This is a genomic window from Chitiniphilus shinanonensis DSM 23277 (assembly GCF_000374805.1).
Taxonomy (GTDB): domain Bacteria; phylum Pseudomonadota; class Gammaproteobacteria; order Burkholderiales; family Chitinibacteraceae; genus Chitiniphilus; species Chitiniphilus shinanonensis.
Genome location: NZ_KB895349.1, coordinates 1 through 109,911, shown reverse-complemented (window position 1 = coordinate 109,911; position 109,911 = coordinate 1). Strand labels below are relative to the sequence as shown.

Genomic DNA, 109,911 nt, shown 5'->3' with positions numbered 1-109,911 from the left:
AATTTCAACGATTTTTCCCCCCTGATCAGTGCACGTAGAAACCTCGATCTGGGAAAAGGCCAATACCAGAATGTCTATGCGATCACGTGTGATGCCGATCCTGCGCTGGGTGGCGCCCATCTGCTGGTGGGCACCTATGAGGTTGCGGGAGATTATGTGGCGGCGCTGGGCGCGCTACCGGCCAAAATTCAGGAGGGCGTAGGCACTGGTTTTGTCGTCCAAAGAAACTGGCGGCATTACGACTACCAATTCCTGGAAAGTAGTCAACGACGCTCGTTCGACGATTTTGCGGGATCAAAGATTGAGGATAATTATGGAGGCAGCTTTTATGTGGGCGGCTTGGTGAATCTGGTCTTGGGCAAACTCATCGTCACCCAGGACGAAACCACGGGCCGCTACAAGATCACTTGGCACCCCACCCCCGAACTCGCCGCCACCGAAGTAAAGCAATAACTCACGCAATACCCTCCCAGCCGTAGCAAGCCAGCAAGAAAAAGCCAATGCCGCCCCAACCGGAGCGGCATTGGCATTGCGACGCGAGCAATAGCAGCGCCCTAGCCGGCGGATGCGCGCTCAGTGCACTTGGCGCAGCGGCTGCGCCGACAACTCCGCCTTCAGTTCCTCGCGCCGCGCGTCCAGACGCTGGCCCAGCGCCTTCAGGTCCAGCGACTTGACCTTGGCCAGCTGCGGGAACATTTCCTTTTCCTCTTCCTTCACGTGGTGCAGCACGTATTCGCTGAGCACGGTGTAGAGGGCTTCGTAGCGGGTGGAGCCGGCGTCGCCCGCTTCCAGTTGCGCGATCAGTTCCTTGGCGCTGGCGTGCTCGATCTCGGCTTCGTCCAGCATCACGCCTTCCTGGCGCAGCGCCTGGCGCGCGGCGGGGTAGAAGATCTCTTCCTCGATCTGAGTATGGATCTTCAGTTCCAGACAGGTTTCGGCGGCGATGCGCGCCTTCTCGGCCTTGCCCTGGGCGCTCTCGAACGCCTTGAACAACTTCTTCACCTTGGCGTGATCGTCCTTCAGCGATTTGATCGCGTCGCGCTGGGTGCTGGCGCGGCTGCGACGCTGCGTGGTCGATTGCTCGCTGGTGGCACGCGAGGCGCTGCGGCGGCTGGCCGAGGATGGCTTGCTCCGCGCCGCGCCGGTGCTGGCGGCCTTGGCGGCGGCGGGCTTGCGGGGCGCGCTGGACGACTTGCTGGTGGATGTGGATTTCATCTCCGGCTCCTTGCTGGGTGTGACGGCGGTTTGCCAGCGTCCACCGTACCGCCGACGGCGCGGCTGTCGGCGAAACGCGGCAGTGCATGTGCGTCCAGCGCGCATCCCGCGTCGGCGATCTCCCACGCGCGCCAACGACGGCGGGCCTCCCGAGGGAGGCCCGCTGCGAGCGACGGATGCGGCGGCGACACCGCCGTCGTCGTCAGAAGATCAGGTACACCAGCAGCAGTACGGTCAACGGTACGCCCAGCAACCAGGCGATCAGGTATTTGCCCATGATGGCTTCCTCCTCACGAGGGCGCGCCGGTGCGCGCCGATGAGGATCAGCCTACCGGGCGCAACCGGCCCTGGCTGTCGGCGGCGCGGGGAACCCGGCGTCGGCGTTGTCCGACCGGCCGGACCGCGCGCATCACACCCGCGCCTCGTGGCGCTGGTAGCGCCGCGCCGCGCGCCACAACGGCTCGGGCCAGATGCGGCTGGCCTGGCCGGCGGCGCCGAAGGCTTCGAAGCGCGCGATGCAGACGTCGCGCATCGCGGCGATGCCGTCCTTCAGGTATTGGCGCGGGTCGAAGTCGGCCGGGTGTTCGCTGAAATGGCGACGGATCGCGCCGGTCATCGCCAGCCGCAGGTCGGTGTCGATGTTGATCTTGCGCACGCCGTAGCGGATGGCGCGCTGGATGTCCTCCACCGGCACGCCCCAGGTGGGCTTGAGATCGCCGCCGTAGCGGCGCACTTCCTCCAGCAGCGCCTGCGGCACGCTGGAACTGCCGTGCAGCACCAGGTGGGTGTCGGGAATGGCTTCGTGGATCTGCCGCACGCGGTCGATGGCCAGCACTTCGCCGGTGGGCGGGCGGGTGAACTTGTACGCGCCGTGGCTGGTGCCGATGGCGATGGCCAGCGCGTCCACGCCGGTGGCGGCGACGAAATCGCGCGCCTGCTCGGGGTCGGTGAGCATCTCGTCGTGACTCAGCACGCGCGCGGCGCCGACGCCGTCCTCGGCTTCGCCGGTGCCGGTCTCCAGGCTGCCCAGGCAACCCAGCTCGCCCTCGACCGACACGCCGCGCTCGTGCGCCAGCCGCACCACCCGCCGGGTGACGTCGATGTTGTACTGGTAGTCGGACGGCGTCTTGCCATCCTCGCGCAGCGAGCCGTCCATCATCACGCTGGAGAACCCCAGCTCGATGGCGCTGACGCAGACCACCGGGCTGGTGCCATGGTCCTGGTGCATCACGATCGGCAATTCGGGATGGCTTTCCACCGCGGCCTGGATCAGGTGCTTGATGAACGCCTCGCCCGCATATTTGCGCGCCCCGGCGCTGGCCTGGAGGATCACCGGGCTATCGGTCGCCGCCGCCGCCGACAGGATGGCCTGGACCTGTTCGAGATTGTTGACGTTGAACGCCGGCACGCCGTAGCCGAATTCGGCGGCGTGATCCAGCACCTGCCGCAGGCTGACTAGGGACATGGTGTGCTCTCCGTATTTTGGTGCGTCGCAACAGAATGTAGTCACCCGTACAACGACTACACATCGGGAGTTGCCGCATTGGGGAAAGCACTGAAACCAGTTGGGAGTGGAGGATAGGACCAGTTTGCTGGGAAGGGGGAAGGAAACCCAAACCCCACGTCTTGAAACACAGAGAGCACAGAGAACACGGAGATTCACAGAGAAAACCACGCGAGTCGGCATTCCCACCGTGATCAAGCGGGCAAGGGATGCCTTTCGCCTTCTCCGGTTTTCTCCGTGCTCTCTGTGTCCTCTGTGTTTCAAGATTTAGGGTTTGGGTTTTACCCTTCCCCCTTCCCCTCTTCTCCCTTCCCTAGCGCCTCAATCCACTTCGTAGGTCACGCCGCCCAGGCCGTCGGCCTTGAAGGTCAGGCCGACGCTGAATGGCTTGCCGCAGGCGGTGGCGGTCCAGGTTTCGTGCCAGGTGCCGGCCAGCAGGGTGTAGTTGAGCGGCGGCTCCAGTTGCAGCACCAGGTAGTCGGCGCCTTTCACTTCGCCGTCGATGCGGGTGGCGGAGAGGTCGAGGTTTTCGTCGTCGCATTCGGCGGCGTGGGCCTGGGCGCGCAGGATGTCCTGCACCTTGGGGTCGAACAGCGCCTGGCGGCGCTGGCGCAGCGACGGCAGGCTCTCGCCCAGCGCCATCGCCTCGGCCCATTCCGCTTTGCCGCCGCGCTCGAACCACTCGGCGCGCTGCCTGGCGGTCAGGCCCGATGCCAGGTTGCCCAGCTCGGTGACGATGATGTTCACCGCGCGCTCCTGGCCTTGCCGGGCGGACTTCATCATCCACTCCGCCGCCTCGCGCTCCAGCGGGCGCTGGCTGCCGGGCTTGGCGGCCTGTGCCTTGAGCTTGGCGCGGTCCACCCGGCCATCGGCGCCCATCAATTGCTCGGCCGAGCGCGCCATCAGCGCCCCGGCCAGCAGGAACTGCGCCTCGGGGTTGCCCTTGACCGCCATCGGGCGCAGCACCTGCTCCGCGGCGGCGGCGTCGGGCTTGCCGCCCTGCCCTTGCAGGTAAAGCTGCGCCAGGATCAGGCGCGTGTAGTCGGTGGCGCTGCCGTCGGCCACGTCGGCGCTCGCCACGGCGAACGCAAGGTCGAAATCCCGTTTTTCCACGGCGCGCTCGACCATCCCTTCGCTGGCCGCCGCGCCCGCCGCCCAGACGAGCAGCATCACACTGGCAATACGTTTCATCGCTCCATCCATCCTTGCACCTGCCCGGCTCGGGGCGGTGGTTTGTTGTGTGCTGGTTCCAAAAACAAAGACGCCGGCCCGAAGGCCGGCGTCCAGTCTACCGCAGCGCTACGACGATCAGCCGTTGTAACGCGCTTCCAGCACGGCTACCGCCGGCAACTGCTTGCCTTCCAGGAATTCCAGGAAGGCGCCGCCGCCAGTGGAGATGTAGCTCACGTCGTCGGTGATGCCGTACTTGGCGACGGCGGCGAGGGTGTCGCCGCCGCCGGCGATGGAGAAGGCAGGGCTGGCGGCGATGGCGCGCGCCACCACCTCGGTACCCTTGCCGAATTGATCGAACTCGAACACGCCGACCGGGCCGTTCCAGACGATGGTGCCGGCCTTCTTCAGCACCTCGGCCAGCGCCTGGGCGGAATCGGGGCCGATGTCGAAGATCATGTCGTCGTCGGTCACCTGCGCCAGCGGCTTGGTCACGGCCGGCTCGGCCGCGTCGAACTTCTTGCCGGTCACCACGTCAGTGGGCAGCGGCACGTCGCCGCCGCGGGCGCGCAGCTTGCCGATCACCGTGCGGGCGTTATCCACCAGATCGGCCTCGGCCAGCGACTTGCCTACCTTGTGGCCTTCGGCCAGCAGGAAGGTGTTGGCGATGCCGCCGCCCACCACCAGTTGATCCACCTTGTCGGCCAGCGATTCGAGGATGGTCAGCTTGGTGGATACCTTGGAGCCGGCGACGATGGCGACCAGCGGGCGGGCCGGGTTGGCCAGCGCCTTGCCCAGCGCATCCAGTTCGGCGGCCAGCAGCAGGCCGGCGGCGGCCACCGGGGCGAATCTGGCGACGGCGTGGGTGGAGGCCTCGGCGCGGTGCGCGGTGCCGAAGGCATCGTTGACGAACACGTCGGCCAGCGCGGCATAGCGCTTGCCGAGGTCTTCGCTGTCCTTCTTCTCGCCCTTGTTGACGCGCACGTTTTCCAGCAGCACCAGTTCGCCCGGCTTGACGGCGTAGCCTTCCCAGTCGGCGATCACCGGCACTTCGCGGCCCAGCAGTTCGGCGATGCGCGCGGCGACGGGCGCCAGGCTGTCCTCGGGCTTGAATTCGCCCTCGGTCGGGCGGCCCAGGTGGCTCATCACGATGACGCCGGCACCGGCGGCCAGCGCGTGCTCGATGGTGGGGATCGAAGCGCGGATGCGGGTGTCGTCGCCGATCACGCCATCCTTCACCGGCACGTTCAGGTCGGCGCGGATCAGCACGCGCTTGCCGGCCAGGTCCAACTCGGTCATTTTGCGGAATGCCATGGGGATCACCTCGAATGGGGTACAGAACAGGAAAAGAAGTATTTGCTCAAATTGCCCATGCGCTTGGCGCGCTACGCAGGCTTACAACACGGGGATACCATTGCTAAACGATGCGCCGGGCCATGAAACACGGCGCCGGCGAGCCGCCGATCGGTGCGCGGTGTGCCATGCTTAAACACCGACCCACCCCCGCTTTTCACAGCATGTCGTCCAGCCTAGGCCGGGCTTGCGGCAAATGAGCAAGAAACCGAAAAAAGACCGCCTTCCATCCAGTTGGCGGTAAGCCCTGAAGTCTAGCACAGCACATTTTCTCCCCATGACCGAAGCTCCCGCGCTCTTGCGCAATCGCAATTTCCTCCTGATCTGGCTCGCCAGCGTCATCGGCAACTTCGCACTCGCCATCGCCATGCTGGCCGAGACCTGGTACGTGGTGAACCACCTGGGCGCCAAGGAAAAGCTCGGCCTGGTGATGATCGCCGGCTCGGTGCCGCGCATCGCGCTGATGGCGGTGGGCGGCGTGGTGGCCGACCGCATGAAGCGCGGCCGCATCATCGCGGTATCGCTGGCGGTGCGCGTGGCGCTGCTGTTCGCGCTGGTGGCGCTGCTGGCCGGCGACCTGCTCAACATCTGGGTGCTGACGGGTTTTGCCTTCCTCTACGGCTCGCTCGACGCCTTCTTCTGGCCCGCCAGCGGCGCGGTGCTGCCCGGCATCGTGCGCGAGACCGACCTCACCCGTGCCAACTCGATCATGCTGACCACCAACCAGATCGGGCTGGTGTTCGGCCCGGTGGTGGGCGGCGCGCTGCTGGCGCTGCTGTCGTACGAATGGGTGTTCGCGATCACCGGCTGCCTGCTGGCGGTGGGCGTGGTCGCGGTGCTGTTCCTGCAAGAGCCGGCGGTGGTGCGCGCGCGCCAGGGCGCGCACATGCTGACCGAACTGAAGGACGGCCTGACCTACGCGCTGAACCAGCCGGTGCTGCGCGCGTTGATGATCATCTACGCCATCGCCAACCTGCTGTTCATGGGGCCGCTGGGGCTGGGCATTCCCATCGTGGCCAACGACAACCTGGCCGGCAACGCCGCCACCCTGTCGTTCATGCAGAGCGCCTTCGCCGCCGGCATGGTCACCGGCGGCCTGCTGCTCACCATCTATCCGCCGGTCAAGAAGCGCCTGCTGATGATCGTGGTGGTGATCGCGCTGGAGGGCGTGGTGCTCAGCCTGCAATCGCACAGCTACTGGCTGTACGTGTCGGTGGCGTTGCAGTTCCTGCTCGGCTTCGGCGTGGTGTCGAACAACGTGCCGATGATGTCGCTGATCCAGCAGTACACCGACCGCGACAAGATCGGCCGGGTGATGAGCCTGAACAACATGGCGTCGATGGGGCTGTCGCCGATCTCGTACGCGCTGGTCACCGGCATGTTGTCGCTGCACATCGGCATCGGCTGGATCATGCCGCTGTTCGGCATGACCATGGCGGTGCTGGTGCTGGCGATGGCGGCCAGGAGCTGGACCATCCGTCACATCGACTGAACCGCACACCCGGCCCGCACCGCCGCGCGCGCGCCGCGCGCCTAGAATCCACGCCCATCCTGTAATCGAAGAGGATGGCCGCCATGCGGTTCAGGCGCTTCCTCGCGGCGTGGCTGCTGTGCGTCGCGGCCACCTGCGCAGCCCGCGATCCGGCCCCCCGCCTGGTCGCCTATTTTCCGTTCTGGGCCAGCTACAGCCACGGCAGCATGCTGTCCGACGCCCCGGCCGAGCGGCTGACCCACCTGATCTACGCCTACGCCGACCTGCGCGCCGACGGCACCCTGCTGCCGGGCGACCGTTTCGCCGATCTGGTGAAGATCCAGCCCGGCGCCAGCGGCGCGCTGCGCCAGGGCAACTACGCGCTGATCCCCGGCCTGCGCCAGCGCAACCCGCAGCTCAAGGTGCTGATCGCCATCGGCGGCTGGAACTGGACGCGCGGCCTGTCCGACGTGGCGGCCGATCCGGCGCGGCGGCGCCACTTCGTCGCCTCCGCCCTGGCCTTCTTCGAGCGCTACGGCTTCGACGGCATCGAGATCGACTGGCGCTTCCCGGTGGTGGGCGGGCACCCGGACGCGGTGCGCCGCGACGACGATCTCGCCAACTACCAGCTGCTGTTGCAGGAACTGCGCCACGGTTGCGACGCGCGCGGCGGCTGCCAGATCGCCATCACCCTGCCGCCGCAGCCCGCCATGCGCGCGCCGGGCGACTACCGCGCGCTGATCGCGCCGGTGGATTTCGTCTCGCTGATCGGCACCGACTTCCACGGCGCCTGGAGCCCGCGCACCGGCCATAAATCGCCGCTGCACGGCGCGCCGGGCATCGCCGAGGCCATCGACGCGCTGGTGGCCGCCGGCGTGCCACGCGGCAAGCTGGTGCCGATGCTGCCGGCGCAGGGCGTGAGCTGGATCGGCGTGCCCGCGCCCAACCACGGCCTGGACCAGCCGCATCGCGGCGCGCCATGGGGCACCTGGGACAACGAGAAGACCGGCCCCAGCGGCACCTACACCCTGGCCGAGATCGCCCGCATGGCCGCCGAGGGCGACTTCGTGCGGTACTGGGACGACGCCGCCCAGGCCGAAACGCTGTACAGCCCGGTGCGCGCGCAGTTGATCTCCTACGAAAGCCCGCGCGCGTTCTCGGCCAAGCTGGATTTCGTCGACCGCGAGCGACTGGGCGGCATCGGCCTGTGGGAAGTAAGCAGCGACGAGCCGGGCAGCGCCGGCCTGATCGGCCGCGCCTACCGCCATTTCCATCCGTGGCAGGCCGCTTGGCTGGGCCTGCGCGAAGAAGCACCTCTGAGCCTGCCGTGGCTGACCGCCCTGGCCACGCTGGCTGCGGCGGTGCTCGCCCTGGCGTGGCGGCTGCGCCGCAGGCGGCGGCGCGCGCTGCACGGCGAACTCATCACCCGCGACGAATTCGCCGCCATCCTCGCCACCCTGCCCGACGACCTGCGGCTGGCCGCGCACATGGCGCAATGCGCACGCAGCCGCGGCGCAGCGCTCTTGCCGCCCGCCGCCAATGCCCGCCTGCAACGGCTGGCCGGCGACAGCCTGGCACTGTGCGCACAATTGCAGCCGCTGGCCGACAGCGTCACGCCGCGCCGACTGCGCCCGGCGGGGCAGGAGCTGGCCGACCTGCAACGCTTCACCGCCCAGTTGAGCGGCGAACGCAGCCTAGAAGGCATGCTCGACGCCATGTTGCGTTTCCTGGCCGACGACGACCGCGTCGATGCCGCGCAGCGCCTGGAAGCGGACGACCCCGCCGAGGTCCCGGGCGACGAGGTGCTGGTGCTGTCGCCCGACCGTTGCCAGGCGCTGGTGCGCCACGCCACGCTGGCCGACCAGCAACTGGCGCTGCGCTTCACCGCGCCGCTGAGCGACACCGAGGAAATCTACTTCCGCAGCCTGTGCAACCAGGTGGTGCTGGTGCGCCGCCAGTTGCAGACGCTGGCGCGGCAACCGCAGCTGCTGTCCGAGCTGTACGACGTCGCCAGCCGTCGCGACAAGCTGCAATTCATCCGCGCCGACCGCGGCTACAGCGGCATCCACGCCAGCGATCTGGCGTCGCCGATCCACATCACGCTGCGGCTGCGCGCGCTGCGCCTGTACTTCGACGACAGCCAGCTGGTGCAGGTGCACCGCTCCTACCTGGTGCGGCCCGGCGCGGTGGAAGGCGTGCGCCGCGCGCGCGGCGGCGTCGAACTGTTGATCGGCCGCCACGCCGTGCCGGTCGCCCGCCCCTACCTGTCGTCGCTCAAGCAGCGCTTCCCGCAGTGGTTTTTGCTGTGCGATTCGTGAAACGGCAGTGCGCCATACCCTCCCCCATCCCCTTGAATCGACAGCATTTCTCCTTATCCATCGCTGCAATTGGTGAATCGCCCTCCGCCGCCGCTTGGTGGCGCGCGGCGCAGCGGCCATAGTCTGCCCACGGCACGACGCCGTGCCCCGAAGCGGCCACCGACGAGCCGCCGGGCCAAGACACACAGGATGGAGACGAGCAATGAAAGCAAGAGCAATGCTGGCGGCGATGATCGCCGCCTTGGGCCTGGGTGCCGCGCACGCCGCGACGCTGCCGGCCTGGACCGACGGCCAGCACTACGCCGTCGGCGATGTGGTGCAATACCAGGGCAACCGCTACCAGGCGACCATCGCCCACACCGCGTGGACCGGCGCCGGCTGGAACCCGGTGGCGGCGGTGTCGCTGTGGCGCACCATCGGCGCCTGTGTCGGTGCCGATGGCGGCGACCAGTGCAACCCGCCCAAGCTGACCAGCGCGGCCTGGACCACCTGGTCCGGCGGCGCGCGCGGTGCCTACAGCCTGGTGCACGACGACTTCTGCTCGCTGAACGCCGCTCAGGACGGCCAGTTGCTGTACGCCGAGCCCGAGCTGAACAAGCGCGGCCTGCGCGCCGGCTTCGCCGTCATCACCGGCGCCTGCGACACCACGCACTGGGATGCCGCGCGCCGCCTGCGCGCCAAGGGGCACGAGCTGATCAGCCACAGCCGCAACCACTACAACGCCAACACCCCCGCCTGGAACAGCGACACCGAGCTGCAAGGCTCGTCCGACGACATTGCCGCGCACCTGGACGGCTATCGCCCCACCTTCTTCGCCTGGCCCAGCGACATCGCCCCCGACGCGCCGGTGGCCGCGCTGCGCGCCAATGCCGGCTACCTGGGCGGCCGCGCGTACAACCGCGTCGACGAGAACGGCAACATCCAGTACGGCATGGCCGGCGGCCTCAACGCCGCCAACTTCGCCGACGCCTACGCCGCCAAGTGGGATCTGTTCACCCAGAGCGGGCAGTGGTCGCTGTACGAAGGCCAGCCGGGCGAGAACCTCAACCTGCACGTCGACGCCGCGATCAACCAGGGTGGCTGGGCGCTGCGCACCACGCACGGCGTGGCCGACGGTTCCTACGAGACCGTGCCGCTACCGCGCTACCTGGCGCACCTGGACTACGTGAAGGCCAAGGTGGACGCCGGCGAACTGTGGATGGCACCGCCGTCCGAAGTGGTGCGCTACCGCTTTGCCCGCGAGGCCTGCGCGCCGACGCTGGTGGGCGAGGACACCGTGCGCTTCGCCGACAACGCCACCTGCCGCCGCTACGCCACCACGCTGACGCTGGACTTCGCCACCGACCGCGCCGCCGCCACCCTGGCCGCGTCGCAGGCCGGCCACGCGCTGACGGTGAAGACGCTGGCGCCGGGCCGCTACCGGGTCGAGGCCGACCCGCTGGCCGGCGACGTGGCCATCGCCGCGCGCTGATGCCCCCGGGCCGGCCCCGCATGGGGCCGGTCCAGCCCGCAGCATCCACGGCCCGCATTGCGGGCCGTGGTGTTTCCGGTTCCGGCTCAGCGGCCGATGCCGGCCGCGCCTTCGATCAGCGCCAGCGCCACGCGCTCCACCCGGTCCAGGCCGGGGACACGCGGTGGTGGTGGGGTGGCGCGCCGGCCGCGCAGGGCGTCGGCGAAGTGCGCCAGCACGGCGGGATGCACGTACGACGCCTTGCACACGGTCGGCGTGTTGCCCAGGCGTCCGGCCACCTGCTCCACCACGGTCTTCAAGCAGCGGCGACTGCCGGCGGCGCTGCCGCACGGCGCGCTGTCCAGGCACAGTGCGGTGGCGTCGCGGGTGGCGCCCCAGGTGCGGAAATCCTTGGCGCTCACCGACACGCCGGCGGCCTCGCGCAGGTAGTCGTTGAGATCGGCCGCGTGTACGGCGCGCACCGTGCCGTGCTCGTCGCGATAGCCGAACAGGCGCGTGCCCGGCAGCGCGGCGCAGCGCCGCAGCACACCGGCCAGGGTGCGGTCGCGCAGGCTCAGCACGTGACGCACGCCCGACTTGCCGCGAAACCGCAGTTGCACCAGTTCGCTGCCGACGCGCGCGTGGCGCTTGCGTAGCGTGGTCAGGCCGTAGCTGCGGTTGGCGCGAACGTATTCCTCGTTGCCGACGCGGATCAGGGTGCGCTCCAGCAGCCGCGCCAGCGCGGCCAGCACCTTGTCGCGCGGCAGGCCGCGTTGCGCCAGGTCGCGCTCGATGCGGCGGCGCAGCCTTGGCAGGGCGCGGGCGAAGCGCGCCAAGTGCTGGAATTTGTCGGCCGCGCGCGCCAGTTGCCAGTCGTCGTGGTAGCGGTATTGCTTACGGCCGCGCGCGTCGCGGCCGGTGGCCTGCAGGTGGCCGCGCGGATCTGGGCAGATCCACACTTCGCCCCAGGCCGGCGGAATCGCCAGCGCGCGGATGCGCGCGAGGGTGGCGGCATCGGTGAGGCGGGCGCCGTCGGGGTCGTGGTAAACGAAGCCGCGCCCGCAGCGGCGACGGCGATAGCCGGGCGCGTCGTCGCCGACACGCACCAGCTTCACCTTCAGCCGCCCTCCCGCAGCGGCAGATGGGCAACCAGCCGGGTGCCGGTGCCGGGCATGCCCTGCAACTCGATGCCGCCGCCGAAGGCCAGCAGCCGCTGGCGCATCGCCGCCACGCCGTGCCCCTGCGCGGGGCGCGCCGCGGCGCCCTGATCCAGCCCGCGGCCGTCGTCGCGCACCGTCAGTTGCACATAGCCGTCGCACTCGGTCAGTTCGATGGCGACTTCGGCGGCGCCGGCATGGCGCGCCACGTTGTCCAGCGCCTGCTGGGCGACGCGGTACAGCGCCAGGGCGGCGGCATCGGGCAGCGGCGGCAATGGCGCGGGGATGTCCAGGTGGGTGGTCCAGCCGTTGCGGGTGCCGGCTTCGTCCAGCAGGATGCCCAGCGCGTCGCCCAGGCCCAGGTGGGCCAGCGCCGACGGGCGCAGTCCTTCGATCAGGCGGCGCTTCAGGGCGATGGCTTCGTCCAGCAGCGCGGTCACCCGCACCAGCCGCTCCTGCACTTTTTCGTCCTGGGCACACGCCTGGCGCCGCACCCACGACAGGTCGAGCTTGGCGGCGGTGAGCTGCGAGCCCAGTTCGTCGTGCAGGGTGCGCGCCAGCCGCTCGCGCAGGGCTTCGTCGTCGCCGATCAGGTGCTGGGCCAGGGCGCCCAGTCGTTCCAGGTCCTGGCCGGGATAGAGCGAGGCGACCAGTTCCTGCGCCAGCAGCATCACGCCGCGCACCTCGTCGCCATGGCCGGAGATCGGCACCAGCGTGCATTGCCAGCGCTGTTCCACGGCGGCGGCGGCGCCGGGCAGGTGATGCAGCGCGACGGTTTCGCGCGCGCCGCCGTCGCGCACTCGCAGCGCGGCGTCGCGCAGCACGCGGCAGGTGTCGTCGGCCAGCGCGGGATCGAAGGCCCCGCGACCGATCAGGTTGGTGGCGGCCAGGCCGGTGGCGGCCAGCCAGGCGCGATTGGCGGCGACCACCACCAGCGCCTGGTCCAGCACCAGCAACGGGGCCGGCGCCTCGTCGAACAGAAGGTGTTCTTCCATGGGGTCAAAGCTGCGCGTGCAGGCGAGCGGCCTCGTTCTCGATGGTCTGGATCGCTTCTTCGAAGTGCAGCGACTTGTCGAAGAAGTAATCGACGCCGAGCGCGCGGGCGCGCTGCTCGTAGATGGGGAAGGCATGGTTGGTCAGCACCACCCGCACCGGGTCGTGCGGGTCGGGCCTGGTCTGCGCCAGGTAGCGCAGCACTTCGAAGCCGGTGCCCACGCGCAATTCCAGATCCACCACCACCAGGCCGAAGTGCTGCTGCTGCAATTGTTGCAGCGCCTCTTCCGCAGTGGCGGCGGTGGCGGCGAACACGATGTACTCGGTACCGGCCAAGGCGTCGATCAGGGCTTCGCGAATCACTTCGGAATCCTCGATCAGCATCACCCGCACGGTATCGGTCGCGACACCCTCGCGTATTGTTGTTTGTGTTTCTGACATCATCGGGCACGTCTTCTGTCTTGGCACGCCCGCACCCACCCGGCACGCAACGAGGCCCTTGCAACTGGATACTGGACAAGCCGCCTGTTCTTGACCGTGGGGGCGTTGTCCGCTCTCGGCCGCGACGCCCTCGCGCCGCGCGCCGGTAAGCCGCTCAACTGATCAATTCGTTCTTGATGGCGTAGTACGTCAAATCCGCATTGGTCTTGAGGTTCATCTTCTCCAGCACCCGTGTGCGGTAGGTACTGACGGTCTTGACGCTGAGGAACAACTCCTCGGCGATCTCGGTCGGCGATTTGCCACTGGCCAGCTTGAAGAACACCTGGAACTCGCGTTCGGACAACGTCTCGTGCAGCCGCTTCTCGCTGGGATGCGTCAGTTCGGTGGCCAGCAGGTCGGCCAATTCCATCGACAGGTAGCGGCGTCCGGCGCAGATCACGCGGATGGCGCGGATGATCTCCTCGGGGTCGGCATCCTTTGAAAGATAGCCGCGGCAGCCCGAACGGATCAGGTTCAGCGCGTATTGTTCCTGGGCGAAGCCGGACAGGATCAGCACCGGCATTTCCGGGCAGATGCGTTGCAGGTCGCGCAGCGTGTCGACGCCGTTCTTGTCCGGCATCGAGATATCGAGGATGGCGATGTCGAAGTTGTCCTTGCGCACCTGCTGCAAGGCTTCCAGCCCCGACGCGGCCTCGCCGGCGACGGAGAGGTCGTCTTCCATCTCGATCAGGGCGCGCAGGCCCGAGCGCACGATCTTGTGGTCGTCCACCAGCAGTACGCGTTTCTTCATCATCTGTTTCAAAGCTCCACTCCAGGGCCGTCCTTGCGGCCCCTCTTCAGGACATGCGCCACTTTGCGGGCAGGCCCCAGTTTAGCCGTTCGGGCGAGGGTGAGCGTCATCAGCCCCGGCGGCCGAGCCAGTCCGACAGCTCGTCGGCGTGTTCCTCTTCCACCGCGAGGATGTCCTCCAGCATGCGGCGGGTGGTCGGATCCTTGTCGCCGATGAAGCGCACCAGCTCGCGGTAGGTGTCGATGGCGATGCGCTCGGCCACCAGGTTCTCGCGGATCATCGCCTCCAGGCTGTCCGGCGCCACGTAGTCGGCGTGGCTGCGCGTGGTCAGGCCATCGGGCGAGAAGTCGGGCGAGCCGCCCAGCTGCACGATGCGCTCGGCGATGCGGTCGGCGTGCGCCAGCTCCTCGTTGGCGTGGACCAGGAATTCCTCCGCCACCGGCTCGGACGACAGCCCGGACGCGGTGAAGTAATGCCGCCGGTAGCGCAGCGCACAGACCAGCTCGGTGGCGAGCGCGTGGTTCAACAGCTCGATCACCTGCTGCACGTCGCCGGCGTAGGTGAAGGTACGCGCCCCTTCGGCCACCTGCTGTCGGGCACGCTGGCGGATGGTCTGGATGTCGAGTTGGAAAGCTTGCATGTCGTGACTCCTGTCACCCCCGTCGGCACCGCCTGCGTGCCATCGAGGATGTGTGATATAAGCGGACGACCCGCGGTTCAGGACCAGCCTCCGGCCAGCAGTACGGCCAGTGCGGCGGCCAGCAACAGCAGGCAGGCAAGCCGGGCGACCGGCTCGGCCCCGGCGGCGATCCCGCCGTAGCCGAAGGCGCCGGCCACCGCCGCGATCAGCAGGAACGCCACGGCGTAATGCACCATGCTTTCCCCCTCGCGGCCTTTCATGGCTTGACTGTACGGCGCGACCGCGGCGGCCGACAGGAGCGCGCCGCTGAAGCGCTTGTGGGAATGCGCTGACAAGACACCTACACACGGCGGGATCGCCGCAGCGCCCACGCTCAGCGGGCCGCGCCGCGAACCGCTTTTATTCACGACGCCAGGCGCGCGATCCCGAGCCATGCTCCAGAACATCGCAGACAAGACCCTCGCCACCATGAAAGCACTGCTCCGCAAGGCGGCCACCGTCGCCAGCCAACTGGGCGGGCGGCTGGTGCTGACGCTGAGCGCCTGCATCGCGTCCGCCGTGGCATCGATGCTGATCAATGCCGCCTGGGTCACGCAGTCCGAGGAGCAACTCGGCGAGATGCGCAACACCCGCCAGCGGCTGGATCTGCTGCGCGACGTGGATACGTATCTGGTGCGCGCCGAAAGCGCCCAGCGCGGCTTTCTCATCATGGGCGACGCCAACTACCTGGCGCCGTACGACCGCCGCGCCGAGGAAACCCGCGCCGCGCTGGGCGCGTTGCAGGAACAGGTGTCGCGCGACCCGGCCACCGAGGCGCGGCTGGGGCCGCCGCTGCGGCGGCTCGGCGTGGCCATCGGCGAAAAGCTGGCCGAGATGGACCTGACCATCCGCTTCGCGCACCAGGGCGACCTGGACCGCGCCCACGAGATCACCGCCACCGACGCCGGGCTGAAGAAAAGCATCCAGATCGGCGCGGCGATCAAGGCGCTGATCGATTTCGAAAAACAGCACCTGGAGCAGCAGCGCAGGCAGCGCGAACGGATGGTCACCGGCATGCGAGTGTCGCTGGCGGTAGGCGCGGTGCTGACCGCGTTGCTGGTGCTGCTGATCGTCGAGCGGCTGTGGCGCGAGCTGGGGCGGCGTCATGGCGAATCGGCGGCGCTGGCGCAACGCAAGCGCGAGTTGGATCAACTGGTGGAGGAGCGCACCGCGCAGATGGAAACGCTGGCGGTCGAATACCAGATGGACGTCGAGCGCGAGCGCCACAAGCTGGCGCGCGATCTGCACGACGAACTGGGCTCCATCCTCACCGCCACCAAGATCGACCTGTCGTGGGTGCAGCGCCAGTTGAAGGACGACCATCCGCAGGTGGTGGAAAAACTCAACCGCACCCTGCGCAACCTGGACCACGGCATCCATTTCAAGCGGCGCGTGGTGCAGGAGCTGCACCCGTCGCTGCTGTCCACCTTCGGCCTGATGGCGGCGATCCGCGCGCTGGCCGAGGATGCCGCGCAACGCAGCGGCTGGACCCTGCATCTGACCCTGCCGGACGAGAACGAAAAGCTCGACGAGGTGCTGGGCCTGATCATCTACCGCATCCTCCAGGAAACCCTGACCAACGCCACCAAATACGCCCGCGCCACCGAGGTATCGGTCAGCCTGATCTCGGACGTGGACTACCTCAAGCTGGAAATCGAGGACAACGGCGTCGGCATCGACATGCACCGCCTGCCGGAGGGTACGCATGGCCTGCAAGGAATGCGCCACCGGGTGATCGCCATCGGCGGCAAGATCGACATCTTCAGCGAGCCGGGCCAGGGCGTGTTCACCTGCGCGCTGCTGCCCAAGACCTTGCGCCCGACCGGTCGCCCGCCGCTATTGGCCTGAGTCGACCCACCGGTTCCGACTGTTCCCGCCCCGGCCGCGCCGGGGCCCGTCGCACTACAGCGCCTGGCGGTGGGCCAACTGCTTTTCGCAGCGTTCGCGCTCGGACTCGCGCAGCTTGCCGCAGGCCAGCGCGGCACGGCGCAGCGAGCCGTCGTCGGCGCCCGCCGCCAGCGCGTCGTAGGACACGAAGGCCATCTGGTTGTGCGCGATATCGGCCAACGCGGCGTCGCGCTGGGCGCCGGCCTGGGTGCGGCAGGCACCACGCAATGCCGCCGCGCCGCGCGCGCATTGCGCCTCGGCCAGCGCGTAGGCCGCCGCCACCTTGTTGCGCGCGGCGCGGATGCGCGCCTGCGGCGTGTTCTCGGCCTGGGCGCGCAGGTCTTCCAGCGCGATGGTGCGATCCAGCGCGGCTTCGTCCAGGCACGCCAACCGTTGCTCGCCGCCATGCGCGGCACATGCCGCCACCTGCTGGCGGTACTGCCGCGTCACCGCCGCTTCTTCGTCGCCGGCCGCGATGGCCGGCAGGCACAGCGCCGCCAGCAGCGGCGCGCATCCCCAATGGAACCTGTTCATCGCACGTTCCTCCCGGTTCGCCGCGCCACGCCGGCCCCGCCGACGCGGCGCGGACTGCGTCACTTCTTGGCGTCCTCGGCGGCGCCCTGGATCTTCTCCCCACCCTTCTCGATATCCTTGCCCGCCCCCTGGACGGTGTTGCAGGCGGTGAGCAGGGTCAGGCAGGCAAGGCCGAGCACGGCGATCAGGCGTTTCATGATGGTTTCTCCTTGGAATGGAATCCGGGACCGGACTCAGCCGTTCCCATGCCGCCAATCTACGACCCGCCCGACCATGCCGATATCGTAAGCGGGCGTATTGTTTCGTAGGACGAGGCTGACAACGGCGGGCGGGAGGCGGGGGAAGGGGGCAACAGCGTAGGGCCACTGCAAATTCCAAATCTTGAAACACAGAGAGCACAGAGAACACAGAGCTACACGGAGAAAAGCCAAGCGGAAGGACCGCTTGATCCGAGGAATGGGGCACCTTGCCTGGAAAACGCTTCCATGGGCCGCCCTGCCTTACCTCGGTTTTCTCTGTGAATCTCCGTGTTCTCTGTGCTCTCTGTGTTTCAAGATGTGGGGTTCGGGTTTTACCCTTCCCCCTTCCCTCTTCTCCCTTCCCGCCTCACCCCCTCACTCCATCATCCAGGAGATCGCCCGCCCCCGGCGCATGCGGTCGAGCACGGCCTTCATCATCACCGCCAGCGCGGGGCCGAGGATCAGGCCCCACAGGCCCCACAGCCAGCCCCAGAAGATCATCGAGACGAAGATCGAGGTCTGGTTGACCCGCGACAGGCGGCTTTGCATCCACGACACCAGCAGGGTGCCGGCCAGCGATGCCGTCAGCAGCATGGCGCAGGCGGTCAGCAGCGCCAGCCACAGGTTGCCGTCGTGCAGGTAGGCGATGCCGAAGGTGAGCACGCCGAACAGCGCCAGGCCGATGTAGGGCACGAAGTGCAGCAGGCCGGCGGCGACGCCCCAGCCCACCGGGTTCTCCAGGCCGGCCAGGGCGAAGCCGATGCCGGCCAGCACGCCGATGGCCACGTTGGACACCAGCAACACGCCGACGTACAGCCGCAGCTGGCGCAAGGGCTCGCGCAGCAGGTCGCGGGCGCACGGGCGGGCGCATTGCGCCAGCCGCAGCACGCGCAGGAAGCCACGGGTGAGGCGCGGCATCTCCAGCAACGAGAGGAAGGTCATCAGCAGGATGACGGTGAACTTGGACAGCACCACCAGCATCGAGCTGGTGGCGAGGATGGCGGTGTCCTTGAGCAGCGAGCCGGGGCCGCTGGGCGGCGGCACCCGTACCGCCGGCTCGACCGGCGCGGTGGGCGGTAGCGGCGTCTCGCCCGGCGCCAGCGAGCGCTCCAGCCGGGTGAGCGAGCCGCCCACGCGGGTGAGCAGGTTGTCGGGGTCGTGTTGCAGGCGGCCGATCTCCGCCGCCACTTTCTGCGTCAGCTCCGGCACGCGCTCGGCGGCCGACACCAGCTGGTGCCCGAAGAACGCCACGCCGCAGGCGAACACCGCGCTCACCAGCGCCATCACCAGCACGGTGGCGATGCCGCGCGACGGCACCCCGCGCATGGCGAGAACCACGATGGGATCGAGCAACAGCGCCAGCAGCAGGCCGACCACGATGGGCACCAGCATCTCGCGCGCCAGCCCCATCAGCGCCAGCAGCAGCACCACGGTGAACAGGCCGGACAGCGGTCCGGCCGACAGCAGCATCAGGGTCAGCCGGCGCAAGGTGGCGGCGGGCTGCAACGGGCCGGGCACCACGCCCGCGGCCGGGGTCAACGGTGTATCGTGCGATTTCATGACGGCTCTGCCCGTTCAAAGAAAAAACACCGGCACGAGGGCGAATCGACCTTCAAACGTGGGATGCGTTGATCCGTGGGCCGGATGGCTGCGCGAAGCACGGCGCAGCAGATAGCCTTCCTATCTGCAAGCCGTGCGACAAAGCAGACGCCGGCCCACGGACCAACCCGCAGGGAAGGGCGAAGGTCGGGCGCATGGCTGCGTTACGCCTTACCCTGCATCCCGGCCTTCGCCCTTCGCACCCACGTTTGAATATCGATTCGCCCCCAGGCCGGTGTCCTGCCGGCGACGGTGCGCCGGGATCAATCCTGGCCGAAGCGACGCTTGGCGTCGTCGACGCAGGTCTTCTTGGCGTCGCCGGCCAGCTCGTCGCAGCGCTCCTTGGCCACCTTGTAATCGGCGTCGCGCTTCTCGCGCGCGGCCTTGGCGGCGGCGTCGTGTTCCTCGGCGGCGGCCTTGCTGCTGACCTTGTCGGTCTTCTCGCGGGCGTCGGCGTCGGCCAGCGCCTTGTCGCGGGCGGCCTTGGCCTCCTTCACGCACACGTCCTTCTTGTTGCCGGCCAGGTCGTCGCACTGTTCGGCCTTGACCTTGTATTCGGACTTGGCACGGGTGCGCGCGGCGTCGGCGCGGGCATCGGCGGTGTTCTTGTCGGCGGCCTCGGCTTCGGCCAGCGCGATGTCGCGGTCGGCGTCGGCACGGGCCTGACAGACGTCCTTGGCGTTGCCGGCCAGGTTCTTGCACTGGCCCTTGGCGGCATCGTGGCGTGCCTCGATGGTCTGCTTCTGGGCCTTGTAGGTGTCGCTGTCGGCGTGGGCGTAGGTGCCCAGGGCCAGCAGCAGCGTGGCAAGCAGGGTGGCGCCGGATCGGGATTGCTGGTTCATGGTGTTTCTCCTTTTTTCTGGTCTTGTACGGCGCTCAACGGGCGCCGGTGCGCGACGCGAGGCCGGGGCGTGGGCCACCAGCCTCGCGGGGGGCTCGCGCCCGAATCAATGCCACTTGTAGCTGCTGCTGCGCTCGAAGTCGGCGATCTGCTTTTCGGCTTCCTCGCGGGAAACGCCGTAGGCTTCCTGGATCTTGCCGGACAGTTGTTCGCGGCGACCCTCGATCTGGTCGAGCGCATCGTCGGTGAGCTTGCCCCACTGTTCGCGGACCTTGCCCTTGAACTGCTTCCAGTTGCCTTCCACTTGATCGCGGTTCATGGTCTTTCTCCTGTACGGTTGAAAGCTTGGCCGGCGGCGGATCCGCCCTTGGCCGTGCAAACCATGCTATGCCCGAGGCCTCGGCCGTACCGTCGGCCACCCCCGCCACTTGCCATAGGAAAAGCGGGGAGCCCCTGGTCGGCGTGGTCCTACAGCGCGGCGCCAACCGCTACACTGCGGGTTTTGCCTTCACTGGAATCCGTCATGAGCAAGACCATCGTCCACAGCGACCACGCCCCCGCCGCCGTCGGCACTTACTCCCAGGCCGTCAAGGTCGGCGACACCGTCTACCTGTCCGGCCAGATCGGGCTGGACCCGGTCAGCAACACGCTGGTGGACGGCTTCGAGGCGCAATGCCACCAGGTGTTCAAGAACCTGCGCGCGGTCTGCCAGGCTGCCGGCGGCGATCTGTCGGACGTGGTGAAGCTGGGCGTGTTCGTGGTCGATCTGGCCAACTTCGCCACGCTGAACCAGATCATGGGCGAATACTTCAGCCAGCCCTTCCCCGCCCGCGCCGCCATCCAGGCCGCCGCGCTGCCCAAGGGCGCGCTGGTCGAGGCCGACGCGGTGATGGTGCTGGGCTGACCGCGGCCCCCCTGGCTGAGTCGCGCCGGGGGGTCGAGCCTCGCTTGCCGTACTGCACGGACTGTGTGCGTTTCGCGCTGCTTGCCAGGACCGCTACGCTGGGTTTTGTCAGCCGCTCCTAGCTGTCCCCATCCACACCAGGAACCCGCCATGCGCCTCGACCTCTGGTTCGCCTTCGTCGCCGCCACCCTGCTGATCTCGGCCACGCCCGGCCCCAACATGCTGCTGATGCTGTCGCACGGCGTACGCTACGGCGCGCGCGCCACGCTGGTCACCATGTCCGGCGCGCTGCTGGGCCTGCTGCTGCTGATCGGGCTGTCGGCGATGGGTGTCGGCGCATTGCTGGCGGCTTCGGTGACGCTGTTCACCGTGCTGAAGGTGGCCGGCGCGCTGTACCTGGCGTGGCTGGGCATCCAGGCGTGGCGCGCGGGCGCGGCGCTGCATCTGCCCCGCGCCGACGCCAACAACGCGGCCGCGCGCTTTCGCACCGGGCTGACGGTGGCGCTGTCCAACCCCAAGGCCATCCTGTTCGCCGCCGCCTTCCTGCCGCAGTTCATCGACGCCCACCGCCCGCAAGGGCCGCAATGGGCGATCCTGCTGGGCACCTTCTTTGTCATCGAGGCCAGCTGGCAGGTGGCCTACGCCTGGGGCGGCACCCGCCTCGCCGGCTGGCTGGCGGTACCCCGCCGCATCCGCGCCTTCAACCGCGCCTGCGGCGGCGCCTTCGTCGCGGCGGGCGGCTTGCTGGCGGTGTCGCGGCATTGAGCCACGCCGTTCGCAAAATGTATCAACTGATAAACTGCCGGGATCGATCACCGCTTCGCGGGTGAGGCATCCCATGAAGAAGAATTACGGCTTATCCCTGAAAGAACGCCCGCCGCTGCGCCCTGTGGCGATGCAGCTCGACGGCTCCGAAGGCTCGCGGGTGGTGCAGAACGCGGCAAAGCGGGTGTACCGCACGCATCAGAAAGTCATCAAGGCGCTCGCGGACCGATGAGCGCGCTACTGCCCATCGGCGCCAGGCTGGTCATCGAAATCCATGACTTGGCCTATCAGCAAGCACCTGACTTCTGTGCCCCATATGTTGCTTGGCTCACGGTGTATCTGTCGCCGGCACTCGACGAAAGCTGTTGAATAAGCCCCTTGCACGAGAAACCCTGCATGCTGAGGTACTGCTTCGCAGACCTAACCGCTTCCTTGTTCCAATCAATGTTCAGGCTGTCCACTGCTACGGTCGCATCGGCAACCTTGTAACCATCACCAAAATCTGATGAAAGTTGTTGGATAAGTCCATCCCGTGAAAAGCCTTGCATACTGAGGTACTGCTTTGCAGATCGCACTGCATTTTTCTGAGGCCCAGTCAGACTTTCCGCCCATGTTGGCACTGCGGCAAACAGGGTCGCAATCATTGCTAATTTCAAGAAGTTCATAGCAGTCTCTCCTCCGAAAATGTAAGCAAATCTATCCAAGCAGATGCATCGGAAGCTTCCTTTGCCCAAGCGATCTGACATCATTGCTCTAAGCCAATGTATGACATGCAAGCCAATGCGTCCGCCTAGAATGATTAACCAACCCAACCGACCAGACTCATGACCCCCACCGAACTGCAAATCGAAGACCTCCACCCCGGCGATGGCAAGGAAATCAGCAAGGGCGCCCTGATCACCGCCCATTACCGCGGCAGCCTGGAGGATGGCACCGAGTTCGATTCGTCGTACTCGCGCGGCAAGCCGTTCCAGTGCGTGATCGGCACCGGCCGCGTGATCAAGGGCTGGGATCTGGGCCTGATCGGCATGAAGGTGGGCGGCCGGCGCAGGCTGTTCGTGCCGGCCCATCTGGCCTACGGCGAACGCCAGATCGGTGCGCACATCAAGCCTAATTCCAACCTGATCTTCGAGATCGAGCTGCTGGAAGTGCTGACCCGCGACGACTGAGCCCGCCGCCGCCGACGTTGCGACACCCCGCTGCGGCGGGGTTTTTCGTGGGCGCGGGCCATGCTCAGGCGATGACCATTTCCTATAGTGTGACAGCCGTCAGCTATATCTATGCCTCACAGAGCGCACCACGCGCCGGGATGGCACGGCTGACTGTCCTCATGGGAGCCCTCGCATGTCCAGCCTGAAAGATTGGTCGCTCAGGACCAAGGTCCTGCTTGCCGCCGGTATTGCCGTCACCGTCGGCTTCGTGGCGATGATCGCCACCATCGCCCTGCATATCCAGCGCGACGCGCTCGCCGACGGCCACGCCGAACTGGATACCCAGGCCGCCGCCTATTCGCAGCAGGTCAGCGCCTATTTCGCCGAGGCATTCGCGCTGCCGCGCCATCTGGGCCAGGTGGTGCTGGCGCAGCAGACGGTGGCGCCGCCGGACCGCAAGGCCACCAACGCGATGATCGAGCAGCTGCTGCAAGGGTTTCCCGCCGCCTCTGGTCTGTGGCTGCTGTGGGAGCCCAATGCGTTCGACGGCAAGGACGACCAGTTCCGCCTGGATTGGCCGCATCACGACCCGAGCGGCCGCTACACGCCCTACTTCACCCGTACCGACGGCAAGATCTCGCAGGACACCATGGTGCCGCGCGATCAGATCAAGGATTTCGAGCAGTTCCGCGATCATCCGCAGGACTACCAGCCGCCCTACGACAAACCGGGCTGGGGCGACTTCTACCTTCAGCCCAAGAGCCGCCAGCGCCCCACCATCACCGATCCGGCGGCGTACGAGGTGCAGGACACCAAGGTGCTGATGTCGTCGGTGACGCTGCCGCTGATGCGCGACGGCAAGGTGCTGGGGGTGGCCGGGATGGATCTGCCGCTGGCCAGCCTGATCGGCGGCATCGGCCAGTACAAGCCGATGGGCGTGGGCCACGTATCGCTGATCTCCAACGGCGGGCTGGTGGTGATCGGGCCCGACGCCGCGCAACTGGGCCAGCCGCTGCGCGAGGCCGACTTCCCGCCCGGCTTCAAGGCCCAGGTGGCGTCTGGCCAGGCGGTGCAGTTCGAGCGCGACGGCGTGCTCTACAGCTATCGCCCGGTGACCATCGACGACACCGGCCAGGCGTGGTCGCTGGGACTGGCGGTGCCGCTGGCGGCCATCGAGCAGCGTGCGGTCGACGCGCGCAACCGCGCCATCCTGGTGGGGGTGATCGCGGTGCTGCTGATCGTGGCGCTGCTGTCGGTGCTGCTGGCCGCGCTGACCCGGCCGCTGGCGCGGCTGGCGACAGCGATGGAGGAAGTGTCGTCCGGCGAGGGCGACCTGACGCGCCGGCTGGCCGTCACCGCGCACGACGAGATCGGTCGCACCAGCGAGGCGTTCAACCGCTTCATGGCGCACCTGCAGGAGATGTTCCGCGAGGTGCACGCCTACAGCGATCGCATCGGCGTGGCCGCCGGCCAGTTGCGCGACAGCGCCGATCGCGTCACCCAGGCGTCGCAGCAACAGGCCGAGGCGGCGTCGGCCACCGCCGCCAGCGTCGAGGAGGTGACGGTCAGCAGCCAGCACATCGCCGGCTTCACCGGCGACTTCCGCGAAACGGCGCGCGCCGCCAGCACCGGCACCGCCGAGGGCCAGCAGCGGGTGGACCACGTCGCCGCCGAGGTGGCGCGCATCGACGAATCGATGCAGCAGCTGGATCTCACCATGGGCCGGCTGGCCGAGCAGTCGCAGCGGGTGAACCATATCGTGCAGTCGATCCGGGGCATCGCCGACCAGACCAACCTGCTGGCGCTGAACGCCGCCATCGAGGCCGCCCGCGCCGGTGAGCAGGGGCGCGGCTTCGCGGTGGTGGCCGACGAAGTGCGCAAGCTGGCCGAGCATACCGGCGCCGCCACGGTGGAGATCGATCAGATCGTGGCCGAGATCCAGCGCGGGATCGACGCGGCGGGCAAGGATACCGGCCAGGCGCGCGGCCAGATCCGCGACAGCGTCGAGCGCTCGCGCGAGGCGGCCGGCGCCCTGGTGGAAATCCGCCAGCGTGCCGACTCGCTGGTGGACAGCGTGCGGCAGATCGCCGAGGCCACGCGCGAACAGGCCAGCGCCAGCACCGACATCGCCCAGCACATCGAGCGCATCAGCAGCATGGCGCAGCAGAACCACGACGTGGTCGGCCAGGTGAGCGCGGCGGTGAACGACCTGGATCGCCTGTCGTCCAGCCTGCGCGGCATCGTCGACCGCTTCCGGATCTGACGCGGCCCGGCCGGCGGCGGCAGGGCCGGCGGGCGCGGGTTATCCTGCGGCGATGTCCGATTCCCCCATCCGCCCCCCGCTGGGCGCGCTGGCGATGGCGCTGGCCGCCATCGTCTCGATCCAGGCCGGCGCCGCCCTGGCCAAGATCCTGTTCCCGCTGGTGGGCGCGCCCGGCACCGTGGCGCTGCGCCTCGGCCTGGGCACGCTGATGCTGCTGGCGTGGCTGCGTCCGTGGCGGCAATGGCCGGCGCGCCGCGACTGGCGGGTGCTGTGCATCTATGGCGTGGCACTGGCGGCGATGAATTCGCTGTTCTACCTGGCGCTGCGCAGCGTGCCGCTGGGCATGGCGGTGGCGCTGGAATTCACCGGGCCGCTGGCGGTGGCCATCCTCGGCTCGCGCCGTCCGCTCGATCTGCTCTGGGCCGCGCTGGCGCTGGCCGGGCTGCTGGGTCTGTTGCCGTTGGGCGACCAGGCGGCGGCCATCGACCCGCTCGGTGCCGCCTGCGCGCTGGGCGCCGGGCTGTGCTGGGCGCTGTACATCGTCTATGGCCAGCGGGCCGGCGCGGCGCACGGACTGGGCTCGGTGGCGCTAGGCAGCACACTCGCCGCCGTACTCGTGGTGCCGGTCGGGGCGGCCCACGCCGGCGCGGCGCTGCTCTCCCCCACCGTCCTGCCGCTGGGGCTGGCGGTGGCGCTGCTGTCCACCGCCCTGCCGTACACCCTGGAGATGGCGGCGCTGGCGCGCTTGCCGGCACGCACCTTCGGCATCCTGCAAAGCCTGGGGCCGGCCTGCGCCACGCTGGCGGGTTTGCTGGTGCTGGGCGAGCGGCCGACGCTGGCCCAGGGCGTGGCGATCGCCGCCGTGGTGGCCGCGTCGGCGGGCGCCGCCGCCGGCCGCTCGCGCTGAAACGGCATCGACACTGGATACGCCATCGAACCATCTGGCTAAAACCGTAAGTTATTGACTGCTCTGTGCGACAGTATCCGCACACTCATTTGCCCAAACAAAACGAAGGCGCCCTAATGGCGTGGTGTCGATTTCCAGGGAAAGCACCATGCCACCCATCAAGGATTGGTCCATCCGCATCAAGATCATGGCTGCCGCGGGGATCGCCATCGTGATCGGCTTTGCCATCATGATCGCCACCCTCGCCGTCACCATGCAGCGCGACGACGTCGCGACCGGCCACGAACGGGTGCGCGAACTGGCGCAGGATCACGCCCGCGAAATCCAGGGCTACTTCGCCCGCGAATTCGCCCTGCCCTACAACCTGGCGCATACCATGCTGGGCCTGCGCGGCGCCCAGCAGCCCGACCGCGCCGTCACCACCGCCATGCTGGGCAAGCTGCTCGCGGCCAACCCCGAGCCGTCAGGCATCTGGATGGTGTGGGACCGCAACCGCTTCGACGGGCGCGACGATGCCCACCGCCAGGACCCGACCCACGATCCCTCCGGCCTGTTCGCACCCTATGTGACGCGCAACGGCGAGCAGGTCGCGCTCGATTCGCTGCTCAGCACCGAGCAGCGCGCCAAGGCCGAGGCCGTGCGCGCCGACCCCGGCGCCTACGTGCCGGAATACATGCAGCCCGGCTGGGGCGATTTCCACCTGGTGCCGCGCCAGCGCGGCCGCGAAACGGTGACCGATCCCTATCCCTACGAGGTACAAGGCAAGACGGTGCTGATGACGTCGCTGGGCGTGCCCATCGTCGAGCAGGGGCGGATCGTCGCGGTGGCCGGCACCGACCTGCCGCTGGATGCGCTGCAACGGATGCTCCAGGGCAGTACGCCCGAAGGCGCCGCCTACCTGGAACTGCTGACCGACAAGGGCATGGTGGTCGCCGGCCCGGATCCGGCACTGTTCGGCAAACCCATCGACGAAGCCCGCTACCAGCCCGGCTTCGTCCAGGCGCTGGCCGCCGGCAAGCCGGTGGAGTTCCAGCGCGACGGTGTGCTGCGGCTGTACTACCCGGTCGCGCTGCCCCGCACCGGCCAGACCTGGATGCTGGGGCTGGCGATGCCCGAATCGGCGATCCTGGAAGGCGCCATCGCCGCGCGCAACCGCGCCATCCTGATCGGCACGCTGGCCACGCTGCTGATCCTGGCGGCGATGGCGGTCGCGCTCGGCGCCGTCACCCGCCCGCTGGGCCGGCTGGCCGCGGCGATGGAGGAGGTGTCGGCCGGCGAAGGCGACCTGACCCGACGCCTGGAGGTGGCCGGCCGCGACGAGATCGGCCGCACCAGCGAGGCCTTCAACCGCTTCCTCGGCACCTTGCAGCAGATGTTCCGCGACGTGACCGAGCGCGCCCACGACATCGCCGCATCGTCCAGCGCGCTGCGCGACCAGGCCGAGGGCGTGCAGCAGGGCACCCAGGCGCAGGCCGAGGCCGCCACCGCCACGGCGGCCAGCGTGGAACAGGTGACCGTCAGCGTGCAGCACATCGCCAACAGCGCCGGCGACTTCCGCGAAAGCGCGCTCCAGGCGGGACAGGCCACCGAGGTGGGGCAGCAGGTGGTGCTGGACGTGGCGCACGAAATCGCTGCGGTCAACGATTCGATGCGCCAGCTGAACGCCGCCATGAACAGCCTGGAACAACGCTCGCAGCAAGTGGACCACATCGTGCAGGTGATCCGCGGCATTGCCGACCAGACCAACCTGCTGGCGCTGAACGCCGCCATCGAGGCCGCCCGCGCCGGCGAGTTGGGGCGTGGCTTCGCGGTGGTGGCGGACGAAGTACGCAAGCTGGCCGAGCACACCGGCGCCGCCACGGTGGAGATCGGCGACATCATGAAGGAGATCCAGCGCGAGGTGGAAAGCGCCGGCCAGGGGATGTCCACCGCGCAGGTGCAGATCGACAAGGGGGTGACGCGGTCGCGCGATGCCGCGGCGGCGCTGGAACAGATCCGCGACCATGCGCGGCAGATGGTGGAGGGCGTCAGTTCCATCGCCGAGGCCACCCAGCAGCAGGCGGCCGCCAGCACCGACATCGCGCGCCATATCGAGCAGATCAGCAACAAGGCGCAGCAGAACCAGGAACTGGTGATCCAATCCACCGATACCGTGGCGGAACTGGACCGGCAGGCCGGGCAACTGCGTGCGCTGGTGAGTCGCTTCAAGCTGTGACGAGGGCGAATCGCCCCCCGAACGCGCGGGCGATTCGCTTCAGGGCAAGGCCAATCGTCACCTTCGCCGCAAGGCCGGCACCGCACTGTGCCGGTCGTCACCCTCGCCGCCGCCGCCGCGCGCCGGACGAGCGGCAATAGGGGATACTTCAGCCTGTTTGACCAAATCGACCCCTCGATGAAAGTTCTGCGGCACCCATCGATCTATCTCGCGGTCTTCCTGGCTTGGCTGGCGTTGGCACTGGCGGTGTTCGCCGTCTACGGCAGCCTGGTGCTGAGCCAGGCCCGGCAGGACCACCAGCGCCTGCACCAGCAGATCCAGGACCGGCTGTGGTACCGGTTCGCCGGCAGCGAAACCGCGCTGGAAGCGTTTGCGGCATTCCAGAGCGTGCCGCGCAGCCATACCTTCGTGGTGGACCGCGGCTACGCGCGCCAACTGCTGGCGCGCTATCCGCTGGTGCATGGCGTGGTGATGATCCGGCGCGTACCGGCGGGCGACGCGCAGCGCTTCACCGACGCCATGCGCGGCCTGGGCGAGCCGGATTTCACCCTGCACGGCCCCCGCCCCGGCCCGCTGCCGCGCAAGGCCGACTACTACCCGGTGGTGTTCAACGAGCCGGCGCGGCCAGCCAACCTGGGGCTGGATGTCGAGCAGGTGATCGGCGCCATGCCGACCAGCCCGCAACAGGTGATCACCACCCTGCCGTTCCAGCTGCGCGGCGGCCACTCGATCTACCTTATGGTGCGGCCGGCCAGCTTCGCCACCACCCCGGCCGAGACTCGTCGCGCCACGCTGCCGCTGACCTATGTCGGCGTGCTGGTGGAAACCGGCTCGCTGATGCCCGACATGACCATGCTGCCGCCCGGCCTGAGCGTGAGCGTGCGCCGCGCCGACGTGGCCGACACCGAACTGGTGCGCGGCAGCAGCGCACCGGTCGGTGCGTTGGAAAAGCGCTGGTTCCCGCAACTGGCGCTGATCAGCAACGTGCCCAGCACCAGCCAGCCCTATGTGCTGGAAAGCCGCTGGCAGCTGGGCTGGTCCACCGTGGACCGCCAGGTACTGGGCATGCTGGCGGGCATGCTGGCGCTACTGCTGCTGGCGTTGCTGGGCCTGGTGCGGCTGACGCACCTGCGGCAACTGGCACGCATCCGCGAGGCGGAGAAGCTGGCCCATCTGGCGGCGCACGACGCGCTCACCGGCCTGTCGAACCGCCGCACGCTGGACGTGGCGCTGGATCGCTGCGTCGAGCAGGGCACGCCGTGCTCGCTGATCTTTCTCGACCTGGACCGCTTCAAGCCGATCAACGACAACCACGGCCACGACGCCGGCGACTTCGTGCTCAAGGCGGTGGCCGAGCGCCTGACGCTGTGTGTGCGCGCCAACGACACCCTGGCGCGCTGGGGCGGCGACGAATTCGCGCTGCTGCTGCCCGGCGACATGAACGCCGCCCGCGAGCGCGAACTGCTGCGCCGGCTGACCCAGGCGCTGATGGAGCCGATCCGCTGGGGCGAGCAATCGTTCTCGGTGGGCGCCAGCCTGGGCGTGGCGCGCTATCCGCAGGACGGCGACACGGTGAAGCAGGTACTCCAGGCCGCCGACCAGCGCATGTACAAGCACAAGGAAGCGCGCCGCGCCAACCCGCTGGCCCCGCCGCCGCCGCTGGCGGGCGCGTGAGAACGTAAGCCGCTGAACCCCAAGTCTTGAAACACAGAGGGCACAGAGAACACGGAGCTTCACAGAGAAAAGCAGAACGAGAGAAGCAGAGGGACGCGCCCCCTTTTGCTTGATCAGGCCGCTATCGTGCCTGCCGGATTGTTTTCTCTCTTTTGCTCTGATTTTCTCCGTGGGACTCCGTGTTCTCTGTGCCCTCTGTGTTTCAAGACTTGGGGTTCAGGGTTTTACCGCATCACACGGTGAACTCGACGTTGTCGATCAGCCGGGTATGGCCCAGCCTCGCGGCGATCAGGATCACCAGTTCGTGGTCGGTGTGGGTGGCGGGTTTGAGGGTGTGGGCGTTGCGCGTTTCCACGTAATCCACCTCGGACCAGCCGCGCACCTTCAGGTCCATCACCGTTTCGGCCGCCAGCCTGGCGTAGTCGCGCTCGCCGTTCAGGATCGCCTTCTTCATCCGCGACAGGTGGAAATGCAGCCGGGGCGCTTCGTTGCGCTCCTCGACGGTGAGGTAGCCGTTGCGCGACGACAGCGCCAGCCCGTCCTCGGCGCGGCCGGTGTCCACCGGCACGATCTCCAGCGGCAGGTTCAGCTCCTCGACCATGCTCTGGATGATGAACAGCTGCTGGTAGTCCTTCTTGCCGAAACAGGCGAAGTCCGGCTGCACGATGTTGAACAGCTTGAGCACCACGGTGGCCACGCCACGGAAGTGCCCGGGGCGGAACGCGCCGCACAGTTCGTCCTGCAACGCCGGCGGCTCCACCTTGTATTGTTGGATCACGTGCGGATACAGCTCGCGCTCGTCCGGCGCGAACACCACGGCGCTGTCGCACTCGGCGGCGATCAGCGCGGCATCCTGCTGCAAGGTGCGCGGATAACGGTCGAAATCCTCGCCCTGGCCGAATTGCAGGCGGTTGACGAAGATGCTGACCACCACGTGTTCGGCCCGCTGCCGCGCTTCGCGGATCAGCGCCATGTGGCCGGCGTGCAGGTTGCCCATGGTCGGCACGAAGGCGACGCTGCCGGCGGTCTTGCGCCAGGCGCGCAGCTCGGAAATGGTGTGGAAGATTTGCATGGTTGGCTCAGGCGAGGGAAAGGGGCTGCCATTCGGGCAGTTGCAGGTCGATCGGTTGCCGAAGATAGTCGGCCAGCGAAGTACAGGCGCGCAGCCGCGCCACCAGTTCGGGCAGCGGTTGCGCGTGGATTTGCGGGCAGGTGTGCTCGCCCGGATGGCATGTGAGGAAAGCCAGGTGCTCGACGCCGGGCGTGAACCGGGCATCAACACCGGAGCGAGTGTTACCGCGCGCGTCGCAGCGATACCAGCCGTGTTCCGCCAGCCAGACCGCGACGAAACCGTGCAGACAATGCGGCGGCAACGGCCCGTCCCAGGTCAGCCGCTGGTAGCCCAGCCCGGCGGGAATACCATTGGCCCGCAGTAGCGCGACCAACAGGTGACTCTTGGCATGACACAGCCCGGTGCCGGCGGCCAACGTCTCGGAGGCGCTGCACGGCATATCGTCGCGGCCGGCATCGACGACATGCGGAATGCGGTCGCGCACCCAGTCGAAGCAGGCCCGCGCCGTCTGCTCGGGCGTGGCGCAACGCAGCGCCTGCGCCAGCTGCGCCACCTGCGGATGATCGAAATCGAGGTCGGGACCGGGCGCCAGGTAAGCGGCGAGATCGCGCTCGGGCACCACCTCGGCGAGCGGCTTCATTGGCACCTGATAGGCACCATCGTGCAACCGGGCGGCGGCCAGCGCCATGAAGCCCAGCCGTTCGTGGGCCGTAATGCCGTCGAGGCCGACGTTCACGATGCCCACGCGGACTTCGAAAGCGGCCATCTCAGGCGACCAGATCACCGCGCGCGACGGCGCCATCCAGCGCCTGGTGCAGCCAGGCCCAGGCGTCCGGGAACACCGGCGCCACCTTGGGCTGGTTGGTCGCCACCACCTGCGCCACGCGCACCTGGTGTTCTCGCCAGCTCTGACCCTGGTTATGGATGTTCTGCAACATCGGCATCATGCGGTCGATGGCGCGGGCATAGCGCGCCTCGGGGGTCTGGCCTTCGGTGAATTCCAGCCACAGCGCCATGAACTGGTCGCGCTGGGCGGCCGGCAGCAGACCGAAGATGCGCTCGGCGCCGGCGCGCTCGGCCGCTTCGGCGGCGGCGCGGCCGGCGCTGTCGTAGATCATGGTGTCGCCGGCGTCGATCTCGGGCACGTCGTGCACCAGCAGCATCTGCACCACGCGGCCGATGTCCACCGGCTCGGCGCCGTGCGGCTGCATCGCCAGCGCCAGCAGCGCGATCTGCCAGCTGTGCTCGCCGCTGTTCTCGTAACGCTCCTGGCCCAGCGGCTTGTTCCGCCGCAGCACGCCCTTGAGTTTTTCCAGCTCCAGCGCGAACGCCACCACTTCCTGAAAGGCCATCGACATCAGAAGGTGTGCTCCTCGGCCGGGAAGGCGCTGCCCTTCACCGCCTTGACGTAGGCCTCGACGGCGCCCTGGATGCTGGTGGCGCCCAGCATGAAGTTCTTCACGAAGCGCGCCTTCTTGCCGGGGAACACGCCCAGCATGTCGTACAGCACCAGCACCTGGCCGTCGGTATCGACGCCGGCGCCGATGCCGATGGTGGGAATCGCCAGCGATTCGGTCACGGCTTTGGCCACAGTGGCGGGCACCATCTCCATCAGCACGATGGCGGCGCCGGCCGCCTGCAATGCCAGCGCGTCGCGCTTGAGCACTTCGGCCTCGGTGTCGGACTTGCCCTGCACCTTGTAGCCGCCGTAGGCGTTGACCGACTGCGGCTGGAAGCCGATGTGCTGGCATACCGGGATGCCGCGCTGCACCAGGAAATCCACCGTCTCGGCCATCACCATGCCGCCTTCGAGCTTGACCATCTCGGCGCCGGCCGCCATCAGCCGCGCGGCGTTCTCGTAGGCCTGCGCCGGGGAGAGCTGGAAGCTGGCGAACGGCATGTCGGCGATCACCAGCGCCTGCTTGGCGCCGCGCGCGACGATCTCGGTGTGGTAGAGCATCTGCTCCATGGTCACCGGCAGGGTGGAACCGCGGCCCTGGATCACGTTGCCCAGCGAATCGCCCACCAGCAACACGTCGACGCCGGCATCGTCCAGCAGGCTGGCGAAGCTGGCGTCGTAGCAGGTGAGCATGGCGATCTTCTGACCGTCCTGCTTCATCTTGGCCAGTGTATTGATCGTGGTTTTCATCGAAGTCCCCCGGTCGGCAATGGCATGCGCCGCTTTGGTGCGGCGCAAGAAAACGCAGTGTAACCGAGCTGCGCGGCGTCGGTCATAGGTGCATTCGCCAGGGCGAATCGACCTTCAAATGCGGAAGCGGAGCCCGGAAATCCCTTTTTAGCCCAGGCTGCGCCGGGACGGGCCGACGGCGGCTCAGGGCAGTCGGTGCAATGCCTGATCGCGCACCGTGGGCAGCAGCGCCGCCACCTGGCCGAAGCCGGGCACCATCACGTCGGGGTCGATATCGGCCAGCGGCACCAGCACGAAGGCGCGCTCGTGCATGCGCGGGTGCGGCAGGATCAGGTCGGACGTATCCAGGCGCAGCTGGTCGTACAGCAGCAGGTCCAGGTCCAGCACGCGCGGGGCGTTCTTGAAGGAGCGGGTGCGACCCAGCAGCGCTTCGATGGCGAACAGCGCCTCGATCAGCGCCTGCGGCGTCAGGACGGTATCCAGCTCGGCCACGGCGTTGACGAAATCCGGCTGCTCGGCGTAGCCGACCGGGGCGGATGCATAGAACGGCGAAGCCTTGACCAGCCAGGTGTCGGGCAGCATCGCCAGCATTTCCAGCGCGCGGCGCAGCTGTACGTCCGGGCGGCCGAGGTTGGCGCCCAGCGCGACGAAGGCGCGGGCCATCAACCGGCCTGCTGGCCGTCGCCCGACCTGCTCCGGCCGCCACGCCGACGGTTGTTGCGGCGCGGCTTCTTGTCGCTGGTGGCGCCGCTCTTCGGCACGCCGGCGATCAGCGCCAGCCGGGTGTCGCCATCGACATGCAGGAACTGCGTCCACCAGTCGGCGAGTTCCTTCTCGACCAGGCCGCATTCGGCGCGCAGCATCAGGAAGTCGTAGGCGGCGCGGAAGCGCGCCTGCTCCAGCAGGCGGAACGGCCGCTGCCCCACGCGCTGCTCGAAGCGCGGCTGCAACAGCCAGATCTCCTTCATCGCGGCACCGTAGCGGTTGGGGATCGCCAGCCGCTTGGCCACGGTGTCCTCGACCTGGTTCATCGCCTCGACCAGCGCCGGCACCGGGTATTCGCCGGCGGCGGTCTTCTTTCGCCATTGCGCCTCAACTTCGTGCCACAGCAGCGCGGCGAACAGGAAGCCGGCCGAGACGGGCTTGTCCTCGGCGATGCGGCGGTCGGTGCTTTCCAGCGCGCGTTGCAGGAACGAGCGCGTCTGCTCGTCGCCGATCAGTTTGTCCAGCAACGGGAACAGCGGCTGGTGCAGGCCATCGGCGCGCAGCGCCATCAGGCAATCCCACGCCTTGCCGGAGAACAGCAACTTCATCATCTCGTCGAACAGCCGCGCCGACGGAATGTTCTCCAGCAGGCGGGCGTGGTCGGCGATGGGCTTGCGGGTAGACGGGGCGATGGTCAGCCCCAGCTTGGCCGACAGGCGGATGGCGCGCAGCATGCGCACCGGGTCTTCGCGGTAGCGCAGCGCCGGGTCGCCGATCATCGCCAGCTTGCGGTTGTTCAGGTCGTCCACACCGTGGTGGAAGTCGAGGATTTCCTCGCGGCTGGGGTCGTAGTACAGCGCGTTGACGGTGAAGTCGCGCCGGGCGGCGTCTTCCTCGATGCTGCCATAGACGTTGTCGCGCAGGATGCGGCCGCTCTCGTCGGTGGGCGCGTCCGAGGCGCCACGGAAGGTGGTCACCTCGATGATTTCTTCCTGGCCCTGATCCCAGAACGGTACGTGCACGATGCGGAAGCGCCGGCCGATGATGCGCGCACGGTGGAACACGTGCTTCACCTGCTCGGGCGTGGCGCTGGTGGCCACGTCGAAATCCTTGGGATGCTTGCCCAGCAGCAGGTCGCGCACCGCGCCGCCGACCACGTAGGCGTCGTAGCCCGCATCCTGCAGGCGGTCGCACACTTTCAGGGCCCCGGAATGCAGTTGCTCGCGGCGGATTCCGTAGTGCTTGGCATGCAGGACGCGCCTTCCCGGGCGCCGGAGCACTTTGCCGATCAACTTGCGAATCATCTGGACAGGTTCAGCCGCGAAATCGAAACGCAGCATTATACAGGGGAAGCGCCCGCCCACGGCCACACCGACCACCGCCGGGCCACCTCGCTGTGCTGCCGGGCCGTGCACCGTGCTGTGGCTGCCGTCGCCGTTACCGCCGTGTTCTACTGCACCTGTCCCCATGGAGCACCCTATGCGCCGATATCGTTACCTGCTCTTGAATGTTTTCGCCGAAAGCCACTTCGCCGGCAACCCGCTGGCGGTATTTCCCGAAGCGGAAGGATTGACGGATGCGCAGATGCAGACGCTGGCGCAGCAGCTCAACCTGTCCGAAACCACCTTCGTCACCGCGCATGCGCAGGCCGACGCCGCCGTACGCATCTTCACCCCGGGCTACGAGTTGCCGTTCGCCGGCCATCCGACGCTCGGCACCGCCAGCGTGGTGGCGCGCCGCCTGGGCCGCGAGCGCGTGACGCTGTCGATGCCCGCCGGCCGGGTGCCGGTGACGGTGCAGGGCGACGTGGCAACGCTGACCGCCCAGCCGCCCCGGGCGCGCGACGCCGCGCCGGCCGCCGCCATCGCCGCCGCGCTCGGGCTGGCGCCGGAGGCGCTGGCCGGCACGCCGCGCTGGCTGAACACCGGCACCGAACAACTGGTGATCCCGCTGGCCGACGCCGCGGCGGTCGCCGCCTGCCGGCCCGGGCTCGCGGCATTCGAAGCCGTGGCGACCAACGCGGTCGGCGTGGCGCAGGCGCTGGTGTGGGCGCCCGACGGCGCACAGATCGCCGCCCGCTTCTTCTGGGTGCAGCACGGCGCCATCGGCGAGGACTACGGCACCGGCTCGGCCGGCGCCAACCTCGGCGGCTGGTGGCTGGACCAACACCGCCCGCTGCCGCTGGCCGTCACCATGGTGCAGGGCCACGGCATTGACCGGCTGGCGCATGTGCGACTGGCGGTGTCGCAAGCCGGCGATATCGAAGTGGGTGGCCGTGTCGTCGAGATAGGTTCGGGCGAAATGCTGCTGCCGGACTGAGCAGCGCGCCCGCGTGGCAGGCTTCACGTGCACGCCGCTCGAAGCGGTGCCCGGAACTGTTGCGGGTTGGGATAGGTCGATTGCTGCTCATATAATCGCCCTTTCCCCCGCCCCGCTCCCCTGAAGAATCCCATGAAGTTCAAGACCCTTGCCTTTGCCCTGCTCGCCGCGCCGCTGTTCGCCCAGGCATTCGCGCCGCAGCCCCCCGAGATCGCCGCCCGCTCCTTCATCCTGCTCGACTACCAGAGCGGCGCCACCCTGGCCGCGCACGGCGCCAATGAGCGCGTCGAGCCGGCGTCGCTGACCAAGCTGATGACCGCCTACCTGACCTTCAAGGCGGTCAAGGAAGGCAAGCTGAAGCTGGATCAGCAGCTGACCGTGTCGCAACAAGGCTGGAAGACCGAAGGCTCGCGCATGTTCCTCGACCCCAAGGTGCCGGCACGCGTCGACGACCTGATCAAGGGCATGATCGTGCAGAGCGGCAACGACGCCTGCGTGACCCTGGCCGAAGCCATCGCCGGCAACGAGACGGTGTTCGCGCAGATGATGAACCGCGAAGCGGCGCGCCTGGGCTTGAGCGGCAGCCACTTCACCAACTCCACCGGCCTGCCCGACCCCAACCTGTACATGACGACCGCCGACCTCGCCAAGCTGGCCAGCGCGATCATCCACGACTTCCCCGAGTTCTATCCGATCTACTCGATGAAGGAGTTCAAGTACAACAACATCAAGCAACCGAACCGCAATCTGCTGCTGTACCGCGACCCCTTCGTCGACGGCCTGAAGACCGGCCACACCAACTCGGCCGGCTACAACCTGGTGGCATCCACCCACCGCGACGACCGCCGCCTGATCTCGGTGGTGGTCGGCACCACCGGCGAGCAGGTGCGCGCCACCGAATCGGCCAAGCTGCTGAATTGGGGCGTGCAGTTCTTCGAAACCCCGCGCCTGTACGAGGCCAAGAAGCCCATCGCCACCGTGCCGGTGTGGAAGGGCGCGGCGGACGAGGTGAAGGTGGGTTTCCTCGACAACCGCTACATCACGTTGCCGCGCGGCGACAGCAAGAAGCTGAAGCTGGACTTCACCAGCAACCAGCCGTTGCTGGCGCCGCTGACCGTCGGCCAGAAGGTGGGCAGCCTCAAGGTGAGCGTGGACGGCAAGGCACTGGGCGAATACCCGGTGGTAGCGCTGGAACAGGTGGACCAGGCGGGGATCTTCGGCCGCGCCTGGGACAGCATCCGGCTATGGTTCAAAAAGCTCTTCGGCTAAGCGTGGCGCCTTGCGCCGCACCGGGAAGGGGGGAAGAGAGAAGGGTGTAAAACCACGGCCAACCCCACATCTTGAAACACAGAGAACACAGAGAGCACGGAGTTACACAGAGAAAGGCTTGAGCGGGAGGGGCTGCTTTTCAACGAGAAGAGCGACGTGTTTGCAAGAGCACTTCATCAGCCGCCTTGCTTGACCTTGGTTTTCTCCGTGGCGCTCTGTGTTCTCCGTGTTCTCTGTGTTTCAAGATGTGGGGTTACCAGGTTTGAAGTGGTTTACACCGTCCCTCTTCCCCCTTCCCTCTTCTCCCACCCGGAGTCGCCCCCATGCATGTCCCCGAGCTGATCGCCTATCTGAATGGCCGCTTCGCGCCGCTGGCCGAGCTGTCGGTGCCGGTGCTGGATCGCGGATTTTTGTTCGGGGACGGGGTCTACGAGATGATCCCGGTGTACGACCGGCGGCCGTTCCGCCTGGACGAGCACCTGGCGCGGCTGGCGGCCAGCCTGGCGGCGGTGCGCATTGACAACCCGCATGACGAGGCCACGTGGGACACCCTGGTCAGGACGCTGATTGCGCGCCAGCCGTTCGCCGACCAGTCGATCTACCTGCAAGTGACGCGCGGCGCGGCCTACCCGCGCAACCACGCCATCCCGGCCGACAGCACGCCGACGGTGTTGCTGTTCGCCGATCCGCTGAACCCGCCCGCCGCCGCGCTGGTGGAGCAAGGCGTCGCGGCGGTCAGCATGCAGGACCCGCGCTGGCAGCGCTGCGACATCAAGACCACCTCGCTGTTGGGCAATGTGCTGGCACGCGCGGCGTCGGTGGACGCGGGTGCGGTCGAGACCGTGATGTTCCGCGACGGCCTGCTCACGGAGGGCTCGGCCAGCAACATCTTCACCGTGAAAGACGGCCTGCTGCTGACCCCGGCGCCGTCCACCCGCATGCTGACCGGCATCACCTACGACGTGGTGCTGGAGCTGGCGCGGCACCACGGCGTGCCGTTGCAGATCCGCCCGGTGAGCGAAGCCGAGGTGCGCGCGGCCGACGAGCTGTGGCTGACCTCGTCGTCCAAGGAGATCCTGGCCATCGTGTCGCTGGACGGCCGGCCGGTTGGAAACGGCGTTCCCGGCCCCATCTATCGACGGATGTACGGCCATTACCAGCAATTCAAGGCCGGGGAGATGCGCCCCGGCGAGGACACGCCATGAGCACCCAATTCACCGACGTTCCCAGCCAGAAGCTGGAAGACCTGGTCACCTTTCCGGCATTGATCCCGGTGAAGGCGGTCAGCCACAAGAACACCGACCAATCCGAATTCCACGCCGCGCTGGTCGACGTGACCGCGCTGCACGTGCCGGGCTTTCACGCCGGACTGGTCACCATCCGCACCTCCAGCGCCGGCAACTATTTCGCCGCCACGCTGAGCGTCACCTTCGAGTCGGTCGATCAGGTCCACGCGCTGGACGCCGCGCTGCGCGGCCATCCGCTGGTGCGGATGGTGCTGTGAGCGCCTGCATGCAACGGCAGATCGGGAGCAAGCCGAACCAGCATGAACAGGGGTTCGAAACCCGTCCTTTTCGCCAGTCCGGGATGCTCTGTGCCCGGCAAGACAAGCAGCCTTTCCGCGCTGTGAAGGCTGCCCGGTGAAGCGCGAAACCCCGTCGTCCTGGCCTGCCGAGGCAACGGTCGGCGAACACGCGACCGCCGTCGGCACCGCGTTGGTGCGCGAACTGGGCCTGCGCCCCTACGAGCCCACCTGGCACGCCATGCAGGCGTTCACCGATGCCCGCGACGCTTCGACGCCGGACGAAATCTGGCTGCTGGAGCATCCGCCCGTGTTCACGCTGGGTCAGGCCGGCAAGCCGGAGCACATCCTGCAACGCGGCGACATCCCCATCGTCAGGATCGACCGCGGCGGCCAGGTCACCTATCACGGCCCCGGCCAGTTGATGGCGTATACGCTGCTGGACCTGCGGCGGCTGGGCTTCGGCGTGCGCGAGCTGGTACGGCGGCTGGAAAACAGCGTGATCGCGCTGCTGGACGATTACGACATCGCCGCCTACGGCAAGGTGGATGCGCCCGGCGTCTATGTGCGCGATGCCGACGGCGAGGAAGCCAAGATCGCCGCGCTGGGCCTGCGCATCCGCAACGGCTGTTGTTTCCACGGGCTGTGCTTCAACGTGGACATGGATCTGGCGCCCTATTCGATGATCAATCCATGCGGCTACCAGGGCCTGCGCGTCGCGCAACTGCGCGATTTCGGCGTGGTCGAGACACCCGCCACGATTGCCGCTAGAATGGCGGCCAAAATCCTGCAACAAATCAACCAATTACCCGCGTAACCGACGTGGGTATGGCGCACCGCACATGACCGAACCCGTCAAGACCGCCCCCGGCTCCGCGCAACAGGGCGTCAAGCTCAAGGGCGAAGCCAAGACCGCCCGCATTCCGATCAAGATCGTGCCGCTGGAAGAAAAGCTGAAGAAGCCGTCGTGGATCCGCGTCCAGGCGCCCAGCTTCAACAGCCGCTTCTACGAGATCAAGGACATCCTGCGCAGCCAGAAGCTGCACACCGTGTGCGAGGAAGCGTCCTGTCCCAACATCGGCGAGTGCTTCGGCAAGGGCACCGCCACCTTCATGATCATGGGCGACATCTGCACCCGCCGTTGCCCGTTCTGCGACGTCGGCCACGGCCGCCCCAACCCGCTGGACGCCAACGAGCCGCGCCACCTGGGCGAGACCATCGCCGCGCTGCGGCTCAAGTACGTGGTGATCACCTCGGTGGACCGCGACGACCTGCGCGACGGCGGCGCCGGCCACTTCGTCGAGTGCATCCAGCACACCCGCGCGCTCAGCCCCGAAACCCAGATCGAAGTGCTGGTGCCGGACTTCCGCGGCCGCCTGGACGTGGCGCTCGACCTCTTCGCCGACGGCCTGCCGGACGTGATGAACCACAACCTGGAAACCGCCGCACGCCTGTACAAGCAGGCCCGCCCCGGCTCGGATTACCTGCATTCGCTCAAGCTGCTCAAGGAGTTCAAGGCGCGCTACCCGCAGGTGCCAACCAAGTCCGGCATCATGGTCGGCCTGGGCGAGACCGACGACGAAGTGATCGAGGTGATGCACGACATGCGCGCCCACGACATCGACATGATCACCATCGGCCAGTACCTCCAGCCGTCCAACGGTCACCTGCCGGTACTGCGCTACGTGCACCCGGACCAGTTCAAGGCGTTCGAGGACAAAGCCTACGAGCTGGGCTTCAAGCACGCCGCCGTCGGCGCGATGGTGCGCTCGTCGTACCACGCGGACCAGCAGGCGCATGGGGCGGGCGTGACCGGCTGAGGTCCGGGCCTCCCCCATCAGACAGCCGGCCTCGCGCCGGCTGTTTCGTTTGCGCGGTGGGTTATGCTGCCAGGAACATCCCCGGAGACACCCATGCAGGAACCCGCCCGCCATCAACTGACCATGACCGTGCTGATGATGCCGGAGATGGCCAATTTCTCCGGCAACGTGCACGGCGGCCAGTTGCTCAAGCTGCTGGACCAGGTGGCCTATGCCTGCGCCAGCCGCTATGCCGGCACCTACGTGGTTACGCTGTCGGTGGATCAGGTGCTGTTCAAGCAGCCGATCCATATCGGCGAAATGGTCACCTTCCTCGCCAGCGTCAACTACACCGGCCGCACCTCGATGGAGGTCGGCATCCGGGTGCAGGCCGAGAACATCCGCACCCGCGAGGTGCGCCATACCAACAGCTGCTACTTCACCATGGTGGCGATGGGCGAGGACGGCCAGCCGGCGGTGGTGCCGCCGCTGGCCCGCGAGGATGCCACCATGCACAAGCGCTGGAGCCAGGCCGAAGCCCGCCGCGCCGCGCGGCTCCAGGAGTGAGCCGATAAAAAACGGCGGATCGTCGATCCGCCGTCTGGCCACGAGTCGATGGTGCCGGCTCAGTTCACCGGGTACAGATTGAAGTCGGGCGTCAATCCCCACCCCGGCGAGACATAGAACAGGCTCTGATACGCCGTGCCGAAGTTGTTCGGGTGGGTATCCATCAGGCCATATTCCTTGATGCTGACGCCGGCCAATGCATTGCGGGCATCGGCATCGGCCGGATAGGCCAGATAGCGCGGTGCGCCGGCCCGGCCCAGGTGGTACTCCAGCGCGGAACGCTCCGGATCGCCGCCCATGCCGCCCACCGAGATCTGCACGGTGTGGATCTGCCCCGGATAGCGCGCCTGCAACTCGCGTGCCGTGTTGTGGGCGGGCGTGAGCGAGGTCGCCAGGCCGTGGAAGCTGTGGGTCCAGACAATGGCCTTCCTGCCCTTGAACGGACCTTCCAGCAGCCAGGCCGCGTTGCCCGCCGCGGCGATGTCGCGCTGATCCCAGTCGTTGGCGGGGGTCTTGTTCCACAGGTAGCCGCCACCGGCGCCCAGGCTTTCCACCACGCGGCACCACAGGCCCAGATCGGTGAAGTCATACTGCGCCGGCACGCCACCGGCATCGACGCACAGCTCGCCCCTGAGCGCGGTGACCACGCGCTGGTAGGCGTCGTAGCCATCCGGCTTCTTCGACCCTTCCGGCAGGTTCACCACCTTGTCCGCCACGGTCATGAAGGTGGACCAGTCGGGCGATTGCAGCGTGGGCGAGTTGCGCAGCGTCAGCAGCAGTTGCAGCCGCGACAGCGCCTGGCCGGTGGATTCCACGCCCGCCATCATGATGTCGATGCCCGCCAGCGCCAGCGGGCTGGCCGTGGCCTGGGTCTGGTCCAGGTACTCGAATACCTTGCGCCCTTCGGCGGTGCGCGAAGTCAGGTAGAAGATGCGCCCGGCGGACGAGTCGGTGTACGACATGCCGTCGATGTCGTGCTTTTCCTTCATCCGCGCCACGTCGTAGATCCCGCTTTCGAACAGCAGCACGTCGAACTGCTTCTGCTCGTGCAGGTATTTGACCAGGCGTGCCATCAAGGTCAGCGTCGCGCCCTCGCCGTGCACCGATTCATTGAGGAATACGATGCGGGCGTCGCCCACCGCATTGCCGAAGGCTGTCAGGTCCGACATGTCGGCGGCGCTGTAGTCGATGCTGACCAAGGCATTGCCGTTGGCATTGATGGCGTTGGTCAGCGCCTCGTTGCCACCGCCGCCATCGCCCCCGCCACCGCAGCCGGCCAACAATAGGCCGATACAGCCCGCCAGGATCAGCTTTCTAAGATTTCTCATTGATACCCTTCCCATATTGACTTGAACAAATAAGTTATCCCACTGAATACCAAGCATTTGCTTTCTTATTTTTTCAGCAAAGGAAAGTACCTACTTGACTGCCGCTTGTAAACTTCGTGTCTGCGATTGGTGGCAACGGGAGTACAGCTGGCGGGGGAGGCAAAACAAAAACGCCACCCGAAGGTGGCGTTTTCGTTACTGCCGGGATCGCTGGGAAGCGCTGGATCAGAAATCCATGCCGCCCATGCCACCCATGCCGCCGCCGCCCGGCATGGCCGGGGCGTCGTCCTTCGGCAGTTCGGCGATCATCGCGTCGGTGGTCAGCAGCAGGCCGGCCACGGAGGCGGCGTGTTGCAGCGCCGAGCGGGTCACCTTGGCCGGATCCAGTACGCCGATCTCGACCAGATCGCCGTATTCGCCGGTGGCGGCGTTGTAACCGAAGTTACCCTTGCCTTCCACGACCTTGTTCACCACCACCGACGGCTCGTCGCCGGCGTTGGCCACGATCTGGCGCAGCGGGGCTTCGATGGCCTTCAGCACGATCTTGATGCCGGCGTCCTGATCGGCGTTCAGGCCCTTGATCTCGCCCATGTTGGCGCGGGCACGCAGCAGCGCCACGCCGCCGCCGGCCACGATGCCTTCTTCCACTGCGGCGCGGGTGGCGTGCAGGGCGTCTTCGACGCGGGCCTTCTTTTCCTTCATTTCGACTTCGGTCGCGGCACCGACCTTGATCACCGCCACGCCGCCGGCCAGCTTGGCCACGCGCTCTTGCAGCTTTTCACGGTCGTAGTCGCTGGTGGCTTCTTCCACTTGCTTGCGGATGGTGGCCACGCGCGCCTTGATGCCTTCTTCCTGGCCGGCGCCGTCGATGATGGTGGTGTTTTCCTTGGCCACTTCGATGCGCTTGGCCTGGCCCAGGTCGTTCAGGGTGGCCTTTTCCAGCGACAGGCCCACTTCCTCGGCGATCACGGTGCCGCCGGTCAGGATGGCGATGTCTTCCAGCATGGCCTTGCGGCGGTCGCCGAAGCCCGGGGCCTTGACGGCGACGGTCTTCAGGATGCCGCGGATGTTGTTCACCACCAGGGTGGCCAGCGCTTCGCCGTCCACGTCCTCGGCAATGATCAGCAGCGGGCGGCCGGACTTGGCCACTTGCTCCAGCACCGGCAGCAGGTCGCGGATGTTGCTGATCTTCTTGTCGAACAGCAGGATGTACGGGTTGTCCAGCAGGGCAACCTGCTTGTCCGGGTTGTTGATGAAGTACGGCGACAGGTAGCCGCGGTCGAACTGCATGCCTTCGACCACTGCCAGTTCGTCTTCCAGGCCCGAGCCGTCCTCGACGGTGATCACGCCTTCCTTGCCGACCTTGTCCATCGCCTCGGCGATCTTCTGGCCGATCACTTCGTCGCTGTTGGCGGAAATGGCGCCGACCTGGGCGATTTCCTTGCTGGTGGTGGTGGGCTTGGCGATCTTCTTCAGCTCGTCGACCAGGGCGTGCACCGCCTTGTCGATACCGCGCTTCAGGTCGGTCGGGTTGAAGCCGGCGGCCACGTACTTCAGGCCTTCGTTGACGATGCCCTGGGCCAGCACGGTGGCGGTGGTGGTGCCGTCACCAGCCACGTCGGAGGTCTTGGAAGCCACTTCCTTGACCAGCTGCGCGCCCATGTTCTCGAACTTGTCCTTCAGTTCGATTTCCTTGGCGACGGAAACGCCGTCCTTGGTGATGGTCGGGGCGCCGAAGCTGCGCTCCAGCACCACGTTGCGGCCCTTCGGGCCCAGGGTCACCTTGACCGCATCGGCCAGGATGTTGACACCGGCAACCATCTTGCTACGGGCGGAATCGCCGAATTTGACTTCTTTAGCAGCCATTTCAAAGCTCCAAATCTATGAATTCTGGGGTTTGCTTCAGGCCGTCGCGCACGGGCGACGGCGGGTGGCGCGGCCCACGGGCCGGGCCGGCGGATCAGCCTTCGAGCACGCCGAAGATGTCTTCTTCGCGCACGACCAGCAGCTCTTCGCCGTTCACCTTCACCGACTGGCCGCTGTACTTGCCCAGGATGACCTTGTCGCCGACCTTGACCGCGAGCGGACGGACCGAGCCGTTGTCCAGCAGCTTGCCGGTGCCGATGGCGACCACTTCGCCCAGATCCGGCTTTTCGGCGGCCGCGCCCGGCAGCACGATGCCCGAGGCGGTCTTTTCTTCAGCTTCAACACGCTTGATCACGACGCGGTCGTGCAAGGGACGAATTGCCATCTTTCAAACTCCTGCGAGATAAATGACGCGAAATAGGTGCAACACCAAGTGCTGCGATTGCAACAATTTGACAGTTAGCACTCACCGCTAACGAGTGCTAATGATATGGACGCGAGTAGGGCTTTTCAAGGGTGGATGGCCGCAAAAATCGCCGAACGTCATTGGGGCCACGAAGATCGTTGTCGTTTTGCCTCCAAAGCAAAGAAGGCGGAACACACGTTCCGCCTTCTCTCACCCGCTCAAGCCCTGCCGGGTAGCCTTCACTCGGCGATCAGCCCCTTGATGCCTTCCAGGATGCTGGCGTCGACAGCCTCAAGCCCCTGGAAACCCAGTTCCTCGAGAATGGACTTCCCCGCCGGATCGTCTTGCATCCCGACCAACACGGCTTGCACCGTTCCGGCCTTGTCCGCCCATTCGGGGCCCACCATGAAACAGTGGAACGCCGAGCCCGCCATCGTTGCGGCAAGGACTTCGAGACCAGCGCGCGTGGAGGCATTCAGCCCGTTCCACGTCTCGTTGAAGACAAAGGCAAGTTGTGCAGTGCCCGCGACGACGCCTTTCACGGCATTCGTGTGGTTACCGCAGAACTCGAACTGCACGTCTTCGTCGGCCAGACCGACCAGGGGCAGAAGCGTGACCCCGAGCGGATGGATGATCGTCTTGTCGCTCGCACTGGCGATTTTCACGGGCCGCTCTGCCTTGGCGCAGTCAAAGCCGGTTTGTGCAACCAGCACGGTCTCGTCATTGATTCCTACCGGACGGGCTACCGGCACATACCCTTTCTCCGCAAAACACACCGCGCTGTACGGGTTGGCATACACGATGTGATGAGGAGTGGCGAGTACCGCTTCGCGCTCCTTGAGCAGGTTGTCCTGCGGCTCAAAGTGCATGCGCACATCCAGTTTGCGTTGCAAATAGGTATTGAGCGTGAACCAGCCAACCTGATTCTTCGCAGTATCGTGCGGGCAGACACTGAGTTGATGAACAGACATGTCGATTTGTCCTTTTGTCGGTTTCCAGGGACCACGGATACCCGCGCTGGCAACGGTACTGCCCGGCCCTGCGCAAGACGTGAGCAGTCCTGCGTGCCCAGGGACAGGGCGTGACGGTGTTCCAGGCCAGTCGCAAGCGTCGGCGGTGCCGGCTACTGGGAAATCAAAGCGCGTTCTTGATCGCTTCCGCGGCCCGCTTGACGTCGAGCAGGATGAGGCCAAGCCGGGCCTGGGGCTTGGCGATGACCGACAACACGGCGTCCTGGCCTGCGCTGGTCATCAGCACATAGCCCGCTTCCCCTTTGACCAGAACCTGCTCGAGGTCCCCCCGCGACAGTTCCTTCGCAATACGCCCGCCCAGGGACAGCATCGCGGCACTCATCGCGCCGACGCGGTCTTCATCGAGCCCCACCGGCAGCAGCGAAGCCATCATCAGGCCATCCGTGGAAATGACCGCCGAGGCTTCGATATCCGCAGAGCTGCCGTTGAGTTCGTCGAGGACGGAAGTAAAGGCTTCTTGACGCATGAATCAACTCCTTATCGCTACATGGTTGAGGGAAGCAACCGGCACCCTGCGCGGCAGCAAGCCCTTCGGTTGAGAGGCGCGCGTCGCCGCGCCCCATGCACCGCCCCCCTGCGGAAGCGGTAATTCCAAACTCATGCCGCATGCAGACGCAGGCTTGAGCAGCTTCATTTCCACCGTATCGGTCGCTCGATGGGAGATCCCCCCTCGCGTTGCCGGAAAAACACGGCGCGCCCGCCCTCAGGCAATGCAGCCAGATTGGAAAGCTTCAGCCGGCCAGTTCGGGGGCCAACTGGTAGAGCAGCGCCTGCACCATCATCACGACGTTCTCCCGCATGCGCGGGTCGACTTCGAAGACCGGACAGGATTTGAAGCCGAGTGCCGCCAGCGATGCGCGATAGGTATCGAGCACCGGCAACGGATGGCTATCGGTCCGGGTGACGCCGACGACGAGGCCGGTCTGTTCGATGAATCCACGGAACGCATCGACATAGAACTTGAGATCGGCGCATGGCGAGGAACGGCTGTTGTCGAGCAGCAGGATGAGCCCGAGGCTGTCCTTGGCCAGGATCTCCCACATGAAGTCGAATCGCTTCTGGCCCGGCAAGCCATACACGTGCAGGCGATCACCGCCATCGAGGTCGATCACGCCATAGTCAAAGGCGACCGTGGTGGTGTCCTTATGAAGCCTGGTCACATCGGAAGCATCTTCTTCCGTCGTGAGCAACCGCCCATGGCAAAGCGCTGCCACCGCAGTCGTCTTGCCCACCCCGACGGGGCCCGCGAATATGAGCTTGCATTGGTCCATTGGCTTTTACCTGTCCTCTCCGCCCGCCCCGGCCACCGCAGGACGCCTACTCTGCCTGACCAACAGGCCACACCTTCTCGAGCAACCGCTGCAAGAAACCACGTTGGGCCGCCCTGTCGAAATCGGCGGCATCGTTGCCGATCGCGGGCGCCGCCGGGCGCGCGATCCCCGCATCGGCGCAATCCCCGGGAGCGTGTTCGAGCAAGCCCAGGCTGTCGCAGATCACGTAGAAGGCAAAGACATGCCGCTGTGGAAGCGCGGTGCGCTCGACGGTCTGGAGCAGCGAACACCGGGACTGCATCCACAGTGCCGCGATCTGCATCGCGCCCAGCGATCGAGGCAGGTTGGGCAGGTTCGGCCAGTGCCGCAGACGTACCGGCACATGAAGCCGGGTACCGCCCGGTAGATGGCCGCGAGCGCACCACAAGCCGATCTGCGCGACGATGAACTCCGCACGATATGTGCGATAGCTGTCGATGACCTGCGTCCCTTCCGAAAAGTCGATCTGGCCCTGAACCTGCTCGGCACGCCCCTGAACGCGCGTGCCGCTGGGGAATGCGGCGAGCCGCCGCACCCGGGGCCGGGTATAAAGCGGCGCAAGGCATAGCCTGTGCAGCGCTTGCATGTTGAACTCGCCCCCCCAGCGGTTCTGCTCGAGGTCGAGCACGAGGGACTGACCATTGATCAGCAATTCGACGATTGCAGGTTCATCAATCCTGGCGGCCAACGCCTGCTTGATGTGGTGTACGAGATAACCATCCAGGTTCAGATACAGCGACGACACCTGTTCAGCGTCCGAGAAATCGGCATCTCGCAGGAAACCGCGAAAATCGAGCCTTCCCAGGTCGTGCTCCATGTGAGCCGCCGCCCGCCCCAGGTTGAACCGCGGGTGCGGCATGGATGCGGCGGAGCCGCCCATTCCGTTCGTTTCAGCTGGCGTCCCACGTACTCGGAGAGGGAAGCATCCGGCGCGCGGCGGGGATGCCGGCAAGGTCCTCGCCACCTGGACTTTCTCCTCGTCCTTGACCATGGCCGGCTGATGGATGCGATCGGCGATGCGACGCAGTGTTTCGAGAAAAGCACCAGGTGAAAGGGGATTGGCCAGGTACTCCGCGTCGGGAATATCGCTGCGCCAGAGCCTGCCGAATACGACGACCGAGCAGGCGCGCTCGTTGCGAATCCGGTGAACCACGCCTGAAGCGTGCGGAAAATCGCCATTGACGATGAGGATCTCGGCATCGGCCGCCGGAGCAAACACAAACTTGTGAGGCGGCGCCTGATGGCGATCGAGCACCGTCTTCAGCATGCTCTGCGTGCGCTCGGAAAACCCGACCGCAAACAACGAGAAACAACGAGCACCACTCTCCTGCTTCACCGTCTTTCCCCCCGCCCACGCGTTCCCGACCGACATGCAGAGCCGGGGTCTTCTCCGCGCCGAAATACGACGGAAGGAAAACCTCCGTCTCAGCGCGTGCGTTCCGGTTGCCGCATGGAGCCGTCCACCTGTCCTTACACCGTCGGGTAACGGCCTGAAGCAGCGTCAGGGAAGAGGCACCGAAGATGCTTTCCAGGCAGCCACCAGGATGGTCGTTGACCCGAGCGCGTGGCCCCGAGAACGGGCCAAGACGCGTTGCGATGATATGGCCTTCCAGGTGGGGAAAAGACGGATTTTGCTCAAGTTGACGATTGGGGCGTGAAGGGGCCGGTCAGGCTTTCCCGGCATGCGCACCTGGAGGCGAATGACGAAAGCCGGACACCCCCACTGCGCTCCAACTCACGCGGGATCGCGGCCGAGCGCCTGGGCGATGAGGAGGTCGGCCACCTGCGGCACGGCGGCCATCACCGGGGAATCGGTGCCGTAGGTCTGGCTGGCGGTGTAAAGGCCCTCGATCAACAACGCCAGCGCCCGGGCCAGCGCGGCCGGATCGCGCGCGCCGGCGGCGGCGGCGAGGGCGGTCAGCCGGGCCAGCAGCTGCCGCTTGTGCTCGGCGACGAAGCGCCGCGCGAAGTGATCCGGCTCGGGGTATTCGGCGGCGACGTTGACGAAGGGGCAGCCCCGATAACCGTCGCGCGTGGCGCGGGCGGTGACGTCGCTGAAGTACTGCCGCAGCGCGGCGGCCGCGTCGTCGGGGTGCTGGCCCACGCTGCCGTCGAAGTAGCCCCAGAACATGGCTTCGCGCCGCTTCAGGTATTGCCGCAGCAGTTCGTCCTTGGAGCTGAACTGGCGATACAGGCTCATCTTGTTGACGCCAGCCTGCTTGACCACCGCGTCCACCCCGACGGCGCGCGTGCCCTCGCGGTAGAACAGGCTCTCGGCGGCGTCGAGGATGCGCGCGGACGCCGACGCGGCGTCCACCACGGTGCGGGCGGGCTTGCCAGATTCGCTCATGCTGCGGCTCCTGAATGACGCTTGACATGTTACCGCTCGGTACATAGCATCATCAAGCCGATGTTACCGATCGGTAACACCAACAAGAATATCCCTGGAGATACCCCCATGCAGGCTCTTGCCCAGCGTCTGGCGGGACGGATGCACTACGCCTGGATCGTCGTCGCGATCACTTTCCTGATCATGCTGGTCACCGCCGGCACCCGGGCCTCGCCCAGCGTGATGATGGTGCCGCTGGAGCACGACTTCGGCTGGAGCCGCGCCACCATCTCGCTGGCGCTGTCGATCAACCTGGCGCTGTTCGGCCTGATGGGGCCGTTCGCCGCGGCGGCGATGCTGCGCTTCGGCCTGCGCCGCACCGTGCTGGTGGCGCTGACCATCCTGGCCGGCGCGGTAGCGTTGTCCAGCCTGATGCAGGCCAGCTGGCAGTTGCAGTTGATCTGGGGCGTGGTGGTCGGCTGCGCCACCGGCGCCACCGCGATGACGCTGGGCGCCACCGTGGTGAACCGCTGGTTCGCCCAGCGACGCGGCTTGGCGATGGGCCTGCTCACCGCCAGCTCCGCCACCGGCCAGCTGGTGTTCCTGCCGCTGCTGGCGGCGCTGACCGAACGCCACGGCTGGCGGCCGGTGGTGCTGGTGGTGGCCGGCGCGGCGGCGCTGATCGTGCCGCTGGTGGCGTGGCTGCTGCCGGAGCGCCCGTCCAGCGTCGGGCTCGCGTCCTACGGCGCCGCCGCCGACGCCTCCGACGCCGCGCCGCTGGCGCGCAACCCGATCGTCATCGCCTTCGACGCGCTGCGTCGCGCGGCGGTCACCCGCGATTTCTGGCTGCTGTTCTTCACCTTCTTCGTCTGCGGCGCCAGCACCAACGGCTATATCGGCACCCACTTCATCGCCATGTGCGGCGACTTCGGCCTGACGCCGGTGAAGGGCGCCGGCATCCTGGCGGTGATGGGCCTGTTCGACCTGGCCGGCACCACGCTGTCGGGCTGGCTGTCCGACCGCTACAACCCGCGGGTGCTGCTGTTCTGGTACTACGGCCTGCGCGGGCTGGCGCTGCTGTACCTGCCGACCGCGTTCGGTCTGGGCGTGTTCGGCCTGCCGTTGTTCACCATGTTCTACGGCCTGGACTGGATCGCCACCGTACCGCCGACGGTGCGCCTGACCACCGACCGCTTCGGCAGCCGCGATGCGCCGGTGATCTTCGGCTGGATCGTCGCCGGCCACCAGCTGGGCGCCGCCTTCGCCGCGCTGGGCGCGGGCCTGCTGCGCGGCAGCCTGGGGTCGTACACGGTGGCGACCTGGATCTCGGGCGGCCTGTGCGTGGTGGCGGCGCTGGTGGCATTGCGCGTGCATCGCCGCCCGGCGCCCGCGCTGGCGGCCGCCTGAATCACAGGTGGCGGATGCGCGGCTTGTAGCGGCGGAACAGCGCGTCGTTGTCGGTGACGCGGTCGGTGTTCTGGCTTTGGAACAGCGGCACCGCGATGCCGCGCTCGACGCAGCGTCGCACCGTCTCGGCCACCAGCACCTCGGCCACCGCGATGCCGACGAAGCTGGAAAACGCGCCGGTGCCCAGCCCGCCGTAGTGCAGCAGCGCGTCGCCGTCGGGCGCGCCGTTGTCGATCACCACGTCGGCCAGCTGGTACAGCTTGGCGCCGCTGGGATGGCGCGAGGTGTTGGCGCGCGATTGCGTCAGTGAGGTCAGCGCGATGCAGAACACCCCCTCGGCGCGCGCCCGCTGCGCCATCTCCACCACCGACGCGTTCAAGCCGGAGTTGGACACCAGCAGCAGCACGTCGCCGCTCGCCACGCCGTACTCGTCCCACAGGATGTCGGCCAGCCCGCTCAGGCGCTCCATGCGGCTGCTGCGGGTGGCGCCGGCGCCGTTGAGGATGCTTTCGTCGAGCATGGCGCACACATTGGCCAGCCCGCCGGCGCGGCCGAACAGCTCCATCGGGATCATGTGCGAGTGCCCGGTGCCGAAGGCGTAGAGCAGGCGGTCGGCGGCCACCGCCTCGACGATCTTCTCCACCGCCTGGTCGATGGCGGCGCGCTGCAATTCCAGCACGGCCTGCAGCCGCGGCACCGCCTGTTCGATGAATGCATACATGGAAAGCTCCCGGTTGGTTGGTGCCTTCATTGTTAAACCACCTCGCCGCCGCGAACTCGCCGATCGATCCCCTTTTGTGCACAATCGGTACGGCCCCGGCCGCGTCATCCATCCGGAGAAGTCATGCTGCGCCAGCAAAATCCGCCACGCGCGCCAGGACATTCCTGGTACGACGCGCATTTCGACCTGCCGGCCCTGGAATTCGACTGGCACTACCACGGCGACTTCGAGCTGACGCTGACGCTCGACCAGGGCGGCCAGCGCTATCTCGGCGACCGCATCGACGACTACACCTCGCCCGACCTGGTACTGATTCCGCCCGGCGTTCCCCACACCTGGCAATCGTCGCGCGGCGACGCGCACGAAGTGCACGTGCTGCTGCTGCCGGCCGGCTGGGCGCAGCGGCTGGTCGAAGCGGGCGTGCTCGAAAGCCTGGCACTGGTGGCGCTGCTGGGCCGCGCCGCCGGCGGTCTGCAGTTCTCGCCCGCCACCGCCCTGGCGTGCCTGCCGCTGTGCCGCGCCCTGCGCGACGCCGGCGCGCTGGCGCGGCTGGGCCTGCTGTTCGCCATCGTCGCCGAGCTGGCGGCCGACGACCGGGCTACGCCGCTCGGGCTGAGCGGCGGCCCACCGCAGCCGCTGGATGCCCAGCTCAGGCAGATGCTGGAATACATGCACGCGCACTACACCGAGGCGCTGACCCAGGAAACGGTGGCCGCGCACTGCGGCCTGTCGGTGGCCAGCCTGCGGCGACGGTTCGACGCCGGCCTGGGCGAGCCGTTCGGCCGCTATCTGCAACGGCTGCGCATCGGCCGCGCCTGCCACCTGCTCTGGAGCAGCCGGCTGCCGGTGGAACACGTGGCGCAGGCCAGCGGCTTCGCCAGCCCCGGCAATTTCCACCGCCAGTTCCGCGCGCAGAAGGGCATGACGCCGGCGCAATTCCGCCGTCTGCGCCAGGCGACCGTCGCCGCGCGATGATGCCGGCGCGCGCTGCCGGTACACTGCGCGCCATCCCGCATCGAAACCGCCCCATGACCGCCTCCCCCACCGATCTTCCGACAGACCTTCCGACCGAACTCGCCGACACCGCCGACACCGCCGACACCGCCCAGGCCGCGCTGGCCGACTATCTGGCCGCGCACCACGCCACCCTGGTCACCACCGACAACAGCTACGCTGTCTCGGTGGCGGGCGAGATCGAGGTGGACGGGTTGCGGGTGCCGTACCACCTGGTGCCGGACGAAGGCTTCCTCGGCAAGACCAACAAATGGCGGCGGCTGCCGGACAACGAACGGCTGGCGCTGTTGCAGGCGCGCTGGAACCCGGCGGCGCGCGACAAGCTGGAGACGCAACTGCGCGCCTGCGCGCTGCGGGTACTGGACATCGCCCGCAGCGGCGACCTGGACCCGGCCAGCGCGCTGCATGCGTTCCAGGCCAAGTACGAGCGCGCACAGACCCGCTGCACGCTGGCGCTGGACCGCATCGCCGCCGCCGACGGCCGCAACGCCGCCACGCGGCAGGCGGAAAAGACCCGCGACGCGGTCGACCTGTCGCTGTACCCCGAATCGTTCACCACCGCGCAGGCGATGCAGCGCCACTTCATCGCCATCCTCGGCCCGACCAACTCGGGCAAGACCCACGCCGCGATGGAGCACCTGTCGCAGGCCGCCAGCGGCGTCTACCTGGCGCCGTTGCGGCTCCTGGCGCTGGAGAACTACACCCGACTGCGCGAGGCCGGCGTGGCGGTCAGCCTGATCACCGGCGAGCAGCGCAAGCTGCACCCCGACGCCACCCACGTCGCCAGCACGGTGGAGATGCTCAACCCCAACCGCCCGGTGGAAGTGGCGGTGATCGACGAGATCCAGCTGCTGGACGACCCGGATCGCGGCGCGGCGTGGACGGCGGCGGTGTGCGGCGTGCCGGCGGCCACCGTCTACCTGCTGGGCGCGCTGGAGGCGCGCGAGGCGGTCGAGGCGCTGGTGAAGCGCGTGGGCGGTACGCTGGAAGTGCGCGAACTGCAACGCAAGTCGCCGCTGGAGATGGAACGCCAGCCGCTCGGCTCGCTGCGCAACCTGCAGGCGGGCGACGTGCTGATCGCGTTCTCGCGCCGCGAGGTGCTCAACTGGCGCGACCAGGCCATCGAGCAGGGCTTCCGCGTCTCGGCCATCTACGGCAACCTGTCGCCGGAAGTGCGGCAGGCGCAGGCTGAGCGCTTCATCGACGGCGAGACGCAGATCGTGGTCGCCACCGACGCCATCGGCATGGGCCTGAACACCCCGGCGCGGCGGGTGATCTTCACCACCGCCAGCAAATGGGACGGCTACGCCGAGGGCACCATCTCCGCCGCGCTGGCCAAACAGATCGCCGGCCGCGCCGGCCGCTACGGCGTGCACGAGGCCGGGCACGTCGCCGGGCTGGACGCCACCACCCACAAGACCATCGCCGCGCTGTTGCGGCAGCAGCCCGAGCCGCTGCCCGGCGCCGGCTTCTTCGTCGCGCCCAACCTGGACTACCTGACGCAGATTTCCGCCGCCACCGGCGAAACACGGCTGCAACCGCTGCTGGAGCTGTTCGCCAAGCACATCAACGTGCACGACGAATTCTTCCTGCCGGCCAACCTGTCCGAGCAGATCGACAAGGCGCGCTGGCTCGACCAGCTGAACCTGTCGCTGGCCGACCGCTTCACCCTCAGCCTGTGCCCGGTGTCGACCAAGATCCCGATGCTGGAACGCGCCCTACAGGATTGGGCCGCCGCGCGCGCCTCGAAAAAGCAGGCGCCGCTGCTGCGCATGGAAGGCACTTTCGGCCGCAACGAACTGCAATTCCTGGAGGACACCTGCAAGCTGTACTCGGCCTACGCGTGGCTGGGCTACCGCATGCCGGACACCTTCCCGCACGAGGAACTGGCGCAGGTGCTGATGCAATCGACCTCGGAAAAGATCGACGCGCTGTTGCAGGCGCAGAACACCCAGCGCGCCCGCGGCAAGCGGCCGGGACAGCCGGCGCGGCGTGGCGCGCCACCGCGTCAGGGGCGGGGCGGGCCACGACGCGGCTGAGGCGCCGGTCCTGCATGCCAGGACGGCTCGACAACGTTTCCCGAATTTGAAGGCCGCTCAGCCGGCGCCCGCCAGCCCATCCCACGCCAGCATCGCCGCGCGCGCCATGCTCTGGAGCGTGTCGCGGCTGGCGCCGTCCAGCGCCTGCACCGACATGCCCTGGCGCACCGCGGCGTAGAACGTCGCCATCGCGTCGAGATCGGCGCCGGGCGGCAGGTCGCCCTCGGCGACGCCGCGCGCCAGCCGCTCGCGCAGTTCCGCCTGCCCGCGCGCGCGCCGCTGGTGCAGGTGCTCCCAGATGCCGGCATTGCTGGGCGTACAGTTCAGCGCCGACAGCGACATGCAGCCGGCCGGGCGGCCGGGCGTGGTGAAGCACTGCGCGCTGGATTCGAGCATCGCCGCGAACGCCGCCCGGGTATCGCGGTGTCCGGCCAGGATACTGGCCACGCCGCCGCCTTCCTCGCGGTCGTATTGGTCCAGCGCCTCCTTGAACAGCGCCTCCTTGGAGCCGAAGGTCGCGTACAGGCTGGGCGAGTTGATCTGCATGGCCTCGGTCAGGCTGGCCAGCGAACTGCCTTCGTAGCCGTGCTTCCAGAACACTTCCATCGCCCGGCGCAGCGCTTCGGCACGGTCGAAGCAGCGCGGGCGGCCTCGTTCGGCCATATCCACCTCCGGTCTTCCCGGTTTCCATGTGTCGCCCGACAAGCGTTTTCCCCAGCCAAATCAGCGGGTCGCGGCTCGTCGGACTTAATTCTGTAACGATCATAACAGAAACAGTTTGACAGGCCGATTGGGCTGCCCCAATCATATTTGTGTCGATCACTACAAATTTACAGGCCACCGACGAAGCGGCCGGAACCCTTACCACGGAGACACACATGACACAGACGGAACCCCATTCGGGCAAGTGGCTGGTGCTGGCCGCGGTGTGCCTGGCCGGCATCATGATGCCGCTGAGCTTCACCGCGCCGGGCATTGCCATCCCGGCCATCAGCCGCGACCTGGGCGGCAGCGCGCTGGCGCTGACCTGGGTGGTCAACGGCTTCATCCTGGCGTTCGGCAGCGCAGTGATGGCGGCCGGCGCGCTGGCCGACCGCTTCGGCCGCAAGCGCATGTTCCGCAACGGCATCGCCGCGTTCGGGCTGTTGTCGCTGGCGCAGGTGTTCGCGCCGGACCTGCCGTCGCTGATCGCGCTGCGCGCCTTGCAGGGCGTGGCCGCCGCCACCGCGATGGCGGGCGGATCGGCATCGCTGGCGCACGCGTTCGACGGCAAGGCGCGCACCCAGGCGTACAGCCTGCTCGGCACCAGTTTCGGCGTCGGCCTGGCGTTCGGCCCGGTGTGGGCCGGCTTCCTGATCGAGCAGTTCGGCTGGCGCGCGATCTTCGCCACCAGCGTGCTGATAAGCGTGGTGGTGCTGGCGGTCGGCGTGCCGCGCATGCACGAATCGCGCGATCCGGGCGCCAAGGGCGTCGATGTGTGGGGCACCGTCACCTTCACCGGCATGTTGCTGCTGCTGACGCTGGGCATCATGGAAGGCCCGCAGATCGGCTGGACCAGCCCGCTGGTGATCGGCCTGCTGCTGGGTGCGCTGGCGTTGCTGGCCGCCTTCATCCAGGTGGAACGCACCCATCCGCGCTCGATGCTGGATCTGTCGCTGTTCCGCAACCGCCGCTTCCTGGGCGCGCAGGCGCTGCCGTTCGGCACCGCGTTCAGCTTCGTGGTGCCGCTGATCATCCTGCCGATCCGCTTTATCGGTATCGAAGGCTACGACCCGGTGCGCGCCGGCACGATGATGATTCCGCTGTCGGCGCCGATGCTGGTGGTGCCGTTCCTCGGCGCACTGCTCACCCGCTGGGTGAGCGCCGCGGCGCTGTGCCTGACCGGCTTCGCCATCTCGGCGCTGGCGCTGCTGTGGCTGGCGCTGGTGCCGCCGGGCGCGCCCACCGGCGACTTCATCTGGCCACTGCTGCTGACCGGCATCGGCGCGGGCCTGCCGTGGGGCCTGATGGACGACCTGGCGATCAGCGTGGTGCCGCGCGAGCGCGCCGGCATGGCCACCGGCTTCTTCGCCACGGTGCGGGTGGCGGGCGAATCGCTGTCGCTGGCCATCGTCGGCGCGGTGCTGGTGGGCGCGTTGCAGGCCGGGCTGGCGACGCAACTGCACGGCCAGCCGCCGCTGGTGCCGCTGGCCAACGCCCTGGCCGCCGCCGACCTGCCGCAGGCGCAGGCGCTGTGGCCAGGCGTGGCGCACGCGCAATGGCTGGCGATCTACGGCCAGGCGTTCCAGGTGATGACGCTGGCGCTGGCCGCAATGACCGCGCTGTTCGGGGCGGTCGCCTACCTGACGCTGCGCCGCGCCCATGCGCCGCAAGCGCTGGCGATGCCGCAGCCGGCGGTGGCCCAGGGCAACGCGGGCGAATAAACCGGATCACGGTCGGACAGGACGCCCGCCGCGCCCTACTCCGGCCGCGCGCGGCGCCAGAGCAGGCTGGCGGCCAGCCCCTGCCAGCCGCCGGCCAGGCGCGCGCGCCAGCCGATCCGCAGCCGGCCGCGCGCAGGCACCGGGCTCAGGCCGTGGCAACGCAGCCGCACGGGGGTTTCGGCGTACAACGTCACCCAGCCGGCGTCGGCCTGTCGCCGCACCATGCCGGCTTGCAGCAGGCAGGGGTCGTCGAACGGCAGTTCGCCCAGCCAGCGCGGCCCGGCGGTCCAGCGCAGCACGCCGCTGACCACGTGGCACACCGCGTCGCGTTCGACATAGCAGCGGGCGCTCTGGCCGGCGGCGAGAAAGAGGTCGATGGGCTGGCGCATGCTGGGCTCCTGGAGCGGTTCTGGACCCGATCCATTCTGCGCAGCCACCCCCGCCGCGCCCAGGCACACGCCGCGCCGGCCCGACCCGCAACAGACGCCGCCACGCCGTCCTGTTGCGATACACCGCCCATGCATCTGTATGTGTTGCGGTCCACCGGCCGGGCGCACAATCGGGCGATGGATACCGAACCGCTCTACCGCCAGCTCGCCAGCCACTATCTGCACGCGATCCAGTCCGGCACGCTGCGGCCGGGCGAACGCATGCCGAGCGTGCGGGTGCTGATGCAGCGCCACGATGTCAGCCTGTCCACCGCGCTCCAGGCGTGCCGCCACCTGGAAAGCCGCGGCGTGCTGGAGGCGCGGCCACGCTCCGGCTACTTCGTGCGCCCGCCGGCGCGCGCCGCGCTGGCGCCGGCCAGCGAACCGAGCGCCACCCTGCCCGACCCGGCGCGTTACGTCGGCATCCACCAACGGGTGTCCGACATCGTGGCGCGCGGCCAGGCGGCGGCGGTGCATACCAACCTGGCCGGCGCCTCCGGCGCGCCGGGCCTTTATCCCACCGAGCCGCTCAAAAACGCCGCGATCCGCGCGCTGCGCCATCACCCCGAACTGTTCGGCCAGAGCGTGCCGACGCTGGGCGTGCCCGAGTTCCGCGCGGTGCTGGCCAAGCGCGCGCTGGCGGCGCGGATGAACCTGACCGCCGACGAAGTGCTGATCACCCAGGGCTGTATCGAGGCGCTGAACCTGGCGCTGCGCGCGGTGGCGCAGCCCGGCGACGTGATCGCGGTGGAGTCGCCCGGTTTCTACGGGCTGTTGCAGGTACTGGAAAGCCTGGGCATGCGCGCGCTGGAGATCCCCACCAGCCCGCAGACCGGCATCTCGCTGGAGGCGCTGGAGCTGGCGGCGCAGACCTACGAGCGCATCGCCGGGGTGGTGGTGGTGCCCAATCTGCAGAACCCGCTGGGCGCGGTGATGCCGGACCCGCACAAGGAACGGCTGGTGCGCTGGTGCGCCGAGCAGGGCATCGCGCTGATCGAGGACGACACCTATTCGGCCACCAGCGATCACGACGCGCCGTTGTCGGCGCTCAAGGCGTGGGACCGCGACGGCGGGGTGATCCACTGTGCATCGCTGCACAAATCGCTGACACCGGGGATGCGGCTGGGCTGGATCAGCGCCGGGCGCTGGCAGGATCGGGTGGAGATGCTCAAGTTCACCCAGACCCGCCCCAACGAGGCGCTGCCGCAGCTGACGGTGACCGACTTCATGGCGTCCGGCGCCTACGACCGGCACCTGCGACGGCTGCGCGCCACCTTGCGCGACCAGCGCGAGCAACTGGCCGAGGCCATCGCCAGCTACTTCCCGGCCGGCACCCGGCTCAGCGTGCCGCAGGGCGGGTTCGGGCTGTGGGTGGAGATGCCGCAGGGCTGCTCGTCGGCGCGGGTGTTCGACACCGCACTCGGCGAAGGCATCCGCATCGCGCCGGGGCTGATGTTCTCGAACTCCAATCGTTTCGACGGCTTCATCCGCCTGAGTTGCGGCTTCCCCTACACCCGCGCGCTGGATCAGGCGCTGCGCCGGCTGGCGGAGGTGGTGCGGCGGGCCGGCTAAGCACCACGAAAAAGCCCAGGAAGCGGTCCCGGTGAGAAGCGCGAAACGCAGACAGTACGTGCCACGCCGCCAGGAGGGCTTTGTTGGCGGCCTTAAGGCGTGGCCGGCTCCGGCTCGTTGAACAGCAGCCGGTTGCCGAACGGATCGGTCAGCTTGAGCAGACGGTCGCCCCAGGGCGCCACTTCCACCGACGGCCGCAGCCAGGGGTAGTCGCGCGTGGCCAGCTCGGCGTGCAGCGCGTCGACGCCATCGGTCCGGATGAACACCGCCGCGCCAGGGCAGCAATCGCCGTGGTGCTCGGTCAGGTGCAGCGTCAGCGCGCCGCGCGTTACCTGCATGTACAGCGGCAGGTCCGGCGCGAAGCGGTGTTCCCAATCCACCCGGAAACCCAGGTAATCGAGGTAGAAGGCGCGCGCCTTGGCGATGTCGAAGATGCGCAGCAACGGGATGGTGGCGTGGAACGTGGTCATGTCAGCCTTTGGCGCCAGAGGTGGATTGCAGCCGCCGCCGTGCGTGCTCCATGCGCAGGCGCAGCACGCCGCGGCGCAGGCGCTCGGTCACCTGGCGGCCGAGGTGCAGCGCCGGCGGCGCCGCGTGTTCGCCGGCCACCAGCGCGTGCACCCGCTTGCAATAGCGCAGGGCGGCGGCGAAATCGCCACGGCGCTGCGCCAGATCGGCCAGCAGCTCGGCGGCCTGGCGCGACACGTTGTCCAGTCGCGCCTGGCCAGCCAGTTCGTCGGCGCTGGTCAGGCACGCTTCGGCGCGCTCCAGCTCGCCCAGCCGCGCGTGGGTGCGGCCCAGCGCCAGCAGCACGTGGCTCTTGCCCCACAGGTTCTGGTTTTCCTGGTGGATGGCGAAGGCGTGGTCCAGCTTTTCGCGCGCCGCCGGGTATTCGCCGCGCGCGAAGTGGATCAACCCCAGGTAGGACTCGACCTCGGCCTCCCACACATGGTTGGACACCGGCCCGGCCAGCAGCTCGGCGGCCTCGGCCAGCGCGCGCTGGGCGCGGTCGAAGTGCTGCTGGCGATAGGCGTCGCCGGCGATGTTGATCAGCACCTCGCAGCACAGCTTGGGCGAATCCAGGCCGCGCACCAGTTGCAGCGCCAGTTCGTGGTAACGCAGCGCGCTGCCGAAGTCCTCCAGCGCGTAGTACACCTTGCCCACGCCCAGGTAGACGCGGGTGCCGTGGTGCAGGTCGCGCCGCTCGCGCACCTGTTCCAGGCTGTCGAGCCAGGTGGCGAGCGCGCGCGGATATTCGCCGGCGGCGTAGTGCGAGTAGCCCAGCTCCACCTGCGCCTCGACGCTGGCGTGCTCGTCGCCGGCCTGGGCGTACAACGGCACGGCGGCGCGGAACGCGGCCTGGGCGTCGGCCAGCGCGCCGACGTGCTGGTGGGCGTGCCCCAGCGTGACCAGGGCGCAGGCGAGCGTGGCCGGATCACCGAAGCGGCGCGCCCGCGCCACCAGGTCGGCCGCCACCGCGGGCGGTTCGGGCGAACCGTTGGCGGCGGCGACGGCCAGCGGCCGCAGCTCGTCGCGGAATGCGTCCAGCGGGGTCATTGCGCGGGCTCCACGGCAACGCGGTCGCGACCGCTGCGCTTGGCGAGGTACAGCGCCAGGTCGGCGCGCGACAACAGGATCTCCGCGTTGTCGCCGGGCTGGGCCTGCGCCACGCCGATGCTGAGGGTGACCATCAGCGCCGGCGACAACTGTTCCCAATCGTGGTCGGCGATGCGGGCGCGCAACTGGTCGGCCTGCGCCACCGCCGCCGCCTGGTCGGCGCCGGGCAGCACCAGGCAGAATTCCTCGCCGCCGTAGCGCAGCAGCAGGTCGCCATCGGCACGGCCCAGGCCGAACAACCGCGCCGCCTCGCGCAGCACGGCGTCGCCGGTGGCGTGCGAATGCTGGTCGTTGACCTGCTTGAAGCGGTCGAAATCGATCAGCAGCACCGACAATGGCAGCTGGCGCGCCTCGGCCTCGTCCAGCAGCTGCGGCAGTTGTTCCGCCAGCGCGCGGCGGTTGAGCGCGCCGGTCAGGCCGTCGCGGTACACCGCCTGTTCCAGCTGCTGCATGCGCTCGCGCCCGGCGTCGCTCTCCTCGCGCAGTTGCGACAGTTCGATCTCGGACGTCAGCAACCGCAGCCGCATCTCGGTCGCCGCCAGCCGTCGCCCGGAAATGACGCCGCTGCGGCGGTCGCCCTGGTGCAGCCGCTCGTACAACGCATGGAATTCGAGGTAATGCCGGGTGGCGCGGGCGTCGTCGCCGCGCGCTTCGTAGTGCTGCGACAGCGCCAGTTGCACCTCGACCGCCAGCGACACCGCGCGTTGGTCGTCGGCCAGCGCCGCCGCGCGCAGCAGATGGTGCTCGGCCCTGTCGTGCGCACCGTCGGCCTGCGCCAGCCGGCCCAGCGCCAGCAACGCGGCCGCCTGGCCGGCGGTGTTGCCGCTGTCGCGGTACAGCGCCAGCGCCGACTGGAAATGCGCCTCGGCGCGCACCGTGTCGCCATCGGCCAGCGTGCCCAGGTGGAACTGGATCTGCGCCTGCCACGGCCGGTGCCGCGGCAGCACCAGCCGCCGTTGCGCCACGTCCAGCGCGGCGTGCGCCATCTGCGGCTGGGCCAGTGCGATCAGCGCGGCGGCCAGCCCGACGTGGGCGCGCACGTACAGGGTGTCGTCCTCGGCCAGCTGCGCCGCCAGGTCGTGGTAGCGGAAGGCGTAGTCCTGGTTGCCGTGGGCCAGGTAGAGCGCACCGATCTCGATGCAGGCTTCGGCGCACGGGTCGAACCGGCCGGCGTCCAGCGCCAGCTCCAGGCCGCGCGACCACAGCGCCATCGCGGAACCGGCGTCGCCGCCCGCCGCGTGCGCACGGCCCAGCGCCAGGTGCAGCGGCACCGACAACTCGGGGGGATGGCGGGTGGTCGACAGCCGTTGCAGTCCGGCCAGCGCGGCGTCGGCCTGGCCCAGCGCCAGCTGGGCGCTCGCCCGGCACAGCACGGCGCGGGCGTACAGGGTCTCGGCGCCGGCGACGCGGCGGGTCGACGCCAGCGCGCGGCCGGCGAGCGCCGCGGCGCGGAGCGGGTCGCCGGCCGCCTCGGCGGCGGCGGCTTCGCCCAGCAGGGCATCGATTTCGATGGGGAGCGAGGAAGGGGGTGGTGCTGCGGCGGGGGTCGCCATCTGTTCCGGCACGACTTCACTTGGATTTGCGTCGGATGTTGCCCCTCGCGACAGCGCTTTGCAAGCCGGCACCGCCGCGCGGGCCATCGGGGCGAACCGGCGTCCGGGCCACGGGGCGCCGGACACCGCCGCAATGTCCGGCAGTGGCCCGCCCCGGTCGCAACCGGGGCGGCCACCGTCACATGGCGCTGTAGACCGGGCCGCTGCCGCCCTCGGGCGTCACCCAGACGATGTTCTGCGTGGGGTCCTTGATGTCGCAGGTCTTGCAGTGCACGCAGTTCTGCGCATTGATCTGCAAACGCGCGCCTGTCGCATCGCGCACGATTTCATAGACGCCGGCCGGGCAGTAGCGCTGCTCCGGCGCATCCCAGCGCGGCAGATTGACGGCCACCGGCACGGCGGGGTCTTTCAGCGTCAGGTGACAGGGCTGGTTGGCGTCGTGCGCCAGGTTGGACAGCGCCACCGAGCTCATGCGGTCGAAGGTGACCACGTGGTCGGGCTTGGGATAGGCGATCCTCGGCATCTCGTCGGCCGGCCGCAGACAGGCGTGGTCGGGCTTGCGGTGACGCAGCGTCCACGGCAGGCGCACGCCGAACGCGCTCAGCCACATCTCCACACCGGCGGCCATCATGCCGCCGACGGTGCCGAAGCGCGACAACATCGGCTTGATGTTGCGCACCGAATCCAGCTCCTGGCCGGCCCACGACGCGGTGAGCGCGGTCGGGTAGTCGGTCAGTTCGTCCTGGGCGCGGCCGGCGACGATGGCGGCCACGGCAGCCTCGGCGGCGAGCATGCCGGACTTCATCGCGTTGTGCGTGCCCTTGATGCGCGGCAGGTTGATCATGCCGGCGCCGCAGCCGATCAGCGCGCCGCCGGGGAACACCAGCTTCGGCCACGCCTGGATGCCGCCTTCGCTGATGGCGCGCGCGCCGTAGCTCAGGCGCTCGGCGCCTTCCAGCAACGGCCGGATCGCCGGGTGGGTCTTGAAGCGCTGGAATTCGTCGAACGGCGACAGGTGCGGGTTGGCGTAGTCCAGGTGCACCACGAAGCCGATGGCCACCAGTTGCTCGCCGTAGTGATAGATGAACGAGCCGCCACCGGTGCGGTTGTCCAGCGGCCAGCCCAGGGTGTGGCGCACCATGCCGGGCACGTGGCGCTCGGCCGGCACGCGCCAGATTTCCTTGATGCCGATGCCGAACTTCTGCGGGCCGCTGTCGGCGCGCAGTTGCAGCGTCTCTTCCAGCTGGCGCGTCAGCGAGCCGCGCGCGCCCTCGGCGAACAGGGTGTACGGGGCGCGGATCTCCATGCCGGCGGCGAACTGCGCGGTCTCCTTGCCGTGGGCGTCGCGTCCCATGTCGCCGGTGATCACGCCGGCCACGCGGCCCTGTTCGTCGTACAGCACCTCGGCGGCGGAGAAGCCGGCGTAGATCTCGACGCCCAGCGCCTCGGCCTGCTGCGCCAGCCACTGGCAGACCTCGCCCAGGCTGGCGATGTAGGTGCCGTGGTTGCGCAGCATCGGCGGCAGGCCCCAGCCCGGCAGGGTGTAGCCGCGATCCTCGTCCAGCACCAGGAATTCGTCCTGCGTCACCGCCGTGGTCATCGGCGCGCCCTGTTCGCGCCAGTCGGGAATCAGTTCGTCCAGCGCGCGCGGGTCGATCACCGCGCCGGACAATATCTGCGCGCCCACCTCGGCGCCTTTCTCCAGCACGCAGACGCCCACCTCGCGCCCGGCGGCGGCGGCCTGCTGCTTGGCGCGGATCGCCGCCGCCAGCCCGGCCGGGCCGGCGCCGACGATCAGCAGGTCGTAGTTCATCACGTCACGTTGCATGGTTGCTCCAGGGGAAGAGGGATGGGAAGAGGGAAGGGAGAAGGGGGAAGGGTAACGTCAACACCAACAGCCGCTCCCGCTGGTGCTGCGGATCTTACCCTTCTCCCTTCCCTCTTCCCCCTTCCCAAGTATCAAGGAATATAGGGCAGTTCGATCTCGTCGCTGCGCTGCACGTTGGCGGTCATGCCGCGGCACAGTGCCAGGAATTCGCGCATGCCGGGGGTCTGGTACTTCTGTTTGTGCCAGACGAAGTGGAATTGGCGGCGCAGGTCCAGCGCCGGTACCTCGATCGGCGCCAGGCTGCCGCGGCGGAATGCCTCGCGCAACGCCAGCCGCGAAATGCAGCCGATGCCCAGTCCGGATTCCACCGCACGCTTGATCGCCTCGGTATGTTCCAGCTCAAGGCGGATGTTCAGCCGCGGGCGGTGCGGGCGAAAAGCGTGGTCGAAGGTCTCGCGCGTGCCCGAGCCGTGCTCGCGCAGGATCCACGGCTCGGCCAGCAGTTCCTCGACGCTGGCCGAGCCCCGCTTCGCCAGCGGATGGTCGGGGCCGGCGAACACCACCAGCTCGTCGGCCACCCAGCTTTCCACCTCCAGCTCGGGATGGTGACTCTCGCCCTCGATCAGCCCCAGGTCGAGCGCGTAGTCGGCCACCTGCTGCACCACGGTGGCGGTGTTGTGCACGTCCAGCTTCACCCGGCTTTCCGGGTGCTGCTGCATGAACTGCGAGATCAGGATGGTGGCCAGGTAGTTGCCGATGGTCAGCGTGGCGCCGATGTGCAGGGCGCCGAAACCCTCGCGGCCTTCCAGCAGAGCCTCGATCTCGGCGGCCTGGTCGATCAGCGCGGCGGCGCGCGGCAGCAGCCGCCGGCCCAGCGTGTTGAGCTGCAAGGTCTTGCCCACCCGGTCGAACATCTGACAGCCGAACTGCCGCTCGAACTCGCCCAGGGCGGTGCTGGTGGCCGATTGCGACAGATTCAGTTCGCGCGCGGCATTGGAGACGTTCTCCAGCCGCCCGACCGCGACAAAGATCTCGAGCTGTCGCAAGGTATATCTCATATCATTTACTCAGATGGAAACGATCTAATAAATCCACTTCACAGATATTCTAACGGCCCATATAATTCACGGCAAATCGGAGACCACGAACAGTTTTCCCCGCCCGCCCCGGGTTTTCACCGCGGCCGGCCAGAGAGAGGGAAACGCGCAGCAGCTTCGTATCGAACAGTGTCGCGGCCCGCGCGATCGCCGTGCCCCAGCGGGCCGGCGGGCGGGACGCGAATCCAAGGAGGTTTCACCCATGAAAGCACTGGTGGCCGTAAAGCGCGTTGTCGATCACAACGTGCAGGTCCACATCAAGCCCGATGGCTCCGGCGTGGAGACCGCGGGTGTGAAGATGAGCATCAACCCCTTCGACGAGATCGCGGTGGAAGAAGCACTGCGCCTGAAGGAACGCGGCGTGGTCACCGAGATCGTCGCCGTCACCCTGGGCGAGGCCGTGGCACAGGACGTGCTGCGCCACGCGCTGGCGATGGGCGCCGACCGCGCCGTGCTGGTCGAGGCCCACGGCGAGCTGCAACCGCTGGGCGTGGCCAAGCTGCTGAAGGCCGTGGTCGAGCGCGAACAGCCCGGCCTGATCCTGCTGGGCAAGCAGGCCATCGACGACGACGCCGGCCAGGCCGGCCAGATGCTGGCCGCGCTGCTCGGCGCCGCGCAGGGCACCTTCGCCTCCGCCGTCACCGTGCAGGGCGACGAAGTGGAAGTGGTGCGCGAAGTGGATGGCGGCACCGAGACCGTGGCGCTGAAGCTGCCGGCGGTGCTGACCGCCGACCTGCGGCTGAACGAGCCGCGCTTCGTCAAGCTGCCCAACCTGATGATGGCCAAGAAGAAGCCGATCGAGCAGCTGACCGCCGACGGCCTGGGCGTGGATGCCGCGCCGCGCCTGAAGCGCCTGAAGGTGGCGACGCCGCCGCACCGCGCACCCGGCGTGAAGGTGAACAGCGTGGCCGAACTGGCCCAGAAACTGCGTGAAGCGAAGGTGGTGTGATGAGCGTCCTGATCCTTGCCGAACACGACGGCCAGCACCTGAAGCAGGCCACCCGCCAGGCCGTGACCGCCGCCCAGGCCTGGGGCCTGCCGGTGCATCTGCTGCTGCTGGGCGCCGACACCGCCGCCGTGGCCGGCCACGCGGCCCAGGTCGCCGGCGTGGCGCGCGTGCTGCGCGTGGACGCGCCGCAATTCGAACATCCGCTCGCCGAGGACGTGGCCGCCGCCATCGTCAATCTGGCGCGCGACTACAAGGTGGTGCTGGCCGGCCATACCGCCTTCGCCAAGAACGCCCTGCCGCGCGCCGCCGCGCTGCTGGACGTGGCAATGCTGGCCGACGTGATCGCCATCACCGCCCCCGCCACCTACGTGCGTCCGGTCTACGCCGGCAACGTGCTGGCCACGGTGGAAAGCAGCGATCCGATCCAGGTGCTGACCGTGCGCACCACCGCCTTTGCCGCCGCCGAAACGGGCGGTGCCGCCGAAGTGGTGACGCTGGCCGCCCCGGCCGCCAGCGGCCTGTCGCGCTGGGTGGGCGAGACCCGCAATGTGTCCGACCGCCCCGAGCTGGCCACCGCCCGCGTGGTGATCTCCGGCGGGCGCAGCCTGGGCGAGCGGTTCGAGGAAGTGCTCGGCCCGCTGGCGCAACTGCTGAACGGCGCGCTGGGCGCCACCCGCGCCGCCGTCGATGCCGGCTTCGCCCCCAACGACATCCAGATCGGCCAGACCGGCACCGTGGTCGCGCCCGAGCTGTACATCGCGGCCGGCGTGTCCGGCGCGGCGCAGCATCTGGCCGGGATGAAGGACAGCAAGGTGATCGTGGCGATCAACCACGACCCCGACGCCGCCATCTTCCAGGTGGCCGACTACGGCCTGGTCGCCGACCTGTTCGAAGCGGTGCCGCAACTGACCGCCGCTTTGAAGAACTGATACCGGGCGGCGCCCGGACGCGCCGCCTTTTCCATCGATGCCATCGTCCCGGCCCCGCCGGGTTCATTCAGGATTTCGCAATGAGTGCCTTCGCCTCCGAGCGCGTTCTCTCGGTTCACCACTGGAACGACACGCTGTTCAGCTTCAAGACCACGCGCGACCCCGGCCTGCGCTTCGAAAACGGCCAGTTCGTGATGATCGGTCTGATGGTGAACGGCAAGCCGCTGATGCGCGCCTACTCGATCGCCAGCCCGAACTACGAGGAATACCTGGAATTCTTCAGCATCAAGGTGCCCGACGGCCCCCTGACCTCGCGCCTGCAGACGATCCAGGTCGGCGACGAACTGCTGGTCAGCCGCAAGCCCACCGGCACCCTGGTGCTGTCCGACCTCAAGCCGGGCAAGAACCTGTACTACCTTTCCACCGGCACCGGCCTGGCGCCGTTCATGAGCCTGATCCAGGACCCGGACGCCTACGAGCGCTTCGAGAAGATCATCCTGATCCACGGCGTGCGCACGGTGAGCGAACTGGCCTACGCCCAGTTCATCGAGGACCAGCTGCCCAAGAACGAATACTTCGGCGACGCGGTGCGCGAGAAGCTGATCTACTACCCGACCGTCACCCGCGAGGATTTCCGCAACCAGGGCCGCCTGACCGACCTGATCGAGTCGGGCAAGCTGTTCGAGGACATCGGCCTGCCGCCGCTGAACCCCGAAACCGACCGCGCCATGCTGTGCGGCAGCCCCGCCATGCTGGAAGACACCTGCAAGCTGCTCGACGCGCGCGGCTTCCAGGTCTCCAAGCGCATCGGCATGCCGGGCGACTACGTGATCGAACGCGCCTTCGTCGAGAAGTGACGCCGCTGGCGGCGGTTTATCGAAACCGAAGCTGGAATCGACACTGAAACCCCACGTCTTGAACCACAGAGAACACTGAGAACACGGAGGGGTCACGGAGAAAGACAAGATCGATTGGGCGCACTGCCAGATTGCCCGCTCGTTCCGGCTTTCTCTGTGTATCTCCGTGCTCTTCGTGTTCTCTGTGGTTCAGGACGTGGGGTTTCAACTTCCCCCCCCAAAACCCGCCATGCACACCACCCAGATCGCCGCGCTGACCCGCCTGCTGGAACAAGGCCGCGACAACGCCCTGCTGCGCTTCGGCCTGGGCCAGGCACTGCTGGCCGACGGCCAGGGCGCGGCCGCCGTCGAACACCTGCGCGCCGCCATCGTCCACGACCCGCGCTATTCCGCTGCCTACAAGCTGTTGGGCAAAGCGCTGGCCGAGCAGGGCGAGCGCGACGCCGCGCGCCGGACCTTCCAGCAAGGCATCGACGTCGCCGAGGCCCGCGGCGACGTGCAGACCGCGCGCGAGATGAAGGTGTTCCTCAAGCGGCTGGACAAAGCGGCGGGCTGAACGGCGATCGCCGCCTTCGGCCTATTGCGCCAACACCCGGCCTGCTTCTACACCCGCCATGTAAAACCTACCTGCCGCCCGACGCATGCGAGCGCCTCGCCGCTGCCGCTCCGGCGCCACTTCCCCGGCACGATCCCTGCTCCACCTTTGCGCGATGCCCGGTATTCCGCCGGGCGCACCGATGGAGGTTTCCATGACGCATTTGGCAGGAATCAAGGTGGCGATCCTGGTCGACGACCTGTTCGAGCAGGTGGAACTGACCGGGCCGCGCGCGGCGCTGGAGGCGGCCGGGGCGACGGTCACGCTGGTGTCGCCGCGTCGGGGGCCAGTGCACGGCATGCATCACGCCGAACCGGGCGACGCCTTCGTGGTGGAGCAGGCGCTGCACGATGCCGACGCGGCCGACTACGACGCGCTGGTGCTGCCCGGCGGCACCTTCAACGCCGACGCGCTACGCGTCGACCCGCAGGCGCAGCAACTGGTGCGCGCCTTCCAGGCGGACGAAAAACCGATCGGGGTGATCTGCCACGGGCCGTGGCTGCTGATCTCGGCCGGCCTGGTCGCCGGCCGCACCCTGACCAGCTGGCCGTCGCTGAAGGACGACGTGCTGAACGCGGGCGGTCACTGGCTGGACAAGGAAGTGCTGCGCGACGGCAACTGGGTCAGCAGCCGCAAGCCCGACGACCTGCCGGCCTTCAACCGCGAGCTGATCCAGTTGATCTCGGAACGCTGCCACCATTGACCCGCGCCAGGAAGCGGGCCACGTAGTCGTCCACCGGCGCCTGCCGCACCGCCTCGGGCTCGCCTTCCTGTACCAGCCGGCCGTCGCGCAGCAGCGCGATGCGCTGGCCCAGGCGGAACGCCTCCTCCACGTCGTGGGTGATGAAGACGATGGTCTTGCCCAGCTCGGCCTGCAACGCCAGCAACTGCGTTTGCAGGTCGTCGCGCAGCAGCGGGTCCAGCGCGCTGAACGGCTCGTCCATCAGCAGGATGTCGGTGTCGCTGGCCAGCGCCCGCGCCAGGCCGACGCGCTGGCGCATGCCGCCGGAAAGCTGGTCGGGATAATCGTGCTCGTGGCCGGACAGCCCCACCCGCGCCAGCCAGCCGCGCGCGGCCTCCTGCGCCTGGCGCCGCGATTCGCCGCGCACCCGCCGGCCGAACGCCACGTTGTCCAGCACGCTGCGGTGCGGCAGCAACCCGAAATGCTGGAACACCATGCTGATGCGACGCCGCCGCAGTTCGCGCAGGCGGGCGGCGCCGAAGCCCAGCACGTCCTCGCCGTCGATCAGCACCTGGCCGGCGCTGGGTTCGACCAGCCGGTTGATATGTCGCACCAGGGTGGATTTGCCCGAGCCCGACAGGCCCATGATGGCGTAGATGCCGCCGGCCGGAATCGACAGCGACACGTCGTACAGCCCGACATGCTGGCCGGTCTCGGCCTGCACCCGCTGCTTGTCCGCGCCCTGGGCCAACAGCAACAGCGCCGTGCGCGGATCGGCGCCGTAGACCTTGCTGACGTGGCGCAGCGCGATGCGCCCGTTCACGGCCGCGCTCCCGGCTCGCCGTCGGGGCGGCGGCCGCGGCCGAAGCCCTGCGTCACCCGGTCGATCACCACCGCCAGCAGCACGATGGCCAGCCCCGCCTGCAAACCGCGCCCCACGTCCAGCGTCTGGATGCCGGCCAGCACCTCCTCGCCCAGACCGCGCGCGCCGATCATCGAGGCGACCACCACCATCGCCAGCGCCATCATCACCGTCTGGTTCACCCCGGCCAGGATGCTGGGCCACGCCAGCGGCAACTGCACGCCCAGCAACAGTTGCCAGCGCGTGGTGCCGAACGAGCGCGCGGCCTCCTGTACCTCGGGGTCCACCTGGCGCAGGCCGAGGTCGGTCAGCCGCACCAGCGGGCAGATGGCGTAGACCACGGTGGCGAGGATGGCCGGCACCTTGCCCAGGCCGAACAGCATCACCGCCGGGATCAGGTAGACGAAGGTGGGCAGCGTCTGCATCACGTCCAGCACCGGCAGCACCACCGCGCGCAGACGGCGCGAATGCGCGATGGCGATGCCCAGCGGCAGGCCGAGGAGCACGGCCAGCGCGGTGGCGACCAGGACCAGCGCCAGCGTCTGCATCAGCGCGTCCCACAGGCCGAAGCAACCGATCAGGTAGCACGCCACCGTCAGCGTCGCCGCCACCCGCCAGCGCCCGGTGGCGCGCCACGCCAGCAGCAGCACCGCCAGCAGCACCAACCACGGCGGCGCCTGGCGCAGTACGCGCTCCAGCGGCAGCAACAGCCCCTGGAGCAGCAGGTCGTTCAGTGCGTGCAGGCGGTCGCCATGGCGCTCGACCAGCGTCTCCACCGCCCGGTTGATCGGCTCGCGCAGGTCGAAGGTGGCGAAGAACGCCACTAGCGCCTGGCACCCAGGCGCTCGGCCACGTCTTGCGGCACCCAGTCGCGCCACACCTCGGGATGCGCCGTCATGAAGCGCCGCGCCTGTTCGGCCGGGGTGTCCTTGCGCTCGACCATCTCGGCCAGGGCGGCGTTGAGCAACGGCAGCGGCACGTTGAAGCGGGTCAGGAAGCCCATCAGCACCGGGTCGGCGTCGTGGAAGGCGCGCGATACGCCGGTCTGGATCAGCGCCTCCGGCGCGGCAGACCCGCAGGGCTTGGGATGATTGCGGTCGGTCAGCGTGGCGAAGCACGCCTCGTTGTAGGCGGGCTCGGCCAGTCGCACGAAGCGGTACTTGCCCATCAGCGCGGTCGGCGCCCAGTAGTAGAACAGCACCGGCTGACCGCGCTGGTAGGCCGAGGCGATGGCGGCATCCAGCGCCGCGCCGCTGCCGGTACGGAAGTTGACGTAACTGTCGGTCAGCCCGTACGCCTTCAGCTTCTGGCTGTTGACGCCCTCGCAACTCCAGCCGCTGGGGCAGTTGAGAAAGCGCCCCTTGGCCGGCTCCTCGCTGTCGCGGAACAGCTGCTTGTAGCTCGGCAGGTCGCGCACCGACGCCAGCTGTGGCGCCACCGGCCGGATCTTGCGCGCCGCGTCGCCCTTGACCACGTATTCCGGCACGTACCACCCCTCGGACGCGCCGACGATCACCCGCCCCACGCCCTTCACCTTGCCGGCGGCCGCCGCCTTGTTCCAGATCTCGCTGCGGCCCACCCACTCCTCGGCCACCACCTGGATATCGTTCTGCGCCAGCGCGTGCTCGATGGTGATGGTGGTGCTGGGCACCAGCTCCACCCGGCAGCCGTATCCCTGCTCCAGCACGGTTTTCAGCAGCTCGGTCAGCAGCTCGCCGCTTTCCCAGTTCAGCCCGGCCACCTTGACCGGCTTGCCGGATTGGCACCAGGGGGATGCCGTCGAAGCGGCGCTGGCCGGGGCGGCCGCCACGGCTGCGGTAAGCGCCAATCCCAGCAATGGCAGGACGATGGGACGGAACATGGCTGACCTCCAGGGGACGATGCATCAGCATAGGGCGTGTCATCAATTGTGTCGCGACAGCGTTCGATGCAGTTCGGGATGCCGCGCCAGGAGCTGGTCGCGCCACGGTATAAATACCGTAAGCGACCAGCGACACCGCGTGGCGCCCGAAATGCGCCGAACCCGGAGGGCTGGGCCGAAAAAGCACCATCCACTGCGTTGCACTCCTTGCCAATAACCGGTTATTGGCCGCGTCGCGCGCCTTGTGGCTGGCGCTTTTTCGGCCCAGCGCTGCCGCGAAACATTTGATGACACGCCCTAGAGCCTGATCACGATCTTTTCGCGGCAGCGGTCCGGCCGGACGCGCGCCCCGCGATGCCGACGGCGCGGCGGTCGAACGCGGCCGTGCGCGCGCCTCGCCGCACCATCGCATGTGGTTGCCGCGCCCCGGACGTGCAAACTACCGCGCGCTCCGCCGCGGCGTGCGATCATCCGCCCCCATGACCGCCCTGCCCTTTCTCTGTTCCTGGAGCGGCGGCAAGGATAGTTGCCATGCCTTGCACGCCGCGCTGGCCGCCGGCCACCGCCCGGTGGCGCTGCTCAACATGCTCGACGAGACGGGCGAGCGCTCGCGCTCGCATGGCCTGCCGCCGGCGCTGCTGCGCGCCCAGGCCGATGCGCTCGGGCTGCCGCTGCTCACCGGCCGCGCCAGCTGGCAGGGCTACGAAGCCGAGTTCGTCGCCCGGCTGGGCGAGGCGCGCGACCACTACGGCGCGCGGGCGGCGGTGTTCGGCGACATCGATCTGCAGGCGCATCGCGATTGGGAGGAACAGGTGTGCCAGCGCACCGGGCTGAGCGCGCTGCTGCCGCTGTGGCAGCACCCGCGCCGCGCGCTGGTCGAGGAGATGATCGCCAGCGGCCTCCGCGCGGTGATCGTGTCGTGCAATGCGCAACTGGGGCCGGATTTTCTCGGCCGCGTGCTCGACGCCGCGACGCTGGACGCGCTGGAAGCCGCCGGGGTCGATGCCTGCGGCGAAAACGGCGAGTACCACACCGCCGTGCTCGACACGCCCGCCTTCGCCCGGCCGCTGGCGGTACGGCAGGGCCGGCCGCAATGCCACGGCGACTACTGGTTCCTGCCGCTGGCGCCAGCCTGAGCGCGGTCGATGAAAAAGGGCGTCCAATGACGCCCTTCTTCATTCGGCAAGCACCACGTAGGCAGAAGAACCGGTCAGCCGCCCTTACTGGGTCGCCAGGCGCCGCGCATAGCCGGCGGCGCGTGCCTGGAGCTGCTGCGCGCGCTGCGCGGCGGTCACGTATTGCGTGCCCGGCGGCAGGTAGGCCGCCAGGTCGCGCAGCTTGACCACGCGGGTGGCGATGGCCGGGCCGCCGCTGGCCGGCGTGGTGGCCGGCAGGTTCTGCCAGCGCGCCATGATGGTGCCCTCGTGCAGGCCCACCGGGTCGATCCAGTTGGCGACGCCGGGGTCGGCCACCGACAGCACGAAGGTGTAGCTGCCGTCGGCGTTCGGCACCGCCTGTTTGTTGTTCAGGCTGCTCTGGTGGCGGATCGGGTCCACCGTCACGCTCCACGGATCGGTCACCGGGAACACGAAGTACTTGGCGCCGCCGGTGTTGACGGTGGCGATCAGCGCCTCGTCGTCGGCCAGCCGGAAGTGCCCGAACGAGCTGGCCTGGGTGACCAGCGTGCCCAGCGTGTCCGACGACGACGGCTGCGCCAGCGTGTTGAGCGGATTGATGTAGGTCTTCACGCCCAGCGTGCCCACGCCGTAGTACAGCGCCGCTTCGGATAGATTGGTGCGGGTGTCGGCCACGATGTCGGCGTCGCTCCTGGGGCCGCGCGTGGGCGTGCCCAGGCGGGTGACGCTCAGCGCATCCGGCGTCTCGGTGCTCCAGTCGCCCAGGTTGTTGCGCACGAATAGCTGCACCGCTTCGCCGGTGGACTGGATATGGTTGACGCGGCCATTGGCCGGCTGGTTGTCGATGGTGACGGTGTAGCTGCCGTCCGGGTTCACCACCAGCTGGTCGCCGGTGAGCAGCGCGATGGTCTGCTGCGAATTGGGGTTCTTGATCAGCGAGAAGGTGACATCGGTCGGCCCCGCGCCGAAGCGCCGGCCCTGGATCACATAGCTGGAGCCGCCATCGATGGGGATGGTGCGGTAGATGTTGTCCGGGTTGTCGAACGAGTAGCGCCCGCCCTCCACCTTCAGCCCGAACCACTCGCGCGGCGGCGCGTTCAGCCAGTACACCTTCGGGTATTGCGGATCGTTGTTCACCGCCTTCTGGATCGCGCTGACCTCCAGTTCGTCCAGCGCGTTGCCCAGCCGCGACGATGCTTCCGGCGTCAGCGCCAGACCGTAGGCGGTCACGTACGCCAGGCTGGCCTGGCCGCGCAGCAGCAGGAAGGCGTTACGCTGGTCGATGCTGATGGTCTTGGCATCCAGCGCCTGCTGATCCGCGGTGGCCAGCACCGGCTCGGCCCGGGCGCCGCCCAGCAGCGCGCCCCCCAGCGCCAGCGCGATGGCCGGCTTCCGCCAGCGGGAAGCCGTCGCGATACCGGAAGAGAAAAAGCTCTGTGTCATGTTGTCTCCACTGCTTCGTCAAGGTTTCGCAAGGCTAAGCAGCGCGTCATGACACAAACAAATAACTTCGTATGTTCCCGTTATGCGATTCGAATGCGGCAAGGCAACGCATGGGCCGCGAAGGCCGGCGGGATGCGGCCTGGCGGGGTATCCGCCGGACGGCGTTCGTCGGCACGCGCAAGCATTCCACCCGCGCATGACGATACCGCGCGGTGCTGCAACGCAACGCGTCGGGCGTCGAACACGGCATGGCGCCCGCCCCCGGCAGCTGCAAAGTTCACACTTTGGGGTGTTTGTGGCGGGCCTAGGGTGGTGGCTAGCCGCGCGCCCCCGGCATTGATGGGCGTGCAAACCGCGCCACTGCTGGCTTGGCGGGGATTTCGCCATGGTGCGCCACCGCATCGATGCCCGTCGATAGTTTTTTGCAAACAAAAATCTTGAAACAATCAATTAGACCAATGAAGGCCCGGTCGGGATACTGCGTTCCATCGCTGCAACGCAGCACACCCGCCCCCCATCAAGGAGATTGACCATGCTGAAGAACCACGAAGGCCAACGCGTTCCCAACGTGACTTTCCGTGTCCGCGAAAACAACGACTGGAAGAACGTCACCACCGACGAGCTGTTCAACGGCAAGACCGTCGTGGTGTTCTCCCTGCCGGGCGCCTTCACCCCCACCTGCTCCTCGACCCACCTGCCGCGCTACAACGAGCTGGCGCCGGTGTTCAAGCAGAACGGCGTCGACGCCATCCTGTGTGTGTCGGTGAACGACACCTTCGTGATGAACGAATGGGCCAAGGATCAGGAATCGCAGAACATCGTGATGATCCCCGACGGCAACGGCGAATTCACCGAAGGCATGGGCATGCTGGTCGACAAGGCCGACCTGGGCTTCGGCAAGCGCAGCTGGCGCTACGCCATGCTGGTGAAGAACGGCGTGGTCGACAAGATGTTCATCGAGCCGGAAAAGGAAGGCGATCCGTTCGAAGTGTCCGACGCCGACACCATGCTGGCCTACGTGGCGCCCAACGCCAAGAAGCCGGACCAGGTGGTGGTGTTCTCCAAGGAAGGTTGCCCGTTCTGCGCCAAGGCCAAGGAACTGCTGACCAGCAAGGGCTTCGACTTCATCGACGTGCCGCTGGAACACAAGACCCGCGGCAAGGTGCTGGGCGCCGTGTCCGGCAAGATGACCGCCCCGCAGGTGTTCATCAACGGCCAATTGATCGGTGGCTCCGACGATCTGGCCGCCTACCTGGCCGCGTAATGCCCCGGGGGCGTCGCCTGACGCCCCGCCCCACGGCCCGCAGCGCCCGGAACACCACGCCGGACGCCGCCACGAAAAGGCCGTGACCCCGCGTTGACGACGCGAAGCCTCAGCAAGCAGCCACGTCCGGCCGGCCTGACCCCAGGCCGGCCGGCAAGTGGCCCGATTCCCACCCGGACCGATACCCAGCCGCCACACCCGGCGCGTTTCCCGCGAGACGCCCCCGGTGCGCCGGTTGCGCCCCCGTATTGCCGGCGAAAGCCAATCCATCGCAGAACAAGGAGCCCGCCATGAAACAGATGAATGTCGATGTCGCCGTAATCGGCGCCGGAACCGCCGGCCTGGCCGCCTACCGTGCCGCGCGCGCCGCCGGCAAGCGCACCGTGATCATCGAGGGCGGCCCCTACGGCACCACCTGCGCCCGCGTCGGCTGCATGCCGTCCAAGCTGCTGATCGCCGCCGCCGAAGCCGCGCACGAACTGCGCCACACCGCGCCGTTCGGCGTGCGGGTGGACGGCGAGATCGTGATCGACGGCCGCGCGGTGATGGAACGGGTACGCCGCGAGCGCGACCGCTTCGTCGGCTTCGTGCTGGAATCGGTGGACGGCATCCCGGCCGAAGACCGCCTGCGCGGCTACGCCCGTTTTGTCGACAACACCACGCTCCAGGTCGGCGACGACCTCCAGCTGCGCGCCGGGCGCGTGGTGATCGCCACCGGCTCCAGCCCGGCGGTGCCGCCGCCGTTCCGCGCGCTGGGCGACCGGCTGGTGGTCAACGACGACGTGTTCTCGTGGGACGCATTGCCGCGCCGCGTGGCGGTGTTCGGCCCCGGCGTGATCGGCCTGGAACTGGGCCAGGCGCTGTCCCGCCTGGGGGTGATCGTGCGCGTGTTCGGCGTGGGCGGCGGCGTCGGGCCGTTGTCCGACCCGGCCATCCGCGACTACGCCACCGCCGCGTTCCAGGAACAGTTCTACCTCGACCCGGATGCCAGGGTGGAGGACATGCAGCGCGACGGCGACGAAGTGGTGATCCGCTACGCCCGCCTCGACGGCGAAATCGTCACCGAGCGCTTCGACTACGTGCTGGCCGCCACCGGCCGCCGACCCAACGTGGCCAACCTGGGGCTGGAGAACACCGGCCTGGAACTGGACGCGCGCGGCGTACCGCTGTTCGACCCGGCCACGCTGCAATGCGGCGCCTCGCCGGTGTTCATTGCCGGCGACGCCAACAACATCCTGCCGCTGCTGCACGAGGCCGCCGACGAGGGCAAGACCGCCGGCGCCAACGCCTCCAGCTATCCCGAGGTGAGCGCCGGCCTGCGCCGCGCCACCCTCGGCGTGGTGTTCAGCGATCCGCAGATCGCCACCGTGGGCACCCGCTTCGCCGACCTGCCGGCCGACGCGGTGATCGGCGAGGTCAGCTTCGAGAACCAGGGCCGTTCCCGGGTGATGCTGAAGAACAAGGGCTTGATGCACGTGTACGCCGAGCGCGGCACCGGCCGCTTCCTCGGCGCCGAATGGATCGGCCCGCGCGCCGAGCACATCGCCCACACCCTGGCGTGGGCACGACAGATGGACCTGACCATTGCCCAGATGCTGGACATGCCGTTCTACCACCCGGTGATCGAAGAGGGCCTGCGCACCGCCCTGCGCGACGCGGCGGCCAAGCTGGCTGGGTAGGTTGGAAAGACCGGAAAGGCAAATTCAAATCTGGGAACACAGAGAACGGGGAGCACACAGAGAACACGGAGAAACCCCAAATCAGGAAACCTGGGAAAACAGAATTTCCGGTTTGGTTTTCTCTGTGTGCTCTGTGTGCTCCCCGCCCTCTGTGTCTACAGGTTTTTAGCGCCTTTCACCGCCCTGCGCGACGCCGCGGCCAAGCTGGCGGGGTAGGCCGGAAAGGCAAATTCAAATCTGGGAACACAGAGAACGGGGAGCACACAGAGAGCACGGAGAAACCCCAAATCAGGAAACCTGGGAAAACAGAATTTCCGGTTTGGTTTTCTCTGTGTGCTCTGTGTACTCCCCGCGCTCTGTGTCTACAGGTTTCAGTTTTCAGCGCCCTTCAGCGCCCAGCCAAACCTACAGCGCCGCCTGCTCGCGCAACTGGTTCAGCGCTCCGGTCAGCTCGCTCGACGCCTGGCAGTAGCTGGAGCCGGGCAGCAGCATCTTTTCCGCCTCGTGGTAATGGCCACCGTTGATGGCGGTCGCCACCTTGGCAGCTTCGTGGTGGAAACGCTCGTGCAGCGCCTGGCAATCGCGCCAGGCCGGCAGCTTGCCGAACAACTGGCGGGCGTCGCCCTTCAGCCAGGTGCCCAGCGCGCAGCAGTCGTCCGCATCCACGTGGGCCACATCGATCGTTTCCTGCCGGCCGATGGCCAGGGTGAATTTGAGACGCCATTCGGCGTGCGCCATGATCGCGTGATCGAAATCCATCGCAGTCTCCTCGGGCCGCCGCGCCTGGACGCGGCTTCGCCATTTCGTCAATGGGCCAGCATGCGCGCAAAGCCCGCCCGGCCCGTTGCATCAGGTCAATGATGACGATGGCGAGCCGCCAGGCGGCGCGACATCCCGGCACGAGGGCGAATCGATCGCCCTGGCGGTCCCGCACCGGGCGGCCATACTGGAGCACCATCCTCCGAGACCCTCCCGATGCGTCGTGCCGTCCTTGCCCTGCTGTGCAGCCTGCTCGCCGGCCTTGCCCACGCCGAGGGCTTCCGCGATCCGCAGGACGGCGCCTTCGACGCCAGCGACTACCTGCTCGAACGCAAGGGCTTCCTGCCGGTGCCTATCCTCATCACCGAGCCGGCGGTGGGCTACGGCGGCGGCGCCATGCTGCTGTTCTTCTCCGAATCGATGGCCGAGGCCAATGCCCACGCCAAGGAAACCGGCATCATGCAGCCGCCCAACATCACCGGCGTCGGCGGCATGGCCACCGAGAACGGCACCTGGGGCGCCGGGCTGTTCCACTTCCGCACCTGGGGCGGCGACCGCTACCGCTACCTGGGCGGGCTGGGCAAGATCAACCTCAACACCAACTACTACGGCGTCTCCGACCAGCCGCGCGCCTACGAGCTGGACGGCTGGGGGCTGGTGCAGCAACTGCTGGTCAAGCTGGGCGACAGCCGCTGGTTCGTCGGGCCGCGCTATACCTACTTCGACCTCGACACCCGCTTCACCGGCGCCATCGCCAACGAGCTGGGCAACATCAGCCGCGATCTGGCGGTGGGCAAGGCCGGGCTGGTGATCGACTACGACAGCCGCGACAACATGTTCTACCCCACCCGCGGCAGTTACATGGAGATCGAGGCGCAGGCCGCGCGCGACTGGCTGGGCAGCTCGCGCGATTTCGACACCTACGAATTGCGCGCCTTCACCTGGCTGCCGCTGGACAAGACCTGGAACCTGGGCCTGCGCATCGACGGCCGCGCCACCGATGGCGACGTGCCGTTCTACGCCCAGCCCTTCGTCTCGCTGCGCGGACTGCCCAAGGGGCGCTACCAGGACCAGTACACGCTGACCGGCGAAATGGAGCTGCGCTGGACCTTCGTGCCGCGCTGGTCGGTGCTGGCGTTCGGCGGCGTGGGGCGCGCCTGGGGCCATTGGCAGGATTTCTCCGACGCCGACGACGCCTGGGGCGCTGGCGTGGGTTTCCGCTACCTGATCGCCCGCAAGCTGGGGTTGGCGGTGGGCATCGACGTGGCCCGCAGCCAGGACGACAACGCGTTCTACTTCCAGGTCGGCAGCGCCTGGCATTGAGGCCCCGGCAACGGGCACGCCCGCGCGTCAGCTGTACAACTGGCTGCGCAGGCGGATCACCGCCACGCCGAAGGCCGTGGAGTGCTGGGCGTAGGCCGAGCCGGGCAGCAGCATCACTTCGGCCTCGCGGTAGCGCTTGGCGTTGATGGAATTGGCCACCTTGGCCGCCTCGCGATGGAACAGCGCGTGCTGGCGCAGGCATTCGGTATAGGCGGGCAGGTCGGAGAAATGCTTGCGCGCCTCGCCGTGCAGCCATTGCCCCAGCGGGCAGCAGTCGTCGGCGGCGATATGCCGGGCATCCAGGTGTTGCTGTTTGCCGATGGCGATCCTGAACTTGAGGCGCCACTCGCCGTGGGCCTTGAGGGCAACGTTCAGATCCATGGTGTTCACTCCAACTGCTGACGGGACAGCCCGGCTGCGGGGACGGACAATCGTCCCCGCGCCTGGACCATCCAGGTTTATCGATAGATTCCGGTTTTCACCCCGCCGCTACTTTCCTGGCGGGTGGGGTGCCCATCGGTCGTTGCGGGCCGCTCAGAGCCTGTTGAAAATCTTTTCGCGACGGCGTCCGGGGCAGTGCCGGTGCGCGGCAAGGCGCAGAACGCGCGGCGGTATGCATACCGTGCGCGGCGTGCAACGCGGCAGCGCGCCGGCAATGCCCCGCACCCGAAGGGCCCGGCGCTGCCGCGAAACGATCTCGAACAGGCTCTCAGGCCGCCATGCCGCCGTGCTGGTCGTGCCGCCCGCTCTGGCGCAGCCGGACCAGGGTGCGCTCCAGTTCCTGCGACGCGCGTTCGTAGGGCGACGCGGTGCCGAGGATGTCCTCGGCCGAGGCGCTGCCATTGTTGATCTGCTGTACCGCGTAGGCGGCCTGGCGATGGAACTGCGAGTGCGCGCGAACGCACTCCTTCCAGGCGTCGCTGTAGCCATAGCGGGCGCGGCCTTCGCTGTGCAGCCAATTGTTCAGACGGCAGCCCTTCTCGACGGCGATGGCGCCCGCGTCCAGCCAGATGTGTTGCGCCAGCGCGGTTTCGAAGCGCGCCTTCCATTTCATGTGCAGATCGATCATGCGTTGGATATCCATAACGAACTCTCCTGCCCCAAACTGAGTTTTTCTCGTTTTCGACGCCCCTCATATCACCGAGAGGAATCACCCCGATAGCTGCAAAGAGGCTATATCCGGGAGTTCTCACTTAACCCGCAAATCCGCAAAATTACCCGGCCGGGTTGCCGCCATCGGCGGCGGGCCACCCGGCAGTTCGAGCAAAATTGCGGCTCGGCGCCGCGACCATGGGCGTCGCGGCAAGATGGGCCATCCATTTTTCACATTGGATGGGTTGGCTCGTATTCATTCCAACGTCATGGATTTCTGGAAGTTTCCGTATGCACCCGTTGAAGAAGCTGTTCGATCACGCCCGCACCTACCGCCGCGATGCATGGCTGGCCACGCTGTATTCGTCGCTGAACAAGCTGTTCGACGTGCTGCCCGAAGTGCTGATCGGGGTGGCGGTGGACGTGGTGGTCAGCCGCCAGGATTCCTTCCTCGCCCGGCTGGGCGTGGTGGAGGTGTCGTCGCAACTGGCGTGGCTGGGGGTGCTGACGGTGCTGATCTGGGCCGGCGAATCGCTGTTCCAGTACCTGTACTCGGTGGCGTGGCGCGATCTGGCGCAGAACCTGCAACACCGGCTGCGGCTGGAGGCGTATGCGCACGTGCAGCGGCTGGAGCTGTCGTGGTTCGAGAACCGCTCCAGCGGCAATCTGCTGTCGGTGATGAACGACGACATCAACCAGATGGAGCGCTTTCTCAACACCGGCGCCAACGCCATCATCCAGATCGTGATGTCGTCGCTGCTGATCGCGGCGGTGTTCTTCGCGCTGGCGCCCAAGCTGGCGCTGATCTCGCTGCTGCCGGTGCCGCTGATCCTGTGGGGCACCTTCTGGTTCCAGCGGCGGCTGGCGCCGCGCTATGCCGAGGTTCGCGAGGCGGCCGGGCGCATCAATGGCCGGCTCAACAACAACCTGTACGGCATCGCCACCATCAAGAGCTACGCCGCCGAGGATTTCGAAGCGGCCCACGTCGCCGCCGCCAGCACCGAGTACGTGCGCACCAACGCCGCGGCGATCCGGCTGTCCAGCGCCATCACCCCGGTAATCCGCATGGCGATCCTGGCCGGCTTCGTGGTGACGCTGGTGTACGGCGGCTGGATGGCGCTGCACGGCGAGATCGCCGTCGGCAGCTACAGCGTGCTGGTCTACCTCACCCAGCGCCTGCTCTGGCCGTTCACCGGGCTGGCCGAGATCGCCGACCTGTACCAGCGCTCGATGGCGTCGATCGAGCGGGTGCTGAACCTGATCCAGACCCCCATCGGCATCCCCTACGCCGGCGCGGCGCTGGCGCGCGACGCGGTGGCCGGCGAGGTGGTGTTCCGCAACGTGGATTTCAGCTACGACGGCCAGCGGCCGACGCTGTCCGCCATCGACCTGACGCTGCCGGCCGGACGCACCATCGGCTTCGTCGGCAGCACCGGCTCGGGCAAGAGCACGCTGATCAAGCTGCTGCTGCGCTTCTACGTACCCGGCGCCGGCCGGGTGGAGATCGACGGTCGCGACATCGGCGGGCTGGACTTGCAGGACCTGCGCCGCGCCATCGGCTACGTGCCGCAGGAGCCGTTCCTCACCGACGGCAGCGTGGCCGAGAACATCGCCTACGGCATGCCGCACGCCACCCCGGCGCAGATCGAAGCCGCCGCGCGCGCGGCCGAAGCGCACGACTTCATCGCCGCCCTGCCGCGCGGCTACGCCACCCCGGTGGGCGAGCGCGGGCAGAAACTGTCCGGCGGTCAGCGCCAGCGCATCGCCCTGGCGCGCGCCATCCTCAAGGACCCGCCGATCCTGATCCTGGACGAAGCCACCAGCGCCGTGGACAACGAAACCGAAGCCGCCATCCAGCGTTCGCTGGCGCGGGTGGCGCAAGGCCGCACCACGCTGGTGATCGCGCACCGGCTCTCCACCGTGCGCCACGCCGACGCCATCCACGTGCTGGAACACGGCCAGGTGGTGGAAAGCGGCACCCACGACCAACTGCTGGCCCACGGCGGCGCCTACGCCGGCTTGTGGCGCTTGCAGACCGGCGAGGTGGGGTGAAATTCGGGAAGGGAAAAAACCTGAACCCCAAATCTTGAAACACAGAGGACACGGAGAACACAGAGTTTCACAGAGAAAACCAAGAAGAGAGAGGCGAGAAACCGAAGGAAGAGCGCGCGCCGCATGGACTGCGGCAGTCAGGCCGATCGGGGTTCTCTCTTTGCCTTGGGTTTTCTCTGTGAAACTCTGTGTTCTCTGTGCTCTCTGTGGTTCAAGATTTGGGGTTTTTGCTACCCTTCGCCCTTCCTCTTCCCCCTTCTCCGCCTTCAATGCCCGACCTGATCCTGCTGTTCGTCGTTTCGCTGATCGCCAACACGCTGTCGTCGCTGGCCGGCGGGGGCGCGGGGTTGTTGCAGTTGCCGATCCTGCTGTTTCTCGGGCTGGCGTTTCCTGTGGCGTTGGCGACGCACAAGCTGGCGTCGGTGGCGCTGGGCGTGGGCGCGACGATGAAGCATCTGCGCGCCCGCACGCTGGACTGGCGCTTCTCGCTGGTGGTGCTGGCGTTCGGCCTGCCGGGGGTGTGGCTGGGCGCGCAACTGATCCTGGCGGTGCCGGAGCACGCGGCACTGCTGGCGCTGGCGGTACTGACCACCGGCCTGGGCGTGCATTCGCTGCTGTCGCCCGCGCACGGTCAGCATGCCGCGCCGCGCCACCGCCACGGCTGGCAGCTCTGGCTGGGCGGCGCGGTGCTGTTCGGCATCGGCATACTGAACGGCTCGCTCACCTCCGGCACCGGCCTGTTCGTCACGCTATGGCTGATCGGCTGGTTCGGCATGGACTACAAGCAGGCGGTCGCCTACACCCTGGTGCTGGTGGGGCTGTTCTGGAACGGCGCCGGCGCCATCGCGCTGGCGATGCAGGCCGGCATCCACTGGCCCTGGGTGCCGGTGCTGCTGGCCGCTTCCGTGCTCGGCGGCTACCTCGGCGCCCACTGGGGCCTGGCGCGCGGCAACCACACCATCAAGCGCGCCTTCGAGGCGGTCACCATCGCCACCGGGCTGTCGCTGTTCGCCAAGGCCTGGTTTTGAAGCGGGGCTTCAAAACCTGGGAAGGGAGAAGGGGGAAGAGGGAAGGGTAACTTCAAAGGCAACACCCACATCGCCGGCCGTGGTTGTGGCCGTTGCAGTTGCTTTTACCCTTCCCCCTTCCCTCTTCCCCCTTCCCAGGGGCGCTTCGCGCCCCTACTCCTTGCCACGCGTCTTGACCGGCGGGGCGCGGCGTTTGAGTACGGCCAGGGTGCGTTCGGTGCGCCTGGCCTGGTCGTCCAGGCCCTGTTGCAGCGCGCTCTGGGCGACGGCGGCCAGCGGCTTGACCAATTTGTCCACCCCGCGCGACAGCGCCTTGAACGCCGCGGCGTCGTCATGCGGCGGCAGCTCCTGCGCCAAGTGCGCCAGCAACGCGCCGAGCACGCCGTGGCGCAGCGACAGCGTATCCAGATCGGTGTCGCCCAGCAGGTCGGCGCGCAGGGCGTCGGCCAGGCCGCCGCTCTGTTCGTCCAGCGACAGCACGTCGTCGATCAGTGCCTCGGCGAAGCCGGGGCCGCGTTCCTTGCCGATCAGTTGCGCCGCCTCGCGGCCCAGGCCGACCAGGTCGCGCCAGTTGCGCAGGCGGTCGACTTCCAGCAGTTCCTCGATCAGCTTGGCGTTGAAGCGCACCGCCACCAGATCCCACAGCAGGCGGCACCACACGCGGTTGGCCGGTTGCAGCCACGCGGCGATGTTGCGGTAGTAGCCGTAGATCTTCTCCAGGTCGGCCGACGGGGTGAAGGTGCCGCTGCCCGGGGTGCCGCCGGACCACACGCCCAGGCCGGTGCGGCTGGTGCCGGTGGCGTCCAGGTTGGTGTTGACGTAGTGGTGCCAGGTGGAGTCGCAGACGATGCGGCCCGGACGCTGGGTCTGGCCGGCGTAGGGCTGGGCCAGCCGGCCGTCGTAGGCGCTGATCACGCCGAACATGCGCGGTCGTACCGGCGGCTTCCAGTAGCCGACGCGGTAGATCGCCCGCCCGCCCGAGACCGCGTAGGCCACGATCTCGGCGTTCTGCCGCGTGGACGGCGTGGCCGCCGACGGCTGGAATTCGGCGAAGTCGGGATTGGTGCGGGTGTACGTGTCGTCCAGCTGCGATGCGCTGGGCACACGGCAGATGCTTTCGTGCGGGTGGTCGGGCAGCACGTCCATGTCGTTGGCGAACAGGGCATCCACGCCCGTGCCCTCGGTACGCACCAGGGTGCCGCCCGGCAGGCGCAGCAGGGGATGGATCTCCGCCTTCCACAGGCTGCCGCTGGGCGTGACCTTGTAGTTGGGATAGATGCGCTGGGGGATGTTGTCCGACTGGTCGTCGAACTCGTAGACCCCGCCCGCGCCGGGATTGACCACGGTGTCGATGCGCTGCACCGCGGTGTCCACGTCGTCCTCGATGCCCATCGGGATGGCGCTCCATTCGCGCATGCGGCGGATGCGCGGCAGGTCGCCGCACAGGCCGTTGCCCAGCGTGGCATGGTCGCCGGTGGCGAACACGCCGCCGCCGGCGTTCATGAAGTTGGCGATCACCTGCACCTGGTTGTCCGGCAGCGCCGGGCCGTCGGCGATGCCGAACAGCCAGATCTGGTCGTAGTTGGCCACGGTGACCGCCGGGCTGGCGGTGGCGAAGTTGAAGTTGTTGGCGATGGTGTAGCTGTCGTCCTCGATGGCGATGCTGGCGGGGCTGTGCGAGCCGCGGTAGGCCAGCGTCAGCACCGGCTTGTTGGTCACGCCGGCGGCCACCGTCAGGCCGTGCAGGAAGCGCCACAGCCCGAAGTCGGAATTGGGGCGGTAGTTGAGGCTCGGCTCGGTGACGACGAGGATGCGCGGCCGACAGGGCCGGCCGAGCGCGATGACCTTGTCCAGGTCGAAGCGGGTCAGGCCCGCCTCCAGAACAGTGAACTTGCCCATGTTGTTGCTCCTTGCATGCGGGGCCATGGCCCCGGGAGTCGGATATCGCGGGCGAGCGGCCTTCGGGCGCGGCGGCGGCGCGCCGAGGCGACGCTCGCCGTGGAAGGTCGTAGCGCGCTGCTTCATGCCATGCGCATGACCGATCCACGCTATGTCATGCCCACGCGGGCGCAGCCTTTAAATTTCAGATACCTACTGAAAGCTGATGAACGTCGTCATTAGAGAATGATGTTATTGTCATTGCCGTGTAGGAAGTCGATGCGTGCAATCCGCCGCCAACCGGGCCGATGACACGGCGAGACGCCGTGTCGCGCCACGCGGCGCAAGCCGGGCCGCGTTGGCTGATGAGCCCAGAAAGCCACAAGGAAACCAACCGCCCTGTCCGCCGCCACTGGTCGGCGTCGCGCCACGCCGACGGATGGATGCGCCAGCGCCCGTCGACGTACGCGCGGTGCGATGGATCGCCCGGCGCGGCCGCTCACGCCAGCGTCGCCCGCGGCCATGCGCGAAGGCGCGGTCCGGCATCGGTCCGGCATCGCCGCAACCATCGGCCGCGCTTGCGGCCCGCCGTGCCGCTGCGGCACCATCGGACACCGTCCCGCCCATCCGCCGCCCCATGCTTCCCGAATCGTTCCAGCCGCACTACCACCTGCTGTCCCGACCGCTGCCCGACGCGCTGACGCTGAGCTTCGTCGGCGACACCCTGTTGCTGGAGGACGACCGCCCCGCCGCGCTGGCGCGGCTGCCGGCGCCGGAACTGCTGCTGCACATCGGCGACGACCACGGCCGGCCGATCCAGGCCGCCGGCTGGCGCGCGCTGGACGCCCTGCCGGCCGGCGTGGCCGCGCACGGCCTGCGCGGCAGCTACGGCCGGCTGGACGAGGCCGCGTGGCTGATGGCGGGGCGCGCCAGCCAGTTGCTCACCTTCCATCGCACCCATGCCTTCTGCGGCGTGTGCGGCCACGCCACCCGCGCGCTGGACGACGAGGCCAGCCGCCGCTGCGACGCCTGCGGCCACCAGGTGTGGCCGCGCGTCTCGCCGGCGATGATGGTGCTGGTGCGGCGCGGGCGCGAGCTGCTGCTGGCGCGCTCGCCGCACTTCCGCCCCGGCGTCTACAGCGCGCTGGCGGGCTTCGTCGAGCCGGGCGAAAGCCTGGAAGCCTGCGCCCACCGCGAAACGCTGGAGGAAGTGGGCGTGCGCATCGCCAACCTGCGCTGGTTCGGCAGCCAGAGCTGGGCCTTTCCGCACTCGCTGATGCTGGCGTTCGAGGCCGACTACGTCTCCGGCGACATCGTGCCCGAGGCCGGCGAGATCGAGGACGCCGGCTGGTTCACCCCCGAGCGCCTGCCCGATCTGCCCAGCCCCGGCAGCATCGCCTACCGCCTGATCCGCGCCGCCCTGGCGCGCTGAGCGCTCCGGCCGGCCAGCGGGCCGTCACAAAGGACGGGCGCAGCGGGGTGGATCGCCTCCTACACTGCTCGCTCGACCGTGCGGAGGTTTCCATGTCGTTCCAGACCAGGCTGGCGCGCGCCCAGGCGCTGCTCACGGCGGCCGGTATCCCAGAAAGTTCGCGCGCGCCCTGGCTGTGCCGGGTGGCATGGCGGATGGGCGTGCCGCTGCGCCCGCCGCACTTCCGCTCCTGGCCCGGCAACGTGATCTATCACGCCGTCTGGTTCGGCACCGTCTGGGGCGGCACCATGTGGCTGGTGATCTGGGGGCCGCAATCGATGTCGCCGCGGCTGGCCGTGTTCACCGCCGTCCTGACCGGCCTGCTGTTCGGCGTGGGGATGGCCGTGTTCTACGGTTACCAGGCGTGGCGGCTGCACCTGCCACCCTGGTCCGACCTGCCGGACTGAGCGCCGCGCTCAATCCCGCGGCACCCGCCACAGATACCACGCCGCCACCGTGCGGTACGGCGCCCACGGCTGCGCCAGCGCGCGCAGCGTCGCCGGGCCGGGCGCCGCCGCCAACCCCTTCAACCGCCGGTAGCCTTCGCGCACGCCGTAGTCGTCGGCCGGCAGCACGTCCAGCCGCGCCAGCGTGTAGATCAGCAGCATCTCCACCGTCCAGCGGCCGATACCGGGCAATGCGGTCAGGCGCGCCACCAGCGCCGCGTCGTCCAGCGTCCCGGCGGTGGCGCGGTCGGGCACCGTGCCGTCGAGCGTGCCGGCGGCGATGGCGCGCAGCGTAGCGGCCTTGCGCGCGGAAAAACCACAACCGCGCAGCGCCTCGTCGGACAAGGCCAGCAGGTCTGCCGGCATCGGGAACGGCGCGTGCGGCGTCAGCGCCGCCAGTCGCGCCAGGATGGCATCGCCGGCGCGGGCATGCAGTTGCTGGTAGGCCACCGCCCGCACCAGCGCCTCGTAGGGTTCGCGCGCCGGCTTGGGCTGGTGGCCGCACGGCCCGACCCGCGCCAGCAGTGCGGCCCAGTCGGCGTCGAGCGCGGCGAGGTGACTGCAAGCGGCAAGGTAGGCGTCGGTCATGGCGGCACGGTAAGGGGAAAACGCCATTCAAACAGCAAACCGCCGCGCCGTCGCTCCGCCGCTTGCCGTCGGCGCAAGCGCCGGAGTGCGTCCGCATCGGCGCCGGCGTACCGTGACGGTTTACCACCCGGCGGAGCCCCCATGCCCACCGACCTGTCCGCCCGCATCGGCGCGCTCGACTGGCCATGCCTGGAACAGCAACTGACCGAACGCGGCCACGCGCTCGTCCAAGCACTGCTCGACCCCGACACCTGCGCCGCGCTGGCCGCGCTCTACCCGCACACGACGCTGTTCCGCAGCCGCATCGACATGGCGCGCCACGGCTTCGGCCAAGGCGAATACCAGTACTTCGCCTATCCGCTGCCCGAGCCGGTCGCCACGCTGCGCGACGCCTTCTATCCGCCACTGTCCGTCATCGCCAACCGCTGGCACGCGGCCCTCGGACTACCGTTGCGCTACCCGGCCGCGCTGGCCGACTGGCTGGCGCGCTGCCACGCGGCGGGCCAGCGCCGCCCCACCCCGCTGCTGTTGCAATATGGCGAGGGCGACTACAACTGCCTGCATCAGGATCTGTACGGCGAGCACGTCTTTCCGTTGCAGGTGGCGATCCTGCTCAGCCGGCCCGGCGCCGACTTCGACGGCGGCGAGTTCGTCCTGACCGAGCAGCGCCCGCGCCGCCAGTCGCGCGCCGCCGTGGTGCAGCTGCGCCAGGGCGACGCGGTGATCTTCGCGGTGCATCACCGCCCGGCACAGGGCGGCCGCGGCATCCACCGCGCCACCTTGCGCCACGGTGTGAGCGAAGTGCGATGCGGCCGGCGCCATACTCTCGGATTGATCTTCCACGACGCCTCATGAACCTCGACCTGTTCGACCACCCCGACGAGCAACCGCACTGGCAGGAGCCGCTGGCCCCCGGCGCGGTGGTGCTGCGCGGGCTGGCGCTGACCGACCAGGAAGCGATCCTGGCCGCGTTGGCGCCGCTGATCGCGCGGGCGCCGTTCCGCCACCTGGTCACCCCGGGCGGCCACCGCATGTCGGTGGCGATGAGCAATTGCGGCCGCCTGGGCTGGGTAAGCGACGCGCGCGGCTACCGCTACAGCGGCATCGACCCCGACAGCGGCCGGCCCTGGCCGGCGATCCCCGCGCCGTGGCTGGCCCTGGCCCTCGACGCCGCCCGCCGCGCCGGATTCCCCGACTTCGACCCGCAGGCGTGCCTGATCAACCGCTACCAGCCCGGCGCGCGGCTGACGCTGCATCAGGATCGCAACGAGCACCAGCTCGGCCAACCCATCGTCTCGGTGTCGCTGGGCCTGCCGGCGGTGTTCCTGTTCGGCGGCGACCAGCGCACCGATCCCACGCGGCGCATTCCGCTGGCGCACGGCGACGTGGTGGTATGGGGCGGCCCGGCGCGGATGCGGTATCACGGGGTGTTGCCGGTGAAGGCGGGGGTGCATCCGTTGTTGGGGGAGTGTCGGGTTAATCTGACTTTTCGGCAGGTGAATTAGGGGGGTGGTTGTGGTTGCAACTGCAACTGCTTTGAACCCCTGCTAGCGCCTGCGGCGCGGATGGCTTGACGCCCTCAACGGCCGGGCGGGCCGGTTCATTTCTTTTGCACGGCCAAAAGAAACGAACCAAAGAAAAGGCCGCCCCGCATACGCGCCCCTTCGGGGTTCCCTCGCGCCGGACAATCGGGTCGGCGGCTGCGAAACTCGGTCGCTGCGCGCCCTCAGACAGTCCTCGCCGAAACCCCGCCCCGCTTGTCCTCTACTCGGCGCTGCTGAGGGGCCCCGGGCAGACCATCCACTCCCCCAGCCCCTCCCCTTGAAGGGAAGGGGTGACGTGTGCGACGGCCAGCAGACGCACGCGCGCCTTTTGCCGACCCAAAAGTACAAGCCCGCGTTTGTTTTTTTCCCGCTTCCCGTCGCACCCAACGGGGGTTCCTCCCGTTACGTGGCGCCGAGGAGGGAGCGAGACCTTAGGCTCACGACCGACGCAGGGTACCCCGGAGGGGCGCAAACGCGGGGCTCCTTTTCTTTGGTTCGTTTCTTTTGGAGAAGCAAAAGAAATGAACCGGCCCGCCCGGTCGCGAAGGGCATCAAGCAACCGCGCCGCAGGCGCTAGGCGGTTAAGGTCGTTGAAGTTGAAGTTGCAACCTCAAAACAGTCCCCAACCCACAGGGGTAAACTGACGCCCCCGCGCCACATAACCTTCCCTCCTATGCCCTTCACCGCCCTCGGCCTGATCCCCGCACTCGCCCGCGCCGCGCAGCAACAACAATTCCACACCCCCACCCCGATCCAGGCGGCGGCGATTCCCGCCGTCCTGCAAGGGCGCGACGTGCTGCTCCAGGCGCGTACCGGGTCGGGCAAGACGGCGGCGTTCGGGTTGCCGCTGCTGCAACGGGTGCACGACGCGCGGGGCGATGGGCCGCGGCGGTGGCGTGGGCTGGTGCTGGCGCCGACGCGCGAACTGGCGATGCAGATCGGCGCCACGCTGACGGCGCTGGCGGCGCAGCTGCCACGGCCGCTCAAGATCATGACGGTATACGGCGGGGTCTCGATCAATCCGCAGATGATGGCGTTGCGCGGCGGCGCCGATATCGTCGTCGCCACGCCGGGACGGCTGCTGGACCTGCTCGACCGCAACGCCCTGCGCGCCGACGACGTGGCGACCGTGGTGCTGGACGAAGCGGACCGCCTGCTGGACCTGGGCTTCGCCGACGAACTGGCGGACATCCTGGCGCAACTGCCGGCCACGCGGCAGACGCTGCTGTGCTCGGCCACCCTGCCCACCCAGGTGGACACGCTGGCCGCCAGCCAGCTGCGCGACCCCTGCCGCGTCGCGCCGGACGACGCCCCCCAGGACCTGGCGGCGATCGAGCAACGCGCCATCGCCGTCGATACCGCGCGCCGCGCGGCGCTGCTGGTGCACCTGCTGCGCGAAACAGGCTGGGCGCAGGCGCTGGTGTTCGTCGCCACCCAGCACACCACCGAGCACCTGGCGGCCAAGCTGGCGCAGGCCGGTATCGCGGCGGCGGCGTTCCATGGCGATCTTGGCCAGGGGCGGCGCATCCAGGTGCTGTCCGACTTCAAGGCCGGACGGCTGCCGGTGGTGATCTGCACCGACGTGGCGGCGCGCGGCATCGACATCGCGCAACTGCCCGCCGTGGTCAACTACGACCTGCCGCGCTCGACCGCCGACTATGTGCACCGCATCGGCCGCACCGGCCGCGCCGGCGAACACGGCGTGGCGGTCAGCTTCGTCGCCCCCGGCCACGAGGCGCACTGGCAACTGATCGAAAAGCGCCAGGGCCGGCGCGTCCCGCGCGAGATCGTCGCCGGCTTCGAACCCAAGGAAACCACCCCCACCACCCCCGGCCCCGGCGGCATCAAGGGCCGGCGCAAGAGCAAGAAGGACAAACTGCGGGAGGCTGCTGCGGCGGCGGGGGGAAACCCCAAATCTTGAACCACAGAGGACACGGAGAACACAGAGGGGTCACTGAGAAAACCGTACCCTCGAACACCCAACTCTCTTTGGGGTTCTCTGTGCAACTCCGTGTTCTCACTGTCCTCTGTGGTTCAAGATTTGGGGTTACCTCCAGGTTGAGGACTACTTCCCCCGCCGCCACCCCAGCACCGCGAACGCCAGTGCGCCCGCCACCAGTCCCCAGAACGCCGAACCGATGCCGAACAGCGTCACGCCCGAGGCGGTGACCAGGAAGGTGATCAGCGCCGGTTCGCGCTGCGCTTCGTCCCTCACCGCGGCGGCCAAGCCGTTGCCGATGGTGTTGATCAGCGCCAGCCCGGCCAGCGCCAGCACCAGTTCCTTGGGGAATGCGGCGAACAGCGCGGCGACGGTGACGCCGAACAGGCCGACGATCAGGTAGAACACCCCGGCGGCGATGGCGGCGGTGTAGCGCTTGGCCGGGTCCTCGTGCGCCTCCGGCCCCATGCAGATCGCCGCGGTGATGGCGGCCAGGTTGAGCGCGAAGGCGCCGAACGGCGCCAGCAGCGTGGCCACCACGCCGGTGGTGGCGATGATGGGCGAGATCGGCGGGTGATAGCCCGACGCCTTCAGCACCGCCACGCCCGGCACGTTCTGCGATGCCATGGTCACCAGGAACAACGGCAAGGCCACGCTCAGCACCGCCTGCCATGACAGCGCCGGCAGGGTGAACACGGGCGCGGCCAGCTGCCAGCGCACGCCGCCCAGGTGCAACTGGCCCTGTATCGCCGCCACCGCCACGCCGACCAGCAGCACCGCCACGATGGCGTAGCGCGGCCACAGCCGGCGCAGCAGCAGGTAGGTGGCGAGCATGGCGCCGACCAGCGCCAGCTGGGTGCCCAGGCTGACGAAGGCCGCCATGCCGAAACGCAACAGCACGCCGGCCAGCATCGCCGAGGCGATCGCCACCGGGATGCGCGCCATCGCGCGCTCGAACCAGCCGCTGGCGCCGGCCAGCACGATCAGCAGCCCGCACAGGATGAAGGCGCCGATGGCCTCGGGCATGGTCACCCCCGCCACGCTGGTCACCAGCATGGCCGCGCCCGGGGTGGACCACGCCGTCACCACCGGCACCCGGTAGCGCAGCGACAGCCCGATGCAGGTGACGCCCATCGCCAGCCCCAGCGCCCACATCCACGAGGCGATCTGGGCCGGCGTGGCCCCCAGCGCCTGCGCCGCCTGGAACACGATCACCGCCGAACTGGTGAAGCCGACCAGCACGGTGACGAAACCGGCCACCACGGCCGACAGCGAGAAATCCTGGAGCAGACGCATCGGGGCAGCCCTGCGCAATGACGATGGCGCATTGTGGCAAGGCGGCTACGCTTCGACCTAGTTACAGCTTCCCTGCGCCGCCGCCGATACACCGCGTCATCGCGGCGTCACCGGCGGCGCCGATGCTGACCGCCCCACTCGCCGGAGCCCCCGTCATGATCCTTCGCCGGACCTGCCTGCTGGCCCTGCTGTCGCTGCTCGCCGGCTGCGCCACGCCGCAGCCGGCACCGTACCGGCTGACCATCGCGCACCTGAACGACGTGCATTCCCACCTCGACCCGGAGCCCGTCACGCTGCCGCTGCGCGGCGCCGACGGCGTGCGGCGGCCGGTGACGCTCAGCCACGGCGGATTTGCCCGCGCCGCCGCCGCCATCGCCGCGATCCGCGCCGCCGAGCCGAACGTGCTGGCACTGCACGCCGGCGACGCGCTCACCGGCGATCTCTACTTCAACCTGAACGATGGCCGCGCCGACGCCGCGCTGATGAACACGGTGTGCTTCGACGCGATGACGCTGGGCAACCACGAGTTCGACCACGGCGATGGCGGCCTGAAGCGCTTCCTCGATGCCCTGGGCGAAGGCCCGTGCCATACCCCGGTGCTCAGCGCCAACGCGCGCTTCGGCCCCGCCTCGCCACTGAACCCGGCCGTCGCGCCCGGCGCGGTGCGGCCGGCGGTGGTGCTGACGCGCGGGGGCCGGCGCATCGGCGTGATCGGCCTGACCGTGGCCGCCAAGACCCAATACGCCTCGCGCCCCGATCCGGGCACCACCTTCGCCGACGAGGCCGCCAGCGCCCAGGCGCAGATCGACCGGCTGCGCGCGCAGGGGGTGGACAGGATCGTGCTGCTCAGCCACCTGGGCTACCAACGCGAACAGGCGCTGGCCGGCCGCCTGAACGGCGTGGACGTGATCGTCGGCGGCGATTCGCACACCCTGCTCGGCCCCGCCACGCTGGCAGACTACGGCCTGACGCCGGACGGCCCCTACCCGACCGAAGTCAGCGACGCGCGCGGCAGGCGCGTCTGCGTGGTCCAGGCGTGGCAGTACGCCTACATGGTCGGCGAACTGACGGTCGATTTCGACGCCGCGGGCGATGTACTGCACTGCGGCGGCCAGCCGTGGCTGCTGCTGGGCGACGACCTGCGCCGCGATGGCAAGCCGGTGGGCGACGCCGACCGCGCCGCCATGCTGGCCGACCTGGCCGCCAGCGACGCGCTGCGGGTGATCGCCCCCGACGCGCGGGCCGAAGCAGTGCTGGCGCCGTACCGCGCCGCGCGGCTGCACTTCGGCGACCAGGTGGTCGCGCTGGCGACCCGGAATTTGTGTCTGCGCCGCGTACCCGGCCGGCGCCTCGATCCGTCGCGCTCCACGCTGGGCGACGCCTGCGACCGCCAGCCACGGGTGATCGCCCACGGCGGCGACGTGCAGCAGCGCGTGGCCGAAGCGTTCCTGCAACAGGGGCGGCGCTTTGGCGGCGCGGACGTGGCGCTGGTCAACGGCGGCGGGGTGCGGGTGGACCTGCCGCAAGGCGAGGTGCGGGTGCGCGACGTGTATGCGCTGTTGCCGTTCAGGAACACGCTGGTGCGGCTGACCCTGCGCGGCGACGAATTGCAGGCGGCGCTGGAGGACGCGCTCGACCCCATCGTCGATCCGGCGCAGCGCAGCAGCGGCGGCTATCCCTACGCCGCCGGGCTGCGCTGGCACGTCGATCCGAACCAGCCGCGCGGCCAACGCTTCTCGCAGCTGGAGATCGCGCGCGACGGCCAATGGCAGCCGCTGGAGCCGGCCACGCAGTACCGGCTGATCGTCTCCGACTTCCTGGCCGACGGCGGCGACCGCTACGCCACCCTGGCGACGATCCGCGGCGAGCGGCGACTCGACCTGGGGCTGGACTACGCCGAAGCGTTCCTGCGTTACCTGGCCGACCAGCCCGGCACCCCGCCACGGCTGACCCCGCCGGACGAGGACGGATTCAGCACGCGGAGGTTCGTCGATCTGCAACCTTCGCCGGAAGAACCTCGCCAGCCATGACTTTCATCAGCCAAGAAAAAGCCCACCGGCGACGGTGGGCTTTTTCTTGGGGCGAGCGGGCTCGGATCAATCTGGATTAGTACGGGGCATCGTGTATTTCACCCCATTCACCACGCGCCAGGCCAAGTCGACCTTGACTACCGTGTGACGATCGAAATCATTGGAGCCCCATTCCCCTTCCTCGCGATAAATCACCCCCACCCGGGGCACGGACCAGGTCGTGATGAGTTCCCGTGTGAAATCCTTGATGACGTAGCCATCTGGCAGCACGGCATGAAAACGCCGTTCATTGACGAGCTTGCATGCATGAACCTCCCCCATCAGCCCCGTTTGAACCGCCTCCAAGCCATCGTAGCGATAGCTGATCTCGTACATCCCGAATCTAGTTGGCGCGCCCCCAGATACGATCTCCCAAACGCCATAGGAAGGCAGCGCCATCGTTTCACCCTTGGCCAGCAAGGCTTTCTCGGCAGTGCTAAGTTCCCGCGATTCGATGCCGTTGAAGGTCCCATTGCGCCCCAGATAGCGCCCATCCGCCCCATAGAATGTGGTTTTAAGCAGCGGCGGCGCATTGTATGGATAGCCCGGCTGAGACGCGAAAACCGTCTCTCGCGACTGCGCATTTTCGTAAAAAACCAAGCCAGTGTGACGTGTCTCCGCCATGACCTGCTGAGCAACGGTGGTCTCTCCAGATTCATTGACCCAACTCGTGGTACGCGGTGGGAACTCGTATTCGCGACTATTCAAATAGCGCGCACCATTCCAGTTACCGCTGCTTGGCTCGAAGCCGGTCCATTCGTTCACGTGAACATCCGCCACGGCAATCGGCTCACTGGCCGTCACCGATACCGGCGCACTCGCAACACCGGCAGGCAGACTGGCCAGTTGCTCCAGGCACTGGCCGTAGGTTTCGGGAATTTTTGGCGGAGGCGATGGTTCCGATGGAACCGGAGGTACCGTGGCGTCGCCACTTCCGCCGCAAGCCGCCAATGCCCCCGCCAGCACAGCGATTGCACAATAGATCACTCCCTGGCGCGTACCGTATTTCGACATCACATACTCCCTCATATATTCGATCAGCAAGTCCCATTGCGATCTCCGAAACACTATCCCGGACACCCCATAAATTACTCATTGTTTGCTATCAAATTTCTGGAAAAAACATTTTATTTAACAGCTGCTCGTAATCGGCGCAGTGATTTGCCCCAAGTTATCTGAACATCACGTAACTTGACCCTATCTTCCCAGCGCTGCTAGCTTGCAACCATGACGCGCCGCAATATCCATATCACCCCGAAAACCGCCGGCTGGCTGATCCGCCCGCCGCGGTAGCGCGTCCGTTCTCGTCGCCACCGTGGAAATCCCGACCGCGGTGTGTGCCTTCTGCTCCATCGCGGTTCGCCCAATACAGGAACCGCCATGCCCGATTCGACCGCTCCAGCCTCCGCCTTCCGCATGGGCGTCGCGCTCGCCGTGTTCGCCGCCGTCGGCTTCGCCTCCAAGGCGATCTTCGTCAAGCTGGCCTATCGCTTCCACGTGGACGCGATCACGCTGCTGACGCTGCGGCTGCTGCTGGCGTTGCCGTTCCTGCTGCTGGTGCGGTTGTGGCGCCGCAGCCCCGCGTCGCCGCTGGCGTGGCGCGACCGCTGGTGGCTGTTGCTGCTGGGGCTGCTGGGCTACTACCTGTCCAGCCTGCTCGACTTCCTGGGGCTGGTGACGGTCAGCGCCAGCCTGGAACGGCTGATCCTGATGCTCTATCCCACCTTCACCGTGCTGCTGTCGGCGTGGCTGCTCAAGCAGCGCCTCACCGCGCGCGTGGTCGGCGCGCTGGCGCTGACCTATGCCGGGATGATCCTGGTACTGGTGCCCGACCTGGCCAACGCCCGCGCGCAATGGAGCGGCGTGGTGCTGGTATTCCTGTCCACGCTGTCCTACGCGCTATACCTGACCTGGAGCCCGGCGGTGATCGCCCGGGTGGGGGCGATGCGCTTCACCGAGCTGGCGCTGACAGTATCCGCGCTGGCGATGGGCACGCACTTCGCCGCCACCCGCCCGCTGGCCGACCTGCTCCAGCCGTGGCCGGTGCTGGCCTACGCGCTGGCCATCGCCATCGTCGCCACCGTGCTGCCGATCTATGCGCTGGCCGGCGCCATCGGCCGCATCGGCAGCAGCCGCGCCGCCATCATCGGCAGCCTGGGCCCCGTGCTGACCATCGTGCTGAGCCTGGGCGTGCTGGACGAACACCTCGGCCCGATCCAGTGGCTGGGCGCGGCGGTGGTGATCGGCGGGGTGTGGATCGTGGGGAAGCGGCGGTGAGGGCATCCCTCAAACCTTGGCCAGACCCCAAATCTTGAACCACAGAGAACACGGAGAACACAGAGGGGTCACTGAGAAAACCGTACCCGAAACACCCAAAACGCTTTGGGGTCCTCTGTGTATCTCCGTGTTCTCACTGTCCTCTGTGGTTCAAGGTTTAGGGTTCATCCGTGCAAACCCGAACTTTTCGCACCGATCCACTTTTGTTAGGCTCTGTTGGTTATTAAAACTTTACCATTCAAAACGTGAGGTTATTAGCATGAAACGACTGCTTGCCGCGCTGGCGCTGATCGCGCTGGGCACCCAGGCGCTGGCCGCCGATCTGCTGGACACCGTGAAAGCGCGCGGTGCGTTGAATGTGGCGCTGGAGGGCACCTATCCGCCGTTCAACTTCAAGGACAAACAGGGCCAGTTGACCGGCTTCGAGGTGGAGCTGGCCCGCGCGCTGGCGCAGAAGCTGGGGGTGAAGGCGCAGTTCACCACCGGCGAGTGGAGCGGGCTGCTGGCGGGCCTGCAGGCCGGCAAGTTCGACGTGGTGATCAACCAGGTGGGCGACAGCGCCAAGCGCCGCGAGGTGTTCGATTTCTCGATTCCGTATACCTATTCCAGCGCGCAGTTGATCGTGCGTCGCGACGAGAAGCGGGTGTTCAAGTCGCTGGACGATCTGAAGGGCAAAAAGCTGGGCCTGGGGCTGGGCACCAACTACGCCGAGTTCGCCAAGTCGGTGCCGGGCATCGACGTCAAGACCTACCCCGGCGCGCCGGAGTACTTACAGGATCTGGCGCAGGGCCGGCTGGACGCGGCGCTCAACGACAGCCTGATGATCCCGTTCGCCATCAAGGAATCGAAGCTGCCGGTGAAGGCCGGCGCGCCGGTGGGCGAGGTGGTGACCTCGGCGATTCCGTTCGCCAAGGGCAACCCCAAGTTCAAGGCCGCCATCGATCAGGCGCTGAAGGCGCTGATCGCCGACGGCAGCTTCAGGAAGCTGTCGCTGAAGTGGTTCGGCACCGACGTGTCGAAGGCCCCGGCCGCTCGGTGATTGGTGTTGGCGGGCAGCGCTGAACCCTGAATCTTGAACCACAGAGGACAGTGAGGACACAGAGGGGTCACGGAGAAAACCAGACCCTGAAGGTTTCCTCCGTGTAACTCCCTGCTCTCACTGTCCTCTGTGGTTCAAGGTGTAGGGTTCAAAACCCCGCGCGCAAGCACGCCTGATTCGCCGTATGCTTCAAACCGGCCCCCAGGGCATCCGTCCCTGGGGGTTTTCTTGTTTCGTCGGAACCCGCCATGCAGACCTGGATCGATCTGTTTCACCTTGCCTGGCCCTTCCTGCTGAAGGGCGCGGGCTACACGCTGGCGTTCGCGCTGGCCGCGATGGTGCTGGGGCTGGCGCTGGGCTTCGTGGTGGCGCTGCTGCGCGTGGCGCAAGTGCCGGTGCTGGCGCAGGTGGCGACGTTCTACGTCAGCGCGATGCGCGGCACGCCGCTGCTGGTGCAGATCTTCGTCATCTACTACGGCCTGCCCAGCGTGGGCATCGAATTCTCGCCGGCCACCGCCGGGGTGCTGGCGCTGACGCTGAACGTGGCGGCGTACCTGTCCGAATCGATGCGCGGCGCCATCGCCGGGGTGAGCCGGGACCAGTGGCACGCCGGGTATTCGCTGGGGCTGACCTGGTGGCAGACCATGCGCCACGTGGTGGCGCCGCAGGCGCTGCGGCTGGCGGTGCCCAGCCTGTCCAACAGCCTGATCAGCCTGATCAAGGATACGTCGCTGGTGTCGGTGATCACCGTCACCGAGCTGATGCTGGCCACCAAGGAAGTGATCGCGCAGACCTTCCAGCCGTTGCCGCTGTACCTGGCCGCCGCCGCGCTGTACTGGGCGATGAGCGCGGCGTTCGAGTGGGTGCAGCGCCAGGTCGAGGCGCGCCTTGAGTGGCGCCGATGATGTGCAGGTCAACCACACTGGATGACCTCAGGTGCAGCAAGCCCCCGGCGAAGCCGGGTGCGAAACTCAACTGGTATGCGTGCAGCATCGGCTTCCTTCTTGAATCCACTCCCCCCGCCCTCGCCGCCGCGAGGGAGCCTCGCTACGCTCGTTCGTGGTGCGATTGAGGTGGGTTGAGACAGTGGGGTACTTGGGGCTGGTCTGCATCGGGGCGACCAAAGAGTGGCCATGCCGGCAGCGGCGCGTCCCTTGCACAGCTTGATTGATTCCGCGCGCGCCATCGGTGGGCGCGGCGTAGTTTGACGATTTTCCGGAGCAACCGATGCCCTACGATTTCACCCGTTCCGCCTCGCGCGAGGTGGCCGACAACATCAAGTGGAACCGCTACGCCGGGCGCGACGTGCTGGCGATGTGGGTGGCGGACATGGATTTCGCCAGTCCGCCCGAAGTGACGGCGGCGCTGGCGGCGCGGGTGGCGAGCGGCAGCTTCGGCTACAGCGAGCCGACGCGCGAGATGGTGGGCGCGGTGCTGGGCGCGGCGCGGCGCGACTACGGCTGGCAGATCGCGCCGGAATGGCTGGTGCCGCTGCCGGGGCTGGTCACCGGGCTGAACGTCGCCTGCCGCGCGGTCGGCCAGCCGGGCGACGCGGTGCTGACCGCCACGCCGGTCTATCCGCCGTTCATGTCGGCGCCGCAGTATTCCGAACGCACGCTGCTCAAGGTGCCGCTGCTGGAGCCCGACGACGCGCTGCCGTGGCGCTGGGATCTGCCGGCGCTGGACGCGGCCGCCGCCGGCGCGCGGGTGCTGTTGCTGTGCCATCCGCACAACCCGGTGGGCCGCGCGTGGGATCGCGCCGAGCTGGAGGCCATCGCCGACATCGCGCGGCGGCGCGACCTGGTGGTGGTCAGCGACGAAATCCACTGCGACCTGCTGCTGGAGCCCGGCGCGCGCCACCTGCCGTTCGCCATGCTGTCGCCCGATGCCGCGCAACGCAGCATCACGCTGATGGCGGCATCCAAGACCTACAACGTCGCCGGCCTGGGCTGCGCCTTCGCCGTGGTGCCCGACGCCGGCCTGCGCCACGCCTTCCAGCGCGCCATGCGCGGCATCGTGCCGCATCCCAACCTGCTGGGGCTGACCGCCACCGCCGCGGCCTATGGCCAGGGCGCCGCGTGGCGCGCCGAACTGCTGGAGGTGCTGCGCGCCAACCGCGACGCCATCGTCGCCGCGCTGGACGGCGTGGCCGGCGTGCGGGTGCTACCGGCGCAGGCCACCTACCTGGCGTGGATCGACTGTCGGGGCGCCGGGCTGGAACACCCGCAGGCGTTCTTCGAGGCGGCGGGGGTCGGTTTGTCCGACGGGGCGGATTTCGGCGCGCCAGGCTTCGTGCGGCTGAACTTCGGCTGCCCCAGCGCCACGCTGGCCGCAGCGCTGACGCGAATGCGCGCCGCGCTGGACAAATTGCCGCAACCAGGCTGACGATCGCCGGCAGACATTGCCCGAATTGTCGCTGTGAGCGGACGGACTGCCGGGGACGGCAACGGCGGCGCTAAGCTTGTTCCATCGATTACTTACGGAGCCGCGCAATGCGCGAAAACCTGGTCACCTACGGCTTCGACGAAATCTTCGACCCCGAAGCCCGCGAACGCTACGAGCACGAACGCGCGATGCTGCTGCGCTACAACGATCCGTCCATGAGCTGGGAGGAACGCCACGCCATGCTGCCGCAGCTGGTGGCCGAATGCGGCGAGGGCACCAACGCCGCCGCGCCGCTGTATATCGGCCGGGGCAGCAATATCCGCCTGGGCAGGAAGGTGTTCATCAACTCCGGCTCGGCGCTCGACGGCGGCGCGCCGATCACCATCGGCGACTACACGCTGATCGCCCCCGGGGTGCAGGTGCTGACGGTGACCCACCCGGTGGATCCGATGGCGCGCCAGCGCTGCGCCTTCCAGGCCGCGCCGATCACCATCGGCCAGAACGTGTGGATCGGCGCGGGCGTCATCATCTGCGCCGGGGTCACCATCGGCGACCACAGCGTGATCGGCGCCGGCAGTATCGTCACCCGCGACGTGCCGAGCTGCGTGCTGGCCGCCGGCAACCCGTGCCGGGTGGTCCGCCAGCTCGATCCGCCCGACATGGCCACGCTGTACGCCGAGCGCGAAAAGCGCTGAGCGCCGTCGCTGCCGCAAGCGGCCGTCCGTGACGGCCGCTTTGCATTGGGTGCGGACAAAAAAAACGCCGGCCACGAGGCCGGCGCGTAGAGCAGAGGATGAATGAAAGCGCGCAAGAGCTTGCTTACAGTCTGGCGTCGATCATCCTGCGTCGATCAAATATCAGTCAATGGTTATATGCGGCGCCAGCCACCTTGCCCGCCGCTGTCCGCAATTTCGGCAAATGCCCCCCCTTGTCGGCGGTGCTTACGATCGACGGCGACGTATGGGTACAATTGACACCTTTTTTTCGAGGGTCACGGCATGGTGCAAGTGGGCGTCGTCATGGGCAGCAACAGCGACTGGGAAGTCATGCGCCATGCAGCGGAGCAACTGAAGGCATTCGGCATCGCGTTCGAGTGCAAGGTGGTGTCGGCACATCGCACGCCGGACCTGCTGTTCGAGTACGCCGAGACGGCGGCGGCGCGCGGCCTGAAGGCCATCATCGCCGGCGCTGGCGGCGCGGCCCACCTGCCGGGCATGCTGGCCGCCAAGACCACCGTGCCGGTGCTGGGCGTGCCGGTGCCCTCCAAGTACCTGCGCGGCGAGGATTCGCTGCTGTCCATCGTGCAGATGCCCAAGGGCATTCCGGTCGCCACCTTCGCCATCGGCGAGGCGGGCGCCGCCAACGCCGGGCTGTTCGCGGTGGCGATGCTGGGCGGCGGCGACGCCGCGCTGACCGCGCAGCTGGACGCCTTCCGCCAGCGCCAGAAAGATACCGTGCTGGCGATGACGCTGCCCGAGGTATGAACGGGCTGGACGACGCCGAGCGCTGGGCGCGCGTGCGTGCCAAGGGCTGGCGTCACGCCTTCTTCTGGCGCGGCACCGTGGTCTGGGGCGTCAGCTTCGCCGTGCTGTTCTCGGCGGTGGAATCGATGACCGGCCGCGCGCCGGATTACTTCCTCGCCGTCCTCGACAACCTGCCGTTCGGCTTCGTGGCCGGAACGGTCTACGGCATGGCCCTGTGGGGCTACGCCCAACTGCAATACGTGAAACAGAAACACGCCAAGGAACAATGACCGTGAAGCCGATCCTGCCACCGGCCATGCTGGGCATCCTGGGTGGCGGCCAGCTGGGGCGCATGTTCGCCACCGCCGCCAAGACCATGGGCTATCGCGTCACCGTGCTCGACCCGGACCCGCAAGCCCCCGCCGCCGCCTTCGCCGACGTGCACCTGTGCCGTCCCTATACCGACGAGGCCGCGCTGCACACGCTGGCCCGCACCTGTGCCGCCGTCACTACCGAGTTCGAGAACGTCAACGCCGACTCGATGCGCTGGCTGGCCGGCGAAGGGGTGCCGGTGTCGCCGTCGGGCGATTGCGTCGCCATCGCCCAGGACCGCATCGCCGAGAAGACCTTCATCCGCCAGGCCGGGCTGTCCACCGCGCCGTTCCTCGCCATCCGCACCGCGCGCGACCTGGATACCGACCTGTCGCCCTACCTGCCCGGCATCCTCAAGACCGCGCGCCTGGGCTACGACGGCAAGGGCCAGGTGCGGGTGAAGACGGTGGAGGAGGCGCGCTACGCGCTGTCCGAACTGAAGCACCAGCCCTGTGTGCTGGAAAAGATGCTGCCGCTGGAGACCGAGGTGTCGGTGATCGTCACCCGCAGCGCGCCCAGCGAGGTGGTGAGCTTTCCGGTGGCGGAGAACCACCACGCCGACGGCATCCTCGACGTGTCGATCGTGCCGGCGCGGGTCAAGCCCGAGATCGCCGAACGCGCCCGCGCCATGGCGATGCGCCTGGCCGAGGCGCTGAACTACATCGGCGTGCTGGCGGTGGAATTCTTCGTGCTGGAAGGCGACGAGCTGGTGATCAACGAGATGGCGCCGCGCCCGCACAACAGCGGCCATTACACGCTGGACGCCACCCTGACCAGCCAGTTCGAGCAACAGGTGCGCGCCATGTGCGGCCTTTATCCCGGTCGCACCGACCTGCACAGCCCGGTGGTGATGGTGAACCTGCTGGGCGACGTGTGGGGCGAGGAAGGCGCCGAGCCCAACTGGGACATCCTGCTCACCGCGCCCAACGCCAAGCTGCACCTCTACGGCAAGACCGAAGCCCGCCAGGGCCGCAAGATGGGCCACTTCAACGTCCTGGCCGCCGACGCAGACAGCGCGCTGGAACAGGCCCGGGCGATCCGCGATACGCTGGGGTGAGGGATTGGGGTTGCTAAACCCCAAATCTTGAAACACAGAGGACACAGAGAACACAGAGTTCCACGGAGAAAACCAGAGAAAAAGAGCGGTGCGAGCCGGCATGACTTGTTGCGCCGCATCCTGCGGAAGGTGCATGCAACATGCTTCCCTTCCCTGGCTCTTCCCCTCTCCTGGTTTTCTCTGTGAGCCTTCGTGCTCTCCGTGTCCTCTGTGTTTCAAGACGTGGGGTTTCAGGTTTCAACCCCGCCCGACCAGCCTTACTCCCCCAGCAATGCCCGTTCGATGAACTGCCGTGGGACGCGGCTGCGGGGGACGCGGGTGTCGAACCAGGCACGCACGTCCTGGTCCAGCCCGATGCCGTGCATGTAGTTGTACAGCGCCTTGTTCAGCGCCGCGCCCAGCTGGTCGTGATCGACGCCGGTGGCATCGACGAAGCCGATGTCGTTCCTGGCGAAGCCGCCCGGCGGCAGCGGCAGCAGGGTGACGTCGTATTCCTCGGGATGCTGGCCCACCGGCGAATGCACGGTACAGGCGAAGCGATGGAAGAAGCCGGACTGGATGCAGCCGGCCTCGAACAACTGGCGCACGTATTCCAGCGCGTCCACCGTGTCCTGCACCGTCTGGGTGGGAAATCCGTACATCAGGTAGGCGTGCACCAGGATGCCGGCCTCGGTGAACGCCTGCGTCACCCGCGCCACCTGCTCCACCGACACGCCCTTCTTCATCAGCTTGAGCAGGCGGTCGGACGCCACCTCCAGCCCGCCGGAGATCGCGATGCAGCCGCTTTGCGCCAGGAGCTGGCACAACTCGCGGCTGAACGATTTCTCGAAGCGCACATTGCCCCACCACGAGATGGTCACGTTGCGACGCAGCAGTTCCTCGGCCAGCGCGCGCAGCATCTTGGGCGGCGCCGCCTCGTCCACGAAGTGGAAGCCGGTCTGGCCGGTTTCGGCGACGATGCGCTCGATGCGGTCGACCAGCTCGGCGGCCGACGCCGTCTCGTAGCGCGAGATGTAATCCAGGGTGACGTCGCAGAAGCTGCACTTCTTCCAGTAGCAGCCGTGCGCCACGGTCAGCTTGTTCCAGCGCCCGTCCGACCACAGCCGATGCATCGGGTTGAGCATGTCCAGCAGCGACAGGTAGCGATCCAGCGGCAGGCCGTCCCAGGTGGGCGTGCCCACCTCGGCGAACGGCACGTCCGGCTCGGGGAAGTTCACGTAGCGCACCGCGCCGTTGTCGCGCACGAAGGTACGCACCAGCCGCTGGCGCGACCGCTCGCCGGCCACGTGTTCCAGCAGCGCCAGCAGCGGGCGCTCGCCGGCATCCAGCGTGACGAAGTCGAAGTAGTCGAACACCGCCGGCTCGGCCAGCTCGCGCAGCTCGGTGTTGACGAAGCCGCCGCCCAGCACGGTGACGATGCGCGGATCGTGCGCCTTGATGCGCTGCGCGATGCGGAACGCGCCGTACACCGCGCCGGGGAACGGCACCGACAGCAGCACCACGTCGGGGCGGTGGCGCGCCAGCGCCTCCTGGGTCAGCACGTGCAGCGTGTCGTCCACCAGCGTCGGCGCGGCGGCCAGCGCCTGCGCCAGCGGCTCGAAGGTGGGCTGGCTCTGCGCCAGCGATTCGGCATAGCGCACGAACTCGAAGCGCGGATCGACCACGTCGCGGACCACGTCGGCCAGATCGTTGAGGAACAGCGTCGCCAGGTGGCGCGCGCGATCCTGCATCCCCAGCGCGCCGAAGGCCCAGGCCAGCGGATCGCCGCCGTCCGGGTCGTCCGGGTCGACGTAGACCTCCAGCGAGGCGAAGCGCGGCCCCTCGGGCAGGAAGGCGCGGCTGCCGATGCGGTGGCCCAGCGTGGCGTCCTTGCCTTGCAGGAAGGCCAGCGTCGGCGCGATCACCGCGCGGTAGCGCGCGAACTCGGCGTCGAACACCCGGGTGGCCGGCGAGCGCTTGCGCGGCGGCACGCCCTGCACCCGCTCGCGCAACGCATCCAGCCCGGCCGGCGAGAACAGCCGCAACACCAGCGCCAGCGCCAGATCCTCCTGCGCCGCGGTCGCGCCGCGCGAGCGCAGGAAGCCGGTGAGATAGGCGGTGGACGGATACGGCGTGTTGAGCTGCGTCATCGGCGGGATGAGCGACAGCACGCGCAGCGAAGCGGGAATCGACATGGCAAAACCTTGGCGCCGATGGGCGAGGGCCGCGCACCGGCAGCGAGAAGAATTCGGAAAAACCACCGGGCGGACCGGCGCGCCATTGTGCCAGAGCCCGCCACGCGCCGGGCCGGGCGTTGCCGGGCGGCACGGCGTGCTGCGGCGCCAGCAGCGTGTGGCGCCCATTGCTGCGATCGCAACATCGCGTCGCCACAACCCATTGATTCTACTTCGATATCAACTGTGGCATGCCGCTTGCTGTATCAGCGCACCGCCCCATCCCAGGGGCCTTCCAACAGCAGGGAGCATCATGAGCCAACGCAAGATCCGCCTCGGCGCCTTTATCCCCGGCGCCGGCCACCACGTCGCCGCCTGGCGCCACCCCGAAGCCCAGGCCGACGGCGCCATCAACCTGGCCCACTACGTACGGCTGGCGCAGACCGCCGAGCGCGGCCTGTTCGACACGCTGTTCCTGGCCGACGGCCTGGCCGCCGGCTACGGCGCCACCGCCGCCGCCGAGGGCAAGCAGGCGTGGGGCGGCAGCTTCGAGCCGGTGACGCTGTTCTCGGCGCTGTCGGTGGTCACCGAGCGCATCGGCTTCGTCGCCACCGCTTCCACCACCTACGAGGACCCGTTCATCCTGGCGCGCAAGTTCGCCTCGCTCGATCACCTGTCGGCCGGCCGCGCCGGCTGGAACGTGGTCACCACCGGCTCGGGCACCGCCGCGGGCAACTTCGGCCTGGCGCAGCATCCGGCGCACGCCGACCGCTACGACCGCGCCCGCGAATTCGTCGACGTGGTGAAGGGCCTGTGGGACAGCTGGGAGGACGACGCCTTCGTGCGCGACCAGGCCAGCGGCCAGTTCTACCAGCCGGCCAAGCGCCACGAGCTGAACCACGCCGGCAAGCACTTCGCGGTGCGCGGCCCGCTCAACGTGCCGCGCCCGCCGCAGGGCCACCCGGTGATCGTGCAGGCCGGCAGCAGCGACACCGGCAAGGAATTCGCCGCCGAAACCGCCGAGGTGATCTTCACCGCGCAGCAGACGCTGGAGGAAGCGCGCGCCTTCTACGCCGACGTGAAAGGCCGGCTGGCGCATCACGGCCGCCGCCCCGAGCAACTGCTGATCATGCCCGGCGTGTTCGCCGTGGTCGGTCGCACCGAGGAAGAGGCCCAGCGCAAGTACGAGGAACTCCAGGCGCTGATCCTGCCGGAAGTCGGGCTGTCGCTGCTGTCCAACCTGGCCGGCGGCGTGGATCTGTCGCGCTACGACCTGGACGGCCCGGTGCCCGAACTGCCCGAGACCGAGAACATGAAGAGCCGGCAGGCGCTGATGCTGTCCATCGCCCGCCAGCACGGCTTCACCATCCGCCAGCTCTACCTGTGGGTGGCCGGCGCGCGCGGCCACTGGACCGTGGTCGGCAGCGTCGAGCAGGTGGCCGACCAGTTGCAATCGTGGTTCGAGCAGGGCGCCGCCGACGGCTTCAACGTGATGCCGCCGTGGCTGCCGGGCGGGCTGGACGATTTCGTCGAGCTGGTGGTGCCCGAACTGCAACGGCGCGGCCTGTTCCGCACCGCCTACGAAGGCCACACCCTGCGCGACAACCTGGGCCTGGCGCGGCCGGACAACCGCTTCGTCGCAACGGCCACCGCCGCGCGCGAGGCGGCGCCGGCACTGGCGGCGGGCTGAGCGTCTGCCGCTCAACCCAACGCATCGAAAGCAACCGTCCCCGGCCCCGCCGGGGACTTCGAGGACCACCATGTTCAAATCGATCGTCGCCGCCGCGCTGGCGCTGCTGACCACCCTGGCCACGCCCCTGCACGCCGCCGAGCAGCTGCCCGAGGTGATCCGCTTCGGCATCTCCAGCGCCGGCGTCGGCAAGCCGCCGCGCGTCAATACCGGCTGGATCTCGGTGGCGCAGCTGCATCGTTATCTGGAAAACGAGTTCGCCAAAGACGGCGTGAAGATCGAGTGGATCTTCTTCAAGGGCCAGGGGCCGGCGGTGAACGAGGCGGTGTCCAACAACCAGCTCGACTTCACCACCCTGGGCGACCTGCCCGCCATCGTCAGCCGCTCGGTGGGCGTCGATACCCGCGCCATCCTCGGCAGCGCGCGCGCCGACGTCTACGTGGTGGCACGGCCCGGCGCCGGCATCCGCGGCATCGCCGACCTGCGCGGCAAGCGGGTGGCCTACCACAAGGGCACCGCCACCCAGCTGGCGGCGGCACGCCTGTTCGCCGCCCATGGCCTGAGCGAAAAGGACGTGCGCGTGATCAACATGGAGCCCGGCACCGCCAAGGCGGCGCTGCTGTCCGGCGACGTGGACGCAATATTCGGCAGCCTGGAACTGGTCAACTTCCGCGATAGCGGACGCGCCGTGCTGGTCTACAGCTCACGCACCGAGGCCGGCCCCATCGGCCAGGGCTTCGTGCTGGTGAACCAGAAATTCGCCCGGCAGCACCCGCAAGCCACCACCCGCGTGGTCAAGGCATTGCTGCGCGCCGCGCAATGGTCCAGCGACCCCGCGCACCGCGACGAAGTGTTCAAGCTGTGGGCCTCCGCCGGCGCCGTGCCGGAAGCCACCTACCGCCGCGAATACCAGGGCATCGCCCTCGCCGACCGCTTCTCGCCACTGCTCGACGCCGGCCTGGCCCAGCGCACCCGCCAGGCCGCCACCGTGGCCCTGCAACACCGGCTGATCCGCAAACCGATCGACGTCGAAAGCTGGTTCGACCGGCGCTATCTGGATGCGGCGTTGCGGGAGCTGGGGTTGGTGGGGTATTGGGGGTGAGGGGGCCAGTTGAACTGAGCAAGCAGGACAATGCAAATAGCCTGGCGATTTTTATGGGATAGCTAAAGCGTATGTGGAATGGCTGCTGGACGAGGATAAGCCAAATACCAAACGGGACTACTCAGCGCGAAAGACAAAGCCAGCTCAATGGTGGCACACCGTGTTTAGTGTGCTGTCATTGAGTTGGCCGACAAGCAAAGCGCGGCAGGAGACGCAAAACCAAACAATCAGCATGCGGTGCAATGCGCGTTGTTTATTGTCACCCACCCCGCCAAACCATTACAGCTTACTGTGCTTTGCACAACGAAATTACGTTAGATCCTTTGCTGATGGCGTAAATAGCCTCAGCCTTAACTGAAACAATTACCTTTCCTATATATTGTTGCTCAGCTGTGCACACAGGAATCGAGCCCGAAACTTCTGTAAAAAGATTTAGCACTCTCATATTTGAATCAATTATTCCATCATTGAAGCCAACTGCGTGATACGCCACTTTGGTATATTGGTGCGTGACCAACACTGCAGCACCAAGAATGATTAAGCCCGCAACTCCGACAATGCAGTGCTTTAGCATTACTTGCATGAGCACCTCCTAATCACGCTCTGTTGCCCCGGGCGAAATCCCCAACCGTTTTCTAGCACTCCAGTGGGAGATGCTGAAATAGTAGTCGTAGCACTTGTTGCAATCCCAACATGCCCGCCAGATGCAACCAAATCCCCTGGCTGAGCAGGTCCTGAAACCGTTGGCCAGCCAGGAACTGAATAGTCCGGTTTCGAAAGCTCACCAGCACCCGGCGGATTCTTTCCAATGAGTTGAGACAGCAGCCCACCTCCGATATTTGGCAAGTTGTATCCTGCACTTTCGTATTGGGTATCAGCGAAAAGATTGCATTTATTAGTATTTGGGCCAAAACCGCTGTTAACATCACTTCGATCAGCACTTTTGCTCCAATCTCGCTGATCTGAACGGGCTTTTTTTAGTACATCAGCAGGGTTTCCGCAAGGGCATAAGCCGTCAGGATCAATCAGGGATATTGGATCCCCCCCAACATACCCATAAGTATTAATCCCCCCCGCCAGCCCAATCGGATCACTCTGGATATACCGCCCGATCCGCGGATCATAGTCCCGGAAGTAGTTGTAGTACCGCCCCGTCTCCGCGTCGAAGTACTGTCCCGGGAAGCGCAGGTTGTAGACCAGCTGTTGCCCGTCGTTGTCCGGATCGGCGTTGGCGCTGCTCTGGCCGAACGGTTCGGCGATCGCCCATTCCCACACCACCTTGTTGTCGGCCGGATTGCTCAGTTGGCGCGGGGTGCCCAGGTGGTCGGCCCAGGCGTAGTACACCTTGGGCGCGGGGATGGCGGCCTGGACCACGGCGACGGGGATGTTCTCCAGCCAGATGGTGTCCAGCCGGGGTTGCCCGGTGCCGTCGTATTCGCCCAGCAGTTGTCCTTGTTCGTCGTAGACGAACAGGGTGGTGTTGCTGGCGTTGTCGGTCTTCTTCACCCGCTGGCCGAGGGCGTTGTAGCGGTAGTCCCACCAGACGGCGCCGCTCTTGCTGCGCAGGATGCGCCCGGCGTTGTTGTAGACGTTGGCGCCGGCGTTGACCACGTTGCCGGCGGCGTCGTAGCTGTAGGTGCCGTTGAGGTTGCCGGCCACGCTGAGCAGGCGGTTGCTGTTGGGGTCGTGGGTGTGGGTGGTGACGGCGCTGCCGGTGCGCTTTTCGGTGCGGTTGCCGTT

General features: G+C 68.0%; 104 protein-coding genes. 52 read left to right on the top strand and 52 right to left on the bottom strand.

The window, feature by feature from the left end:
* A partial coding sequence (locus tag C556_RS23150) for a hypothetical protein (RefSeq protein ID WP_026263118.1) occupies positions 1-453 on the top strand: 453 nt, incomplete at its 5' end.
* A gap of 120 nt (positions 454-573) precedes the next feature.
* Here C556_RS23150 and C556_RS20570 read toward each other — a convergent pair.
* From C556_RS20570 to C556_RS0114655, 4 genes are all read right to left on the bottom strand, one after another.
* Positions 574-1,215, bottom strand: a complete 642-nt coding sequence (locus C556_RS20570) for a hemerythrin domain-containing protein (protein ID WP_018749010.1) — start codon at positions 1,213-1,215, stop codon at positions 574-576.
* 409 nt (positions 1,216-1,624) lie between these two features.
* Positions 1,625-2,680: a class II fructose-bisphosphate aldolase gene (gene fba, locus C556_RS0114665; protein WP_018749009.1), complete on the bottom strand. Its 1,056-nt coding sequence runs from the start codon at positions 2,678-2,680 to the stop codon at positions 1,625-1,627.
* Between the two features lie 360 nt (positions 2,681-3,040).
* Positions 3,041-3,910: an SEL1-like repeat protein gene (locus tag C556_RS0114660; protein ID WP_157236198.1), complete on the bottom strand. Its 870-nt coding sequence runs from the start codon at positions 3,908-3,910 to the stop codon at positions 3,041-3,043.
* A gap of 117 nt (positions 3,911-4,027) precedes the next feature.
* Positions 4,028-5,203 carry a phosphoglycerate kinase gene (locus C556_RS0114655; protein ID WP_018749007.1) on the bottom strand — a complete coding sequence of 392 codons (1,176 nt, stop codon included), beginning with the start codon at positions 5,201-5,203 and terminating at the stop codon, positions 4,028-4,030.
* 316 nt (positions 5,204-5,519) lie between these two features.
* Between C556_RS0114655 and C556_RS20565 the strand changes: the two genes are divergently transcribed.
* The 3 genes from C556_RS20565 to C556_RS0114640 all read left to right on the top strand — a co-directional run bounded on the left by C556_RS20565 (position 5,520) and on the right by C556_RS0114640 (position 10,502).
* Positions 5,520-6,734, top strand: coding sequence for an MFS transporter (locus tag C556_RS20565; RefSeq protein ID WP_018749006.1), 1,215 nt, complete (start codon positions 5,520-5,522; stop codon positions 6,732-6,734).
* 83 nt (positions 6,735-6,817) lie between these two features.
* On the top strand, positions 6,818-9,031 hold the full coding sequence (locus tag C556_RS0114645; RefSeq protein WP_169338628.1) for a glycosyl hydrolase family 18 protein: 2,214 nt from the start codon (positions 6,818-6,820) through the stop codon (positions 9,029-9,031).
* Positions 9,032-9,233: 202 nt separating this feature from the next.
* Complete coding sequence (locus tag C556_RS0114640; protein WP_083930613.1) at positions 9,234-10,502, top strand: carbohydrate-binding protein; 1,269 nt, start codon at positions 9,234-9,236, stop codon at positions 10,500-10,502.
* Between the two features lie 86 nt (positions 10,503-10,588).
* On the opposite strand, the gene C556_RS20560 is transcribed toward C556_RS0114640, so the two are convergent.
* From C556_RS20560 to C556_RS22640, 6 genes are all read right to left on the bottom strand, one after another.
* Positions 10,589-11,596, bottom strand: a complete 1,008-nt coding sequence (locus C556_RS20560) for a DNA topoisomerase IB (protein ID WP_018749004.1) — start codon at positions 11,594-11,596, stop codon at positions 10,589-10,591.
* A 2-nt stretch (positions 11,597-11,598) separates the two neighbouring features.
* Entirely contained in the window at positions 11,599-12,633 is a 1,035-nt protein-coding gene (locus C556_RS21795) for a sensor histidine kinase (protein WP_018749003.1), read from the bottom strand.
* A gap of 4 nt (positions 12,634-12,637) precedes the next feature.
* Complete coding sequence (locus C556_RS0114625; protein WP_026263116.1) at positions 12,638-13,075, bottom strand: response regulator; 438 nt, start codon at positions 13,073-13,075, stop codon at positions 12,638-12,640.
* A gap of 151 nt (positions 13,076-13,226) precedes the next feature.
* Positions 13,227-13,865 (bottom strand): response regulator, encoded by a 639-nt coding sequence (locus tag C556_RS0114620; protein WP_211214735.1) that lies wholly within the window; start codon positions 13,863-13,865, stop codon positions 13,227-13,229.
* A gap of 106 nt (positions 13,866-13,971) precedes the next feature.
* Positions 13,972-14,502 (bottom strand): ferritin-like domain-containing protein, encoded by a 531-nt coding sequence (locus tag C556_RS0114615; protein WP_018749000.1) that lies wholly within the window; start codon positions 14,500-14,502, stop codon positions 13,972-13,974.
* 77 nt (positions 14,503-14,579) lie between these two features.
* The gene (locus C556_RS22640) at positions 14,580-14,738 is read right to left on the bottom strand and encodes a DUF1328 family protein (RefSeq protein ID WP_085951166.1); all 159 of its coding nucleotides are present in this window, start codon (positions 14,736-14,738) and stop codon (positions 14,580-14,582) included.
* Positions 14,739-14,970: 232 nt separating this feature from the next.
* On the opposite strand from C556_RS22640, the gene C556_RS0114605 reads away from it, so the two are divergent.
* Positions 14,971-16,389: a CHASE3 domain-containing protein gene (locus C556_RS0114605; RefSeq protein ID WP_169338627.1), complete on the top strand. Its 1,419-nt coding sequence runs from the start codon at positions 14,971-14,973 to the stop codon at positions 16,387-16,389.
* 54 nt (positions 16,390-16,443) lie between these two features.
* Here C556_RS0114605 and C556_RS0114600 read toward each other — a convergent pair whose 3' ends face one another.
* The 5 genes from C556_RS0114600 to C556_RS0114580 all read right to left on the bottom strand — a co-directional run bounded on the left by C556_RS0114600 (position 16,444) and on the right by C556_RS0114580 (position 19,960).
* Positions 16,444-16,962, bottom strand: a complete 519-nt coding sequence (locus C556_RS0114600; RefSeq protein WP_018748997.1) for a hypothetical protein — start codon at positions 16,960-16,962, stop codon at positions 16,444-16,446.
* A 59-nt stretch (positions 16,963-17,021) separates the two neighbouring features.
* Positions 17,022-17,159, bottom strand: a complete 138-nt coding sequence (locus C556_RS22385; protein WP_018748996.1) for an entericidin A/B family lipoprotein — start codon at positions 17,157-17,159, stop codon at positions 17,022-17,024.
* Between the two features lie 417 nt (positions 17,160-17,576).
* Entirely contained in the window at positions 17,577-18,761 is a 1,185-nt protein-coding gene (locus C556_RS0114590) for an AI-2E family transporter (protein ID WP_083930611.1), read from the bottom strand.
* Between the two features lie 302 nt (positions 18,762-19,063).
* Positions 19,064-19,642 (bottom strand): hypothetical protein, encoded by a 579-nt coding sequence (locus C556_RS0114585; protein WP_018748994.1) that lies wholly within the window; start codon positions 19,640-19,642, stop codon positions 19,064-19,066.
* A gap of 105 nt (positions 19,643-19,747) precedes the next feature.
* Entirely contained in the window at positions 19,748-19,960 is a 213-nt protein-coding gene (locus tag C556_RS0114580) for a CsbD family protein (protein ID WP_018748993.1), read from the bottom strand.
* Positions 19,961-20,164: 204 nt separating this feature from the next.
* Here C556_RS0114580 and C556_RS0114575 point away from each other — a divergent pair, with 204 nt between their 5' ends.
* The 3 genes from C556_RS0114575 to C556_RS23465 all read left to right on the top strand — a co-directional run bounded on the left by C556_RS0114575 (position 20,165) and on the right by C556_RS23465 (position 21,542).
* Positions 20,165-20,545 (top strand): Rid family detoxifying hydrolase, encoded by a 381-nt coding sequence (locus tag C556_RS0114575; RefSeq protein ID WP_018748992.1) that lies wholly within the window; start codon positions 20,165-20,167, stop codon positions 20,543-20,545.
* Positions 20,546-20,695: 150 nt separating this feature from the next.
* Positions 20,696-21,310, top strand: coding sequence for a LysE family translocator (locus C556_RS0114570; protein WP_018748991.1), 615 nt, complete (start codon positions 20,696-20,698; stop codon positions 21,308-21,310).
* Between the two features lie 73 nt (positions 21,311-21,383).
* Positions 21,384-21,542, top strand: a complete 159-nt coding sequence (locus C556_RS23465) for a hypothetical protein (RefSeq protein WP_018748990.1) — start codon at positions 21,384-21,386, stop codon at positions 21,540-21,542.
* 55 nt (positions 21,543-21,597) lie between these two features.
* Here the strand turns inward: C556_RS23465 and C556_RS22380 are convergent, their stop codons facing one another.
* The gene (locus C556_RS22380; RefSeq protein WP_083930610.1) at positions 21,598-21,975 is read right to left on the bottom strand and encodes an Ltp family lipoprotein; all 378 of its coding nucleotides are present in this window, start codon (positions 21,973-21,975) and stop codon (positions 21,598-21,600) included.
* A 159-nt stretch (positions 21,976-22,134) separates the two neighbouring features.
* Here C556_RS22380 and C556_RS0114560 point away from each other — a divergent pair, with 159 nt between their 5' ends.
* The 5 genes from C556_RS0114560 (at position 22,135) to C556_RS0114540 (ending at position 29,520) form a co-directional block, all read left to right on the top strand.
* Positions 22,135-22,479 carry an FKBP-type peptidyl-prolyl cis-trans isomerase gene (locus tag C556_RS0114560; protein ID WP_018748989.1) on the top strand — a complete coding sequence of 115 codons (345 nt, stop codon included), beginning with the start codon at positions 22,135-22,137 and terminating at the stop codon, positions 22,477-22,479.
* A 175-nt stretch (positions 22,480-22,654) separates the two neighbouring features.
* Positions 22,655-24,724 (top strand): methyl-accepting chemotaxis protein, encoded by a 2,070-nt coding sequence (locus C556_RS0114555; protein ID WP_018748988.1) that lies wholly within the window; start codon positions 22,655-22,657, stop codon positions 24,722-24,724.
* A gap of 52 nt (positions 24,725-24,776) precedes the next feature.
* Positions 24,777-25,631, top strand: a complete 855-nt coding sequence (locus C556_RS0114550) for an EamA family transporter (protein ID WP_018748987.1) — start codon at positions 24,777-24,779, stop codon at positions 25,629-25,631.
* Between the two features lie 148 nt (positions 25,632-25,779).
* The gene (locus tag C556_RS0114545) at positions 25,780-27,846 is read left to right on the top strand and encodes a methyl-accepting chemotaxis protein (protein WP_018748986.1); all 2,067 of its coding nucleotides are present in this window, start codon (positions 25,780-25,782) and stop codon (positions 27,844-27,846) included.
* A 177-nt stretch (positions 27,847-28,023) separates the two neighbouring features.
* Positions 28,024-29,520, top strand: a complete 1,497-nt coding sequence (locus tag C556_RS0114540) for a sensor domain-containing diguanylate cyclase (RefSeq protein WP_018748985.1) — start codon at positions 28,024-28,026, stop codon at positions 29,518-29,520.
* A gap of 232 nt (positions 29,521-29,752) precedes the next feature.
* Here the strand turns inward: C556_RS0114540 and panC are convergent, their stop codons facing one another.
* The 6 genes from panC to pcnB form a co-directional block, all read right to left on the bottom strand.
* A complete protein-coding gene (gene panC / locus C556_RS0114535; protein WP_018748984.1) occupies positions 29,753-30,592 on the bottom strand; it encodes a pantoate--beta-alanine ligase in 840 nt (279 codons plus the stop codon).
* Between the two features lie 7 nt (positions 30,593-30,599).
* Positions 30,600-31,394 (bottom strand): transglutaminase-like domain-containing protein, encoded by a 795-nt coding sequence (locus tag C556_RS0114530; RefSeq protein ID WP_018748983.1) that lies wholly within the window; start codon positions 31,392-31,394, stop codon positions 30,600-30,602.
* A complete protein-coding gene (locus C556_RS0114525) occupies positions 31,360-31,950 on the bottom strand; it encodes an HD domain-containing protein (RefSeq protein WP_018748982.1) in 591 nt (196 codons plus the stop codon). Before C556_RS0114525 ends, C556_RS0114530 begins: the two co-directional genes overlap by 35 nt.
* Entirely contained in the window at positions 31,950-32,741 is a 792-nt protein-coding gene (gene panB, locus C556_RS0114520; protein WP_018748981.1) for a 3-methyl-2-oxobutanoate hydroxymethyltransferase, read from the bottom strand. Before panB ends, C556_RS0114525 begins: the two co-directional genes overlap by 1 nt.
* Before the next feature lie 183 nt (positions 32,742-32,924).
* Positions 32,925-33,404: a 2-amino-4-hydroxy-6-hydroxymethyldihydropteridine diphosphokinase gene (gene folK, locus C556_RS0114515; RefSeq protein ID WP_018748980.1), complete on the bottom strand. Its 480-nt coding sequence runs from the start codon at positions 33,402-33,404 to the stop codon at positions 32,925-32,927.
* Entirely contained in the window at positions 33,404-34,750 is a 1,347-nt protein-coding gene (pcnB, locus tag C556_RS0114510; RefSeq protein WP_018748979.1) for a polynucleotide adenylyltransferase PcnB, read from the bottom strand. Before pcnB ends, folK begins: the two co-directional genes overlap by 1 nt.
* A gap of 175 nt (positions 34,751-34,925) precedes the next feature.
* On the opposite strand from pcnB, the gene C556_RS0114505 reads away from it, so the two are divergent.
* The 7 genes from C556_RS0114505 to C556_RS0114475 all read left to right on the top strand — a co-directional run bounded on the left by C556_RS0114505 (position 34,926) and on the right by C556_RS0114475 (position 40,922).
* Positions 34,926-35,765, top strand: coding sequence for a PhzF family phenazine biosynthesis protein (locus C556_RS0114505; protein WP_018748978.1), 840 nt, complete (start codon positions 34,926-34,928; stop codon positions 35,763-35,765).
* A gap of 132 nt (positions 35,766-35,897) precedes the next feature.
* Positions 35,898-37,034 carry a D-alanyl-D-alanine carboxypeptidase family protein gene (locus C556_RS0114500; protein ID WP_018748977.1) on the top strand — a complete coding sequence of 379 codons (1,137 nt, stop codon included), beginning with the start codon at positions 35,898-35,900 and terminating at the stop codon, positions 37,032-37,034.
* Positions 37,035-37,357: 323 nt separating this feature from the next.
* Entirely contained in the window at positions 37,358-38,239 is an 882-nt protein-coding gene (locus C556_RS0114495; protein WP_018748976.1) for a D-amino acid aminotransferase, read from the top strand.
* Entirely contained in the window at positions 38,236-38,538 is a 303-nt protein-coding gene (locus tag C556_RS0114490) for a YbeD family protein (protein WP_018748975.1), read from the top strand. The genes C556_RS0114495 and C556_RS0114490 overlap by 4 nt, the downstream gene beginning before the upstream one ends.
* A gap of 136 nt (positions 38,539-38,674) precedes the next feature.
* Positions 38,675-39,373 carry a lipoyl(octanoyl) transferase LipB gene (gene lipB, locus C556_RS0114485; protein ID WP_018748974.1) on the top strand — a complete coding sequence of 233 codons (699 nt, stop codon included), beginning with the start codon at positions 38,675-38,677 and terminating at the stop codon, positions 39,371-39,373.
* Positions 39,374-39,398: 25 nt separating this feature from the next.
* Complete coding sequence (gene lipA, locus C556_RS0114480) at positions 39,399-40,376, top strand: lipoyl synthase (RefSeq protein ID WP_018748973.1); 978 nt, start codon at positions 39,399-39,401, stop codon at positions 40,374-40,376.
* A gap of 93 nt (positions 40,377-40,469) precedes the next feature.
* On the top strand, positions 40,470-40,922 hold the full coding sequence (locus C556_RS0114475; protein ID WP_018748972.1) for an acyl-CoA thioesterase: 453 nt from the start codon (positions 40,470-40,472) through the stop codon (positions 40,920-40,922).
* Between the two features lie 59 nt (positions 40,923-40,981).
* On the opposite strand, the gene C556_RS0114470 is transcribed toward C556_RS0114475, so the two are convergent.
* From C556_RS0114470 to C556_RS0114435, 8 genes are all read right to left on the bottom strand, one after another.
* Positions 40,982-42,250, bottom strand: a complete 1,269-nt coding sequence (locus tag C556_RS0114470) for a TraB/GumN family protein (RefSeq protein WP_157236197.1) — start codon at positions 42,248-42,250, stop codon at positions 40,982-40,984.
* Positions 42,251-42,475: 225 nt separating this feature from the next.
* Positions 42,476-44,116: a chaperonin GroEL gene (gene groL, locus C556_RS0114465; RefSeq protein ID WP_018748971.1), complete on the bottom strand. Its 1,641-nt coding sequence runs from the start codon at positions 44,114-44,116 to the stop codon at positions 42,476-42,478.
* A 94-nt stretch (positions 44,117-44,210) separates the two neighbouring features.
* Entirely contained in the window at positions 44,211-44,501 is a 291-nt protein-coding gene (locus C556_RS0114460) for a co-chaperone GroES (RefSeq protein ID WP_026263112.1), read from the bottom strand.
* Positions 44,502-44,761: 260 nt separating this feature from the next.
* Positions 44,762-45,493: a PhnD/SsuA/transferrin family substrate-binding protein gene (locus C556_RS0114455; RefSeq protein WP_026263111.1), complete on the bottom strand. Its 732-nt coding sequence runs from the start codon at positions 45,491-45,493 to the stop codon at positions 44,762-44,764.
* Between the two features lie 163 nt (positions 45,494-45,656).
* Entirely contained in the window at positions 45,657-46,019 is a 363-nt protein-coding gene (locus C556_RS0114450) for a roadblock/LC7 domain-containing protein (RefSeq protein WP_018748968.1), read from the bottom strand.
* A gap of 265 nt (positions 46,020-46,284) precedes the next feature.
* A complete protein-coding gene (locus C556_RS0114445; RefSeq protein ID WP_026263110.1) occupies positions 46,285-46,824 on the bottom strand; it encodes a GTP-binding protein in 540 nt (179 codons plus the stop codon).
* Positions 46,825-46,870: 46 nt separating this feature from the next.
* Positions 46,871-48,199: a hypothetical protein gene (locus C556_RS0114440; RefSeq protein ID WP_157236196.1), complete on the bottom strand. Its 1,329-nt coding sequence runs from the start codon at positions 48,197-48,199 to the stop codon at positions 46,871-46,873.
* A 399-nt stretch (positions 48,200-48,598) separates the two neighbouring features.
* Positions 48,599-49,213 carry a TetR/AcrR family transcriptional regulator gene (locus C556_RS0114435; RefSeq protein WP_018748965.1) on the bottom strand — a complete coding sequence of 205 codons (615 nt, stop codon included), beginning with the start codon at positions 49,211-49,213 and terminating at the stop codon, positions 48,599-48,601.
* Between the two features lie 108 nt (positions 49,214-49,321).
* On the opposite strand from C556_RS0114435, the gene C556_RS0114430 reads away from it, so the two are divergent.
* Positions 49,322-50,599 carry an MFS transporter gene (locus C556_RS0114430; RefSeq protein ID WP_026263109.1) on the top strand — a complete coding sequence of 426 codons (1,278 nt, stop codon included), beginning with the start codon at positions 49,322-49,324 and terminating at the stop codon, positions 50,597-50,599.
* Between the two features lies 1 nt (position 50,600).
* Here C556_RS0114430 and C556_RS0114425 read toward each other — a convergent pair whose 3' ends face one another.
* On the bottom strand, positions 50,601-51,320 hold the full coding sequence (locus C556_RS0114425) for a sugar isomerase domain-containing protein (RefSeq protein ID WP_018748963.1): 720 nt from the start codon (positions 51,318-51,320) through the stop codon (positions 50,601-50,603).
* A gap of 123 nt (positions 51,321-51,443) precedes the next feature.
* On the opposite strand from C556_RS0114425, the gene C556_RS0114420 reads away from it, so the two are divergent.
* Positions 51,444-52,295, top strand: coding sequence for an AraC family transcriptional regulator (locus C556_RS0114420; RefSeq protein WP_018748962.1), 852 nt, complete (start codon positions 51,444-51,446; stop codon positions 52,293-52,295).
* A 53-nt stretch (positions 52,296-52,348) separates the two neighbouring features.
* On the top strand, positions 52,349-54,373 hold the full coding sequence (locus C556_RS0114415) for a helicase-related protein (protein WP_018748961.1): 2,025 nt from the start codon (positions 52,349-52,351) through the stop codon (positions 54,371-54,373).
* A 57-nt stretch (positions 54,374-54,430) separates the two neighbouring features.
* On the opposite strand, the gene C556_RS0114410 is transcribed toward C556_RS0114415, so the two are convergent.
* Entirely contained in the window at positions 54,431-55,036 is a 606-nt protein-coding gene (locus tag C556_RS0114410; RefSeq protein ID WP_018748960.1) for a TetR/AcrR family transcriptional regulator, read from the bottom strand.
* 215 nt (positions 55,037-55,251) lie between these two features.
* Between C556_RS0114410 and C556_RS0114405 the strand changes: the two genes are divergently transcribed.
* Positions 55,252-56,796, top strand: coding sequence for an MFS transporter (locus tag C556_RS0114405; protein ID WP_018748959.1), 1,545 nt, complete (start codon positions 55,252-55,254; stop codon positions 56,794-56,796).
* Positions 56,797-56,831: 35 nt separating this feature from the next.
* Here C556_RS0114405 and C556_RS0114400 read toward each other — a convergent pair whose 3' ends face one another.
* The gene (locus tag C556_RS0114400; protein ID WP_018748958.1) at positions 56,832-57,185 is read right to left on the bottom strand and encodes a hypothetical protein; all 354 of its coding nucleotides are present in this window, start codon (positions 57,183-57,185) and stop codon (positions 56,832-56,834) included.
* 177 nt (positions 57,186-57,362) lie between these two features.
* On the opposite strand from C556_RS0114400, the gene C556_RS0114395 reads away from it, so the two are divergent.
* A complete protein-coding gene (locus C556_RS0114395; protein ID WP_018748957.1) occupies positions 57,363-58,796 on the top strand; it encodes an aminotransferase-like domain-containing protein in 1,434 nt (477 codons plus the stop codon).
* A gap of 92 nt (positions 58,797-58,888) precedes the next feature.
* Here C556_RS0114395 and C556_RS0114390 read toward each other — a convergent pair whose 3' ends face one another.
* The 5 genes from C556_RS0114390 to C556_RS0114370 all read right to left on the bottom strand — a co-directional run bounded on the left by C556_RS0114390 (position 58,889) and on the right by C556_RS0114370 (position 64,840).
* The gene (locus tag C556_RS0114390) at positions 58,889-59,266 is read right to left on the bottom strand and encodes a glyoxalase superfamily protein (protein ID WP_018748956.1); all 378 of its coding nucleotides are present in this window, start codon (positions 59,264-59,266) and stop codon (positions 58,889-58,891) included.
* Between the two features lies 1 nt (position 59,267).
* Positions 59,268-60,353: a tetratricopeptide repeat protein gene (locus C556_RS21790; protein ID WP_018748955.1), complete on the bottom strand. Its 1,086-nt coding sequence runs from the start codon at positions 60,351-60,353 to the stop codon at positions 59,268-59,270.
* Positions 60,350-61,966 carry a GGDEF domain-containing protein gene (locus C556_RS21785; protein WP_018748954.1) on the bottom strand — a complete coding sequence of 539 codons (1,617 nt, stop codon included), beginning with the start codon at positions 61,964-61,966 and terminating at the stop codon, positions 60,350-60,352. The genes C556_RS21790 and C556_RS21785 overlap by 4 nt, the downstream gene beginning before the upstream one ends.
* A 178-nt stretch (positions 61,967-62,144) precedes the next feature.
* Positions 62,145-63,794 (bottom strand): electron transfer flavoprotein-ubiquinone oxidoreductase, encoded by a 1,650-nt coding sequence (locus C556_RS0114375; RefSeq protein WP_018748953.1) that lies wholly within the window; start codon positions 63,792-63,794, stop codon positions 62,145-62,147.
* Between the two features lie 131 nt (positions 63,795-63,925).
* Positions 63,926-64,840 (bottom strand): LysR family transcriptional regulator, encoded by a 915-nt coding sequence (locus C556_RS0114370; protein ID WP_018748952.1) that lies wholly within the window; start codon positions 64,838-64,840, stop codon positions 63,926-63,928.
* Positions 64,841-65,093: 253 nt separating this feature from the next.
* On the opposite strand from C556_RS0114370, the gene C556_RS0114365 reads away from it, so the two are divergent.
* The 5 genes from C556_RS0114365 (at position 65,094) to C556_RS0114345 (ending at position 68,924) form a co-directional block, all read left to right on the top strand.
* Complete coding sequence (locus tag C556_RS0114365) at positions 65,094-65,840, top strand: electron transfer flavoprotein subunit beta/FixA family protein (RefSeq protein ID WP_018748951.1); 747 nt, start codon at positions 65,094-65,096, stop codon at positions 65,838-65,840.
* Positions 65,840-66,769 carry an electron transfer flavoprotein subunit alpha/FixB family protein gene (locus tag C556_RS0114360; RefSeq protein ID WP_018748950.1) on the top strand — a complete coding sequence of 310 codons (930 nt, stop codon included), beginning with the start codon at positions 65,840-65,842 and terminating at the stop codon, positions 66,767-66,769. The genes C556_RS0114365 and C556_RS0114360 overlap by 1 nt, the downstream gene beginning before the upstream one ends.
* 80 nt (positions 66,770-66,849) lie before the next feature.
* The gene (locus C556_RS0114355) at positions 66,850-67,626 is read left to right on the top strand and encodes a ferredoxin--NADP reductase (protein ID WP_018748949.1); all 777 of its coding nucleotides are present in this window, start codon (positions 66,850-66,852) and stop codon (positions 67,624-67,626) included.
* A gap of 229 nt (positions 67,627-67,855) precedes the next feature.
* A complete protein-coding gene (locus C556_RS0114350; RefSeq protein ID WP_018748948.1) occupies positions 67,856-68,182 on the top strand; it encodes a tetratricopeptide repeat protein in 327 nt (108 codons plus the stop codon).
* 193 nt (positions 68,183-68,375) lie between these two features.
* Positions 68,376-68,924: a type 1 glutamine amidotransferase domain-containing protein gene (locus tag C556_RS0114345; protein ID WP_018748947.1), complete on the top strand. Its 549-nt coding sequence runs from the start codon at positions 68,376-68,378 to the stop codon at positions 68,922-68,924.
* Here the strand turns inward: C556_RS0114345 and C556_RS20535 are convergent.
* From C556_RS20535 to C556_RS22625, 3 genes are read right to left on the bottom strand one after another with little or no spacing between them, the layout of a single operon-like run.
* Positions 68,878-69,726 (bottom strand): ATP-binding cassette domain-containing protein, encoded by an 849-nt coding sequence (locus tag C556_RS20535; RefSeq protein WP_018748946.1) that lies wholly within the window; start codon positions 69,724-69,726, stop codon positions 68,878-68,880. The two genes, C556_RS0114345 and C556_RS20535, sit on opposite strands and share 47 nt — an antisense overlap.
* Positions 69,723-70,589, bottom strand: a complete 867-nt coding sequence (locus C556_RS22630; RefSeq protein WP_018748945.1) for an ABC transporter permease — start codon at positions 70,587-70,589, stop codon at positions 69,723-69,725. The genes C556_RS20535 and C556_RS22630 overlap by 4 nt, the downstream gene beginning before the upstream one ends.
* The gene (locus tag C556_RS22625) at positions 70,589-71,626 is read right to left on the bottom strand and encodes an ABC transporter substrate-binding protein (protein WP_018748944.1); all 1,038 of its coding nucleotides are present in this window, start codon (positions 71,624-71,626) and stop codon (positions 70,589-70,591) included. The genes C556_RS22630 and C556_RS22625 overlap by 1 nt, the downstream gene beginning before the upstream one ends.
* A gap of 479 nt (positions 71,627-72,105) precedes the next feature.
* Between C556_RS22625 and C556_RS0114325 the strand changes: the two genes are divergently transcribed.
* Positions 72,106-72,762 (top strand): Dph6-related ATP pyrophosphatase, encoded by a 657-nt coding sequence (locus C556_RS0114325; RefSeq protein WP_026263107.1) that lies wholly within the window; start codon positions 72,106-72,108, stop codon positions 72,760-72,762.
* 84 nt (positions 72,763-72,846) lie between these two features.
* Here C556_RS0114325 and C556_RS0114320 read toward each other — a convergent pair whose 3' ends face one another.
* On the bottom strand, positions 72,847-74,205 hold the full coding sequence (locus tag C556_RS0114320) for a hypothetical protein (protein WP_018748942.1): 1,359 nt from the start codon (positions 74,203-74,205) through the stop codon (positions 72,847-72,849).
* Between the two features lie 532 nt (positions 74,206-74,737).
* Between C556_RS0114320 and C556_RS0114315 the strand changes: the two genes are divergently transcribed.
* The gene (locus C556_RS0114315; protein WP_018748941.1) at positions 74,738-75,469 is read left to right on the top strand and encodes a glutathione peroxidase; all 732 of its coding nucleotides are present in this window, start codon (positions 74,738-74,740) and stop codon (positions 75,467-75,469) included.
* Positions 75,470-75,759: 290 nt separating this feature from the next.
* Entirely contained in the window at positions 75,760-77,148 is a 1,389-nt protein-coding gene (locus C556_RS0114310; RefSeq protein ID WP_018748940.1) for a dihydrolipoyl dehydrogenase, read from the top strand.
* Between the two features lie 405 nt (positions 77,149-77,553).
* Here C556_RS0114310 and C556_RS0114305 read toward each other — a convergent pair whose 3' ends face one another.
* On the bottom strand, positions 77,554-77,907 hold the full coding sequence (locus C556_RS0114305) for a CZB domain-containing protein (protein WP_018748939.1): 354 nt from the start codon (positions 77,905-77,907) through the stop codon (positions 77,554-77,556).
* A 216-nt stretch (positions 77,908-78,123) separates the two neighbouring features.
* On the opposite strand from C556_RS0114305, the gene C556_RS0114300 reads away from it, so the two are divergent.
* Positions 78,124-79,230, top strand: coding sequence for a BamA/TamA family outer membrane protein (locus tag C556_RS0114300; RefSeq protein WP_018748938.1), 1,107 nt, complete (start codon positions 78,124-78,126; stop codon positions 79,228-79,230).
* Positions 79,231-79,257: 27 nt separating this feature from the next.
* On the opposite strand, the gene C556_RS0114295 is transcribed toward C556_RS0114300, so the two are convergent.
* Both C556_RS0114295 and C556_RS0114290 read right to left on the bottom strand, forming a co-directional pair.
* A complete protein-coding gene (locus C556_RS0114295) occupies positions 79,258-79,611 on the bottom strand; it encodes a CZB domain-containing protein (RefSeq protein ID WP_018748937.1) in 354 nt (117 codons plus the stop codon).
* 328 nt (positions 79,612-79,939) lie between these two features.
* Positions 79,940-80,314 (bottom strand): CZB domain-containing protein, encoded by a 375-nt coding sequence (locus tag C556_RS0114290; RefSeq protein ID WP_018748936.1) that lies wholly within the window; start codon positions 80,312-80,314, stop codon positions 79,940-79,942.
* 299 nt (positions 80,315-80,613) lie between these two features.
* Here C556_RS0114290 and C556_RS0114285 point away from each other — a divergent pair, with 299 nt between their 5' ends.
* Positions 80,614-82,374 carry an ABC transporter ATP-binding protein gene (locus C556_RS0114285; protein WP_018748935.1) on the top strand — a complete coding sequence of 587 codons (1,761 nt, stop codon included), beginning with the start codon at positions 80,614-80,616 and terminating at the stop codon, positions 82,372-82,374.
* A gap of 269 nt (positions 82,375-82,643) precedes the next feature.
* The gene (locus C556_RS0114280) at positions 82,644-83,402 is read left to right on the top strand and encodes a sulfite exporter TauE/SafE family protein (protein WP_018748934.1); all 759 of its coding nucleotides are present in this window, start codon (positions 82,644-82,646) and stop codon (positions 83,400-83,402) included.
* A 153-nt stretch (positions 83,403-83,555) separates the two neighbouring features.
* Here C556_RS0114280 and C556_RS0114275 read toward each other — a convergent pair whose 3' ends face one another.
* Positions 83,556-85,301, bottom strand: a complete 1,746-nt coding sequence (locus tag C556_RS0114275) for a hypothetical protein (RefSeq protein ID WP_018748933.1) — start codon at positions 85,299-85,301, stop codon at positions 83,556-83,558.
* Between the two features lie 616 nt (positions 85,302-85,917).
* Here C556_RS0114275 and nudC point away from each other — a divergent pair.
* Positions 85,918-86,712, top strand: coding sequence for an NAD(+) diphosphatase (nudC, locus tag C556_RS20530; RefSeq protein WP_018748932.1), 795 nt, complete (start codon positions 85,918-85,920; stop codon positions 86,710-86,712).
* 92 nt (positions 86,713-86,804) lie between these two features.
* A complete protein-coding gene (locus tag C556_RS0114265; protein WP_018748931.1) occupies positions 86,805-87,158 on the top strand; it encodes a DUF6404 family protein in 354 nt (117 codons plus the stop codon).
* 9 nt (positions 87,159-87,167) lie between these two features.
* On the opposite strand, the gene C556_RS0114260 is transcribed toward C556_RS0114265, so the two are convergent.
* Positions 87,168-87,785 (bottom strand): DNA-3-methyladenine glycosylase family protein, encoded by a 618-nt coding sequence (locus C556_RS0114260; protein ID WP_018748930.1) that lies wholly within the window; start codon positions 87,783-87,785, stop codon positions 87,168-87,170.
* A 141-nt stretch (positions 87,786-87,926) separates the two neighbouring features.
* Here C556_RS0114260 and C556_RS0114255 point away from each other — a divergent pair, with 141 nt between their 5' ends.
* The 3 genes from C556_RS0114255 (at position 87,927) to C556_RS0114245 (ending at position 91,250) form a co-directional block, all read left to right on the top strand.
* Positions 87,927-88,640 carry a 2OG-Fe(II) oxygenase gene (locus C556_RS0114255; RefSeq protein WP_018748929.1) on the top strand — a complete coding sequence of 238 codons (714 nt, stop codon included), beginning with the start codon at positions 87,927-87,929 and terminating at the stop codon, positions 88,638-88,640.
* Complete coding sequence (gene alkB, locus C556_RS0114250; protein ID WP_018748928.1) at positions 88,637-89,290, top strand: DNA oxidative demethylase AlkB; 654 nt, start codon at positions 88,637-88,639, stop codon at positions 89,288-89,290. The genes C556_RS0114255 and alkB overlap by 4 nt, the downstream gene beginning before the upstream one ends.
* A gap of 712 nt (positions 89,291-90,002) precedes the next feature.
* Positions 90,003-91,250: a DEAD/DEAH box helicase gene (locus C556_RS0114245; protein WP_018748927.1), complete on the top strand. Its 1,248-nt coding sequence runs from the start codon at positions 90,003-90,005 to the stop codon at positions 91,248-91,250.
* A gap of 144 nt (positions 91,251-91,394) precedes the next feature.
* On the opposite strand, the gene C556_RS0114240 is transcribed toward C556_RS0114245, so the two are convergent.
* A complete protein-coding gene (locus C556_RS0114240) occupies positions 91,395-92,564 on the bottom strand; it encodes a benzoate/H(+) symporter BenE family transporter (RefSeq protein ID WP_018748926.1) in 1,170 nt (389 codons plus the stop codon).
* 155 nt (positions 92,565-92,719) lie between these two features.
* Here C556_RS0114240 and C556_RS0114230 point away from each other — a divergent pair, with 155 nt between their 5' ends.
* The gene (locus C556_RS0114230; RefSeq protein WP_018748924.1) at positions 92,720-94,594 is read left to right on the top strand and encodes a bifunctional metallophosphatase/5'-nucleotidase; all 1,875 of its coding nucleotides are present in this window, start codon (positions 92,720-92,722) and stop codon (positions 94,592-94,594) included.
* A gap of 66 nt (positions 94,595-94,660) precedes the next feature.
* Here the strand turns inward: C556_RS0114230 and C556_RS23145 are convergent, their stop codons facing one another.
* The gene (locus C556_RS23145; protein ID WP_157236194.1) at positions 94,661-95,677 is read right to left on the bottom strand and encodes a hypothetical protein; all 1,017 of its coding nucleotides are present in this window, start codon (positions 95,675-95,677) and stop codon (positions 94,661-94,663) included.
* Positions 95,678-96,013: 336 nt separating this feature from the next.
* On the opposite strand from C556_RS23145, the gene C556_RS0114220 reads away from it, so the two are divergent.
* The 8 genes from C556_RS0114220 (at position 96,014) to C556_RS0114185 (ending at position 103,226) form a co-directional block, all read left to right on the top strand.
* The gene (locus C556_RS0114220) at positions 96,014-96,910 is read left to right on the top strand and encodes a DMT family transporter (protein ID WP_018748922.1); all 897 of its coding nucleotides are present in this window, start codon (positions 96,014-96,016) and stop codon (positions 96,908-96,910) included.
* Positions 96,911-97,169: 259 nt separating this feature from the next.
* Positions 97,170-97,949, top strand: a complete 780-nt coding sequence (locus C556_RS0114215; RefSeq protein WP_018748921.1) for a transporter substrate-binding domain-containing protein — start codon at positions 97,170-97,172, stop codon at positions 97,947-97,949.
* Positions 97,950-98,197: 248 nt separating this feature from the next.
* A complete protein-coding gene (locus C556_RS0114210; protein WP_018748920.1) occupies positions 98,198-98,854 on the top strand; it encodes an amino acid ABC transporter permease in 657 nt (218 codons plus the stop codon).
* Positions 98,855-99,176: 322 nt separating this feature from the next.
* On the top strand, positions 99,177-100,334 hold the full coding sequence (locus C556_RS0114205) for a MalY/PatB family protein (RefSeq protein WP_018748919.1): 1,158 nt from the start codon (positions 99,177-99,179) through the stop codon (positions 100,332-100,334).
* A 107-nt stretch (positions 100,335-100,441) separates the two neighbouring features.
* Positions 100,442-101,029, top strand: a complete 588-nt coding sequence (locus C556_RS20525) for a sugar O-acetyltransferase (protein WP_018748918.1) — start codon at positions 100,442-100,444, stop codon at positions 101,027-101,029.
* A 303-nt stretch (positions 101,030-101,332) separates the two neighbouring features.
* Positions 101,333-101,818: a 5-(carboxyamino)imidazole ribonucleotide mutase gene (gene purE, locus C556_RS0114195; protein WP_018748917.1), complete on the top strand. Its 486-nt coding sequence runs from the start codon at positions 101,333-101,335 to the stop codon at positions 101,816-101,818.
* The gene (locus tag C556_RS0114190) at positions 101,815-102,087 is read left to right on the top strand and encodes a hypothetical protein (protein WP_018748916.1); all 273 of its coding nucleotides are present in this window, start codon (positions 101,815-101,817) and stop codon (positions 102,085-102,087) included. The genes purE and C556_RS0114190 overlap by 4 nt, the downstream gene beginning before the upstream one ends.
* The gene (locus C556_RS0114185) at positions 102,084-103,226 is read left to right on the top strand and encodes a 5-(carboxyamino)imidazole ribonucleotide synthase (RefSeq protein WP_018748915.1); all 1,143 of its coding nucleotides are present in this window, start codon (positions 102,084-102,086) and stop codon (positions 103,224-103,226) included. The genes C556_RS0114190 and C556_RS0114185 overlap by 4 nt, the downstream gene beginning before the upstream one ends.
* A 257-nt stretch (positions 103,227-103,483) precedes the next feature.
* Here C556_RS0114185 and C556_RS0114180 read toward each other — a convergent pair whose 3' ends face one another.
* Positions 103,484-105,400, bottom strand: coding sequence for a B12-binding domain-containing radical SAM protein (locus tag C556_RS0114180; protein ID WP_018748914.1), 1,917 nt, complete (start codon positions 105,398-105,400; stop codon positions 103,484-103,486).
* Positions 105,401-105,692: 292 nt separating this feature from the next.
* Here C556_RS0114180 and C556_RS0114175 point away from each other — a divergent pair, with 292 nt between their 5' ends.
* Positions 105,693-107,069, top strand: coding sequence for an LLM class flavin-dependent oxidoreductase (locus C556_RS0114175; protein ID WP_018748913.1), 1,377 nt, complete (start codon positions 105,693-105,695; stop codon positions 107,067-107,069).
* A 70-nt stretch (positions 107,070-107,139) separates the two neighbouring features.
* The gene (locus tag C556_RS0114170; RefSeq protein WP_018748912.1) at positions 107,140-108,171 is read left to right on the top strand and encodes an ABC transporter substrate-binding protein; all 1,032 of its coding nucleotides are present in this window, start codon (positions 107,140-107,142) and stop codon (positions 108,169-108,171) included.
* A gap of 286 nt (positions 108,172-108,457) precedes the next feature.
* On the opposite strand, the gene C556_RS23140 is transcribed toward C556_RS0114170, so the two are convergent.
* Positions 108,458-108,754: a hypothetical protein gene (locus tag C556_RS23140; RefSeq protein WP_157236193.1), complete on the bottom strand. Its 297-nt coding sequence runs from the start codon at positions 108,752-108,754 to the stop codon at positions 108,458-108,460.
* On the bottom strand, positions 108,745-109,911 hold a 1,167-nt coding region (locus tag C556_RS24115; RefSeq protein WP_281166345.1), incomplete at its 5' end, for an RHS repeat-associated core domain-containing protein. The genes C556_RS24115 and C556_RS23140, both read right to left, overlap by 10 nt.

What these genes read in the sequence shown, in the direction of transcription:
- C556_RS20570 (WP_018749010.1), bottom strand. Translation starts at nt 1,215, where the DNA reads ATGAAATCCACATCCACCAGCAAGTCGTCCAGCGCGCCCCGCAAGCCC.
- fba (WP_018749009.1), bottom strand. Translation starts at nt 2,680, where the DNA reads ATGTCCCTAGTCAGCCTGCGGCAGGTGCTGGATCACGCCGCCGAATTC.
- C556_RS0114660 (WP_157236198.1), bottom strand. Translation starts at nt 3,910, where the DNA reads ATGAAACGTATTGCCAGTGTGATGCTGCTCGTCTGGGCGGCGGGCGCG.
- C556_RS0114655 (WP_018749007.1), bottom strand. Translation starts at nt 5,203, where the DNA reads ATGGCATTCCGCAAAATGACCGAGTTGGACCTGGCCGGCAAGCGCGTG.
- C556_RS20565 (WP_018749006.1), top strand. Translation starts at nt 5,520, where the DNA reads ATGACCGAAGCTCCCGCGCTCTTGCGCAATCGCAATTTCCTCCTGATC.
- C556_RS0114645 (WP_169338628.1), top strand. Translation starts at nt 6,818, where the DNA reads ATGCGGTTCAGGCGCTTCCTCGCGGCGTGGCTGCTGTGCGTCGCGGCC.
- C556_RS0114640 (WP_083930613.1), top strand. Translation starts at nt 9,234, where the DNA reads ATGAAAGCAAGAGCAATGCTGGCGGCGATGATCGCCGCCTTGGGCCTG.
- C556_RS21795 (WP_018749003.1), bottom strand. Translation starts at nt 12,633, where the DNA reads ATGGAAGAACACCTTCTGTTCGACGAGGCGCCGGCCCCGTTGCTGGTG.
- C556_RS0114625 (WP_026263116.1), bottom strand. Translation starts at nt 13,075, where the DNA reads ATGATGTCAGAAACACAAACAACAATACGCGAGGGTGTCGCGACCGAT.
- C556_RS0114620 (WP_211214735.1), bottom strand. Translation starts at nt 13,865, where the DNA reads ATGATGAAGAAACGCGTACTGCTGGTGGACGACCACAAGATCGTGCGC.
- C556_RS0114615 (WP_018749000.1), bottom strand. Translation starts at nt 14,502, where the DNA reads ATGCAAGCTTTCCAACTCGACATCCAGACCATCCGCCAGCGTGCCCGA.
- C556_RS22640 (WP_085951166.1), bottom strand. Translation starts at nt 14,738, where the DNA reads ATGGTGCATTACGCCGTGGCGTTCCTGCTGATCGCGGCGGTGGCCGGC.
- C556_RS0114605 (WP_169338627.1), top strand. Translation starts at nt 14,971, where the DNA reads ATGAAAGCACTGCTCCGCAAGGCGGCCACCGTCGCCAGCCAACTGGGC.
- C556_RS0114600 (WP_018748997.1), bottom strand. Translation starts at nt 16,962, where the DNA reads ATGAACAGGTTCCATTGGGGATGCGCGCCGCTGCTGGCGGCGCTGTGC.
- C556_RS22385 (WP_018748996.1), bottom strand. Translation starts at nt 17,159, where the DNA reads ATGAAACGCCTGATCGCCGTGCTCGGCCTTGCCTGCCTGACCCTGCTC.
- C556_RS0114590 (WP_083930611.1), bottom strand. Translation starts at nt 18,761, where the DNA reads ATGAAATCGCACGATACACCGTTGACCCCGGCCGCGGGCGTGGTGCCC.
- C556_RS0114585 (WP_018748994.1), bottom strand. Translation starts at nt 19,642, where the DNA reads ATGAACCAGCAATCCCGATCCGGCGCCACCCTGCTTGCCACGCTGCTG.
- C556_RS0114580 (WP_018748993.1), bottom strand. Translation starts at nt 19,960, where the DNA reads ATGAACCGCGATCAAGTGGAAGGCAACTGGAAGCAGTTCAAGGGCAAG.
- C556_RS0114575 (WP_018748992.1), top strand. Translation starts at nt 20,165, where the DNA reads ATGAGCAAGACCATCGTCCACAGCGACCACGCCCCCGCCGCCGTCGGC.
- C556_RS0114570 (WP_018748991.1), top strand. Translation starts at nt 20,696, where the DNA reads ATGCGCCTCGACCTCTGGTTCGCCTTCGTCGCCGCCACCCTGCTGATC.
- C556_RS23465 (WP_018748990.1), top strand. Translation starts at nt 21,384, where the DNA reads ATGAAGAAGAATTACGGCTTATCCCTGAAAGAACGCCCGCCGCTGCGC.
- C556_RS22380 (WP_083930610.1), bottom strand. Translation starts at nt 21,975, where the DNA reads ATGAACTTCTTGAAATTAGCAATGATTGCGACCCTGTTTGCCGCAGTG.
- C556_RS0114560 (WP_018748989.1), top strand. Translation starts at nt 22,135, where the DNA reads ATGACCCCCACCGAACTGCAAATCGAAGACCTCCACCCCGGCGATGGC.
- C556_RS0114555 (WP_018748988.1), top strand. Translation starts at nt 22,655, where the DNA reads ATGTCCAGCCTGAAAGATTGGTCGCTCAGGACCAAGGTCCTGCTTGCC.
- C556_RS0114550 (WP_018748987.1), top strand. Translation starts at nt 24,777, where the DNA reads ATGTCCGATTCCCCCATCCGCCCCCCGCTGGGCGCGCTGGCGATGGCG.
- C556_RS0114545 (WP_018748986.1), top strand. Translation starts at nt 25,780, where the DNA reads ATGCCACCCATCAAGGATTGGTCCATCCGCATCAAGATCATGGCTGCC.
- C556_RS0114540 (WP_018748985.1), top strand. Translation starts at nt 28,024, where the DNA reads ATGAAAGTTCTGCGGCACCCATCGATCTATCTCGCGGTCTTCCTGGCT.
- panC (WP_018748984.1), bottom strand. Translation starts at nt 30,592, where the DNA reads ATGCAAATCTTCCACACCATTTCCGAGCTGCGCGCCTGGCGCAAGACC.
- C556_RS0114530 (WP_018748983.1), bottom strand. Translation starts at nt 31,394, where the DNA reads ATGGCGCCGTCGCGCGCGGTGATCTGGTCGCCTGAGATGGCCGCTTTC.
- C556_RS0114525 (WP_018748982.1), bottom strand. Translation starts at nt 31,950, where the DNA reads ATGTCGATGGCCTTTCAGGAAGTGGTGGCGTTCGCGCTGGAGCTGGAA.
- panB (WP_018748981.1), bottom strand. Translation starts at nt 32,741, where the DNA reads ATGAAAACCACGATCAATACACTGGCCAAGATGAAGCAGGACGGTCAG.
- folK (WP_018748980.1), bottom strand. Translation starts at nt 33,404, where the DNA reads ATGGCCCGCGCCTTCGTCGCGCTGGGCGCCAACCTCGGCCGCCCGGAC.
- pcnB (WP_018748979.1), bottom strand. Translation starts at nt 34,750, where the DNA reads ATGATTCGCAAGTTGATCGGCAAAGTGCTCCGGCGCCCGGGAAGGCGC.
- C556_RS0114505 (WP_018748978.1), top strand. Translation starts at nt 34,926, where the DNA reads ATGCGCCGATATCGTTACCTGCTCTTGAATGTTTTCGCCGAAAGCCAC.
- C556_RS0114500 (WP_018748977.1), top strand. Translation starts at nt 35,898, where the DNA reads ATGAAGTTCAAGACCCTTGCCTTTGCCCTGCTCGCCGCGCCGCTGTTC.
- C556_RS0114495 (WP_018748976.1), top strand. Translation starts at nt 37,358, where the DNA reads ATGCATGTCCCCGAGCTGATCGCCTATCTGAATGGCCGCTTCGCGCCG.
- C556_RS0114490 (WP_018748975.1), top strand. Translation starts at nt 38,236, where the DNA reads ATGAGCACCCAATTCACCGACGTTCCCAGCCAGAAGCTGGAAGACCTG.
- lipA (WP_018748973.1), top strand. Translation starts at nt 39,399, where the DNA reads ATGACCGAACCCGTCAAGACCGCCCCCGGCTCCGCGCAACAGGGCGTC.
- C556_RS0114475 (WP_018748972.1), top strand. Translation starts at nt 40,470, where the DNA reads ATGCAGGAACCCGCCCGCCATCAACTGACCATGACCGTGCTGATGATG.
- C556_RS0114470 (WP_157236197.1), bottom strand. Translation starts at nt 42,250, where the DNA reads ATGAGAAATCTTAGAAAGCTGATCCTGGCGGGCTGTATCGGCCTATTG.
- groL (WP_018748971.1), bottom strand. Translation starts at nt 44,116, where the DNA reads ATGGCTGCTAAAGAAGTCAAATTCGGCGATTCCGCCCGTAGCAAGATG.
- C556_RS0114460 (WP_026263112.1), bottom strand. Translation starts at nt 44,501, where the DNA reads ATGGCAATTCGTCCCTTGCACGACCGCGTCGTGATCAAGCGTGTTGAA.
- C556_RS0114455 (WP_026263111.1), bottom strand. Translation starts at nt 45,493, where the DNA reads ATGTCTGTTCATCAACTCAGTGTCTGCCCGCACGATACTGCGAAGAAT.
- C556_RS0114450 (WP_018748968.1), bottom strand. Translation starts at nt 46,019, where the DNA reads ATGCGTCAAGAAGCCTTTACTTCCGTCCTCGACGAACTCAACGGCAGC.
- C556_RS0114445 (WP_026263110.1), bottom strand. Translation starts at nt 46,824, where the DNA reads ATGGACCAATGCAAGCTCATATTCGCGGGCCCCGTCGGGGTGGGCAAG.
- C556_RS0114435 (WP_018748965.1), bottom strand. Translation starts at nt 49,213, where the DNA reads ATGAGCGAATCTGGCAAGCCCGCCCGCACCGTGGTGGACGCCGCGTCG.
- C556_RS0114430 (WP_026263109.1), top strand. Translation starts at nt 49,322, where the DNA reads ATGCAGGCTCTTGCCCAGCGTCTGGCGGGACGGATGCACTACGCCTGG.
- C556_RS0114425 (WP_018748963.1), bottom strand. Translation starts at nt 51,320, where the DNA reads ATGTATGCATTCATCGAACAGGCGGTGCCGCGGCTGCAGGCCGTGCTG.
- C556_RS0114420 (WP_018748962.1), top strand. Translation starts at nt 51,444, where the DNA reads ATGCTGCGCCAGCAAAATCCGCCACGCGCGCCAGGACATTCCTGGTAC.
- C556_RS0114415 (WP_018748961.1), top strand. Translation starts at nt 52,349, where the DNA reads ATGACCGCCTCCCCCACCGATCTTCCGACAGACCTTCCGACCGAACTC.
- C556_RS0114410 (WP_018748960.1), bottom strand. Translation starts at nt 55,036, where the DNA reads ATGGCCGAACGAGGCCGCCCGCGCTGCTTCGACCGTGCCGAAGCGCTG.
- C556_RS0114405 (WP_018748959.1), top strand. Translation starts at nt 55,252, where the DNA reads ATGACACAGACGGAACCCCATTCGGGCAAGTGGCTGGTGCTGGCCGCG.
- C556_RS0114400 (WP_018748958.1), bottom strand. Translation starts at nt 57,185, where the DNA reads ATGCGCCAGCCCATCGACCTCTTTCTCGCCGCCGGCCAGAGCGCCCGC.
- C556_RS0114395 (WP_018748957.1), top strand. Translation starts at nt 57,363, where the DNA reads ATGGATACCGAACCGCTCTACCGCCAGCTCGCCAGCCACTATCTGCAC.
- C556_RS0114390 (WP_018748956.1), bottom strand. Translation starts at nt 59,266, where the DNA reads ATGACCACGTTCCACGCCACCATCCCGTTGCTGCGCATCTTCGACATC.
- C556_RS21790 (WP_018748955.1), bottom strand. Translation starts at nt 60,353, where the DNA reads ATGACCCCGCTGGACGCATTCCGCGACGAGCTGCGGCCGCTGGCCGTC.
- C556_RS21785 (WP_018748954.1), bottom strand. Translation starts at nt 61,966, where the DNA reads ATGGCGACCCCCGCCGCAGCACCACCCCCTTCCTCGCTCCCCATCGAA.
- C556_RS0114375 (WP_018748953.1), bottom strand. Translation starts at nt 63,794, where the DNA reads ATGCAACGTGACGTGATGAACTACGACCTGCTGATCGTCGGCGCCGGC.
- C556_RS0114365 (WP_018748951.1), top strand. Translation starts at nt 65,094, where the DNA reads ATGAAAGCACTGGTGGCCGTAAAGCGCGTTGTCGATCACAACGTGCAG.
- C556_RS0114360 (WP_018748950.1), top strand. Translation starts at nt 65,840, where the DNA reads ATGAGCGTCCTGATCCTTGCCGAACACGACGGCCAGCACCTGAAGCAG.
- C556_RS0114355 (WP_018748949.1), top strand. Translation starts at nt 66,850, where the DNA reads ATGAGTGCCTTCGCCTCCGAGCGCGTTCTCTCGGTTCACCACTGGAAC.
- C556_RS0114350 (WP_018748948.1), top strand. Translation starts at nt 67,856, where the DNA reads ATGCACACCACCCAGATCGCCGCGCTGACCCGCCTGCTGGAACAAGGC.
- C556_RS0114345 (WP_018748947.1), top strand. Translation starts at nt 68,376, where the DNA reads ATGACGCATTTGGCAGGAATCAAGGTGGCGATCCTGGTCGACGACCTG.
- C556_RS22625 (WP_018748944.1), bottom strand. Translation starts at nt 71,626, where the DNA reads ATGTTCCGTCCCATCGTCCTGCCATTGCTGGGATTGGCGCTTACCGCA.
- C556_RS0114325 (WP_026263107.1), top strand. Translation starts at nt 72,106, where the DNA reads ATGACCGCCCTGCCCTTTCTCTGTTCCTGGAGCGGCGGCAAGGATAGT.
- C556_RS0114320 (WP_018748942.1), bottom strand. Translation starts at nt 74,205, where the DNA reads ATGACACAGAGCTTTTTCTCTTCCGGTATCGCGACGGCTTCCCGCTGG.
- C556_RS0114315 (WP_018748941.1), top strand. Translation starts at nt 74,738, where the DNA reads ATGCTGAAGAACCACGAAGGCCAACGCGTTCCCAACGTGACTTTCCGT.
- C556_RS0114310 (WP_018748940.1), top strand. Translation starts at nt 75,760, where the DNA reads ATGAAACAGATGAATGTCGATGTCGCCGTAATCGGCGCCGGAACCGCC.
- C556_RS0114305 (WP_018748939.1), bottom strand. Translation starts at nt 77,907, where the DNA reads ATGGATTTCGATCACGCGATCATGGCGCACGCCGAATGGCGTCTCAAA.
- C556_RS0114300 (WP_018748938.1), top strand. Translation starts at nt 78,124, where the DNA reads ATGCGTCGTGCCGTCCTTGCCCTGCTGTGCAGCCTGCTCGCCGGCCTT.
- C556_RS0114295 (WP_018748937.1), bottom strand. Translation starts at nt 79,611, where the DNA reads ATGGATCTGAACGTTGCCCTCAAGGCCCACGGCGAGTGGCGCCTCAAG.
- C556_RS0114290 (WP_018748936.1), bottom strand. Translation starts at nt 80,314, where the DNA reads ATGGATATCCAACGCATGATCGATCTGCACATGAAATGGAAGGCGCGC.
- C556_RS0114285 (WP_018748935.1), top strand. Translation starts at nt 80,614, where the DNA reads ATGCACCCGTTGAAGAAGCTGTTCGATCACGCCCGCACCTACCGCCGC.
- C556_RS0114280 (WP_018748934.1), top strand. Translation starts at nt 82,644, where the DNA reads ATGCCCGACCTGATCCTGCTGTTCGTCGTTTCGCTGATCGCCAACACG.
- C556_RS0114275 (WP_018748933.1), bottom strand. Translation starts at nt 85,301, where the DNA reads ATGGGCAAGTTCACTGTTCTGGAGGCGGGCCTGACCCGCTTCGACCTG.
- nudC (WP_018748932.1), top strand. Translation starts at nt 85,918, where the DNA reads ATGCTTCCCGAATCGTTCCAGCCGCACTACCACCTGCTGTCCCGACCG.
- C556_RS0114265 (WP_018748931.1), top strand. Translation starts at nt 86,805, where the DNA reads ATGTCGTTCCAGACCAGGCTGGCGCGCGCCCAGGCGCTGCTCACGGCG.
- C556_RS0114260 (WP_018748930.1), bottom strand. Translation starts at nt 87,785, where the DNA reads ATGACCGACGCCTACCTTGCCGCTTGCAGTCACCTCGCCGCGCTCGAC.
- C556_RS0114255 (WP_018748929.1), top strand. Translation starts at nt 87,927, where the DNA reads ATGCCCACCGACCTGTCCGCCCGCATCGGCGCGCTCGACTGGCCATGC.
- alkB (WP_018748928.1), top strand. Translation starts at nt 88,637, where the DNA reads ATGAACCTCGACCTGTTCGACCACCCCGACGAGCAACCGCACTGGCAG.
- C556_RS0114245 (WP_018748927.1), top strand. Translation starts at nt 90,003, where the DNA reads ATGCCCTTCACCGCCCTCGGCCTGATCCCCGCACTCGCCCGCGCCGCG.
- C556_RS0114240 (WP_018748926.1), bottom strand. Translation starts at nt 92,564, where the DNA reads ATGCGTCTGCTCCAGGATTTCTCGCTGTCGGCCGTGGTGGCCGGTTTC.
- C556_RS0114230 (WP_018748924.1), top strand. Translation starts at nt 92,720, where the DNA reads ATGATCCTTCGCCGGACCTGCCTGCTGGCCCTGCTGTCGCTGCTCGCC.
- C556_RS0114220 (WP_018748922.1), top strand. Translation starts at nt 96,014, where the DNA reads ATGCCCGATTCGACCGCTCCAGCCTCCGCCTTCCGCATGGGCGTCGCG.
- C556_RS0114215 (WP_018748921.1), top strand. Translation starts at nt 97,170, where the DNA reads ATGAAACGACTGCTTGCCGCGCTGGCGCTGATCGCGCTGGGCACCCAG.
- C556_RS0114210 (WP_018748920.1), top strand. Translation starts at nt 98,198, where the DNA reads ATGCAGACCTGGATCGATCTGTTTCACCTTGCCTGGCCCTTCCTGCTG.
- C556_RS0114205 (WP_018748919.1), top strand. Translation starts at nt 99,177, where the DNA reads ATGCCCTACGATTTCACCCGTTCCGCCTCGCGCGAGGTGGCCGACAAC.
- C556_RS20525 (WP_018748918.1), top strand. Translation starts at nt 100,442, where the DNA reads ATGCGCGAAAACCTGGTCACCTACGGCTTCGACGAAATCTTCGACCCC.
- purE (WP_018748917.1), top strand. Translation starts at nt 101,333, where the DNA reads ATGGTGCAAGTGGGCGTCGTCATGGGCAGCAACAGCGACTGGGAAGTC.
- C556_RS0114190 (WP_018748916.1), top strand. Translation starts at nt 101,815, where the DNA reads ATGAACGGGCTGGACGACGCCGAGCGCTGGGCGCGCGTGCGTGCCAAG.
- C556_RS0114185 (WP_018748915.1), top strand. Translation starts at nt 102,084, where the DNA reads ATGACCGTGAAGCCGATCCTGCCACCGGCCATGCTGGGCATCCTGGGT.
- C556_RS0114180 (WP_018748914.1), bottom strand. Translation starts at nt 105,400, where the DNA reads ATGTCGATTCCCGCTTCGCTGCGCGTGCTGTCGCTCATCCCGCCGATG.
- C556_RS0114175 (WP_018748913.1), top strand. Translation starts at nt 105,693, where the DNA reads ATGAGCCAACGCAAGATCCGCCTCGGCGCCTTTATCCCCGGCGCCGGC.
- C556_RS0114170 (WP_018748912.1), top strand. Translation starts at nt 107,140, where the DNA reads ATGTTCAAATCGATCGTCGCCGCCGCGCTGGCGCTGCTGACCACCCTG.
- C556_RS23140 (WP_157236193.1), bottom strand. Translation starts at nt 108,754, where the DNA reads ATGCAAGTAATGCTAAAGCACTGCATTGTCGGAGTTGCGGGCTTAATC.